This is a genomic window from Blastococcus sp. SYSU D00669, assembly GCF_054050715.1.
Map to the genome: position 1 here is coordinate 1 of NZ_JBJGZV010000002.1, position 112,994 is coordinate 112,994.

Annotated in this window: 109 protein-coding genes, 2 tRNA genes and 3 pseudogenes (1 of these 114 running past the window's edge); 37 read left to right on the plus strand and 77 right to left on the minus strand. The window is 72.6% G+C overall.

The genetic code is table 11. The features are described 5' to 3' along the window. Window positions 1-119: 119 nt before the first annotated feature. From ACI8AF_RS02280 to ACI8AF_RS02310, 7 genes are all read right to left on the minus strand, one after another. Window positions 120-1,238, minus strand: a complete 1,119-nt coding sequence (locus ACI8AF_RS02280; protein ID WP_456538039.1) for a mandelate racemase/muconate lactonizing enzyme family protein — start codon at window positions 1,236-1,238, stop codon at window positions 120-122. Between the two features lie 53 nt (window positions 1,239-1,291). Then, a complete protein-coding gene (locus ACI8AF_RS02285) occupies window positions 1,292-2,143 on the minus strand; it encodes an ABC transporter ATP-binding protein (RefSeq protein WP_456538040.1) in 852 nt (283 codons plus the stop codon). Then, complete coding sequence (locus ACI8AF_RS02290) at window positions 2,140-3,093, minus strand: ABC transporter ATP-binding protein (protein ID WP_456538041.1); 954 nt, start codon at window positions 3,091-3,093, stop codon at window positions 2,140-2,142. The genes ACI8AF_RS02285 and ACI8AF_RS02290 overlap by 4 nt, the downstream gene beginning before the upstream one ends. Window positions 3,094-3,095: 2 nt before the next feature. Continuing rightward, the gene (locus ACI8AF_RS02295; RefSeq protein WP_456538042.1) at window positions 3,096-3,989 is read right to left on the minus strand and encodes an ABC transporter permease; all 894 of its coding nucleotides are present in this window, start codon (window positions 3,987-3,989) and stop codon (window positions 3,096-3,098) included. Continuing rightward, window positions 3,986-4,996, minus strand: coding sequence for an ABC transporter permease (locus ACI8AF_RS02300; protein WP_456538043.1), 1,011 nt, complete (start codon window positions 4,994-4,996; stop codon window positions 3,986-3,988). The genes ACI8AF_RS02295 and ACI8AF_RS02300 overlap by 4 nt, the downstream gene beginning before the upstream one ends. Window positions 4,997-5,070: 74 nt before the next feature. Continuing rightward, entirely contained in the window at window positions 5,071-6,507 is a 1,437-nt protein-coding gene (locus tag ACI8AF_RS02305; protein WP_456538044.1) for an ABC transporter substrate-binding protein, read from the minus strand. Between the two features lie 355 nt (window positions 6,508-6,862). Next, complete coding sequence (locus tag ACI8AF_RS02310) at window positions 6,863-7,498, minus strand: TetR/AcrR family transcriptional regulator (RefSeq protein ID WP_456538045.1); 636 nt, start codon at window positions 7,496-7,498, stop codon at window positions 6,863-6,865. 213 nt (window positions 7,499-7,711) lie between these two features. Here ACI8AF_RS02310 and ACI8AF_RS02315 point away from each other — a divergent pair, with 213 nt between their 5' ends. Continuing rightward, window positions 7,712-8,488 (plus strand): SDR family NAD(P)-dependent oxidoreductase, encoded by a 777-nt coding sequence (locus ACI8AF_RS02315; protein ID WP_456538046.1) that lies wholly within the window; start codon window positions 7,712-7,714, stop codon window positions 8,486-8,488. Here the strand turns inward: ACI8AF_RS02315 and ACI8AF_RS02320 are convergent. The 3 genes from ACI8AF_RS02320 to ACI8AF_RS02330 are packed head-to-tail and all read right to left on the minus strand — an operon-like array spanning window position 8,434 to window position 11,289. Then, window positions 8,434-9,117, minus strand: a complete 684-nt coding sequence (locus ACI8AF_RS02320; RefSeq protein ID WP_456538047.1) for a TetR/AcrR family transcriptional regulator — start codon at window positions 9,115-9,117, stop codon at window positions 8,434-8,436. The two genes, ACI8AF_RS02315 and ACI8AF_RS02320, sit on opposite strands and share 55 nt — an antisense overlap. 45 nt (window positions 9,118-9,162) lie before the next feature. Beyond that, window positions 9,163-10,053 carry a ketopantoate reductase family protein gene (locus ACI8AF_RS02325; RefSeq protein ID WP_456538048.1) on the minus strand — a complete coding sequence of 297 codons (891 nt, stop codon included), beginning with the start codon at window positions 10,051-10,053 and terminating at the stop codon, window positions 9,163-9,165. A 6-nt stretch (window positions 10,054-10,059) separates the two neighbouring features. Continuing rightward, on the minus strand, window positions 10,060-11,289 hold the full coding sequence (locus ACI8AF_RS02330; RefSeq protein WP_456538049.1) for an enolase C-terminal domain-like protein: 1,230 nt from the start codon (window positions 11,287-11,289) through the stop codon (window positions 10,060-10,062). Window positions 11,290-11,313: 24 nt separating this feature from the next. Between ACI8AF_RS02330 and ACI8AF_RS02335 the strand changes: the two genes are divergently transcribed. The 3 genes from ACI8AF_RS02335 to ACI8AF_RS02345 all read left to right on the plus strand — a co-directional run bounded on the left by ACI8AF_RS02335 (window position 11,314) and on the right by ACI8AF_RS02345 (window position 13,761). Continuing rightward, window positions 11,314-12,336, plus strand: a complete 1,023-nt coding sequence (locus tag ACI8AF_RS02335) for an enoyl-CoA hydratase-related protein (RefSeq protein WP_456538050.1) — start codon at window positions 11,314-11,316, stop codon at window positions 12,334-12,336. A gap of 317 nt (window positions 12,337-12,653) precedes the next feature. Then, entirely contained in the window at window positions 12,654-13,193 is a 540-nt protein-coding gene (locus tag ACI8AF_RS02340; protein WP_456538051.1) for a RidA family protein, read from the plus strand. 373 nt (window positions 13,194-13,566) lie between these two features. After that, window positions 13,567-13,761, plus strand: coding sequence for a hypothetical protein (locus ACI8AF_RS02345; protein WP_456538052.1), 195 nt, complete (start codon window positions 13,567-13,569; stop codon window positions 13,759-13,761). A 179-nt stretch (window positions 13,762-13,940) separates the two neighbouring features. On the opposite strand, the gene ACI8AF_RS02350 is transcribed toward ACI8AF_RS02345, so the two are convergent. From ACI8AF_RS02350 to ACI8AF_RS02380, 7 genes are all read right to left on the minus strand, one after another. Continuing rightward, entirely contained in the window at window positions 13,941-14,690 is a 750-nt protein-coding gene (locus ACI8AF_RS02350) for an enoyl-CoA hydratase-related protein (RefSeq protein WP_456538053.1), read from the minus strand. A 331-nt stretch (window positions 14,691-15,021) separates the two neighbouring features. Further along, window positions 15,022-15,678 carry a TetR/AcrR family transcriptional regulator gene (locus tag ACI8AF_RS02355; RefSeq protein ID WP_456538054.1) on the minus strand — a complete coding sequence of 219 codons (657 nt, stop codon included), beginning with the start codon at window positions 15,676-15,678 and terminating at the stop codon, window positions 15,022-15,024. Next, window positions 15,675-16,592 carry an FAS1-like dehydratase domain-containing protein gene (locus tag ACI8AF_RS02360; RefSeq protein ID WP_456538055.1) on the minus strand — a complete coding sequence of 306 codons (918 nt, stop codon included), beginning with the start codon at window positions 16,590-16,592 and terminating at the stop codon, window positions 15,675-15,677. Before ACI8AF_RS02360 ends, ACI8AF_RS02355 begins: the two co-directional genes overlap by 4 nt. Further along, window positions 16,585-17,718, minus strand: coding sequence for a CaiB/BaiF CoA transferase family protein (locus ACI8AF_RS02365; RefSeq protein ID WP_456538056.1), 1,134 nt, complete (start codon window positions 17,716-17,718; stop codon window positions 16,585-16,587). The genes ACI8AF_RS02360 and ACI8AF_RS02365 overlap by 8 nt, the downstream gene beginning before the upstream one ends. Continuing rightward, the gene (locus ACI8AF_RS02370; protein WP_456538057.1) at window positions 17,715-18,812 is read right to left on the minus strand and encodes a hypothetical protein; all 1,098 of its coding nucleotides are present in this window, start codon (window positions 18,810-18,812) and stop codon (window positions 17,715-17,717) included. The genes ACI8AF_RS02365 and ACI8AF_RS02370 overlap by 4 nt, the downstream gene beginning before the upstream one ends. Window positions 18,813-18,836: 24 nt before the next feature. Further along, complete coding sequence (locus ACI8AF_RS02375) at window positions 18,837-19,253, minus strand: hypothetical protein (protein ID WP_456538058.1); 417 nt, start codon at window positions 19,251-19,253, stop codon at window positions 18,837-18,839. Next, window positions 19,250-20,245 carry a phosphotransferase family protein gene (locus ACI8AF_RS02380; protein ID WP_456538059.1) on the minus strand — a complete coding sequence of 332 codons (996 nt, stop codon included), beginning with the start codon at window positions 20,243-20,245 and terminating at the stop codon, window positions 19,250-19,252. Before ACI8AF_RS02380 ends, ACI8AF_RS02375 begins: the two co-directional genes overlap by 4 nt. A gap of 201 nt (window positions 20,246-20,446) precedes the next feature. On the opposite strand from ACI8AF_RS02380, the gene ACI8AF_RS02385 reads away from it, so the two are divergent. Together ACI8AF_RS02385 and ACI8AF_RS02390 are read left to right on the plus strand one after the other, a co-directional pair. Beyond that, window positions 20,447-21,061, plus strand: coding sequence for a hypothetical protein (locus ACI8AF_RS02385; RefSeq protein WP_456538060.1), 615 nt, complete (start codon window positions 20,447-20,449; stop codon window positions 21,059-21,061). 1,044 nt (window positions 21,062-22,105) lie between these two features. Then, entirely contained in the window at window positions 22,106-22,894 is a 789-nt protein-coding gene (locus ACI8AF_RS02390) for an IclR family transcriptional regulator (RefSeq protein ID WP_456538061.1), read from the plus strand. Window positions 22,895-22,947: 53 nt separating this feature from the next. On the opposite strand, the gene ACI8AF_RS02395 is transcribed toward ACI8AF_RS02390, so the two are convergent. Both ACI8AF_RS02395 and ACI8AF_RS02400 read right to left on the minus strand, forming a co-directional pair. Beyond that, a complete protein-coding gene (locus ACI8AF_RS02395; RefSeq protein ID WP_456538062.1) occupies window positions 22,948-24,090 on the minus strand; it encodes an acyl-CoA dehydrogenase family protein in 1,143 nt (380 codons plus the stop codon). Between the two features lie 61 nt (window positions 24,091-24,151). Continuing rightward, window positions 24,152-25,111 carry an HpcH/HpaI aldolase/citrate lyase family protein gene (locus ACI8AF_RS02400; RefSeq protein WP_456538063.1) on the minus strand — a complete coding sequence of 320 codons (960 nt, stop codon included), beginning with the start codon at window positions 25,109-25,111 and terminating at the stop codon, window positions 24,152-24,154. A gap of 272 nt (window positions 25,112-25,383) precedes the next feature. Between ACI8AF_RS02400 and ACI8AF_RS02405 the strand changes: the two genes are divergently transcribed. The 3 genes from ACI8AF_RS02405 to ACI8AF_RS02415 all read left to right on the plus strand — a co-directional run bounded on the left by ACI8AF_RS02405 (window position 25,384) and on the right by ACI8AF_RS02415 (window position 27,650). Further along, the gene (locus tag ACI8AF_RS02405) at window positions 25,384-26,592 is read left to right on the plus strand and encodes a CaiB/BaiF CoA transferase family protein (RefSeq protein ID WP_456538064.1); all 1,209 of its coding nucleotides are present in this window, start codon (window positions 25,384-25,386) and stop codon (window positions 26,590-26,592) included. Between the two features lie 285 nt (window positions 26,593-26,877). Beyond that, window positions 26,878-27,402 carry an alcohol dehydrogenase catalytic domain-containing protein gene (locus ACI8AF_RS02410; RefSeq protein ID WP_456538248.1) on the plus strand — a complete coding sequence of 175 codons (525 nt, stop codon included), beginning with the start codon at window positions 26,878-26,880 and terminating at the stop codon, window positions 27,400-27,402. 41 nt (window positions 27,403-27,443) lie between these two features. Next, complete coding sequence (locus ACI8AF_RS02415) at window positions 27,444-27,650, plus strand: hypothetical protein (RefSeq protein ID WP_456538065.1); 207 nt, start codon at window positions 27,444-27,446, stop codon at window positions 27,648-27,650. A 185-nt stretch (window positions 27,651-27,835) separates the two neighbouring features. Here ACI8AF_RS02415 and ACI8AF_RS02420 read toward each other — a convergent pair whose 3' ends face one another. Next, entirely contained in the window at window positions 27,836-29,749 is a 1,914-nt protein-coding gene (locus ACI8AF_RS02420; RefSeq protein WP_456538066.1) for a flavin-containing monooxygenase, read from the minus strand. A 454-nt stretch (window positions 29,750-30,203) separates the two neighbouring features. On the opposite strand from ACI8AF_RS02420, the gene ACI8AF_RS02425 reads away from it, so the two are divergent. Continuing rightward, on the plus strand, window positions 30,204-32,006 hold the full coding sequence (locus ACI8AF_RS02425; protein WP_456538067.1) for an acyl-CoA dehydrogenase: 1,803 nt from the start codon (window positions 30,204-30,206) through the stop codon (window positions 32,004-32,006). Between the two features lie 208 nt (window positions 32,007-32,214). Here the strand turns inward: ACI8AF_RS02425 and ACI8AF_RS02430 are convergent, their stop codons facing one another. The 11 genes and pseudogenes from ACI8AF_RS02430 to ACI8AF_RS02480 form a co-directional block, all read right to left on the minus strand. Further along, complete coding sequence (locus ACI8AF_RS02430) at window positions 32,215-33,357, minus strand: thiolase family protein (RefSeq protein WP_456538068.1); 1,143 nt, start codon at window positions 33,355-33,357, stop codon at window positions 32,215-32,217. Window positions 33,358-33,529: 172 nt separating this feature from the next. Beyond that, window positions 33,530-35,098 carry a class I adenylate-forming enzyme family protein gene (locus tag ACI8AF_RS02435; RefSeq protein ID WP_456538069.1) on the minus strand — a complete coding sequence of 523 codons (1,569 nt, stop codon included), beginning with the start codon at window positions 35,096-35,098 and terminating at the stop codon, window positions 33,530-33,532. Window positions 35,099-35,135: 37 nt separating this feature from the next. Then, window positions 35,136-35,480, minus strand: coding sequence for a response regulator (locus tag ACI8AF_RS02440; protein ID WP_456538070.1), 345 nt, complete (start codon window positions 35,478-35,480; stop codon window positions 35,136-35,138). Between the two features lie 156 nt (window positions 35,481-35,636). Further along, window positions 35,637-36,302, minus strand: a complete 666-nt coding sequence (locus ACI8AF_RS02445; protein ID WP_456538071.1) for a response regulator — start codon at window positions 36,300-36,302, stop codon at window positions 35,637-35,639. Continuing rightward, a complete protein-coding gene (locus ACI8AF_RS02450) occupies window positions 36,299-37,543 on the minus strand; it encodes a GAF domain-containing protein (protein ID WP_456538072.1) in 1,245 nt (414 codons plus the stop codon). Before ACI8AF_RS02450 ends, ACI8AF_RS02445 begins: the two co-directional genes overlap by 4 nt. 55 nt (window positions 37,544-37,598) lie before the next feature. Then, window positions 37,599-38,255 (minus strand): TetR/AcrR family transcriptional regulator, encoded by a 657-nt coding sequence (locus ACI8AF_RS02455; RefSeq protein ID WP_456538073.1) that lies wholly within the window; start codon window positions 38,253-38,255, stop codon window positions 37,599-37,601. A gap of 38 nt (window positions 38,256-38,293) precedes the next feature. Beyond that, window positions 38,294-39,175 carry an alpha/beta hydrolase gene (locus ACI8AF_RS02460; protein WP_456538074.1) on the minus strand — a complete coding sequence of 294 codons (882 nt, stop codon included), beginning with the start codon at window positions 39,173-39,175 and terminating at the stop codon, window positions 38,294-38,296. 68 nt (window positions 39,176-39,243) lie between these two features. Next, window positions 39,244-40,170, minus strand: coding sequence for an HpcH/HpaI aldolase/citrate lyase family protein (locus ACI8AF_RS02465; RefSeq protein WP_456538075.1), 927 nt, complete (start codon window positions 40,168-40,170; stop codon window positions 39,244-39,246). Between the two features lie 31 nt (window positions 40,171-40,201). Next, a pseudogene (locus ACI8AF_RS02470) lies at window positions 40,202-41,301 on the minus strand (MaoC family dehydratase). After that, complete coding sequence (locus ACI8AF_RS02475; RefSeq protein ID WP_456538076.1) at window positions 41,294-42,637, minus strand: MFS transporter; 1,344 nt, start codon at window positions 42,635-42,637, stop codon at window positions 41,294-41,296. The pseudogene ACI8AF_RS02470 and the gene ACI8AF_RS02475 overlap by 8 nt, the downstream one beginning before the upstream one ends. Before the next feature lie 184 nt (window positions 42,638-42,821). Then, entirely contained in the window at window positions 42,822-43,436 is a 615-nt protein-coding gene (locus ACI8AF_RS02480) for a hypothetical protein (protein ID WP_456538077.1), read from the minus strand. Window positions 43,437-43,879: 443 nt separating this feature from the next. Here ACI8AF_RS02480 and ACI8AF_RS02485 point away from each other — a divergent pair. The 10 genes and pseudogenes from ACI8AF_RS02485 to ACI8AF_RS02530 all read left to right on the plus strand — a co-directional run. Continuing rightward, window positions 43,880-44,002 (plus strand): annotated as a pseudogene (locus tag ACI8AF_RS02485) (helix-turn-helix domain-containing protein); the annotation flags it as partial. Between the two features lie 109 nt (window positions 44,003-44,111). Continuing rightward, window positions 44,112-44,900: a LysR family substrate-binding domain-containing protein gene (locus ACI8AF_RS02490; protein WP_456538078.1), complete on the plus strand. Its 789-nt coding sequence runs from the start codon at window positions 44,112-44,114 to the stop codon at window positions 44,898-44,900. A 280-nt stretch (window positions 44,901-45,180) separates the two neighbouring features. Then, complete coding sequence (locus ACI8AF_RS02495; protein WP_456538079.1) at window positions 45,181-46,800, plus strand: GMC family oxidoreductase; 1,620 nt, start codon at window positions 45,181-45,183, stop codon at window positions 46,798-46,800. Between the two features lie 47 nt (window positions 46,801-46,847). Further along, a complete protein-coding gene (locus ACI8AF_RS02500; protein ID WP_456538080.1) occupies window positions 46,848-48,146 on the plus strand; it encodes a cytochrome P450 in 1,299 nt (432 codons plus the stop codon). A 10-nt stretch (window positions 48,147-48,156) separates the two neighbouring features. Next, complete coding sequence (locus ACI8AF_RS02505; RefSeq protein ID WP_456538081.1) at window positions 48,157-49,395, plus strand: NAD(P)/FAD-dependent oxidoreductase; 1,239 nt, start codon at window positions 48,157-48,159, stop codon at window positions 49,393-49,395. Window positions 49,396-49,424: 29 nt separating this feature from the next. Further along, complete coding sequence (locus ACI8AF_RS02510) at window positions 49,425-49,745, plus strand: 2Fe-2S iron-sulfur cluster-binding protein (RefSeq protein ID WP_456538082.1); 321 nt, start codon at window positions 49,425-49,427, stop codon at window positions 49,743-49,745. A 26-nt stretch (window positions 49,746-49,771) separates the two neighbouring features. Further along, the gene (locus ACI8AF_RS02515) at window positions 49,772-51,211 is read left to right on the plus strand and encodes an aldehyde dehydrogenase (protein ID WP_456538083.1); all 1,440 of its coding nucleotides are present in this window, start codon (window positions 49,772-49,774) and stop codon (window positions 51,209-51,211) included. Window positions 51,212-51,406: 195 nt separating this feature from the next. After that, window positions 51,407-52,147, plus strand: a complete 741-nt coding sequence (locus ACI8AF_RS02520; RefSeq protein WP_456538084.1) for an SDR family oxidoreductase — start codon at window positions 51,407-51,409, stop codon at window positions 52,145-52,147. Window positions 52,148-52,223: 76 nt separating this feature from the next. Then, window positions 52,224-52,679, plus strand: coding sequence for a MaoC family dehydratase (locus tag ACI8AF_RS02525; protein WP_456538085.1), 456 nt, complete (start codon window positions 52,224-52,226; stop codon window positions 52,677-52,679). A gap of 134 nt (window positions 52,680-52,813) precedes the next feature. Further along, entirely contained in the window at window positions 52,814-53,590 is a 777-nt protein-coding gene (locus ACI8AF_RS02530; protein WP_456538086.1) for an alpha/beta fold hydrolase, read from the plus strand. 69 nt (window positions 53,591-53,659) lie between these two features. On the opposite strand, the pseudogene ACI8AF_RS02535 reads toward ACI8AF_RS02530, so the two are convergent. Continuing rightward, a pseudogene (locus ACI8AF_RS02535) lies at window positions 53,660-53,959 on the minus strand (SRPBCC family protein); the annotation flags it as partial. Window positions 53,960-54,273: 314 nt separating this feature from the next. Between ACI8AF_RS02535 and ACI8AF_RS02540 the strand changes: the two are divergent. Together ACI8AF_RS02540 and ACI8AF_RS02545 are read left to right on the plus strand one after the other, a co-directional pair. After that, window positions 54,274-54,657 (plus strand): PIN domain-containing protein, encoded by a 384-nt coding sequence (locus ACI8AF_RS02540; protein ID WP_456538087.1) that lies wholly within the window; start codon window positions 54,274-54,276, stop codon window positions 54,655-54,657. Window positions 54,658-54,911: 254 nt separating this feature from the next. After that, complete coding sequence (locus ACI8AF_RS02545) at window positions 54,912-56,033, plus strand: site-specific integrase (RefSeq protein WP_456538088.1); 1,122 nt, start codon at window positions 54,912-54,914, stop codon at window positions 56,031-56,033. Window positions 56,034-56,140: 107 nt separating this feature from the next. Here ACI8AF_RS02545 and ACI8AF_RS02550 read toward each other — a convergent pair. Continuing rightward, window positions 56,141-56,213, minus strand: a tRNA-Asn gene (locus tag ACI8AF_RS02550). Between the two features lie 136 nt (window positions 56,214-56,349). On the opposite strand from ACI8AF_RS02550, the gene ACI8AF_RS02555 reads away from it, so the two are divergent. Beyond that, window positions 56,350-56,559 (plus strand): hypothetical protein, encoded by a 210-nt coding sequence (locus tag ACI8AF_RS02555; RefSeq protein ID WP_456538089.1) that lies wholly within the window; start codon window positions 56,350-56,352, stop codon window positions 56,557-56,559. Here the strand turns inward: ACI8AF_RS02555 and ACI8AF_RS02560 are convergent. The 10 genes from ACI8AF_RS02560 to dusB all read right to left on the minus strand — a co-directional run bounded on the left by ACI8AF_RS02560 (window position 56,525) and on the right by dusB (window position 66,797). Beyond that, window positions 56,525-56,782 (minus strand): hypothetical protein, encoded by a 258-nt coding sequence (locus tag ACI8AF_RS02560; RefSeq protein ID WP_456538090.1) that lies wholly within the window; start codon window positions 56,780-56,782, stop codon window positions 56,525-56,527. The two genes, ACI8AF_RS02555 and ACI8AF_RS02560, sit on opposite strands and share 35 nt — an antisense overlap. A 2-nt stretch (window positions 56,783-56,784) precedes the next feature. Next, window positions 56,785-57,363 carry a hypothetical protein gene (locus tag ACI8AF_RS02565; protein WP_456538091.1) on the minus strand — a complete coding sequence of 193 codons (579 nt, stop codon included), beginning with the start codon at window positions 57,361-57,363 and terminating at the stop codon, window positions 56,785-56,787. Continuing rightward, entirely contained in the window at window positions 57,360-60,194 is a 2,835-nt protein-coding gene (gene dnaG / locus ACI8AF_RS02570) for a DNA primase (RefSeq protein ID WP_456538092.1), read from the minus strand. The genes ACI8AF_RS02565 and dnaG overlap by 4 nt, the downstream gene beginning before the upstream one ends. Then, window positions 60,194-60,592, minus strand: coding sequence for a hypothetical protein (locus tag ACI8AF_RS02575; RefSeq protein WP_456538093.1), 399 nt, complete (start codon window positions 60,590-60,592; stop codon window positions 60,194-60,196). The genes dnaG and ACI8AF_RS02575 overlap by 1 nt, the downstream gene beginning before the upstream one ends. A 74-nt stretch (window positions 60,593-60,666) precedes the next feature. Continuing rightward, on the minus strand, window positions 60,667-61,182 hold the full coding sequence (locus ACI8AF_RS02580) for a hypothetical protein (protein ID WP_456538094.1): 516 nt from the start codon (window positions 61,180-61,182) through the stop codon (window positions 60,667-60,669). Then, on the minus strand, window positions 61,179-61,808 hold the full coding sequence (locus tag ACI8AF_RS02585) for a YdcF family protein (protein ID WP_456538095.1): 630 nt from the start codon (window positions 61,806-61,808) through the stop codon (window positions 61,179-61,181). Before ACI8AF_RS02585 ends, ACI8AF_RS02580 begins: the two co-directional genes overlap by 4 nt. A gap of 58 nt (window positions 61,809-61,866) precedes the next feature. Then, window positions 61,867-64,557, minus strand: a complete 2,691-nt coding sequence (gene ppdK / locus ACI8AF_RS02590) for a pyruvate, phosphate dikinase (RefSeq protein ID WP_456538096.1) — start codon at window positions 64,555-64,557, stop codon at window positions 61,867-61,869. 197 nt (window positions 64,558-64,754) lie between these two features. Then, window positions 64,755-65,084, minus strand: a complete 330-nt coding sequence (locus tag ACI8AF_RS02595; RefSeq protein ID WP_456538097.1) for a hypothetical protein — start codon at window positions 65,082-65,084, stop codon at window positions 64,755-64,757. Between the two features lie 118 nt (window positions 65,085-65,202). Further along, a complete protein-coding gene (locus ACI8AF_RS02600; RefSeq protein WP_456538098.1) occupies window positions 65,203-65,652 on the minus strand; it encodes a hypothetical protein in 450 nt (149 codons plus the stop codon). Further along, window positions 65,649-66,797, minus strand: a complete 1,149-nt coding sequence (gene dusB, locus ACI8AF_RS02605) for a tRNA dihydrouridine synthase DusB (protein ID WP_456538099.1) — start codon at window positions 66,795-66,797, stop codon at window positions 65,649-65,651. Before dusB ends, ACI8AF_RS02600 begins: the two co-directional genes overlap by 4 nt. A 96-nt stretch (window positions 66,798-66,893) precedes the next feature. Between dusB and ACI8AF_RS02610 the strand changes: the two genes are divergently transcribed. Next, the gene (locus ACI8AF_RS02610) at window positions 66,894-67,256 is read left to right on the plus strand and encodes a hypothetical protein (RefSeq protein ID WP_456538100.1); all 363 of its coding nucleotides are present in this window, start codon (window positions 66,894-66,896) and stop codon (window positions 67,254-67,256) included. On the opposite strand, the gene ACI8AF_RS02615 is transcribed toward ACI8AF_RS02610, so the two are convergent. The 6 genes from ACI8AF_RS02615 to ACI8AF_RS02640 form a co-directional block, all read right to left on the minus strand. Beyond that, a complete protein-coding gene (locus ACI8AF_RS02615; RefSeq protein WP_456538101.1) occupies window positions 67,223-68,959 on the minus strand; it encodes an ABC transporter ATP-binding protein in 1,737 nt (578 codons plus the stop codon). The two genes, ACI8AF_RS02610 and ACI8AF_RS02615, sit on opposite strands and share 34 nt — an antisense overlap. Next, entirely contained in the window at window positions 68,956-70,626 is a 1,671-nt protein-coding gene (locus ACI8AF_RS02620) for an ABC transporter transmembrane domain-containing protein (RefSeq protein ID WP_456538102.1), read from the minus strand. Before ACI8AF_RS02620 ends, ACI8AF_RS02615 begins: the two co-directional genes overlap by 4 nt. Window positions 70,627-70,683: 57 nt before the next feature. Further along, window positions 70,684-72,099 carry a glycine--tRNA ligase gene (locus ACI8AF_RS02625; protein WP_456538103.1) on the minus strand — a complete coding sequence of 472 codons (1,416 nt, stop codon included), beginning with the start codon at window positions 72,097-72,099 and terminating at the stop codon, window positions 70,684-70,686. A gap of 72 nt (window positions 72,100-72,171) precedes the next feature. Continuing rightward, complete coding sequence (locus ACI8AF_RS02630) at window positions 72,172-72,447, minus strand: hypothetical protein (RefSeq protein WP_456538104.1); 276 nt, start codon at window positions 72,445-72,447, stop codon at window positions 72,172-72,174. A gap of 10 nt (window positions 72,448-72,457) precedes the next feature. Further along, window positions 72,458-72,736, minus strand: a complete 279-nt coding sequence (locus ACI8AF_RS02635; protein WP_456538105.1) for an antibiotic biosynthesis monooxygenase family protein — start codon at window positions 72,734-72,736, stop codon at window positions 72,458-72,460. A 73-nt stretch (window positions 72,737-72,809) separates the two neighbouring features. Then, on the minus strand, window positions 72,810-73,634 hold the full coding sequence (locus tag ACI8AF_RS02640) for a hypothetical protein (protein WP_456538106.1): 825 nt from the start codon (window positions 73,632-73,634) through the stop codon (window positions 72,810-72,812). 293 nt (window positions 73,635-73,927) lie between these two features. Here ACI8AF_RS02640 and ACI8AF_RS02645 point away from each other — a divergent pair, with 293 nt between their 5' ends. Then, complete coding sequence (locus ACI8AF_RS02645; RefSeq protein WP_456538107.1) at window positions 73,928-75,811, plus strand: protein kinase domain-containing protein; 1,884 nt, start codon at window positions 73,928-73,930, stop codon at window positions 75,809-75,811. 55 nt (window positions 75,812-75,866) lie between these two features. Here ACI8AF_RS02645 and ACI8AF_RS02650 read toward each other — a convergent pair whose 3' ends face one another. Then, entirely contained in the window at window positions 75,867-76,706 is an 840-nt protein-coding gene (locus ACI8AF_RS02650; protein ID WP_456538108.1) for a serine/threonine-protein kinase, read from the minus strand. Window positions 76,707-76,988: 282 nt separating this feature from the next. On the opposite strand from ACI8AF_RS02650, the gene ACI8AF_RS02655 reads away from it, so the two are divergent. Further along, window positions 76,989-79,082: a cation:proton antiporter gene (locus ACI8AF_RS02655; protein ID WP_456538109.1), complete on the plus strand. Its 2,094-nt coding sequence runs from the start codon at window positions 76,989-76,991 to the stop codon at window positions 79,080-79,082. Window positions 79,083-79,442: 360 nt separating this feature from the next. Here ACI8AF_RS02655 and ACI8AF_RS02660 read toward each other — a convergent pair whose 3' ends face one another. From ACI8AF_RS02660 to ACI8AF_RS02670, 3 genes are read right to left on the minus strand one after another with little or no spacing between them, the layout of a single operon-like run. After that, window positions 79,443-81,002 (minus strand): FHA domain-containing protein, encoded by a 1,560-nt coding sequence (locus tag ACI8AF_RS02660; protein ID WP_456538110.1) that lies wholly within the window; start codon window positions 81,000-81,002, stop codon window positions 79,443-79,445. Next, a complete protein-coding gene (locus ACI8AF_RS02665; protein WP_456538111.1) occupies window positions 81,002-81,442 on the minus strand; it encodes a hypothetical protein in 441 nt (146 codons plus the stop codon). The genes ACI8AF_RS02660 and ACI8AF_RS02665 overlap by 1 nt, the downstream gene beginning before the upstream one ends. 43 nt (window positions 81,443-81,485) lie before the next feature. Beyond that, a complete protein-coding gene (locus tag ACI8AF_RS02670; protein WP_456538112.1) occupies window positions 81,486-83,039 on the minus strand; it encodes a hypothetical protein in 1,554 nt (517 codons plus the stop codon). 265 nt (window positions 83,040-83,304) lie between these two features. On the opposite strand from ACI8AF_RS02670, the gene ACI8AF_RS02675 reads away from it, so the two are divergent. Continuing rightward, window positions 83,305-84,981, plus strand: a complete 1,677-nt coding sequence (locus tag ACI8AF_RS02675) for a protein kinase domain-containing protein (protein ID WP_456538113.1) — start codon at window positions 83,305-83,307, stop codon at window positions 84,979-84,981. A 76-nt stretch (window positions 84,982-85,057) separates the two neighbouring features. On the opposite strand, the gene ACI8AF_RS02680 is transcribed toward ACI8AF_RS02675, so the two are convergent. The 3 genes from ACI8AF_RS02680 to era are packed head-to-tail and all read right to left on the minus strand — an operon-like array spanning window position 85,058 to window position 87,479. Continuing rightward, complete coding sequence (locus ACI8AF_RS02680) at window positions 85,058-85,813, minus strand: isoprenyl transferase (protein ID WP_456538114.1); 756 nt, start codon at window positions 85,811-85,813, stop codon at window positions 85,058-85,060. After that, window positions 85,813-86,559 carry a DNA repair protein RecO gene (gene recO, locus ACI8AF_RS02685; protein WP_456538115.1) on the minus strand — a complete coding sequence of 249 codons (747 nt, stop codon included), beginning with the start codon at window positions 86,557-86,559 and terminating at the stop codon, window positions 85,813-85,815. Before recO ends, ACI8AF_RS02680 begins: the two co-directional genes overlap by 1 nt. Continuing rightward, the gene (gene era, locus ACI8AF_RS02690) at window positions 86,559-87,479 is read right to left on the minus strand and encodes a GTPase Era (protein ID WP_456538116.1); all 921 of its coding nucleotides are present in this window, start codon (window positions 87,477-87,479) and stop codon (window positions 86,559-86,561) included. Before era ends, recO begins: the two co-directional genes overlap by 1 nt. A gap of 98 nt (window positions 87,480-87,577) precedes the next feature. On the opposite strand from era, the gene ACI8AF_RS02695 reads away from it, so the two are divergent. The 3 genes from ACI8AF_RS02695 to ACI8AF_RS02705 are packed head-to-tail and all read left to right on the plus strand — an operon-like array spanning window position 87,578 to window position 88,992. Continuing rightward, window positions 87,578-88,171, plus strand: coding sequence for a hypothetical protein (locus ACI8AF_RS02695; RefSeq protein ID WP_456538117.1), 594 nt, complete (start codon window positions 87,578-87,580; stop codon window positions 88,169-88,171). Window positions 88,172-88,189: 18 nt separating this feature from the next. Continuing rightward, window positions 88,190-88,591, plus strand: a complete 402-nt coding sequence (locus ACI8AF_RS02700) for a DUF6176 family protein (RefSeq protein ID WP_456538118.1) — start codon at window positions 88,190-88,192, stop codon at window positions 88,589-88,591. Next, entirely contained in the window at window positions 88,588-88,992 is a 405-nt protein-coding gene (locus ACI8AF_RS02705) for a DUF1801 domain-containing protein (protein WP_456538119.1), read from the plus strand. The genes ACI8AF_RS02700 and ACI8AF_RS02705 overlap by 4 nt, the downstream gene beginning before the upstream one ends. Here ACI8AF_RS02705 and ACI8AF_RS02710 read toward each other — a convergent pair. The 5 genes from ACI8AF_RS02710 to ACI8AF_RS02730 form a co-directional block, all read right to left on the minus strand. Further along, window positions 88,989-89,315, minus strand: coding sequence for a cytidine deaminase (locus ACI8AF_RS02710; RefSeq protein WP_456538120.1), 327 nt, complete (start codon window positions 89,313-89,315; stop codon window positions 88,989-88,991). The two genes, ACI8AF_RS02705 and ACI8AF_RS02710, sit on opposite strands and share 4 nt — an antisense overlap. Before the next feature lie 20 nt (window positions 89,316-89,335). Next, window positions 89,336-90,667, minus strand: coding sequence for a hemolysin family protein (locus ACI8AF_RS02715; protein WP_456538121.1), 1,332 nt, complete (start codon window positions 90,665-90,667; stop codon window positions 89,336-89,338). Continuing rightward, window positions 90,664-91,167: an rRNA maturation RNase YbeY gene (gene ybeY, locus ACI8AF_RS02720; protein ID WP_456538122.1), complete on the minus strand. Its 504-nt coding sequence runs from the start codon at window positions 91,165-91,167 to the stop codon at window positions 90,664-90,666. The genes ACI8AF_RS02715 and ybeY overlap by 4 nt, the downstream gene beginning before the upstream one ends. Before the next feature lie 5 nt (window positions 91,168-91,172). Next, window positions 91,173-92,306 carry a PhoH family protein gene (locus tag ACI8AF_RS02725; RefSeq protein WP_456538123.1) on the minus strand — a complete coding sequence of 378 codons (1,134 nt, stop codon included), beginning with the start codon at window positions 92,304-92,306 and terminating at the stop codon, window positions 91,173-91,175. Window positions 92,307-92,416: 110 nt separating this feature from the next. Continuing rightward, window positions 92,417-93,229 carry an enoyl-CoA hydratase/isomerase family protein gene (locus tag ACI8AF_RS02730; RefSeq protein ID WP_456538124.1) on the minus strand — a complete coding sequence of 271 codons (813 nt, stop codon included), beginning with the start codon at window positions 93,227-93,229 and terminating at the stop codon, window positions 92,417-92,419. Between the two features lie 69 nt (window positions 93,230-93,298). Here ACI8AF_RS02730 and ACI8AF_RS02735 point away from each other — a divergent pair, with 69 nt between their 5' ends. Continuing rightward, window positions 93,299-94,147 carry an alpha/beta fold hydrolase gene (locus ACI8AF_RS02735; protein ID WP_456538125.1) on the plus strand — a complete coding sequence of 283 codons (849 nt, stop codon included), beginning with the start codon at window positions 93,299-93,301 and terminating at the stop codon, window positions 94,145-94,147. Here ACI8AF_RS02735 and ACI8AF_RS02740 read toward each other — a convergent pair whose 3' ends face one another. The 4 genes from ACI8AF_RS02740 to hrcA all read right to left on the minus strand — a co-directional run bounded on the left by ACI8AF_RS02740 (window position 94,148) and on the right by hrcA (window position 97,517). Beyond that, window positions 94,148-94,507, minus strand: a complete 360-nt coding sequence (locus ACI8AF_RS02740) for a histidine triad nucleotide-binding protein (protein ID WP_456538126.1) — start codon at window positions 94,505-94,507, stop codon at window positions 94,148-94,150. It lies immediately after the preceding gene. An 80-nt stretch (window positions 94,508-94,587) separates the two neighbouring features. Beyond that, window positions 94,588-95,346 carry a 16S rRNA (uracil(1498)-N(3))-methyltransferase gene (locus tag ACI8AF_RS02745; protein ID WP_456538127.1) on the minus strand — a complete coding sequence of 253 codons (759 nt, stop codon included), beginning with the start codon at window positions 95,344-95,346 and terminating at the stop codon, window positions 94,588-94,590. Then, complete coding sequence (dnaJ, locus tag ACI8AF_RS02750) at window positions 95,343-96,485, minus strand: molecular chaperone DnaJ (RefSeq protein WP_456538128.1); 1,143 nt, start codon at window positions 96,483-96,485, stop codon at window positions 95,343-95,345. The genes ACI8AF_RS02745 and dnaJ overlap by 4 nt, the downstream gene beginning before the upstream one ends. 9 nt (window positions 96,486-96,494) lie before the next feature. Beyond that, complete coding sequence (gene hrcA / locus ACI8AF_RS02755) at window positions 96,495-97,517, minus strand: heat-inducible transcriptional repressor HrcA (RefSeq protein ID WP_456538129.1); 1,023 nt, start codon at window positions 97,515-97,517, stop codon at window positions 96,495-96,497. Between hrcA and ACI8AF_RS02760 the strand changes: the two genes are divergently transcribed. Continuing rightward, complete coding sequence (locus tag ACI8AF_RS02760) at window positions 97,477-98,118, plus strand: type II toxin-antitoxin system VapB family antitoxin (protein ID WP_456538130.1); 642 nt, start codon at window positions 97,477-97,479, stop codon at window positions 98,116-98,118. The genes hrcA and ACI8AF_RS02760 overlap by 41 nt on opposite strands. Here ACI8AF_RS02760 and ACI8AF_RS02765 read toward each other — a convergent pair. The 7 genes from ACI8AF_RS02765 to hemW all read right to left on the minus strand — a co-directional run bounded on the left by ACI8AF_RS02765 (window position 98,115) and on the right by hemW (window position 105,367). Next, on the minus strand, window positions 98,115-98,720 hold the full coding sequence (locus ACI8AF_RS02765; RefSeq protein ID WP_456538131.1) for a response regulator transcription factor: 606 nt from the start codon (window positions 98,718-98,720) through the stop codon (window positions 98,115-98,117). The genes ACI8AF_RS02760 and ACI8AF_RS02765 overlap by 4 nt on opposite strands. Further along, the gene (locus ACI8AF_RS02770; RefSeq protein ID WP_456538132.1) at window positions 98,717-99,826 is read right to left on the minus strand and encodes a sensor histidine kinase; all 1,110 of its coding nucleotides are present in this window, start codon (window positions 99,824-99,826) and stop codon (window positions 98,717-98,719) included. The genes ACI8AF_RS02765 and ACI8AF_RS02770 overlap by 4 nt, the downstream gene beginning before the upstream one ends. 20 nt (window positions 99,827-99,846) lie before the next feature. Next, window positions 99,847-100,593 (minus strand): ABC transporter permease, encoded by a 747-nt coding sequence (locus ACI8AF_RS02775; RefSeq protein ID WP_456538133.1) that lies wholly within the window; start codon window positions 100,591-100,593, stop codon window positions 99,847-99,849. Then, window positions 100,590-101,474, minus strand: a complete 885-nt coding sequence (locus ACI8AF_RS02780; protein WP_456538134.1) for an ABC transporter ATP-binding protein — start codon at window positions 101,472-101,474, stop codon at window positions 100,590-100,592. The genes ACI8AF_RS02775 and ACI8AF_RS02780 overlap by 4 nt, the downstream gene beginning before the upstream one ends. 70 nt (window positions 101,475-101,544) lie before the next feature. After that, window positions 101,545-102,414, minus strand: coding sequence for an oxygenase MpaB family protein (locus ACI8AF_RS02785; RefSeq protein ID WP_456538135.1), 870 nt, complete (start codon window positions 102,412-102,414; stop codon window positions 101,545-101,547). A gap of 14 nt (window positions 102,415-102,428) precedes the next feature. Continuing rightward, window positions 102,429-104,150 (minus strand): SulP family inorganic anion transporter, encoded by a 1,722-nt coding sequence (locus tag ACI8AF_RS02790; RefSeq protein WP_456538136.1) that lies wholly within the window; start codon window positions 104,148-104,150, stop codon window positions 102,429-102,431. A 29-nt stretch (window positions 104,151-104,179) separates the two neighbouring features. After that, entirely contained in the window at window positions 104,180-105,367 is a 1,188-nt protein-coding gene (hemW, locus tag ACI8AF_RS02795; protein WP_456538137.1) for a radical SAM family heme chaperone HemW, read from the minus strand. A gap of 50 nt (window positions 105,368-105,417) precedes the next feature. Between hemW and ACI8AF_RS02800 the strand changes: the two genes are divergently transcribed. Both ACI8AF_RS02800 and ACI8AF_RS02805 read left to right on the plus strand, forming a co-directional pair. Further along, a complete protein-coding gene (locus tag ACI8AF_RS02800; protein WP_456538138.1) occupies window positions 105,418-106,185 on the plus strand; it encodes an enoyl-CoA hydratase-related protein in 768 nt (255 codons plus the stop codon). 51 nt (window positions 106,186-106,236) lie between these two features. After that, window positions 106,237-106,389: a hypothetical protein gene (locus tag ACI8AF_RS02805; protein WP_456538139.1), complete on the plus strand. Its 153-nt coding sequence runs from the start codon at window positions 106,237-106,239 to the stop codon at window positions 106,387-106,389. 6 nt (window positions 106,390-106,395) lie between these two features. Here the strand turns inward: ACI8AF_RS02805 and selB are convergent, their stop codons facing one another. The 3 genes from selB to ACI8AF_RS02820 all read right to left on the minus strand — a co-directional run bounded on the left by selB (window position 106,396) and on the right by ACI8AF_RS02820 (window position 109,574). After that, window positions 106,396-108,141: a selenocysteine-specific translation elongation factor gene (selB, locus tag ACI8AF_RS02810; RefSeq protein WP_456538140.1), complete on the minus strand. Its 1,746-nt coding sequence runs from the start codon at window positions 108,139-108,141 to the stop codon at window positions 106,396-106,398. Next, the gene (gene selA / locus ACI8AF_RS02815; RefSeq protein ID WP_456538141.1) at window positions 108,132-109,451 is read right to left on the minus strand and encodes an L-seryl-tRNA(Sec) selenium transferase; all 1,320 of its coding nucleotides are present in this window, start codon (window positions 109,449-109,451) and stop codon (window positions 108,132-108,134) included. The genes selB and selA overlap by 10 nt, the downstream gene beginning before the upstream one ends. Before the next feature lie 27 nt (window positions 109,452-109,478). Then, window positions 109,479-109,574, minus strand: a tRNA-OTHER gene (locus tag ACI8AF_RS02820). 53 nt (window positions 109,575-109,627) lie between these two features. On the opposite strand from ACI8AF_RS02820, the gene ACI8AF_RS02825 reads away from it, so the two are divergent. The 3 genes from ACI8AF_RS02825 to ACI8AF_RS02835 all read left to right on the plus strand — a co-directional run bounded on the left by ACI8AF_RS02825 (window position 109,628) and on the right by ACI8AF_RS02835 (window position 112,429). Further along, window positions 109,628-110,224, plus strand: a complete 597-nt coding sequence (locus ACI8AF_RS02825) for a helix-turn-helix transcriptional regulator (protein ID WP_456538142.1) — start codon at window positions 109,628-109,630, stop codon at window positions 110,222-110,224. A 222-nt stretch (window positions 110,225-110,446) separates the two neighbouring features. Beyond that, complete coding sequence (gene selD / locus ACI8AF_RS02830; protein WP_456538143.1) at window positions 110,447-111,454, plus strand: selenide, water dikinase SelD; 1,008 nt, start codon at window positions 110,447-110,449, stop codon at window positions 111,452-111,454. A gap of 9 nt (window positions 111,455-111,463) precedes the next feature. Continuing rightward, on the plus strand, window positions 111,464-112,429 hold the full coding sequence (locus tag ACI8AF_RS02835) for a zinc-binding dehydrogenase (protein ID WP_456538144.1): 966 nt from the start codon (window positions 111,464-111,466) through the stop codon (window positions 112,427-112,429). A 12-nt stretch (window positions 112,430-112,441) separates the two neighbouring features. Here the strand turns inward: ACI8AF_RS02835 and ACI8AF_RS02840 are convergent, their stop codons facing one another. Both ACI8AF_RS02840 and ACI8AF_RS02845 read right to left on the minus strand, forming a co-directional pair. After that, window positions 112,442-112,750 (minus strand): hypothetical protein, encoded by a 309-nt coding sequence (locus ACI8AF_RS02840; protein ID WP_456538145.1) that lies wholly within the window; start codon window positions 112,748-112,750, stop codon window positions 112,442-112,444. A gap of 74 nt (window positions 112,751-112,824) precedes the next feature. Continuing rightward, on the minus strand, window positions 112,825-112,994 hold the end of the coding sequence (locus ACI8AF_RS02845) for an FAD-binding oxidoreductase (RefSeq protein WP_456538146.1). The gene runs 1,234 nt beyond the window's last position; only the last 170 of its 1,404 coding nucleotides appear in the window; the start codon falls outside the window, past its right edge; the stop codon is at window positions 112,825-112,827.

Below are 112,994 nucleotides of genomic sequence, written 5' to 3' on the forward strand. Positions count from 1 at the left end.
GAGGGCGCCGTGGGGGGCGTGGGGCGCGGCGGCGGCGCGCGCGCCCCCCCCCCGCGCCCCCCCCCCCCCCCCCCCCCCCCCCCCCCCCGGGCCCCCTGACGGGTGCGGGGGCCTGCCGGTCAGTGACCGGACATGGCCGTTCCCGAGCCGACGGTGAGCTCCCGGACGGTCAGCCGGTCGATCTCGTCCTCGTCGATCTCGTAGCCGAGGCCGGGCAGGGTCGGCGCCGGCACGTTGCCGTTCTTGTCGACGCGCAGGCCGTTCTTCATGCCGGCGTCCAGGATTCCGGTGGGGACGGGCAGCTCGACGAGGTCGCAGTTGTGGATCGCGAGCATGACGTGGAAGTGCGCGGCCTGGACCAGCGTCGTCCCGTAGCTGTGCGGCTCGTACTTGACGCCGAACGCCTCGCACAGGGCCGCGGACTTGCGCATGGCGGTGATGCCGCCGATCCAGTCGCCGACCGAGCGGACCGAGTCGACGGCGTGGCCGACGAGGTACTGGGGGTAGTGCAGCAGTCCGCCGGAGACGCTCTCGACGGCGGTGATCGGGATGTCGAAGCTGCGGGTGAGGTCGGTCAGCCCCTGGATGTCGGTGTCGGGGATGGGGGCCTCGTACCAGTAGAAGTTGAGCTCCTCGAGCACGCGCCCGACCTTGAACGCGCCGATGCGGTCGTAGGCGTTGACCGGGTCGAGCATCAGGTCCATGGTGTCGCCGACGGCCTCGCGGACGGCGCGGCACAGCTCGATGTCCTTGTCCGGCACACCGAACGGGTGCAGCTTGTAGGCGTTGAAGCCCTCGTCCCGGCACTGCAGCGCCAGGTCGATGTACTCCTGGATCGTCGGGTAGTAGACGGTGCTCGCGTAGGCGCGCAGCTCGTGGCGGGCGGCGCCGAGCAGCTTGTAGACCGGTGTCTCGTGGTGCTTGCCGAGCAGGTCCCACAGGGCGATGTCGACGGCCGAGGCAACGGGGTTCGGGGCCGTCAGCCGGTCGGTCAGCTCGTAGGAGATGGCCTCGACGTCGTGGACGTCCCGGCCGACGAGGGTGTCGCGGAGGCGCGGGAGCCAGTCCTCGGTCGCCCCCGGCCCGCACAGCCACGTGATGCAGTGGCCCTCGTGGCCGTCCTCGCCGGTGATCCGGAACAGGATCATCCCCACCTTGCTGGGCCGCCACGCCTCGGTGTACTTGAAGTCCTGCTCGGTGGGCTGAAGCTGCGTGGCCGTGATCCCGGTGATCTTCATGTGCTGTCCTTTCCTGTTCCTGCTCGTGGACCGAACGGAGACACGGGCCCGAGTCAGGCTCGTGCGACGGTGGGCGGGGCCGGGGCCTCCGCGTGCTGCGCCGGTGGCGGCGCGGACAGCTCCTGGACGTCGAGGGAGGCGAGTTCGGAAGCCGCGATGAGGTTGCGTGTGTACTCGTGCTGAGGATGGGAGAGGACCTCGGCGACCGGGCCCTCCTCGACGATGCGGCCCTTGAGGAGCACCGCGACCCGGTGGCAGAGGTGGCGCACCATGTGCATGTCGTGGGCGACGAAGAGGTAGCTCACCCCGAACTGCGCCTGCAGGTCGAGCAGCAGGTTGGCGATCTGCGCGCTCACCGAGACGTCGAGGGCCGACATCGGCTCGTCCAGGACGATGACGTCGGGGTTCTCGGCCAGGGCGCGCGCGATGGCCACGCGCTGCCGCTGCCCCCCGGAGAGCTGGTGCGGGAACCGGTCGGCGAACTCGGCCGGCAGCGACACGATCTCCAGCAGCTCCGCCGCCCGTGCCCGCCGCTGCGCGCGCGAGGCGTTGCCGGCGATGGCGCGGCGCTCGGTGATGATGTCCCACAGGCGCCGCCGCGGGTTCAGCGAGCTGTACGGGTTCTGGAAGACCGCCGAGACCGCGTTGTAGTAGTCACGCCGGTCGTCCGCGGTGAACTGCGCCCGGTCCTTGCCGTGGAAGAAGACCGAGCCGGACGTGGGCGTCTCGATCCCGAGCAGCAGCCGGGTGAGGGTGGTCTTGCCGCTCCCGGACTCCCCCACCAGCCCGAGCATCTCGCCCGGTACCACGCCGAGATCGACGCCGGCGAGCGCGTGCACCGCCTCGTGCCGCCGGGGGTGGTAGGTCTTGACGACCCCGCGTGCCTCGAGGACGTAGTCGGTCATGCCTGCACCGGGTTCCAGCAGGCGTAGGACACGCCGTCGGCGCGCGTCGTCGTCGCCGGCATCTCCTTGGCGCAGACCTCGGTCGCGTTGGGGCACCGGGCGGCGAACGGGCAGCCCTCCGGCATGGCGAACAGCGACGGCGGACTGCCGGGGATGGCCCTCAACTTCGTGCGCGGCGGCACGTTGAGCGAGCTCGCGTCGAGCAGCGCCCGCGTGTACGGGTGCGAGGGACGCTCGGCCACCGTCGCCAGCGGACCGCGCTCGGTCACCACGCCGCCGTACATGACGGCGACCTGCTGGCAGACCAGCCGGGCGACGCGGATGTCGTGCGTGATGAAGAGCGTGGTGAGCTCGTGCTCGCGGCGCAGCCGGTCCAGCAGCCGGAGGATCCCGATCTGCGTCGTGACGTCCAGGGCCGTGGTCGGCTCGTCGGCGATGAGCAGCTTCGGGTCCTTCGCCAGGGCGATGGCGATCGCGACGCGCTGGCGCATGCCGCCGCTGAACTGGTGGGGGTACTCGCGCAACCGGTCCCGGGCGTTGGCGATGCCCAGCGAGTCGAGCAGGCGCACGATCATCTCGTCGCGCTCGTGCCGCGGCACGTGCGGCATCGCCTCGGCGATCTGCGAGCGGACCGTGTACAGGGGGTCCAGCGCCGTGGTCGGGTCCTGCGGGACGAAGCCGATCTCGGTGCGCAGGATGTCACGGACCTCCGCCTTGGAGGCCGCGGTGACGTCCCGGCCGTTGACCAGGATTTGTCCGTCCACGATGTCACCGATCGGCGGCCTGATCAGCCGCATGACGCTCATGGCGACGGTGCTCTTCCCGGAGCCGGATTCGCCGACGAGTGCCGTGGCCGATCCCCGCTCCAGCTGGAGGCTCACCCCCCGGGCCGCCGCGGCGACCTGCCCTCCCTGGAAGTACTGGGTGGTCAGGTTTCGGATGTCGAGCATGGTCATCGCCTCGTTGCCGGGTCGAGGGCCTGGCGGAGCCAGTCGCCGAGGAGGTTCGCGGCAAGCACCGTCACGCTGAGGGCGATGCCGGGGAGGACGGGGAGCCACCACGCGGTGGCGAGGAACGTCCGGCCGTCGGCCAGCATGTTCCCCCAGGAAGCGGCCGGCGGCGGAACGCCGATGCCGAGGAAGCTCAGCGACCCCTCCGCGATGATCGCGAGCCCGACCTGCAGCGTGGCCAGCACCAGGAGCGTCGGGATCACGTTGGGCACGACGTGCCGGGTAATGACCCAGAAACGGTTCCCGCCCATGACGCCGGACATCGTCACGAAGTGCTGCGTCTTGGTCTGGATGACCTCGCTGCGCAGCACGCGGGCGTACTGCGGCCAGGTGGCGAGGACCAGCACCAGCACCACGACGACCAGGCTCTTGCCGTACACGGCCACGATGACGATGGCGAGGAGGACCACGGGGAAGGCCATCGACGCGTCCGCCACGCGGGTCAGCCCGGTGTCCAGCCGCCCACCGATGAAGCCGGCGAGCAGGGCGATCAGCAGGCCGAGTGCCCCCGCGATGAGCACGGCGCCGGCCGCGACCAGGAAGGACACCTGCGCACCTGCCAGCAGCCGGCTGAGGATGTCGCGGCCGAGCTGGTCGGTGCCCAGCAGGTGGTCGGCGGTGCCCCCGGCGAACACCGGTGGGCGCAGTGCCACGCTGAGGTCGTTCTGCTCGGGGTCGTAGGGGGCGAGCACGCCGCCCAACGCGCCGCAGAGGGCGAACGCGGCCATGACCGCGCCCGAGAAGATCGGCCAGCGGGTCCGACGCCGCCGCCGGAAGCGGCCCATCAGCTTGCTTCGAGAAGTGTCCCGTTCGAGCACCGCCAGCTCCGTGCTCATGCCTGCTCACCCGCCTTTCCCGAGGTGACGAGGGGAGCGGCCTCGCCGGCGTCGGCCGGCGACGACGGCGCCCCGGAGCCCCTCCGCCGTCCGCCGCTGTGCCGCACGCGGGCGTCCAGCCAGCCGTAGGAGAGGTCGACCAGGAAGAGCAGGGCGACGAACACGAAGGTGTTCACGATGACGATGCCCTGGATGAGGGCGTAGTCCTTGGCGGCGATGCCCTGGATGGCCAGCTGACCGACGCCCGGCCAGGCGAAGAGGTTCTCGATCACGATCGTGCCGGAGAACATCGCGCCGAGCTGGATCCCGGCCAGCGTCACGACCGGCAGCGACGCGCTCCGCAGGACGTGTGTCAGGAGGTTGCCGCTGCCGACCCCCTTCGACCGTTGGAAGGTCGTCTGGTCGCGGCCCACCACCTCCAGCACCGAAGACCGTGTGAGCCGGGCGATCGAGGCGAGGGGGAAGGCGGCGAGGGCGCACGCGGGAAGGATCAGGCTGGTGAAGCCCTCGGATCCGAAGGCGGGCAACCAGCCCAGGGTGACCGAGAACAGCAGCACCAGCAGCATGCCCAGCCAGAAGGAGGGGACCGACTGGCCCAGCACCGCGAGGACCCGGATGCTGCGGTCGTAGCCGGTCCCCGCGCGGACGCCGGCCAGGGCGCCGAGGGCGACGCCGGCCAGCACGGCGATCACGAAGGCGGTCAGTGCCAGCCGCGCGGTGTTGTACATGGCGGGCAGCACCAGATCCAGAACCGGCTGGCGGTAGCTCGTCGAGGTGCCGAGGTCGCCGGTGAGGAGGCCGCCCAGGTACTGCAGGTACTGGATGAGCACAGGCTCGTCGAGCCCCAGTTGCACACGGACCTGCTCGATCTGCTCGGGCGTGGCATCCGCGGGAGCCAGGAGCGCTGCCGCGTCGCCGCCCAGTCGCGCGAGGAAGAAGACGATGGTCACGACGACCCACATCGCCACGAGGGCCTGGAGGAGTCGACTGACGAGGAATCTCGACACGGTGTCACCGGGTCCTGGTCAGGGAGTCCGGTGTGGTGTCCGGCCGCAGCGGCCGGGCACCACACCGGATTCCGTCAGTTGGCGCGCAGGTAGTAGAAGGGCCCGGCGTACGGGTTCCCCTCCATCAACTCGTAGGTGGCGACCTTGGGCCCGACGCCGTACACCGCATCCAGGGCCACCACGGGCAGGCCGTAGAGCGTCTCGTGCAGGTACCGGCTGATGTCCCCGGCGATCTCGGCCTGGGCGTCGCGGTCGACCGTGGCACTCAGCTCGGCGAACATCGCGTCCAGCTCGGCGTCGCCCTGGACGGTGCTGTACCCGCCGGTGGACGAGTAGAAGATCGAGAGCTTCTCCGGGTCGGAGATCAGCAGGCCCGGCGTACCGAGGACGACCGCACCGGACAGCTGGTGCTTGACCACCTGGTCGAGGTACGTGGCCGGGTCCAGCACGTCGAGGGTGACGTCGACCCCGATGTCCCGCCAGTAGCCGGCGACCGCTTCGGCGAAGCGGACGACATCCGCGATCGCCGTCGTGGCGTTGTACAAGTGCATGGTGAACGCCAGGTCGGACACGCCCGCCTCGGCCAGCAGCTGCTGTGCTTGCTCCGGGTCGTACGGGTGGGCCTCGAGGCTCTCGTCGTGCCCCAGTGTCACCGGCAGCGTCGCGTTGGTGGGCACGGTCCCGAATCCGCGGTAGAGCGAGTTCGCGATGCTCTCCCGGTCGATGGCCAGCATCAGCGCCCGCCGCACATCCGGGTTCTTGAGCGGGGAGTCCGCCGGCAACCAGTTGTCGACGAAGAAGACGTTCGCCACGCTCGCCTGCTCCGAGGAGACCAGGGAGATGCCCGGAGCGTTGCGGAGCTGGTCGGCGCTGTTGGGCGTCAGACCCTGCGCAACGTCGATCTGCCCGGTCTGCAGGCCGGCCACGCGGCTGCTCTCGTCCGGCATGATCCGCAGCACCAGGGTCTCGAAGTTCGCGATCCGGTCCTCGTCCCAGAAGTCGTCGAACCGGGTCAGGGTCATGGACTCGTTGAAGACGGCGGACTCGAACTTCCACGGGCCCGCGGCGATCGGGGCCTCCCGGAAGGCCTCCTCCCCCACCTCGTTGTAGTAGTCGGTGGCCACCGGTGCGGGGGTGTCGAACAGCAGGTTGGCGTAGGGAACGGTGGTCGTGATCCGGATGGTCAGGTCGTCCACCACCTCGACCGAGGCGATCTTCCTGGTGTAGGCCGCGTAGGACGTGAAGTCGGGACCCTTGACCCGGTTGATCGAGGTCTCCACGTCTCGTGCCGTGAATTCGGAGCCGTCGTGCATCGTGACGCCCTCGCGCAGGGAGATCGTCCACGTGAGGTCGTCGTCGCTGATGGTCCATTCCGTGGCGAGCGCCGGCACCTGCGTCAGGTCGTTCTCCTGACGGATCAGCGGCTCACCGACGGACCACTTGATCGGGTAGGTGTTGCCGCCCTCGTTGGCCAGGACGGGGTCGCGGTACTGCTGCTGCAGGGTGGCCACGCCGACGGTCAGCGTCTGGTTCTCCGCGACTTCCGGGGCCTCCCCCTCAACGGCGTTGCTCTCCTCGGCTGCGGGTGACTGCCCCGAGCAGGCGGACGCGAAGCTGACCGCCAGGGCAGCCAGGACGGCTGTCAGCGAGCGGGCAGCACGAGGGTGCAAACCGGAGCGGCGGCTTCGTCGCCGATCACTGCTGCGGTTCGACATTCCTGTCTCCTGTCTGAACGGGATCGCGCCCGCTGACGACTCGTCTGTCGGGCCGGATGTTGACGCGGCTATCAATGTGATGGCGCCCACGTTCGCGTGTCAAGAGCCGCGAGCGAGTCCGTCCGGATATCTCGGGCCGGCGGACCTCTCACTACGAGTTCCCGACGGCCTCGACCCACACGTCCACGAGTGCGTGCACCGCCTCGTCGGGATCGAACGGCATGCGGCGCAGGATCCAGAAGAAGCAGAAGCGCTCGTGCTGGAGCGTGAGGAGGGCGGCGCGGTGCCAGGCACTGCGCTCGGTGTTGATGTGCTCCTCGCGCACCAGCGGTGCGACCAGCGCGGCCACCTCGGACACGCGTTCCAGGTACGCCTCGGACATCTCGTCCTCGAGCGTGATCGCCTCGTGGATGGCGGTCAGACGGGCGCGATTACCCTCGTACCAGGCGAATGTCCGCCTGAGCCAGGCCTCCAGCGCCGCTGCGTCGCGCACCTCCGTTCGAGCCAGGTCGCGGTACAGCGCGACGAGGGGGCGACGAGTGACCTCCCACATCCCATCGGCCAGTTCGAGCTTCCCCGCGAAGTGCGCGTAGAAGGTCGCCCGGCTCGTGCCGGCCCGCCGCGCGATGTCCTCGACGGTGCACTGGGCATAGCCCTTGTCCGCGAACTCCTCGAACGCCGCGTCCACCAGCCGTTGCCGCGTGAGCGCCTTGTACTCGTCGCGCACCGTGAGGCGTGGCCGCCGCGCAGGTCGGCGTGCCACGGAGGGATCTGGTTGTTCGCTCACGCCACGCTCTTTCCGCTCCGAACCGGACATAACGTCGTCGACTTGACAGTGCGCCACGTCACAGACAGCATGTCAGCTCACCAACGCCCTGTCGACCAAGACGTCACTTTTGTCCTGATCCACCTGGGCGAGCCCACCGGCCGCGCTCGAACGAGCCGGCCCGGGGGTCAGGTGGGCAACCCCGCCCTCATCGGTCAACCGAGGTGACAGCCCGTGGACCTGGACCTCGCCGGTCGCGCTTTCCTGGTCACCGGCGGCTCGAGCGGCCTCGGTCGCGCCCTGGCGGACCGTCTTCTCCGCGAGGGGGCACGCGTCGCCGTCCTGGGGCGTGACGCGGACCGGCTGGAGTCGGCGCGCCAGGCCTTGTCCGGTGAGGGACGGTCGCTGCTGGCGATCCGCGGGGACGTCACGTCAGCGGCGGACTGCGCGCGGGCGGTGGAGGCGACTACCGCCCATTTCGGGGGTCTCGACGGCCTGGTGAACAACGCGGGTCATCGAACGGGCGGCCGGCTGATCGACCTGCCCGACGAGGCCTGGCAGGCGGACTTCGAGCTGAAGCTCCTCGCCGGCGTGCGGCTCAGCCGCATGGCGATGCCCGCGCTCATCGCCAGCCGCGGCGCGATCCTCAACGTGCTGAGCGTCTTCGGCCGGTTTCAGCGGGCCGGCGGGCTTCCCAGCTCAGCACTGCGAGCGGCCGGGATGGCCGTGACCAAGACCCTCGCGGCCGAGCACGCCGCCGAGGGCGTCCGCGTCAACGCCGCGCTCATCGGCGTGATGCACAGCGGGCAGTGGGACGCGGCCGCGGCGGCGTCCGGGGTCTCGCCGGCGGAACTGGTGCACGGGCTGGCCCGCTCGCTCGACGTGCCGCTCGGCCGAGCCGGCCGCGCCGAGGAGTTCGCCGACGTGGCCGCCTTCCTGCTGTCCCCGCGCGCCTCCTACGTCACGGGGGCTTCCCTCAACGTGGACGGCGGCCTGTCCCCGGTCAGCTGATGGCGCGGCGTCAGCGCTCTCTCCCAGATGGAGGTCAACGCGTCGACGAGGCGCTCCTCCTCGAACTCCTTGCCGAGGGAGAACCAGAGGTAGCAGGTGTGCTCGATCATCGCTCCGAGCAGTTCGGCCGTGTACTCCTCGTCGAGGTCGGCATCAGCCAGGCCCTGGGCCTTCATGCGGGCGATCCCGCGACGGGTGCGCTGGACGAAGCTGTTGCGCACGTCGAGGCGGAGCTCCCGCATCTCCGGGGAGAACGTGCCCACCTGCTCGATGAGCCCGATGATGGTCGCGTGCGGGCGGTACGCCCTGATGAAGCGGCGCATCGACCCGCGGACGCGGTCGTGGAAGTCGCCGGACGGGATCGAGATCGCCATCGAGGCCAGCATGGCGTCGATGGCATCGTGGGAGACCGCCTCGAAGACGGCCTCCTTCGTGTCGAAGTAGGTGTAGAAGGTGCCGTGCGACACCCGCGCTTCCTTGACGATGTCGCTCACTCGGGTCTCGATGAACCCTCGCTCCTCGAACACGCGGCGCGCGGCCTCGAGCAACTCCCGCTTGCGCAGCGCCCCGCGGACCGACGCCGGGCCGTTGTCACGTCGGACCTGCTGCGCCTCAGTGGGCCCCGGCATGCGTTCCTCCATTCCCGTCGCCCAGCAGGGCCGCCCGGCCGTCTGTCAGCGCCCCTCACCGAGGGACGCCAGTAGGAGCGTTGCCATCTGAGAATAGGGCGTTTCGATCCCGCGTCGTTCGCCGCCTCGGACGACTGCCCCGCTGATGGCGTCGTGTTCCAGCGGCCGCCCGGCGCGCCGGTCCTGCCACATCGACGAGCGCACAGTTGTCGGGAAGCCGGCGAAAACGTCGAGCATTCCTTCCACGAGGTCGGGCTCCAGCGTCGCTCCCTCGCATCGCGCGACCGCTGCGCACTCTTCCACGAGGCGCGTCGCCAGCGCGCGGAGCTCAGGTCGTCGACCGATCTCCCGCACCGGGAGGTCGGTGATCGTCGACAGCGAGTTGCCCACCAGGTTCCAGGCGAGCTTCGTCCACAGAGCCGTCGGGAAGTCCTCGACGACGTCCACCGCCAGGCTGCTGCGAGCGGCCATCGCGGCGAAGGCGGCGCCCAAGGGCCCGGAGGGGACCCGGGTGGTGCCCGCGAGTGTCTGGACGATCTCGCCGGGCCCCGGCCGCTCGGCACCGTAGGTCACGATGACCGGTAGCAGCAGGTCGAGCGGGGCGTAGGGCGCCACCCGCTCGACCTGCTCCACACCGTTCTGCGCGATGGCGATGCGCGCGCCCTCGCAGGCCGGCGCACCCAGCCACGGCGCGATCCCGGCGACGTCGTAGGCCTTCGTCGCGACGACGACCCAGTCCACCGGACCCAAGCTCTCGGCCGACGTGACGACGTCCACGGGTGGCAACGTCAGGGACCCGTGGGCGGTGAAGCTCAGGGCGGGGGTCGGCCGCCGCACCGCGATCGAGACGCTCAGTTCCGGGTCGTCCGCCAGCCTGGCCGCCAGCAAGCCACCGATGCCGCCGGCGCCCAGGACCAGAACGCGTTGGCCGGTCACATCGACTCAGCCGTAGGACGCGATCGTGTGGTTGTCCACGACGTCCCAATCCACGTCATAGCCGAGCCCGGGCTTCGTCGGAGCGAGCGCGTGCCCGTCCTCACTGATCTCGACGGTGTCGCGCATGCCGAAGTCCAGCGGCCCCCGCGGGTACGGGAGTTCGAAGAACTCGCAGTTCCGGACCGACAGGATGTAGTGCAGGTGGGCGGCCTGGACGAGCGTGGAACCGTACGAGTGCGGCTCCATCCGCCGGTTGTGCAGCTCGGCGAGGGCGCCGATCTTGCGGAGGCCGGTGATGCCGCCGGCGATGTCCCCGACCGTGCGCAGCCCGTCAGCTGCACCGATCGAGAGGTAGTGCGCGTACGGCCACGGACCCCTGGCCGTCGACTCGCCCATGAAGACGGGCACGTCCAGCACCTGGCACAGCTGTACGAAGCCGGCGAGGTCGTCGTCGCGCATCGGGTCCTCGTACCAGTGGAACCCGAGCTTCTCGATCTCCCGGCCGACCCGCACGGCGTCCTGCCAGTCATAGGCACTCGTCGCGTCGAGCATGAGCGTGAAGCTGTCCCCCACCGCTGCCCGGGTGGCGCGGCATGCCTCGATGTCCTTGTCCGGGGTGGCTGCCGCATGCAGCTTCACCCCGTGCAGCCCCGCGGCCTGGCACTTCAGCGCGATCTCCGCGTAGTCCTGCGCCTCCTTCTGGGTCTCCGTCGTGACGTACACCGGAATCTGCTCGCGCTGAGCCCCCAGCAGCTTGTAGACGGGCAGCCCGGCCGCCTTGCCGGCGATGTCCCACAACGCGATGTCGATGTTGCTCGCGGCCTTCGGGGAAATCATGTAGCGCGCGAAGGCCATCAGCTCGTGCCAGATCCGTTCCCGGTGGTGCACGTCGGCGCCGACGAGCATAGGACGGAAGAAGTGATCAGCCGTCTCGCCGATCTCCCGCGGTGCGCCCGGAAGCCACGAGGTCGAGACCCCGGTGATGCCCTCGTCGGTCTCCACCTCGAAGACCGTCATGGTCAACTGCACCGGAGGGATGTCCTCTCGCCACTGGAAGATGAACTCCGGTGGCTCGACCACGCGGACACGCAGGTTCTTGATCCTCATGAGGTCTCCTCGAGTGAGCAGCGCTGCCGGGAGCAGGCGCCGGAAGCCGTGACGAGCGGGGTGACCCCCGTCACGAATGGAAGGCAACAGGACTTTGACAAACGTGTCAAGATCCGGTCTGCTGGGCACGCAATCGAGCCTCCGGGAGGCGCCATGGCCGAGGAGAGAGTTCGTCGTCGCAGTGTCCCTGCGACGCATGCGCCCCAGGGCGGGACGCGCGGGCAGGAACGCGGCTCCGGGGACCCGCCGAGCGCCGACCACGTGTCCTATGCGGTCGACGGATCCATCGCGGTGATCACGCTCGACCGGCCCCACGTCCTCAACGCCTTCACCGACCGGATGGAGGCGGAGTTGATCGAGTGCTTCGACCGGTCCGACGCCGACGACGATGTGCGGGTCGTCGTCCTGACCGGCGCCGGACGCAGCTTCTGCGCCGGCATGGAGCTGACCCCGTCGGACACGAGCGCGTCACCGTTCGCGGCGTGGCGGACCAGCGAGGACGCTCCCGCCGAAACCCAGTTCTCGGTTCCCGGAGAGGACCTACCGATGCGGCGGGACGGGGGCGGCCGCGTCGTGTTGAGGATCTTCAACTCGGCCAAGCCGGTCATCGCGGCCATCAACGGACACGCCGTGGGCGTGGGCATCACGATGACGCTGCCATGCGACCTGCGAGTCCTGGCCGACGACGCCAAGGTGGCGTTCCCCTTCACCCGCCGGGGTTTCGTCCCCGAGTCCTGCTCGTCCTGGTTCCTGCCCCGGGTGGTCCCGGTGCAGCGGGCGATGGAGTGGATGCTGACGGGACGCACGATCGGCGCCCAGGAGGCCCTCGATGCCGGGCTCGTGCTCAGCCTGCACCCGCCGGACGAGGTGCTCGACGCAGCCATGGCCATCGCCCGGGACATCGCGATCAACGCCTCGCCCGTTTCCGCTTCTCTCGCACGGCAGTTGCTGTGGCGGATGCTGGCCGTCGACCACCCGATGACCGCGCACCAGCTGGAGACGCACGCTCTCAACCTCCGCGGGGTCAGCGCGGACGCCGCGGAAGGCGTCGAGGCGTTCCTGCAGAAGCGCCCGCCCCGGTTCGGAGATCCGGTCTCGGCCGCACCCGACATCTTCGCCGCCCTGCCGAACCCGGCGTACGCGCCACCGGACGAATCGGCGACGGAGGAAAGATGAGCAGCAGCTGTCATTATCCCGGACCGCGGAGCGCCGTCACGCTTCCGCACACGTGCCGATCTCCCGGTCGCTGTCTCGACCGGGCGCCGAGCCGGTCCGGCGACTGGCGAGGCCCGGTCCGGCCATGAGACGGCTCCCCCGGAGCGACCTCATGCCGCCTCCCGCGGCGCGTACTGCCACATGACGACGGGCCGAGACGTCGCCTATCTGTCCGGCACCGTCGTCCCCGTCACCCGACCCGGCACCGCAGCAGCGGTGGAAGTCGGCATGACGCGGCTGGCGCGCTCGCGGCCGGCGAAGGCCTCATGTTGGCCTCCGTGCGGATCTTCGTGTCGACGCCACCGGGAACGTGCATCGATCGCCGCGACCTGGAGGTCGATCCCGGGCCGCTCGTCGCCGCCACGGTCGTGGCCGGCGACCTGGGCGCGTCCGCCGTCGAGATCAACGCCGAAGGACGGAGGGATGTCGTGCCACTCGATTCCTGGGGCACGGTTCCAGGCCTGCCCATCTCGCTGGGAGTACGGGCCGGTGAAGTGGTCTACCTGTCGGGTCAACTGGGTATACCTCCGGGCACCGATCAGATCGTCGACGGCGGTGCCGGAGAACAGACAATCCAGATCTTCCGAAACCTGGAAGCCGTGCTGGCCGAACGGCACCTCGGTCTCGCCGACGTCGCGAAGACCACGGTGTACCTGACGGACATGGCCGACTTCCCCGCGGTGAATGCGGTGTACGAGTCGATCTTCGGCGACGCTCCGCCGGCCCGCACGACCGTGGGTGTGCACGCACTGGCATGGGGTGCCGCAGTGGAGATCGAGGCCGTAGCTCTGGCCAGCGGCAAGGACGTGGTGAGCTAGGTGACCGGTCCACGTCCGCCTGCACTGGCCGTGCGCGACGGCGAGTTCCCCGTCACGCAGGAATGGGCATATCTCAACGCAGCCTCGTACGGCCCGCTGCCTCGGCGCACCGTCGAGGCCCTCACCCGTCGCATGTCGTGCGAGATGCTCGGCGATCTCGTCCAGGAGTGGTTCGTCGGCGTCGACCGCCTGCGCGGCACGGCCGCACGGCTGCTGGCCTGCGACGCCCGGGATGTGGCCTTCCTCAAGAGCACGACGGAAGGCTTGTACCTCGCCTCGTTGGGCCTGGATTGGCGTCCCGGCGACCAGGTGGTGACCTACGAACTGGAATTCCCCAGCGGGATCTCCCTAGCTCACGCTCCGGGACACGGGTGTGGAGGTCGCCTTCGTCCCGGACCGGGGTCGGCACGGGTTCACCGCCGACGACATCATCCAGGCGATGACGCCGCGGACCCGCGTGGTCGAGTTGAGTCTGGTGAACTTCACCAACGGCTACAACGCTCCGCTGGAGGAGGTCGGCCGGACCTGCGCCGAGCGCGGCGTGCTGCTTGCAGGCGGACCTCAATGAGCACAAGATCGCCTGCGCCGTACGAGAGGGTGGGCTGCGCATCTCGCCGCACGTGTACAACACCGCGGACGACATCGACCGACTTCTGGAACGGTTGGCGACGCGGTGACCAGATCAGTTCAGGAAAGGGACAGCCCTCACCTGCCCGCCTGTGGAGGAGTTGACCTCTTCCTTCGGCCCTAGCAGCCGCTCCAGTTCGGACGACGCTTCTCCGCGAACGCACGAAGCCCCTCACGGAAGTCGGCGGTATCACGCACCGCCCGCGCGGCCCGCTCGGTGGCCGCCCAGCCACGGTCGTCATCCTCGGCCACCTGCTCGTCGAGGGCGGCGAGAGTGGCGCGGACCGCGCCGGGAGCATTGGCGCAGATCTGATCGGCGAGGCCGACAGCAGCCGCGAGCACCTGACCGTCGTCGACCAACACGTTCACGAACCCGAGTCTCTCGGCCCGCTCGGCCGTGAGTCGCTCGCCGGTGAGCAGGAGTTCGCGCACCACGTTGAGCGGCAGCGCACGCTGCGCGCGGAACAGCGCACCCGAGGTGGCGGTCACCCCGCGCGCCACTTCGGGCAGTCCGAACGCGGCGCTCCTGCCCGCGACCACGAGATCGCACGCGAGCGCGATCTCCATGCCGCCCCCCAGGGCAAGGCCCTCCACGGCCGCGATCAGCGGCGTCGTCCGCGAACGGCGAACTACGCCATACGGGCCGCCGCGCGGCGTCGGGGCTCCGGCGCCGGCCAACAGGTCAGTTCCCGCCGAGAAGACCCCGTCATCACCGGTGAGAACCCCCGCCCACAGCTGATCATCGTCCTCGAGCAGGTCCAGAGCGGTGCTCAGGCCCGCCGTCATCGCCGCATCCACAGCATTGCGTTTGTCCGCACGCCGCATCCGGATGACCAGCACACGCCCTCTGCGTTCGATCTCCACCCGCACGCAGGCCAACGTATCGGTCCATGGCGTCGCTGGGCCGACTCCTGCGCAGAGTGCCGGCCAGTCCGTTAGGGCAGCCCCTAGCTGATGGTCAACGTGGTGGTCACAGACCGCTGCAGGCTCCCGGGTTCGCACACTGCCAGGGCGGCTTGACGGGGTTCGGAGACGTTCACCGCTGTGCGTCTCTGCAGGTCGGTTGCATATGGCGACTTCGGCGAACCCTTCCGAACTGCGCTGAACGCCGCCCTTTGGCCACCACCGTCGCACCGCGATCGATTCGATCCAAGCAGCCGGATCCAGCGCGCCGCTGCCGGCGACCACGGAGCCGTGGTAATCACATTCGGTCGCTCACGCTTTCCCGATCGAGGACCAGGCGTAGCGCGAAGTTCACGTAGCGGTCGGCGATCTGTTCCGGCGTCGCGGCGCCCTCGATGCGGAACCAGTCGGCCACCCCGTTGCACAGAGAGAGCACGGCTCTGGTGGTCTCGTAGGGATCTCCGGGACCGAAGTCGCCGAGTGTCTGTGCTGCGATCACTTCAGTGAGGACGCGCCGTTGAAAGCGATCACGCAGTTCCACGTGCTTGAGCCGGTGCGTGTCGTCCAGGGAGTCGATCTCTCGAACCAGATGAGCGAATTTCTGCATGTAGGTCAGGTGCAGGACCATGCATCGGACCAGTGCCGCGAAGCGGGTGCGGGGGTTCGACCCGGCCGCTGCGAGCGCCGCCTCGGAACGACGGGTGAGCTCCTGGTTCGAGAGTGTGAGCAGCTCGGTGAGGATGTCCTGCTTGTTCGCGAAGTTGTAGTACAGCCCCGGCACGGTCATGCCGGCCTCGGCGGCGATCGCGCGGACGCTGGTTCCGTGATAGCCGAGACGCACGAAGAGGTCCAGCGCAGCACTCAGCAAGGGGTGCAGCTGCAGCGGCGGATTCTCGTAGCGCTGCCAGTCGGCTGGGTCGATTTCGGAAGAGGTCGCCGGGTGCTGCTTGGTCATGTCTCCGATCGATTCCCCGGATGTACTGGTCGTGGCGCCACCACGGCCGTGCAGTGCAGCCCGCGCGCATGCGCCGCTTGAACCCGTACGGACCCGGGAACGATAGCGCCCGGGTGCGGCTCGCCAGAGAAGGTCATTACGTCGCCGGGGAACGATGGTGCCGCGAGACGCAGCTCGAGGTGGCGTGGATCCTCGATCCCCCACCGCCGGTGCCCGTAGGCGCAGGCCAGCCCGGCTGTGGTCATGATGCTCACGATGATGTCGCCAAGCCCCTGCTCCCGTGCGACGTCGTGGTCATGGTGCACGGGCTCATGGTCGTTCGAGGCTAGGGATCCCGCGATGATCAGAGTTCGAGTTGCATTCACGAACTCGGCCTCGTCGAGTACATCGACCGCTCGCGCGGGTCCAGCTGGGGGCCGCGTGGCGTTCGGTCGGTAGTAGAAGGTGCGGGCCCGGACCGATCCGATCTCCTGCCCGTCCTGGTTGACCAGGCGGAACGCAATGGTCACGAACTGTCCGTCCCCCAAGCTGGTCGACTTGGGCTCGCTCACGTGGTCGACCCAACAGCTCTCGGTGACCAGGTCGCCGACGCGCAGGTCGGCGTACTGGTTCAACTCGTAGTTGGTCGCCACAACGCTGTTGAGGGCCTGCTCGCGCGCCAACTGGCGTACGCGCGCGTGCACGGTGGGCTGCCGACGCCTGCCCTCCACGGTCCTCGGCGCCGCCCAGGTCTGAAGCATCGACATCGGCGCGGTCTGGAGCGCGCTCCGCTCGGGCAGGTAGAGCGGGTTCTCCTCGCCGATCGCGGCGCACCAGGTCGTGATCGCGTGGGCCGAGACGGGGAACTCCGCCGTCCGGAGGGAGGGATCCTCGGCAGTGGCCACCGCGGTCGCCAGCTCGGTGAACTCAGTCATTGGAACCGCCCTCCCACCGTGTTTCGTGTATCGATCCGGCAGATGCTCCCGGTCGCGGCGCGGGCAGGCCGAACATCCTGACGGGGGTTGCCGCGCCCTTGACCTCATCAGAGTTGACCAGGATGCCCGTCTCCGCGGTCAGCGGACTGGCCACGACCCCAGCGTGGTCTTGGACAGGGGCGGCAAGGATCCCTCGCGCGGTCAGCTCGGTCAGCCAGTCGGTGGCCGAGCGGGTCCCGAAGACCTTGGCGAGGATGGGGTAGAGCTCGGCACGGTTGCGGGCACGCGCCAGCCCGGTGGCGAACCGGGCGTCCTCGCCGAGCTCGACGAGTCCGAGGCACTCCAGCAGCCCTTTCCAGTGGTGGGGCATGTAGGCGGAGATGACGATGTCGGAGTCGGCGCAGGAGAACAGGTCCGCGGGGGCGGAGAGTGGGGCGGTGTTGCCAGTCCGCTCGCCCTGGACGCCGCTATGCAGGAACTCAGCCAGCGGGCCGGTCTGGAGGTGCACCGCCGCGTCGTAGAGGCTGAGCTCGACTTGCTCGCCCACTTGCGTACGCTCCCTCCGCAGCAGGGCTGCCAGGATGCCGTGGGTCAGGGCGTGCGCAGCGGCCGCGTCGACGACGGTGAACCCGACCTTTAGCGGGTGACCGCCCGCCTCGCCGGTGGTCGACATCAGGCCGCTCTCGGCCTGGACCAGGATGTCGACGCCGCCGCGGTTCTGGCCCAGCGGCCCGCGACCGAAGCCGGTCACAGACGCATAGACCAGCCGAGGATTGATGGCGCGCAGATTGTCGTAGCCGAGTCCCAGGCGGTCCATCACGCCGGGACGCGATGAGGTGAGGACGACGTCAGCTTCCCGGCACAGCCGGAGCACCCCTGCCTTGTCATGCTCATCGCGCAGGTCCGCGGTGACCAGGGACTTATTCCGGTTGTACGCCGCGAAGACCGGCGAGGGGTCGATGTCGAGGACCGTGGGGGACCGCAGCTGGCGCGCACCGTCGCCCGCGGGCGGCTCAACCTTGATCACCGTGGCGCCGTAGTCGGCCAGGAGCAGGCCGGCGCCGGGGCCGGCGACCATCTGAGCGAGCTCGACGACCTTGATGCCTTCCAGGGGCGGCGTAGTCACAGCCCGTACCTCGGCAGGTGCCCGCTCAAAATCAGGGTCATGCTCCCCGTGCCGGAGGTCTCGCCCTCGGCGGTGGCGAGAATGAGGGAGACGGGCTGAATCCGGTGCCAGTGCTGGTCGCTGGAGCCGTCGGGATAGACGATCGTGGCGGGATCGCTGACGTCCCACTCGTCGTACTCCACGACGTCGTCCCCGCGCCACACGCCGAGGCCGCGGCGGTCTTCATACCCCCCGGAGTAGCCCAGGCCCTGCATCGCGACGGCGGCTCCCAAGGGAGTGCACACCCACGTAAGCTGCTCGCCCGTGGCTGTGGCTGCCCGGAAGGTGGCCTTGGCGAAGCGGCGGGTTCCTGGGTGCAGCTCCACCCCCATACCCGCGCCCTCGATGTCGGCGGTGGGGCCGGTGGGCAGGGCCCGTAGGTCGCCGGAGAGGTAGCCATCGTCGCTGGCCCGGCCGCTGAACAGCAGGTGTCCGGCCCGATGGTCGGTGGAGTAGAAGAGGAACGCCATCGCGAACCCGTCCTCCTCGAGGGTGCGTCGTGGGCCGGTGACCGGTTCCTTGACGCCGATGCGGGGACGTACTCCCCAGGAGTGGTCACGGCAGGTCCACCAGTCCTCGACGGGTACGTCGTCCTGGCCGATCCGCAGCTGTCCCTGGGCACGCCCCACCTGGTCGAAGCGCTGGTAGTTCTCCTTCACCCGACTGCCGTCGCGTTCGAAATGGGGCCTTTCCAGGGTGGGTGGGGCGATGCCCGTCCAGGTCAGATCGGCGGACAACCTGCCTTCAGGGTCATCGGCCCGCAGACGCAGCTGCTGGAGCGGCTCGATGACCTCCACCGAGATCGGGCCGCACGTGCTCTCGAAGTCCGTCCCCAGCGAGGTGGAGGCACGCAGGTTGTACTGCGTTCCGTCGCGTACGACGACCACGCCCGCGTCGAGCGCGTTCATGTTGCGGTAGGCGCCCATCGTGACCTGGATGCTGGTCCGACCGTCAGGGGCCACCGCGTTGAACCAGTAGCGGTCGAAGAACCGGGGGTCAGAGGTGCCCACGTAGGCGAACGGCTCCGACGTCTGGTGCCACAGGGTGTCGTCCATGCGGGTCAACATGCTCATGGTCATCTACTTCTTCGGATCGTTGCCGGTGTTCAGGGTCGGCACGTAGCGCAACGGATACCGGCGAGCACGCCTGTCGAGATGTTCCAGGAGCTCGAGGTCCGGCTGGCCCGACCCGGCCGCGACGAGGGTCTCGAGCCGCTGGCGCAGCTTCTCGTTGAGCTGATCATGGGCCTCGACGTCAAGGGGATCCACGGGGGTGCCGGGTATGGCCACATCGCGCTCCTGCAGCAGCCGGATCATCTCGGCGTTGTCCCAGGCCAGGAACGGGAGGATGCGCGACCACGCCTCAGCGACGAGCTCGAGGCCGGCTATCGCGGACTCCGTCGCGCGGCGTGATGCGTGGTCGGCCACCTGGGGCAGCGTCACCTCGCGCAGCGTCTCGACCGTCCGGGTCAGCTGGTCGGTGATGCTCGGCCTCACGATGCCTCCCGGATCATCGCGAACATCGCTCGGTAGAGCCACGTGGGTGCCTGGTGCAGGTGAGGAAGGCCACCAGTCAGGTAACCGTGGACGCCGGCGTGGACGATCACGGCCAACTTGAAGCAGGAGAAGACATTCCACCAGCGCAGCTCGTCGGGGTCGACCAGGATGCCGGTCTCACGCTCGAAGGCTGCGATGATCTGCGGCACCTCCCAATGCCCCTCGATCTGGTGCTCACGGCGTCGGACCGGGTTGGTCACCCAACCCAGATCCTCCAATGGGGATCCCACGTGCGCCGTCTCCCAGTCCAACAGCGCGGTGACCCGGTGGTCGTGAATCAGGACGTTGCCCGGCTTGAAGTCGCCATGGACCAACACTCGTCGTGGCGTGTCTGGTGCCCGGTCCAGCAACCACGTGCGGACCAGCGCGAGCTCAGGGCTGGCTTCCAGGCGCACCGACTCGTGCCGCTGGGTCCAGTCCTCGACAGCGAGATGAGCCGCATCGGTTCCCGGGTCCTTGAGTGCGCCGGCTGATACGAGGACTTCGGTGTCGGTGCTCACCAGTGCGGCGAGCAGCGACATCAGTCGCTTGGCGAGGCCCACCCTGGCCTCGAGGGAATCACCGCCGGACAGAATGAAGGGGTCGCAGGTGCCCTCCAGGTACCCGGTGATCAAACCCGGGGCGCCCAGGACCGATCCGTCGCCGTCCAGCCAGTACGGCCGAGCTGCCGGGACCGAGGTGTCGGCCAGCACGGAGAGCAGGGCGAACTCCGCGGCCAGGTCGCTCTCAAGGAGCCCCGAGTCGGGAAGCAGTTGAAGGACGAGCTCGAGGTCGGTCGGGTCCCCGGCTACCTGCAGGCGCATACGCCACGTACCTCGCGACAGGCCACCCGAGAGCTGCCGCAGCTCCCGCACCACCGGCGAACTGCCCGGCACCCGCTGTTCGACCAGGTGCTGGATGCGTGGGATCAGGGCGTCACGTCCCAAGGTCATCTCACCACCTCCGAGGTTTCCTGATCGCTCAAGTCCCAGGGCAACCGTAGGCTGAGCCGGCGTGAGGACGCAACGTCCGACATGCGGATTTGAGGCGCCAACGAAGCGAGGGGTTGACTTGATTGATCGCTCAATGCCAGCCTGTGCCTCCGGTCACACAGAGGCCCCTCGGACAACTGCGCATGAGAGAGATGAGGACGGATGACCAGCTCCTACGTGGACAAGTTCCGTGACTGCCTGCAGGCCATCGCCGACATGGCGGACGCGCAGGAGGACCCGCGACGCAAGGCGATCGCGAACAACTTCCTTCGGCATGCGTGCCTGGAGTTCTCCGGACAGACCGACCTGGTGCTGAACCCGACCATGACGGTGGACGACCCGACCTATCACGTGAAGTGGGGGCCGTCGCTCAGCACGTACAAGGGCATGGGCGACGTGCGGGGCTACTACGACGCCGCGATGAACGTGCTCTCCACCTTCCAGGACCACACCTGCTGGGTGAACGACTGGGGCATCGCGTCGTACTCGACCTTCGTTCGCTTCACCACCGGGGAGGTGCTCACCAGCGAGGGCATGACCGTGGACAAGCCGGACGACACTGAATACGCCCAACTGTGGCCGATGGCCATGTTCTGGCCCTACAACGAGAACGGCAAGCTCCTGGGCGAGGACGTCTACATGCTGGCCGACCCCGAGCACCGTGAGATCGCTCCGGGCGAGAAGTTGACCCAGGCGGAGATCGACGAAGTCTGCAACGAACTCCTGCGCCCCCTTACTGAGTCGCAGATCCCCGCCTTCCAGGGCGTCCGCCAATAGGCAGTGGACGTCGTTCGGCGTGGTTGAGCGATGAGGGCAGGCACGAGGGCCACGCTCGCGAAGGTGCTAACGCACCGTTACCCGTGGGCGCCTCGCGCCTGCCGTCCCATCGTGCATCCTTGACCCGCTGCGCGAGCAGTTTCTGAGCCTGCAGCCAGTGCGGCGGTGGAGCTGAGGGGACTCGAACCCCTGACCCGACACTGCCAGGGCGGCTGATGGGGGTTTGTGGGGGTGCGCCGGAGGGCGTTTGTGCACGTCAGGCGACTGTGCGGTCGTAGATGAACCCGCTCGAACGACGCGGAACGCCTCACTGTGGCCACCAGCGTGGCACCAGGGGGCGGCCGCCTGATCGGCACAAACCAGAACGTGCAGCAGCCACATCAGCCGGTCATGATCGGCCCAGGCCGTCCTCCCTCCGGAGCCCGGCCTGAGCCGTGCCTGATGCACGTGGGGAGCGCGACAGTGCCAGCTTCGAGATCGACGGCGACCAGTCCGTCCCGTTCGGCCGTGGCGATCATCCGCAGCGTGAAGCGGTGCTGCCGAAGGACGTGGACCGTCGTTATGGAATGACCGCGCAGCCACTCCAGCAGTTCATGCTGTGCCCGTGGCCGCGCCCGCGACATGGGCCGGCGCCCCGAAGCCGACGTCGCCGGTCGGCCAGACCGGTCGACGACGCAGTACCCGTGGTGCCGGCACGGGACCACCTCGCCCTGCGCGGGCACGAAGCCGCGGGCCTCATAGCTGAGCACCGTTCCACAACGCAGGGTCGCGGTGTACATGTCACCGGCCCCAGACCAGGCGCAGCACGGGGGCGCTGGCGCCGACTCCGAGTGGCCTTGTCGAGTCCGGCGCAGCAGCGACCAACGGGAACAGGGCGCGGATGCCGACTCCTTGGTGGGGCGACCCATACACAGGTTCCTGAGGCACGTGATCCGGCCATGGGATCATGGCGGCGTGTCCGGAAGCTCCGTCCGGTGACCGCAGCCTCGGGGGGAACGGGCTAGGGGCCCAACCGCCGGCAACTGCGCGAAGAGGCAGGCGAGCGTGACCGATGCGGACGACCAGCCGGGCCTTCACGGGTCTCAGCTCCTGGTCCGTGGGTTGCGCGTGCTCGAGGCGGTCGCCACCCACGGGGGCCCCATCGGAGTCGCAGAGCTCGCCCGCATGCTCGGGCTGCCCAAGTCGACGGTGCAGCGGATCCTCCGCACGCTCCACGAACTTGGCTGGGTCGAGCCTAGTTCGGACCCGGTGACGCGATGGCGGCTCGGCGATCGACTGCTCGCCATCAGCCGGACGCTGCCGCGCAAGCGCGACATCCGTCAGGCCGCGCTGCCGCACATGCCGGAGCTGAGCAGGCAGACCCAGGAGACCGTCCATCTGTCGGTTCCCGATCTGAGGATCCTGGGCACCGTGCTGATCGAACGGGTCGACTCGCCTCTTCCCCTGAGGACGTTCAACGCGATCGGCACGTCCGCTCCCCTGCATGCGAACGCCTCCGGGCTCGCGGTCCTGGCCGCCCTGCCGGATGAGGAGGTCGAGCGGCTGCTGGGTGCCGATCTGGAGAAAGTCACCCCGAACACCATGGTCGACCGGCAGGCGCTGCGAGAAAGGATCGCCCGGATCCGCGAGGAGGGCCATGCCGTGACCACCGCGGAGTGGCGCGAAGGGATCTGCGGCATCGGGGCGGCGGTCGTCGTCGACCTCGGCCATCCCGTGGCGGGCATCGCGATCTCGATGCCGCAGACCCGGTTCTCCCCTGACCGGGTGGGCGAGTGGGGACGCTGGGTGCGGGAGGCGGCCGATCTCACCGTGCGCGACTTCGACGCTGCCTGAGCCGAGCGGGGCCCGAGGGCCGGCCGCACGCCATTCCGCCATCGTCGCGTTGTTCAATCTGCGAGTTGGTGGCGAGCGATGAGGACCCGCTGGATCTCCGACGTCCCTTCGAAGATCTGAGTAAGCCGCGCATCCCGCCAGTAGCGCTCGACCGGGTAATCCGTCGTGTACCCGTTGCCGCCATGGATCTGTATCGCGTCACTGGCCACACGTTCGGCCATCTCGCTAGCGAAGAGCTTGGCCATCGAGCACTGGGCGTTGCTCGGGTGACCGGCGTCCAGCTTCCGCGCCGCCTCGTAGTACAGCGCCCGGGCCGCGGCGACCTGAGTCGCCATGTCGGCGAGCTTGAACTTGATGCCCTGGAAGCCGGCGATGGGCTGACCGAACTGCCGTCGCTGCTTGGCGTACGCGGTGGCGTCCTCCAAGGCGCCCTGCGCGAGGCCGACGGCGCGCGCAGCAGTGTGCAGGCGTCCCCAGTTGATGAGCTTCGCGAACTCGCTGAAGCCCCGACCGCTCTCGCCCTGCTCGGAGACCAGCTGGTGGGTGCCCGGGACTCGCAGGTCACGTATCTCCAGGTTCCACGACGTGATGCCGTGGTAGCCGATCTTCGAGATGGGCGTTCCGGTGACGCCCTCCGGGAAGGTGCCCCGCGGCTTCTCGACCAGGAAGGTGTCCAGCCCTCCGCGCCGGTCGGGACCGGTTCGCGCGAGCACCATGATGGCGTCGCCGGCCAGCGCCCACCCGCACCACCGCTTCGTGCCGTTGAGGACCCACTCGTCACCCTGGCGCTTCGCGGTGCACTCGACCGCGGCGAGGTCGGAGCCGGCCTGCGGCTCGCTGAACGCACCGGCGGTGATGAAGTCGCCGCGGGCCTGCCGGCGCAGCAGCTCGGATCGCAACGCCGGATCGGGGACGCGGGTGCCGGTGCCATTGGCGCGGGCGATGACGCTGGCGACGCTCATCCAGGCACGGGCCAGCTCCTCGGTCACCAGGCAGTACTCGAAGGAGCCCAGGCCCAGGCCGCCGTGCTCGGGATCGATCATGAGGCCGAAGTAGCCCTGCTCGGCCATTCTCTTCAGCAGTGAGTCCGGGATGTCGGCGCGCTGGGGATCCAGCTCGTTGGCCACCGGCAGCACCTCTTCGTGGGCGAACCGGCGCGCCCGGGCCTGCAGCGACTCCTGCACCGGGGTGAGCATCGTTCCTCCGTCGTGGACCGTCCCGCGCCGGGTGACGTCGCGGTGCCGGTCCTTGATTCGGTCAGCCGACGTGGACGGCGGGGTCGAACCGCGTGGTGCGCGCCAGGCCGGCGCGCCGTCCCTTCTCCGCAGTCACCGTGGCCATCTTGCGCGACGCCTCGTCGATCATCTCGTCGCCGAGCATCGCGGCACCCAATGAACCGCTCGCCCGGGAGGTGAACCAGCCGTACGCCTCGAGGATCAGTTCGGCCTTGTCGTAGGCCGCCTGTGTCGGAGAGAAGATCTCGTTGCCGGCCTGGATCTGCCCGGGGTGCAGGACCCACTTACCGTCGTAGCCGTAGGCTGCCACCCGCTCGGCCGAGGCACGGAAGCCGTCGAGGTCCTTGATCAGCGCATAGGGCCCGTCGATGGCCTGAAGACCGTGCTTGCGGGCGGCCAAGGCGATCAGCATGAACACGGTGTCCAGCGGGTCGAATTCGTTCCGCCCCGGTACGCCGATCGTCAGGGCGGGCATCTGCATGGCGGCCATGAAGTCGCCCGGGCCGAAAATCAGCGTCTCCGTGCGGGCACTGGCCGAGGCGATGGCGTCGAGCTCGCTCATCCCGGCGGGCCCCTCGATCTGCACCTCTATCCCGATGCCACCGACCGGCAACCCCTCGGCCGTCTCGATCTGGGTCAGCAACGTGTCCAGCCAGTGGATGTGGGCGACGCGCTCGACCTTCGGCAGCATGATGCAGTCGAGGTGCCCTCCGGCGCCCCGCACGACGTCGAGCACGTCCTCGTGGGCCCATCGAGTGCCGGCGTCGTTGACGCGTACGACCCGCACGCGCTCCCCCCAGCCACCCTCGCGGAGCGCGCGCACGACGTTGACCCGGGCGCCGGCCTTCGCTGACGGGGCCACGGAGTCCTCCAGGTCGAGGAACACGTGATCGCTGTCGAGCGACCTGGCCTTTTGCAGCATCTTCTCACTGCTGCCGGGGACGGCCAGGCACGTCCTCCGGGACCGGTATGGCCGGGTCATGGGCACCTCTCGTTACTGCGTCCTGAAGAGCTGGCGGTTGAGCAGCTGTCCGCGTGTGGTGGCGCATGGACGGCCCGGCGCTGCCGGGGCAGATGGTCCGCATCGCCGTCACCAGGCGTTTCGCAGGACGATACGTCGTGCCGGGGCGCGGAACACGAGACGATCGTCGCGTTGACGGTGGATGACAAGGGCCCCCATGGTTCCTGCATGCAGCACGATGTTTCGGTGAGCGGCCCGACTGAACCTGCGAGGCGCCGCCGTCACGAGCCGTCGTGGACGCCGCGGAGCGCAGCGTGACCGGCCCTCTGGCAGGCGTGCGGGTCATCGACCTCACCGCCGCGCTCGCCGGCCCCTTCTGCAGCATGCTCCTCAGCGACATGGGGGCCGAGGTCATCAAGGTGGAGCCGCCGCGCGGAGACGTGACCCGGCACGTGGGTCCGTACCCGGCCGACGCGCCCGACGGCCTCGGCGGCTACTTCCAGAGCATCAACCGCGGCAAGCACAGCGTGGTCATCGACCTCAAGACCGACGCCGGACGGGCGGAGTTTTACGACCTGGTGGCGACAGCCGACCTGCTGCTGGAGAACTTCGGTCCCGGCGTCGTCGACCGACTGGGCATCGGCTACGAGCGGGTGCACGAGGTCAACCCGCGCCTGGTCTACGGGTCGCTGACCGGCTTCGGGTCCCAGTGGTCCGGTGAGAGCCCGTACATCGACTGGCCGGCGATGGACGTGACCGTCCAGGCCATGGCCGGCGCGCTGAGCATCACCGGCACCGAGGACGGCATGCCGGTGAAGATCGGGCCGGGCATCGGCGACATCTTTCCCGGCACGCTGCTCGCAGTCGGCGTCCTGGGGGCCCTCCGCCACGCCGATCGCACCGGCGAGGGCCAGCAGGTGGACATCGCCATGTACGACTCGATCCTCGCCCTGTGCGAGCGCATCGTCTACCAGCACTCCTTCACCGGCGAAGTGCCCCGTCCCATCGGGAACACCCACCCGATCCTCACGCCCTTCGACGTGCTTCCCGTCAAGGACGGGTTCATCGCCATCGCGGCGACCACCCAGCCGCGGTGGGCCCGGCTGTGCGAAATCATGGGTCGACCGGAACTCATCACCGACTCGCGATTCGCCGACGAAAAGGCACGCGCCGCCCATCGGCAGACGATCCGCCAGATCCTCGAGCAGTGGACGGTCGAGCTGACCCGGCAGGAACTGTCCGAACTGCTCGGCGGCAAGGTGCCGTTCGGTCCGCTCAACACCGTGGCCGACATATTCGCGGACAGGCACGCCTGGATCCGGGAAATGCTCGTCGAGGTGGAGAGCCCGGGATCGGAGAAGTCGGCCGTCATCGCCGGCGCTCCCATCAAATTCAGTGTCACGAAGCCGCCACCGCTGCGTCGCGCCCCGTTCCTGGACGAGGACGGCGAGCGGTTGCGCGTCGAGCTCGCCGCCGGCCGGCGCCCGGCATCCGCGGACTGACCGCCCGACGTCCTCGAGCGCAGACCTTCGTCTCTCGACGGCGGTCCTGAGGCGGGGGTTTCCCTACGACGGGCGGTCCTGGTGCGCGCAAGCGCGGGAGAAGGGCCAGACGCCTCCCACGGGTGCCCCGGCAGCAGGAGCGCTCGGGTACCGACGAGAGGACGCACCATGCCGACCATGCCCGCGGTCCGCCTCTACACGGGGGAAGGACGACTCGCCCTCGAGGAGGTCCCCATCCCGGACCCCGGCCCCACCGAGGTCCGCGTCGCGGTGTCCTGAGCCGGCATCTGCCTCACCGACGTGCATTTCATCCGCGGGGAACCGGCCGCCGGGATGCCCGAGGTCGTGACCCTCGGCCACGAGGTCTCCGGAACCGTGGAGGCGGTCGGCAGCGCCGTCGACGGCATCGCCGAGGGGACGCCGGTGGTGATCAATCCGGTGGCGCACATGGGAAACGCGACGCGGGTCGTGGGCGTGCATCACGACGGCGGGTGGGCGCCGTTCGCCGTCGTCCCCGCGAGCGCCGTCGTCCCCGTGTCCCCGGCTCTGCCCCCGGAGATCGCGGCGATCATCCCCGACGCAGTGTCGACTCCGTGGGCCGCCTTGTCCTCGACCGGCGCCGTCCGGGCGGCCGAGACCGTGGCGATCTGGGGCGTCGGCGGCCTCGGCTACCACGCCGTGAAGCTGGCCCGGATTCTCGGGGCCGTTCCGGTCGTCGTGGTCGACCCGCTGCCGGCAGCTCGCGAGCGTGCCTTGGCCGGCGGCGCCGACGCGGCCTTCTCCCCCGAGAGCACGGCCGGCTCGTCCTGACCGGGATACCCGACGAACCGTTCCACCTCGTCAGCACGCCGGTGCTGATCCGCAGGTCCAAGCAGGTGCTCGGGCACTACGGATCCGAGCGCCGGCACATCGAGGAGGCCGCCCGCCTGGTCACCCTCGGCCGGCTGCAGCTGCCGGACTCCGTCAGTGCGGAGTTCCCGCTGGATCGCTACGCCGAGGCGCTGGACGTCCTCACGTCCAAGCGCGGCAACCGGATCCGCGTCGTCCTGCAGCCGTGAGACCGACCGACCACGGCCCGATCACGTCTGGACGCTGACGCCCCCGCGACACCCCGGGGCCGACTGGAACCACCGGGCGGCGTGCGGACCGTGAACGCCGACACAGCGGGCCGGTTGCAACCGGCCCGCTGGGTGGTCAGCCCTGCATCGCGTCAGGGACAGGGGTTGCATCCCCACGTCCGTGGTCAGATGTCGCCGCCCACAAACACCCCGGAGAGCGCGTGGGTCTCCTCCGGGTGACGCCGGTCGCCAGGTGCCTCTCGCTCGGTCGCGTGTCCCAGGACGAAGCCGTCGAGGGAGCGAGCAGCCCGGAGCCCCCTCAGCAGCTCGTAGTAGGCAAGCGCCCCGTCGCCGTACCGTCCGCCCGAGAACAGGTCCTCGAGCTTGGAGGCCTTGCCCTCGCCGTTGTAGTACCCCGGCGTGCACTGCGCATAGAACTCGAAGTTCGCCAGGTTCTTCGGGTGGGTCCTGATGAGCTCGACGTAGGCGTCGATGTCCGCCGAGTTCGGCTCGATCGTCACCGCGCCACGGTTCCGCATCTCGGACAGGACGAACGCGAGGTGCTTTGCCTGCTCGTCGAGGAGGTGGACGGCGTTCACCGCCACCGCGGTCTGGATGTTGCCCCCGACGAAGAAGAGGTTGGGGAAGCCGTCGGTACTCAGGCCGTGGAGCGTGCGCACACCCGCGCCCCAGTGCTCCGACAGCGGGCCCTCCCGGCCGGTGATCTCGAAGCCCGTCAGGTGGGTGTAGCTGATACCGGCCTCGAACCCGGTGGCGAAGATGAGGCAGTCGACCTCGTACTCGGTGCCCGCGATCACGACACCCGTCTCGGTGAATCGCTCGACACCCTGTCCCTTGGTGTCCACGAGCGTGACGTTGGGGCGGTTGAACGCTGCGAGGTAGTCGTCGTGGAAGCCGGGCCGCTTGCACCACCAGCGGTACCAGGGCTTCAGCGCCTCCGCGGTGGCCGGGTCGTCGACCTCCTCGTCGATCCGGGCCCGCAGCCGGTTCATGACCTTGTAGTCGTTGATCTCGGTGAGGTAGGCCAGTTCCTCCGTCGTCGGCGTCCGGCCCAGCCGCTGCGCGACCTGCTCCGGCGTCTCGGGAGCAAGCGCGGCGAAGATCTCGGTCCACCCGTCGGCGACGTAGTCGACGTCCCGCCTTTCCCCGTGCACCTGTGCCTGGAAGTTGTCGCGGCGCTCCTGCTGCCAGCCGGGTCGGGACATGTCGACCCAGTCCGGCCCCGTCTGGCACTGGGCTCGCACGCCCACCGTCGACGGCGTCCGCTGGAAGACCAGCAGCTCCTTGGCGTACTTGGCCACCTCCGGGACCACCTGCAGAGCGGTGGCGCCTGTGCCGATGATGCCGATCCGCTTGTCGGCGAGCTTCGTCATGCCGCCGGACGAGTCGCCACCGGTGTAGTCGTAGTCCCACCGGCTCGAGTGGAAGGTGTGGCCCTGGTAGAGGTCGATGCCGGGGATGCTGGGCAACTTCGGCAGGCTCTGCCGGCCGCAGGCGGGCACGAAGAAGTCGGCGGTCATGGAGTCGCCGTGATCGGTCGTGATCAGCCAGCGCGCCTCGTCCTCGAGCCAGACCGCGTTGGTGATCGACGTCTGGAAGCACGCCTTCTCGTACAGGTCATAGGCCTTGCCGATCCGCTGGCTGTGCTCGAGCATCTCGCCCGCATACGAGTACCGGTGCTTCGGCGCGTACTGCAGCTCCTCCAGGAGCGGCAGGTAGATGTGCGCCTCGATGTCGCACATGGCGCCCGGGTAGCGGTTCCAGTACCAGGTCCCGCCGAAGTCCGACCCCACCTCGATGATCCGGATGTCGGTGAAGCCGGCCTCGCGCAGCCGGGCCCCGACGAGCAGCCCGCCGAAGCCTCCGCCGGCGACGATCACGTTGGTGTGATCGGTGATCGGATCCCGCACGAGCTTCGTGGCCCACGGGTCCGCGCCGAAGTGGGCGAACCGGCCGGAGGTGCCGACGTACTGCCCCTTGCCCTCCGGGCGGATCCGCCGGTCCCGCTCCTGGGTGTACTTGTCCTTCAGGACCACGGGATCGAAATCCAGCGGACCGACGAGCGCGTCACTCGACATCTGTTTCTCACCTTTCCGGTGAGCCCGGACCCGCCCGGTTCCCGCTCGCGGAGCGGGAATCGGACGGCGTGGCTCTGGCAGCGGCTTCGTCTGGTCGGTCGACCGATGCGCCACGGCCCCCGGTCGCGGCGGTCGTCTGCGGCCGCCACTCCTCCGTGACCTGGATCTCATCGGCGTCCTCAGTGAAGCCGCCGGACACCGCCGCGCTGAGCGACGACAGTCGCGACCAGCCGAGACATGTGTCGTGCTCGGCCGCGGTCGACCCCGCGTGCCGCTCCGCCCGCGACGGATGTCGCGGCCCTCCGCGACCGCCGTCGCTCGGCGGAGGACCGGACGCGGAATTGACTGCGCGAGAGAGGCGACCGCGACCGGCATCGACGGCCCGCTCGCAGGTCACGGTCCCGCGATCCACCACGGGACCCGCCAATTACCGCATCGACGAGCAGGAGCCGCCATGACCAGCCCTTCGACGGACCTGTTGCTCTCCCGTCGCGACCTCGACTTCCAGCTCTACGACTGGCTCGACGCCGAGTCACTCACCGGCCGGGAGCGGTTCGCCGAGCACAACCGGGAGACCTTCGACGCCGTCCTCGACCTGTGCGCCGAGATCGCCAACGAGCGGTTCGCCCCGCACAACAAGCTCAACGACGTCCGGGAACCGCAGTTCGTCGACGGCCGGGTGCAGTTGAACCCCGAGATCAAGACGGCCCTCGACACCGCCGCCGAGGCCGGCCTGATCGGCAGCGGGATGGACGCCGAGGTGGGCGGGCTGCAGCTGCCCCACCTGGTGCAGACCGCCTGCTTCTCCTTGTTCCAGGCCGCGAACATCGGCACCTGGGGGTACGCCTTCCTCACGGTCGCGAACGCGAACCTGCTGCTCGCACACGCCTCTCCGGAGCAGATCGCCACCTACGTGCCGCCGATGCTGGAGGGGCGCTTCCACGGCACCATGTGCCTGTCCGAGCCGCAGGCCGGCTCGTCGCTGGCCGACATCACCACCCGCGCGGAGCCGCAGCCGGACGGCACCTACCGCCTGTTCGGCAACAAGATGTGGATCTCCGGCGGGGACCACGAGCTCGGCGAGAACATCGTCCACCTCGTCCTCGCGAAGATCCCGGGCGCCCCCGCCGGCGTGAAGGGCATCTCGCTGTTCATCGTGCCCAAGTTCCTCGTAGAGCCCGGCGGCTGCCTCGGCGAGCGCAACGACGTCGCGCTCGCCGGGCTCAACCACAAGATGGGCTTCCGGGGGACGACGAACGCCCTGCTGAACTTCGGCGAGGGCGCGCACATCCCGGGGGGTCGGGCCGGCGCCGTCGGGTACCTCGTCGGAGAGCCCCACCGGGGCCTCGCCTACATGTTCCACATGATGAACGAGGCGCGCGTCGGCGTCGGCGCCGGCGCCACCGCACTCGGTTACACCGGCTACCTGAAGGCCCTCGACTACGCGCGCACCCGCACCCAGGGCCGGCCGGTCGGCGCCAAGGACCCGGCGACGCCGCAGGTTCCCCTCATCGAGCACGCGGACGTCCGCCGGATGCTGCTCGCCCAGAAGTCCTACGTCGAGGGCGCGCTCGGCCTGATCCTGTACTGCGGCCGGCTGCTCGACGAGCAGCGGACGGCGACCAGCACCGAGGAGCGGCACCGCACCACCGCGCTGCTGGAGATCCTCACGCCGATCGCCAAGAGCTGGCCGTCGCAGTGGTGCCTGCACGCCAACGACCTCGCCATCCAAGTGCACGGCGGCTACGGCTACACCCGCGAGTACGACGTCGAGCAGCACTACCGCGACAACCGGCTCAATCCCATCCACGAGGGCACCCACGGCATCCAGGGCCTGGACCTGCTCGGCCGCAAGGTGGTCCAGGACGGCGGCGTCGCACTGGCCGAGCTGGAGCGGACCATCCGGGCCGCGATCGCCCGGGCCACCGGCGGGGCCGCCGAGCTGGCCGCCGAGCTGGACAAGGCGCTCACCCGGCTCGTCGACGTCACTCGCGCCATCCACGCCGCCGACACCGACCCCGCCACCCGGCTGGCCAACGCCACTGTGTACCTGGAGGCCGCCGGGCACATCGTCATCGCCTGGATCTGGCTGGAGCAGTTCCTCGCCACGGGCGACGGCGACGACGACTTCCGCCGCGGCAAGCGGCAGACCGCCCGCTACTTCTTCCGCTACGAGCTGCCCCGCACCGGCCCGCAGCTCGACCTGCTCGAGCGGCTCGACCGCACCACCGTCGACACCGACCCCGCCTGGTTCTGACACCCGCGGGACCGTCTCTGCGACGGGCGCGCCCCCGCAGTCGCCGGCAGCCGCCGTCACACCGGTGCCCGTGACGGCGGCTGCCTGCGCGCCGCTCCGGCGGGTGGTCTGGGCCGGTGGGCCACCGCGTGGGCCGGGCCCGGCACATCAGAACGGTCACCGGCCCGGTGCCTGGGGACGGGCACCGGGCCGGGAGACGGTCGGAGCGTCAGAGGAGTTCGAGGATGGTGGCGTTCGCCTGCCCCCCGCCCTCGCACATGGTCTGCAGGCCGTAGCGGATGCCGTTGTCGCGCATGTGGTGCACCAGGGTGGTCATGATCCGCGCGCCGGAGCCGCCCAGCGGGTGCCCCAGGGCGATCGCGCCCCCGTTGGGGTTGAGCGCCTTGGGGTCGGCGCCCAGATCGGCCAGCCAGGCCAGCGGCACCGGCGCGAAGGCCTCGTTGCACTCGAAGACGCCGATCTCGTCGATCGTGAGGCCGGACCTCTGCAGCGCCTTGTGCGTCGCGGGGATCGGGGCGGTGAGCATGATCCCCGGATCCGCGCCGGCCAGCACGGCGGTGTGCACGCGGGCGATCGGGTTCAGGCCCAGCTCGCGGGCCTTCTCCGACGTGGTCATCAGCAGCGCGGCCGAGCCGTCGGAGATCTGCGAGGAGTTGCCGGCGGTGATGACGCCCCCCTCCTTGAACGCCGTCTTCAGTGCGCCGAGCTTCTCGACCGTCGACTCGCGGATGCCTTCGTCCTGGGTGACCACGGTGCCGTCGCGCAGGGGCACCGGGGCGATCTGGGCGTCGAAGCGCCCCTCGTCCCGTGCGGCGGCGGCCTTCTCGTGCGAGGCGACGGAGAACTCGTCGGCCATGGCGCGCGTGATCCCCCAGCGCTCGGCGATCATCTCGGCGCCGATGCCCTGGTTGGGCACCGCACCGTCGTAGCGGCTCAGGTACGTCTCAGGGAAGGGATGACCGTCCGGGGACGCCGAGCCCATCGGCACCCGGCTCATGGATTCCACGCCACCGGCCACGACGACGTCGTACTGCCCGGCGATCAGGCCGGCCGCGGCGAAGTGGACCGCCTGCTGGGAGGAGCCGCACTGGCGGTCGACGGTCACGCCGGTCACCGACTCCGGCCAACCCGCGGTCAACGCCGCGGTGCGCGCGATGTCGAAGGTCTGCTCCCTCACCTGGGTCACGCATCCCCAGACGACGTCGTCGACCAGGCCGGGCTCCACCCCCGCCCTCGTCACCAGATTCCGCAGCACATGGGCCGACAGCTCAGCCGGGTGCACTCCGGAGAGGGCGCCGTTGCGGCGACCGACCGGTGTCCGGACCGCCTCGACGATCACTGCGTCTCTCATGTCCACATCCATCCCTTCGGGTCGCCGGGCGGCGACCGATCGTGTGCCAGGTGGTGTCGCCCCCGGCACCGGATCACCGCCCGTCGCGGGGGCGGGTGCGGACGTCCGGGAGCCAGGTGCCATGCCGGCCTCCACCGCGGCTGCTCCGCGGGGTGGGCGCCGCTGTGACCGATCAGCGCGTCAGGCGTTCCTCGACGAGGAGCCGCTTGAGGATCTTGCCGTTGTCGTTGCGGGGTAGGTCGGGCGCGATGTCGATCCGCTTCGGCGTCTTCACCCCGCCGAGCAGCGGACGCAGCGCGCGACGCAGGTGCTCCGGATCAAGTCGAGCCCCCGCCGCCGGGACGACCACGGCGGTGACCGACTCCCCCCACCGCTCGTCGGGCAACCCGAAGACGGCGCACTCGCGCACGCCTGGCTGGGAGGCGATCACGTTCTCGACCTCTGCCGGGTACACGTTGAACCCGCCGGTGATGATGAGGTCGGTCTCCCGTCCGACCAGGGTGAGGAAGCCGTCCTCGTCCAGGAAGCCGATGTCGCCGGTGCTGCGGTGGTCGCCTTCGGTGCGCGCGGCCGTCGCCTGCGGGTCGCGGTAGTAGCCGCTCATGGTGAAGTCGCCACGGACGAGAACGCGCCCCGGCTGCCCGACCGGCACCGGACGCCCCTCGTCGTCGACGATCCGCACCTCGCTGACCTCGGTGGCCCGGCCGACGCTGCGCAACCGCGACTCGGGTGCGGGGCGCCCGTCGACGACGTGGTCCTCCGGGCGCAGGCGGGTGATGAACATCGGCGCCTCGGTCTGGCCGTAGCCGCCCTCGAGCACCGGGCCGAAGACCTCGATCGCCTGGCGGATCCGGCCGACCGCCGCCGGGGCGCCGCCGTAGACCAGCGCTCGCAGCGAGGACGTGTCGTACCGGCCGCGCTCCGCGGCGTCGGTGAGCCGGTACAACATCGTCGGAGTGAGGGTCAACGTCGTCACGCGGTACCGCTCGATCGCCCCCAGCACCGCCGACTCCTCGAACGCCGGCAGCACCAGCACCGTGCCGCCACTGGCCAGCACCGAGAGGGCGACCCGACCGCCGACGTGGGTCAGGGGCGCCGCCGCCAGGTAGACGTCGTCCGGTCGAGCCAGGACGCGGGCGTAGGCGTCGACGACGGCAGTGAGCCGGTCATGCGTGAACGCCACCCCCTTGGGCCGTCCCGTCGTTCCTCCGGTCGGGAAGATCGCGGCCAGGTCCCGCTCGTCCGCGGGCACCGGGGTGGTCCGTGCCGGCAACGGCGGACTGGCAGCGGGCCGCCGGGCGAGGAGGTGGTCCACCGGGAGAACTCCACGCACCGACGGCACCCCGCTCGACACCGCGTCGGCGACGGTGGTCAGATCGGGATGGGCGATCAGCGCATCGCAGCCCAGGTGGTCGAGCAGGGCCGTGATGGTCGACGCCGAGTCCCGCGAGTTGACCGGGAGCCAGGCCGCGCCGATCGACATCAACGCGAGCGTGGCGACGACGACGCGGTGGTCGTTCGGGCTGAGCACCGCGACCTTGTCGTGCGGGCCGATACCGGCCCGGTCGAGGTGCTCAGCGGCCGTGTCGACGCGGTGCCACAACTCGGCGTAGGTCAAGGACCCGCTGTCCCACCGCAGGGCGGGCGCGTCGGGCCGGGTGCGCGCGACGACGCCGACCCGGGCGGCGACACCGCCGGGCGTAGCCGGCGCCGATGGCCGGTCGTCGGTGACGATCTGCACTGCGGTCGCTCCTCCCGCTGTGGCGGTCATGGGTGGGTCAGGTCCCCGGCGGGCAGTGGCGACGCAGGGCGTCGAGCAGCTGCTCGGGAGTGCAGTCCTTGGCGAAGAACTCCACGGCTCCGGCCGCCAGCACCGGTGGCCGCAACCCCTGCTGGGTGGACAGCGCCACGACGGGGATCCCCCGGCCGTGCCGGAGCTCTCGTACCAGTCCGCACCCCGCGCCGAAGGTCGGCAGCAGCGGTTCCACCAGCGCGAGCGCCGGCCGACCGGAGGTAGCTGCGGCCAGCGCCTCGTGGACGCCGGTCGCCTCTGCGGTGACGGCGAGCCCGATGGTGGCCGCCAGCCGGCCCACCGCCGCGCGCACCCGCCGGTCCGGATCCACGACCAGGAGGCCCGCACCGGCACTCTCGCCCACCCGCTTCACGAACCGCCCCCTGCCGTACCCGTGCCGTGGGGCCAGTCAAGCCGCGGGGGAACGGACGGAGGAGCGACGGTCGACGCGATCGCCCGCGACATGCGTCGCGGGCCCGCGGGTCGGTCAGTTGAGCGTGACCAAGCCGTTCCGGACGGCCCACAGCGCGGCCTGGACGCGGGAGACCAGGCCCAGCTTCATGATCACGTGGCTGACGTGCGTCCGGGCCGTGCGCTCGCTGATCACCAGGGCGTCGGCGATCTCCTGGTTCGACTTGCCCTGGGCGACGAGGACGAGGACCTCGCGCTCCCGCTCCGTCAGCTCCTCCGCCGGGTAGCGAGTGGTCATCGAGCGGGCGAGCGCGCGTGCCACCGCCGCGTCGAGGTGCACCTCGTCACGGGCGGCGGCCCGGATGGCCGCGGCGATCTCGTCGGAGTCGGCGTCCTTGAGGACGTATCCGGAGGCACCCGCGTCGAGCGCCGCGTGCACGCGCTCGACATCGCTGAAGCTGGTGAGCGCGACGACCCGGACGCCCGGGTGGGCGGCGCGGATCGCGGCGATGGCCTCGACGCCGGCCATGCGGGGCATCATCAAATCCATCAGGACGACCGCGGGCATGCCCCCGTGCGCCTTCCGGTGCGCCAGCTCGGCGAGTGCTGCCGCACCGTCGCCGGCCTCACCGACGACGGTGATGCCCGGGACCGCGGCGAGGAACATGCGCAGCCCCTTGCGGACCACCTCGTGGTCGTCCACTACGAGCACCGCGATCTCGTCGGCCGGCATCCCGCTCATCCCGTCGTCCCCGCCACCGGGGCGAGGGCACCGGGCACCACGACCCGCACCATCGTGCCGATCCCTCCGGGACCGGCACCGACGGTGAGGGTCCCGCCGTGGCGCCGGGCGCGGTCCTGCATGGTGGTCATCCCGAAGTGCATGGCGCCCCCGCCGGTGTGCCCCAACCCCACGCCGTCGTCGATGACCTCGACGACCAGGGTGCCCTGCTCGGTGCCGCGACGCAGCTCGATGCGCACGTGGCGGGCCCTCGCGTGCTTCACCACGTTGTTGAGCGCCTCTTGCACGAGACGGAACAGGTCCTCCTCCAGGTTCTGCTCAAGCAGCGGGTCCTCGTCGCACACCACCTCCGCGCTCAGCCCCGCTGCTCCGGCCACGGCCGCCGCGTGCCGCCGCAGGCCCTGGGCCAGCCCCTGCTCGTGCAGTTCCGCCGGCCGACGGTGCTGGATCAAGGCGCGCATCTCCGTCAAGGCTGACTGGGCGAGTTCCCGCAACTCGGCGAGCTCGGTGATCAGCCCGCGCTCCGCGCGCTCGCGGGCGGTCAGCTCGATGCTGCGGGCCTGCAGCGTCAGGGAGAACAGGGCCTGGGTGACCGAGTCGTGCATGTCCCTGGCCAGCCGCTGCCTTTCCTCCTCCGCGGCGCGCAGTTGCAGCTCCCGGTACATACGGGCGTTGTCGACGGCGATCGCCGCGTGGTCGGCCATCGCGGCGAGGAAGCCGACCTCGGCGTCGTCGGGGACGTGGCCGACACGGTGGAAGCCGTTGAGCGCACCGATCGCGCGACCGCGCACGATCATCGGCAGTGCCACGAACGCGTCCCAGGGGGCGTCGCGGAGCAGGTCGTACGCCGGCGCCCACCGGGGGTCGCCCAGCACTCGGTCACGGGTGCCGCGCGCGACGATCGGACGGCGGGTCCGGACCGCCTCGGTGGTCACCATGTAGGCCCCGTTGCGGCGGGCCGCCTCGAGGCGCTCGACGTAGTCCGGCGGTAGACCGGACCGCCCGGCGTAGCGGAACTCGCCGGCGCCCTCGTCGGTGAGCACGACGGCGCAGGTGCACATACCCGTGGCGGCGCGCACCTCGTCGGCCAGGCGGTCGAGCACCGTTTCCAGCGTCGGTTCCCGCGCGATGACGGCCGCGGTGTGCGCGAAGGCGGCGAGCTGGCGCTCACGCCGGACGGGGGCGTCGGCGGCGTCGTCGACCGGCGGCCCGTCGCGGTGCGGCGGAGGCGAGGAGGTCATCCGGCTCTCCCGGTCGTGGGGCCGGTGCGGCACGGCCCGATGCGGGCCGGCTGCGTCAGGTCGGGGCGAGACACGCGGCGACCTGGGCGCTGAGCGCGTCGAGCTCGGCGAGGATGTCGAACTCCTCGGGATCGAGCATCCAGAAGTAGGCAATCCCCCGCATCGCAGACGTCACGAGGTTGGCGACGGCGTGCGGATCCGCCCCGGCACGAACGGTGCCGTCGGCGATGCCGTCCGCCACGAACCGCGCCAGCCGGCCGCGAAAGTCCCGGTTGAGCCCCCGCAGGTGTAGGTGTAGCTCCGAAGTCGGTTTGATCCCCTCGAACATGAGGGCGTAGAAGGCCCGCAGCTCCGTCGGCGAGCGCTCGGCCTCCTGCCGGATGACGGTCACGACGTGCGTGAGTGCGGGCAGGCCGGACCGGTGGCCGACCGTCTCGGCCAGCCGGTCCGGACCGAAGCGCTCCGTCATCCGCTCCACGAGGGCGCTCAGCAGGTTGGCCTTGCTGCCGAACTTCCGGGTGACCAGGCCGTGGCTGTACCCGGCGCGCCGACCGATGTCGGCCAGCGTGGTCCGCTCGAAGCCGCGCTCGCTGATCAGTGCCGCGGATGCCTCGAGCAGGCGACGGGTGGACAGGTCCGAGCGCTGCTTCTGGCGTCCACCGGGCCTGGCTCCGTTCGACCCAGCCGCCGGGACCGGCTCGGGAAGCGCCATCAGCACCTCACAGCCTCAAGCGGTTGATGGCTCACAACCTACCCGATGGGGACCGGTCGGTCGGCCGTTCGCCGGCGCACGTGGTCGGCGACGGCGGCCAGGGCCAGTTGGGCTTCGGGCACCCGGGAAGCGAAGAAGGGCAGGATGTGGATCATGTCCGGCCACACGTCGAGATCCACGGACGTCCCCGCGTCCCGGGCCCGCCGCGCCAGGCGCAGCGAGTCGTCCAGGAGCACCTCGGCGGTCCCCACCAGGACGTGCACGGGCGGCAGCCCGGACAGATCGGCGTAGACCGGTGAGGCCAGCGGGTGCAGCGGGTTGCCGTCGGGTCCGAGGTAGCGCTCGGCGTAGGCGTGGCTGCCGGCTGGCGTCACGATGGGATCGAGGTCGGCGTTGCGCGCGACCGAGGCGCCGGTGTGTGCCAGGTCGGCCAGCGGGGAAATGAGGACCAGGCCACCCGGCAGCGGGCGCCCGGCGTCCCGCGCGGCGACGGCGGTGGCCATCGCCAGCCCGCCGCCGGCGGAGTCACCGGCGAGAACGATGCGCGCCGGGTCGACCCGCGCGCACAGCCAGTCATAGGCCGCGAGGGCATCGTCGACGGCCGCCGGGAACCGGTGCTCAGGGGCGAGGCGGTAGTCGATGGTGAGGACGGGGACGTCCGCGGCCACGGCCAGGCGCGCCGACAGGTCCCGGTATGCCGCGATGGAACCGATGGTGTAGCCACCGCCGTGCAGGTACAGCACCGCGGCGGATACCGGGGCGGACGTCGGGTGGGCCCACTCGGCCGGCACCCCACCCGCGTCCACCGGCTCGCGCTCCACCGGCGGCGGATCGGCGAACCCGGCGGCGAAGCGCTCGAACCCGGCCCGCAGCTCGGCCACCGGGGTGGTGTCGGCGTTGAACGGTCTCGACCGGAGCATGGCCACGAGCTCCTCGAACTCCGGGCTGTGCCGCCCCGAAGAGTCTCCCGTCCGACCGGCGTGAGCAGTCATCGCGCGTCATCCCCCGAAACGAGGGCGGCCCGTTCCAGGACCACCTCGAAGATCCGGGCTGTCGCGGCGTCGACCATCGTTCCGTCGACGGCGATGGCCCCCTCCCCCTGCGCCTCGGCGGCCCGCATCCCCACGACCACGCGGCGGGCGTGCTCGACCTCCTCCGGCGTGGGGGCGAAGACGGCGTTTGCGACGCCGACCTGGTTGGGGTGGATCGCCCACTTCCCCACCGCACCCAGCTCCGCGGCCCACCGGGCCTGCTCCTCGTAGGCGGTGGTGTCGCGGAACTCACCGAACGGACCGTCGATCGCGTCGAGCCCGTTGACGCGGGCGGCGACGATCATCCGGGTCCGGGCCGAGTGCCAGATGTCGCCCGGATAGTTCGCGCTCGTGCCGATGTGCGCGCCACGCATGCCGTGGCTGGCCGCCAGGTCTCCCACGCCGAGGATGAGGGCCTCGATGCGCGAGCAGCACGCGGCGATCTCGTCCACCCGGGCGAGCGCCTCGACCTCCTCGATGAGCAGCTCCAGCCCGATCCGCCCGACCGGCAGGCCGGCCCTGGTCTCCAGCTGGGTGAGCAGGGTATCGACGAACCAGACGTCCCGAGGTGCCTTGATCTTCGGGATGATGAGGACGTCGAGCACCTCACCCGCGCCCGTCACGACATCGACGATGTCGTCGAAGCACCACTGGGTGTGCACGCCGTTGACCCGGACGGCGCGCGTCTTGCGGCCCCAGTCGAGACCCAGCAAGGCCTTCACCGCGCCCCGACGGGCGAGGTCCTTGGCGTTCGGGGCGACGGCGTCCTCGAGGTCGAGGAAGACCAGATCGGCGTCACTGGCCGCGGCCTTCGCCATCATTTTCTCGCTGGTCGCGGGGGTGGACAGTTCGGAGCGCCGGGCGCGCAGCGGGCGGCTGGTCATGGTGCGAGCCTCCTGGGGGAGTGGTGTCGGGTCATCGGGATCGCCAGTGGCTGCGCCGCTTGACGAGGACGGTGCGCTGGCACTCGAAGACGATCCGGTCGTCGCCGGTCGCCCCCCAGTGCTGGAAGCGCACCAGGCCGGCGTCGTCGCGGTCGGGGTCGGGCTCGACCGCGAGGACCTCGGTGTAGGCGTAGACGGTGTCGCCGTGGAAGACCGGGGCGCGGAAGCGCATCTGGTCGAGCCCGACCTCGGCAAGGGCGTTCTCGGCGGTGTCCTGGCTGGCCAGGCCGATGGTGAGCGAGCCGGTGATCATGCCGAACACCAGCCGCCGGTCGCCCCAGGGCGAGTCCTGCATGCGGTGCTCGTTCCAGTGCTCCTGGGCGCTGTTCATCACCAGCTTGGTCAGCAGCTGATTCTCGACCTCGTCGATGGTCGAGCCGCGCGCGGAGCGCCAGCGCATGCCGGGCCGGAAGTCCTCGAACCAGGTGCCGTCGCCGGTCCGCTGCGACAGCGGTCCGCGGTCGTCGGTGACGGCGGAGGCGGTCTGCGTGGTCATCGGGACTCCTTCTCGGCGAGCAGGTTGCTGCGCACGTACTCGCAAACGACGTCGCCTCGCTGGTTGCGTCCGGTAGTCCGCCACGTGACGACGCCGGTGCCCGGTCGGCTGCGGGACGGGCGGACGGCGAGCACCTCGGAGGTGGCGGTGATCGTGTCCCCCGGGTGCACCGGTGTCGGAAAGCGGCACCCGTCGATGCCGAGGAACGGGCCGCCGCTCTCGCTGAGGTCCTCGACCGACAGGCCGATGACGGTGCAGAGCACGAGCATCGGGTTGATCACGACGTCTGGGTGGCCGTGGGCCGTGGCGAACTGGGTGTCGAGCTGCATGGGGTTCCAGTGGCACAGCGCGGTGCTGAACAGGGCACTGTCCGCAGCACTCAGGGTGCGGCCCCAGTGGTGCTCGTACACCTCCCCGACCGAGAACTTCTCGAGGTAGGCCCCCCGCTCGCGCACCGGGAAGTCGGCCAGCACCGGGTCTGCCCGCTGGTCAGGAGGCTCCGTCGAGCTGGCCACGCCGTTGCCTCCCGAAGTCCCCTCCACGTTCACCGCGGTGGCGATCCCTGTCTCAGGCATTGGTCAGGTCCACCTGCTTCGTCTCACCGATCGCAGAGACGCACGCGGCGCTCACCAGGCAGGCGCCGGCGATAAGCACCGACACGGCGACGATTCCTGGCCCACCGGGGGTGACGAAGCTGGCCGCCAGCAGCGGGCCGATGCCCCCGCCCAGGACGGCGGCGAACTGGTAGGCCAGGGACACACCGGTGTACCGGGACCTGGTCGGGAACAGCTCGGACAGCAGGGCACCAACAGGGCCGATCGTCGCCGCGCGCAGGACCGGGAGGGCGATGACGAAGGCGAGCAAAACCATGCCGGCGGAACCGGACTCGATCATCGGGAACACCACGAAGGCGTGCACCGCGGTCAGGAGGCCCGCGGTGATGAGCACTGGCCGGCGTCCGATCCGGTCGGACAGCAGCGCGAACAGCGGAATGCTGAACAGCATGATCGCGGAGGCGATGATCAGCGCGGTGAGCAACACCTGGCGGTCCACCCCGTAGGTGGAGACGGCGTAGGAGATGAGGAAGGTGGTGATGATCGCCTGCGCCATGAATGGACCGGCGTCCACGCCGATGGCCAGGAGGACCCGACCGGGACGCTGACGCAGCAGCGCGAACAGCGGGGCCCGGGCCGGCCGGTGCTCATCGGCGGACTCGGCTGCCTGCTCGGCGACGAGCACCGGGCTCTCCTGCACCTTCAGCCGCATGTAGAGGCCGATCCCCAGGAGCACGACGGTCGACAGGAAGGGCAGCCGCCAACCCCAGGCCAGGAACTGCTCCTGGCTGAGCCCGTTGAGGCCCGCGAAGGCCGCGAACGACAGGAGCAGCCCCGCGGCCGATCCTGACTGCGTTGCGCTCCCGAGAAGGCCGCGGCTCTGGGGCTTGGCGTGCTCCACGGACATCAGGACGGCCCCGGCCCACTCGCCGCCGACGGCGATCCCCTGCACGAGCCGCAGGAGAATCAGCAGGATCGGGGCCAGCGCACCGATCTGCTGGTAGGTCGGCAGGACCCCGATCAGCGCGGTGGCGAGGCCCATGGTCGTCAGCGTCCAGATCAGCGTGGATTTGCGGCTGACCCGGTCCCCGAAGTGGCCGGCGACGAGCCCGCCGAGCGGTCGGGCGACGTACCCGACGGCCAGCGTGGCGAACGACGCGACCGTCCCGATGGCCGGCGACGCGGAACTGAAGAACAGCGGACCGAACACGAGGCTCGCCGCAGTGGCGTAGATCAGGAAGTCGTAGAACTCGACGGCGCTGCCCACGAAGCTCGAGATGTAGACCCGTCGCCGTTGCCGGCGGCGCTCAGCCGCCTCTTCGCGGGTCGTCCCGGTGGGGAGGTCTGCAAGGACCATGGCTGCCTCACTCGTTGTCGACATCGGGGTTGGAGTTCGGCCCGTGGGCCTCGCGGACCGGATGGAGGGGGTGTGTGACCCCGGTCATGCACTGGCCGCTGGAGGCAGCGTCGGACTCGGTAGGTAGTCGGTCAACAACTTCACAGCGAAGTCGAGACGGATGTCGCAGCCTCGGCCGCTCCGACTACGGCGAAGAGCTCCACCGCCGACGCGGCACCCGCTCTGCGCCGGCCGCACCAAGCGCGGGTGCGGCGAGGGAGGTGAACTTGCTGGTCAACGTGGGCCACACCTCCGTCGGATCCCGCATCCACCGCCTGCTCGTGGAGTCCGCCTCAGTCCGGAGTTCCCGCCCGTCCTCGAGGCGGACCCGCATCCGGGTGGCCGTGTTTGGCAGGGATGCGTCACAGCGGAGCCGCACGCGATCCGCCAGCGCCTTGAGCGCCGGCTCCCCCACGGCGTCGTCCCTGAGGCGGTCGACGGTCACGGCGCCCTCCGGCCACGCCAGCGCCGTCGTGAACGTCAGGCTGAACTTGCCCTCTAGGCCGGTGGCCGGCCGGGCGACGGCGCAGACCTGGAGGAGCACCGGCGGGAAGGTCAGCTCGACGTCACGGACGTCGGCTCCCCCGGCCTCCTTCCGCAGCCGCAGCGCGCACTCGATGGCGGCGTGCGTGCCGAAGCAGGATGGATAGAGCTTGGGCAGTTCGTCGCGCAGGTGCCACGGGCGGCCGAAGTCGGTCCGTGCGAGGTGCAGGTCGGCGTCGTCCGAGGTCGCGGCGACCAGTCCTTGACCGCCGAACACCGCATGGTTCGAAGACTCCGGCGACGGCCACGCCCAGGGTGTCGAGCACACACTGCTTGGCCAGGGTCACGACATCAGCCGGCAGATCGGCGAATCGCAGCGTCGACGCCTGCCGCGCGAGCTCGGCGGTCGCGCCCGCTCCAGTCTCCGCAACGCTCGGCTCGGGCTGTGAGGGGCCGGCCATGCGCCGCCGTCCTCGGGTACATCGGTTCGCTGTGCTCTGCCCACTCGCACCAGGCGACTCCGGCCCAGGCGGGAGCGACAGAGACGGGGGTCGTGGGCCTCCGCGACATCCGTCCGCGTCGCAGGACCGAGACAACCGTCTCGACCTGCTGCCGCCCTGTGGCGCGGCTCACGAGCGCCGGGATACAAGTGTGTGCCTCGCGTCCCTCGGCGCGCGGGTAGAGATGAGGGGTCGTCCGATGGACGTACGGCACCTGGAGATGTTCGTCGCCATCGCGGAGGAGGGCAGCATCCACGGCGGCGCGCGTCGACTGATGATCGCGCAGCCGGCGGTCTCCAAGGCACTCAAGAGCCTGGAGCGCCAGATCGGCACCCAGCTGGTCGTCCGCTCCCCCCCAGGGGATCGACCTCACGCCGGCCGGGACCGTTCTGCTCGGCGAGGCGCAGGACATCCTCAACCGCATCGGTCGCGCCGTCGGAGTCGTGCAGCGGGTGGGCTCCCGGGAACGCACGCTGAAGGTCGGGCTGGTGGCCGGCTCGATCGCCGCGGCGGACCTGACCGGAGACATCATCCGCGCCTTCAGGCAGCGGAATCCCGACGTTCGTGTATCCCTGCGGGAGCTCTCCTTCGCCGACCAGTTCCCGGCCGTGCTCGCGGGCGACGTCGACCTGGCACTGGTCCGCCCTCCCTGCGCCTACGACGAACTGACCCTCACGCCGCTCTTCGACGAGCCGCTCCTGCTCTGCGTCCGCGCCGACCACGAGTTCGCCTGCCTCGACGAGATCGACGTCGGCCTCGTGCTCGACGAGCCCCTCATCGACATGCCCAGCGCGCCCCGCGAGTGGACGGCGTTCTGGCATCTCGATGATCTCCGCAACGGACCGGCCCGCACCGCGGCGGAGTCGGTCGTCACCGTGTCGGAGCTGCTGCTGTCGGTCGCCTGCGGCTCGGTGGTCACAGCGTTGTGCCAGAGCGCGTGGCGGCTGTCGTTCCCGTCTGATCCGCTGCGCGCGGTGCCGCTGGTCGGAGCACCCCGCTCGCAAGTCGCCGTCGCCGCCCGCGTCGGGGACGCGCGCGAGGACGTCGTCGAGTTCACCCAGTGTGCCCGCCAGGTCGCCCGGGCCCTGATCAGCAAGGTGGCCGGCGCGGTGTACCTCGACGAGGGCGGGAACGTCCGCAACCAGGCGGCCCCGGGCATTCGCCCGCTCCTGCAGCTCGCCGGCGGCCCGCGCCGTGAATCGTCTCCCGCTGCCGCACCGCTCCGGCCCCGCCCCAGCTGAGCCGGCCTCGTCGGGTTTCCGCGACGGTTCACCGATTCCGCTTACGGCGGGCCGCGAGTTCAGCATCGGGGCACTTCGTCATGCCCAGATCGACCGGGGAGACCCCTTCGGCATCACGTGATGCCTCATTCGCGGCTACCGAGACCCAGGTCACTGTGACGACCCTTACACCCAGCTCGCACGACCCACCCGGCGACGCTCGGAGGGCTGGAAGCCCTCGGCGCCGACCGCGACCACCGCCGCGCAACCGAGCAACTGCGCGCCATCCCCCGGAGGCGTCATGCCCACCTGTGACTACATCGTCGTCGGCGCCGGCTCGGCCGGCTGCGTCCTGGCCGACCGGCTCAGCGCCGACGGGCACCGCGTGCTCGTGCTCGAGGCCGGGGGCTCCGACGACGACCTGCTCGTGAAGGTCCCCGCTCTGTTCTCGGGCATGTTCCAGGGGCCGAACGACTGGAACTACAACTCCGACTCCGAGCCCGGCCTGGCGGGCCGCCGGGTGTACCTGCCCCGCGGAAAGATGCTCGGCGGCTCGTCGTCCATGAACGCGATGATCTACATGCGCGGGACGCACGAGGACTTCGACGGCTGGGCCCGCGACCACGGCGCCACCGGGTGGTCCTACGACGAGGTCCTCCCCTACTTCACCCGCTCCGAGCACAACGCCGACATCCACGACGCCTACCACGGGCAGGACGGCCCGCTGCACGTGACGACTCAGCGGTGGCTCTCCCCGCACGCGGAATCCTTCATCGAGGCGGCGGCCGGCGCCGGCATCGAGCGCAATCCCGACTTCAACGGCGCCACGCAGGCCGGGACCGGGATGTTCCAGACCACCATCAAGGACGGGCGGCGCTGCTCGACGGCCGACGCATTCCTCCGCCCCGCGCTCGAGCGCACCAACCTGCAGCTGATCACCGGCGCCACCGTGCACCGCATCCTCCTCGAGGGCGGCCGGGCGGTCGGCGTGGAGTACGCGCACGACGGGGCGGTGCACACCGCCCGCGCCGAGCGCGAGGTCATCCTCAGCGCCGGCGCCTACAACTCCCCGCAGCTGCTCATGCTCTCCGGCATCGGGCCGGCCGATCACCTGCGCGAGATCGGCATCACCCCCGTCGTCGACTCCCCCCACGTCGGCCGGCACCTGCAGGACCACCCCCTCACGCTGCTGCACTGGGAGACCAGCCACCCGGTCACCCTCGCCGCCGCGGCCGACCCGGCGCACATGGAGCAGTGGATGGCCGACGGCACCGGCATGCTCAGCTCCAACGCCGCGGAGTCCGCCGTGCTCTGGCGGTCGGACCCGTCCCTGGCCTCCCCGGACTTCCAGATGGTCTTCGTGCCGGGCTACTTCTGGGAGCACGAGATGCGGCGTCCCGTCGGCGGCGGCATGACGATCGGGCTGTCCTACAACGGCCCGACTTCGCGCGGCTCGGTCCGCCTGCGCTCGGCCGACCCGACCGCGGCCCCGCGCATCGTCAGCAACCTGCTGTCCCAGCAGTCCGAGGTCGACGCCGTCCTGCGGGCCATCGACCTCGTCGAGCAGATCGCCGCCCAGCCGCCCCTGCGCCGAGTGCTCGGCGAGCGCGTCAACCCCGGCACGAGCGTCACCCGCCGCGACGAGCTGGCCGCGTGGGTCCGCGCCGAGACCCAGCACATGTACCACGCGGCGTGCACCACCCGCATCGGCTCGCCCGACGACGGCGTCGTTGACCCGCAGCTGCGGGTGCACGGAGTCGACGGCCTGCGCGTCATCGACGCCTCGGTGATGCCGCAAGTCACCTCCGGCAACACCAACGCCCCGACGATCATGATCGGCGAGCACGGTGCCGACCTGGTCCTGGGTCGCAAGGCCGCCCCGGTGACCGTCCCGCAGCCCGCTGTTGCCGTTCCCGCCTGAGCGGCGAGCGACTCCCTTTTCCCTCCGCACCGACAGGAGATCGACCCATGACCGCTCAGATCCTCAGCGACTTCCGGATCCCGGACGACATCGCCGCCGACGCGGTGCTGCCGCAGAGCTACGCCGACGAGGAGAACCGCACCTACCCCGCCTTCAAGTGGCTGCGGGAGAACAACCCGTTCGGGGTGGCGCACGTGGACGGCTTCGACCCGATCTGGCTGGCCACCAAGCACGCCGACATCGTCGAGATCGAGCGGAACCCGGCGGTGTTCACGAGCGGCCGGGGCGAACCGATGATCAACGACCGGGCCAGCCTGGGATTCCTCGAGCTGGTGCGGGGCGACGCCCGCACGATCGACACGCTCGCCTACATGGACGCTCCCGAGCACACGGCCATCAAGAACGTCACCAGCAACTGGTTCCTGCCGGCCAACGTGCGCAAGCGGGAGGACCTCATCCGCGAGCTGGCGCGCGAGGCCGTCGACCACCTGATGACCTTCGAGGGACGTCCGGTCGACATCGTCAAGGACTTCGCGCTGCACTACCCCCTGCGCGTGATCATGACGCTGTTCGGGGTGCCCCGCGAGGACGAGCCGCGGATGCTCAAGCTCACGCAGGAGTTCTTCGGTACCACCGACCCGGAGGAGCAGCGGGCCGAGGTGGCGCCGGAACCCGACGTCGCGGCCCGGATGTTCCGGGCGGCGATCGCGGACTTCTACGGCTACTTCAACCAGCTGTCGGCCGACCGGCGCGCAAACCCGACCGACGACCTCGCGTCGATCATCGCCAACGCCAAGATCGACGGCGAATACCTGCCCGAGAGCTTCGTCAACGGCTACTACATCGCCATCGCGACCGCCGGGCACGACACCACGGCCTCGACCATCTCGGGTGCCATCCAGGCCTTCGCACGGTTCCCCGACCAGCTGGACAAGGTCCGCGGGGACATGTCCCTGGTGCCGTCGCTGATCGACGAGGCTCTGCGCTGGGTGTCGCCAGTGAAGCACTTCCAGCGGATCGTCAGCCAGGACACGGAGTTCCGCGGCCGCCACCTCAAGGCCGGCGACAGCGTCATGCTGCTCTACCCCTCGGCCAACCGCGACGAGGACGTCTTCACCGACCCCGACGTCTTCGACGTCACTCGCCGGCCGAACAAGCACATCGCGTTCGGCTACGGGCCGCACATGTGCCTCGGCCAGCACGTGGCGAAGCTGGAGATGCGGATCCTTCTCGAGGAACTGCTGCCCAAGCTGCGCTCGGTCCGGCTGGCCGGGACGCCGAAGTACGTCGCGGCGAACTTCCTGTCCGGCCTGAAAACCCAGCCCATCACCTTCACGACCGTGTGAGGGCAGAGCCATGACCACCGGCCTCCAGCGGGTCGTGATCGTCGGTGCCGGCCACGCCGGCGCCGGTGCCGCAGCCCTTCTCAGGCAGCACGGCTTCACCGGGTCGATCACCCTGATCGGCGAGGAGTCGCAGGTCCCCTACCACCGGCCGCCGCTGTCCAAGGCGTACCTGACCGGCGCCCACGGAGAACCTGAGCTGTTGCGCCCCGCGCAGTTCTACGCCAACCAGGACGTGGAGCTGCTGCTCGGGCGGCGGGTCGCCGAGCTGGACCCGGCGGATCACCGGCTACGGCTGGGCGACGGGTCAGAGGTCAGATACGACGCGGCCGTGCTCGCCACCGGCGCGCGTCCCCGGCCCCTCGCCGTCCCCGGGGCCGACCGTCCCGGCGTCCACACGCTGCGGACCTACGAGGACGCCTGCGTGCTGCGCGGACGGTTAGGACCCGGCTCGCGACTGGTGATCATCGGTGGTGGTTACGTCGGGCTGGAGGTGGCCGCGGCGGCCCGGCGGCTCGGTGCGGAGGTCACCGTGCTCGAACGAGCCGACCGGGTCCTTGCCCGCGTGGCGGGGCCGGGACTGTCCGCATGGCTGACCGAGTACCACCGCTCGCGCGGCACGGTCATCGACACCGACGTCGAGGTCATCGGCTTCGCCGTCGACGGCGACGGTGCCGTCTCCGCGGTTGACCTCGCCGACGGTCGGCAGATCCCGTGCGACGTGGCCCTGGTCGGGGTGGGCGCCGTCCCGTGTGACGAGCTCGCGCGGACCGCCGGCCTCGTGTGCGGGAACGGCATCGTCGTCGACGACCGGGCCCGGACGTCGGCCGAGGGAGTGTGGGCCATCGGCGACGTCACCAGCCGCCCGGTGCACCACTACCCCGGCACCCACTGCCGCCTGGAGAGCATCCCCAGCGCCGGTGAGCAGGCCAAGCAGGCGGTGGCCGACATCCTCGGCCTGCCGGCACCGGTTCCCGAGGTGCCGTGGTTCTGGTCCGACCAGTTCGACCTGAAGCTGCAGATCGCGGGGCTGTTCGGCTCCGCCGAGGCCTCCGTCGTCCGCCGTCACCCCGACACCGACGGCTTCGCCACCTTCCACCTTGACGGCGACGGCCGCGTCCTCGCGGTCGAGGCGGTCAACGCCGGCGCGGAGTTCATGGCCGGCAAGAAGTGGATCGCCGGCCACGCCACCCCCGACGTCCACCGGCTCGCCGACCCGGCCGTCGCTCTGCGCGACCTCGTCCCCCGTTGACCACCTCCCGACTGCGTGAGGAGCTCCTCATGATCAAGATCACCTACATCGACGCCGACGGCGGCAAGCAAACCGTGGACGCCCAGCCCGGCGGCACGGTGATGGAGGCCGCACTGCTGAACAACGTGGCCGGCATCGTCGCCGAGTGCGGCGGTGGCTGCTCGTGCGCGACCTGCCACGTCTACGTGGAGGGCGACTGGCAGGACCGGCTCGGCGAGCCGGCTCCCGAGGAGCAGGACCTGCTCGAGTTCCTCGACGGCGCTCAGTGCAACTCGCGTCTCTCCTGCCAGCTCGAGCTGTGCCCGGACCTGGACGGCCTCGTCGTCCGCACACCCCCCACCCAGGGCTGAAGCCCTCCCATCCCGAGGAGACTGTCATGACGCAGAGCAACCACGAACGCCTCTACATCGGTGGGGAGTGGACCACGCCGGCCAGCGCCGAGCGCATCACCGTGGTCTCGCCCTCCACCGAAGAGACGATCGGTTCGGTGCCGGAGGCCGTCGAGGCCGACGTCGATCGGGCCGTGGCCGCCGCACGGGCCGCCTTCGACGACCCCGCAGGCTGGGCGAACTGGGAGCCGGCCCGCCGCGCCGAAGTGCTCGACCGCTTCGCAGCTGCCCTGGAGGCCCGCGGCCAGCAGACCGCCCATGCGGTGAGCAGCCAGAACGGCATGCCGTTGAGCACCTCGCTCGCCTTCGAGGCGGTGTTCCCGGCGCTGCTGTTGCGCTACTACGGCGGCCTGGTCCGTGACGGGCTCGAGGAGCGCCGCCCCGCCATGTTCGGAGGCACCACGCTCGTGCGCCGGGAGCCCGTCGGGGTGGTCGCCGCCATCGTGCCCTGGAACTTCCCCCAGGCCCTGGCGTTCACCAAGATCGCGCCCGCGCTGGCGGCGGGATGCACGGTGGTCCTCAAGCCGGCACCGGAGACGGTCCTGGACTCCTGGATCACAGCCGAGGCCGCGATCGAGGCCGGCCTGCCGGCCGGGGTGCTCAACATCGTCCCCGCCGGGCGGGAGGTCGGCGCCTACCTGGTCGCCCACCCCGGCGTCGACAAGGTCGGCTTCACCGGCTCGACGGCGGCCGGCCGGAGCATCGCCGAGACCTGCGGACGGCTGCTGCGTCCGGTGACGCTCGAGCTGGGCGGGAAGTCCGCGGCCATCGTGCTCGACGACGCCGATCTCGCCGGGCAGCTCGACGCCTTCTTCCCCGCGACCCTGCTCAACAACGGGCAGACCTGCTTCGTCGGCACCCGGGTGTTCGCGCCGCGGCACCGCTACCAGCAGATCGTCGACACCATCAGCGGGTTCGCCGGCTCGCTGACGGTCGGCGACGCGCTGGACACGGCGACGCAGATCGGGCCGATGGTGTCCGGCCGACAGCGCGACCGCGTCGAGTCCTACATCGCCAAGGGCCTCGCCGAGGGAGCCCGGCTCACCGCCGGAGGGGGCCGCCCCCAGGACCGCGGCTTCTTCGTGTCGCCCACGGTCTTCGCCGACGTGGACAACAACCACACCATCGCGCAGCAGGAGATCTTCGGCCCGGTGCTCTCGGTGATCCCCTACGACGACGAGGAGCAGGCCATCGCGATGGCCAACGACACCGACTACGGCCTCGGCGGGTCCGTGTGGAGTGCCGATCCGGAGCGTGCCACCGCCGTGGCCCGGCGGGTCCGGACTGGCAGCATCGGGATCAACTCCTACGTCAACGATCCGGCGTCGCCGTTCGGCGGCATCAAGGCCAGCGGCTGGGGACGCGAGCAAGGCCCCGAGGGTCTGACCAACTACCAGGTGCTGAAGTCGGTGTACGCCGCTCCGTGATCCGCCCTCGCCGGCGGGACCGAGCGCCGGGTCACCCCGGTGACGTCCCGCCGGCGCTGTGGGGCGCCCCACCCCCCAGCCGCGACATCCGTCCCTAGTGCACGTCCGCGCCCCTGCGCGACGGTCGGATCCCGCAAGCGAACCACCCGTCAACTCGCCGACGCGCCTGCGACGGCCTGGAAGGACATCAGGAGCATGCCTCTCACCTTCGACTTCTCGGGGCGCACCGTCCTGGTCACGGGTGCCGCCCAGGGCATCGGGCAGGAGATCGCCACCTTCTTCGCCGACGCGGGCGCCCGCATCGCGCCCCTGGATCTCGATCCCGACGCGTTGGCGAAGGCGTGGGGCGAGCGCAGCGACACGGTGGCTTCCCTGGCCGTCGACGTCGCCGACCGGGACGCGGTCGCCGCGGCCGTGGACGACGTGGCCGGCTGGGCCGGCGGCCTCGACGTCGTGGTCAACAACGCCGGCATCACCCGGGACGCCGTCGTCTGGCGACTCACCGCCCAGCAATGGCGGCAGGTGATCGACGTGCATCTCGGCGGCACGTTCAACACGACCAGCGCCGCCATCCCGCACATGCGGGCGCGTGGCTACGGCCGCATCGTCAATGTCACGTCCTACACCGGCATGCACGGCAACGTCGGGCAGGCCAACTACGCCGCGGCCAAGGCGGGGATCGTCGGCTTCACCAAGACGGTCGCCAAGGAGGTCGCGCGCTTCGGCATCACCTCGAACGCGATCTCTCCTAACGCGGCCACCGCCATGGTCGCCGAGGTCCCGGAGGACAAGCTCGCCGAGATCACAGCGGGCATTCCCATGGGCCGGTTCGCCGCGCCGGCGGAGATGGCACCGGCCGTCGCGTTTCTCGCCTCCGAGGAGGCGGGCTACATCACCGGGACCGTCCTGCCGGTCGACGGCGGCCTGTCGATGTGACCTCCCAGGACCGCCGCCCGATCCGCGCACCGGCTCGCCCCGCGGGCCATCCGACTTCCCCGATGGACGCGACCGCATGAGCACCCAAACGACACTTGCCGAGCTGCCCGCCTTGAAGGGCCACGAGCTCGGAACGAGCGACTGGTTCGACATAGGCCAGAACCGGGTGAACCTCTTCGCCGACGCGACCGACGACCACCAGTGGATCCACGTCGACATCGGACGCGCGGAGGCCGAGAGCCCGTTCGGAGGCCCGATCGCGCACGGCTACCTCACCCTCTCGCTGCTCACCCCCATGTGGTCCCAGGTGCTCACCGTCACCGACTCGACTATGGGCGTGAACTACGGCCTCAACAGGGTTCGGTTCCCCGCCCCAGTGCCGGTCGGGTCGAAGCTGCGGCTGACCGCCACCCTGGAAGAGGTCGAGGTGATCACCGGGGGCGTGCAGCTCACCGTCGCCGCGATCATCGAGCGCGAAGGCGGCCAGAAACCCGTGTGCATCGCGGAGCCGGTGTTCCGCTTCTACGGCTGACCCATGCCGCAGCCGTGCCCGGCGCTGATGCGCGGGGCATGCACCATGTCCGCCGGTCCCAGCCGGACCGTACGAACGAGCGCCGACCGGAACGGGGGGCCCACCGGGTGACGCGATCAGCCGAAGTCCGGCACGTGGACGTCGGCGACCTTCGGCTGCGCACGTCGATTCGTGGCCACGGCCGACCGCTGCTGTTCATCACCGGCCTCGGAGCCAGCCTCGACCTGAGCACCCCGTTCGAGCAGCAGCTCAGCGCGCGCGGCCTCCAGGTCATCAGCTTCGACGCCCCTGGCATCGGCGGCTCGACGCCCTATGCGTGGCCACGGCGTCTCCCCGGCCTGGCCCGCACCATCAGCGGCCTCCTTGACGAGCTGGGGCACGCGCAAATCGACGTCCTCGGCGTCTCGCTCGGGGGCGCCGTCGCCCAACAGCTCGCTCGCCAGTCGCCCGGCCGTGTGCGCAGTCTGGTGCTCGCCGCCACCACGCCGGGGCTCGGCGGCCTGCCCGGCGAGCCTCGGGCCGTGCTGCCCCTGACCACTCCGCGCAGATACCGGGACCCCGCCTACTACCACCGGATCGCCGGCCGGATCTATGGCGGACTCGCCCGGTCGGACTCGGGCGCCCTGTTCAACGCCATGCTGGGCCGAATCCACCCGCCGTCCATGAAGGGATACTTCGGTCAGCTGTATGCGATCAGCGGCTGGAGCAGCCTCCCGTGGTTGCACACCCTGCAGCACCGCACGCTCGTCCTCGCCGGGGACGACGATCCGCTCGTGCCCCTGCTCAACGGACGAATACTCGCCTGGCGAATCCCGAACGGGACACTCCACGTCGTGGAGGGTGGCGGACACCTCTTCATTCTCGAGCGCCCGGCCACCATCGCCCGCCTCGTCACCGACTTCCTCCAGTGACCGAGACGGACAGTGGTGACAGGACGACCGTTCCGCTGCCGAGTCATCCAACCTGCTCACCGCCAGCGTCACGCGCGTTCCGCCGTTACCGAGTTCCTCGAGCAGCTGCCGAGCGGTGGTGCGGACGCCGGGACCGGTGGCCACCCAGGTGAACGAGCGGCTCGGCTCGAGCTCGGTCACCACGTACTCGGTCGGGGGGATCCGGGGCTGTTCGACCCGGGCGTGGGACCCGACGGCGAGCGGCCCGTCGTCGAGGCGTCGCACCGAGGTCACCGTCGGGCCCCGCTCCGGCCACTGCTCGACCTTGCGCAGCACCTCCCAGACGCGCTCGACCGGTGCCTCGACGTCGATCCTGGTGAGCTGCCCCACCGGGCGATCTTGCGCCTCTCGCTACTGGAGACACAGCAAGATCAAGTGCAACACACCTCTTGCTCATGGGAGTCTGATGCCACCTGGGGAAAGACACGGTTCCGGCAGGTACGAGGAACTACTGTCTGCTCCATGAGCGAGACCGGCAGGGTCGAGGATCCCCTCGCGGGGTGGGATCCGAGGCGCCGTTCGGCGCTAGAGCGCCTGTGGCACCGGTTTCAAAAGGCGTCGGGCGGGGCGCGCCTGAGTGACCAGGTGGTCGCCGACCGACGAAGAGAGACAGCGGCGAGCGACGGCCAGGAGTCTGCCGGCCAGTGATCGTCCTCGACGCCTCCGCGCTGTTGGCATTGCTCAACCACGAGCCCGGCTGGGAGGTCGTGGCCCGCGTGGCCTCTGCTGAGGACATGACCATCAGCGCGGTCAACTACTCCGAGGTGCTGCAGAAGGCCGCCCGGATCGGTATCGCTTCGGAGGAGATCGACCAGGTCCTGGACGAACTGGCGATCACCGTCACGCCCTTCGGCCGCCTGGACGCCCGGCTCGCGGCGTCGTTCTACCGCCACCGGTCGGACCTGAGCCTGGCCGACCGGGTGTGCCTGGCTCTCGGACGCAGCCTGGACAGCGCGACGTACACCACCGACCGGCAGTGGCTGAACTGGGCCGATCACCTTGGTGTGCGGGTCGTCGCCATCCGCTGACGCTGGTCCCCGCTCGGCAATCAGGCCCGGGTGGAGTTCTCGTCCTCGCGAGGGCGCTCGATGCGCTTCTGGAGAAAGACTGGAGCCCTCGTCGGCAGCATCGGCGGCTGTCAAGCCCGGGTCCACAGGCCCGGGCCCGTCCACAGTCACTGGCCGGAGCGCTCGCCATGAATCCGGATGCCTCGCACGCTGACCGAGCCCGCTGCAGAAGGGCCGACAGCCGAGGAGACCCCATGGGCAGGCCGCCACTGGCCGTGGGGACCTTCGGGACGATTCGTTTCGAGCGGCTCGGCAGGAACCGCGTGCAAGCGTCGGCCAGCTTCCGCGATCCCGACGGTCGGCGCCGTCACGTCCTGCGCACCGGCCCGACTCGAGCACAGGCCGAGCGGCTGCTGCGTGAAGCTCTCCGTGACCGTGCCAACACCGCGGCCCCTCCCCTGCCGGCCGACAGCCGGCTCAGCGCCATGGCCGCCCAATGGCTGGCCGGCATCGACGCCAGCGACCTGGCGATCGGCACCAAGCGGCTGTACCGGTTCGCTGTCCAGTCCTACGTGCTGCCCGGCCTCGGCGAACTGCTCCTGCGCGAGCTCACCGTTACCACCGTCGACCGCCTGTTTACCGCCGTTGCCGCCCAGCACGGCCCGGCCGCGGCCAAGTCCACCCGCAGCGTGCTGTCCGGCATCCTCGGGCTCGCCGTCCGCCACGGGCTGCTCCCCACCAATCCGGTGCGCGACGCCCCGGCCCGTCGCACCGGCCGCAGCCAACGACGCCTCCGCGCGCTCAGCAGCGAGGACGTCGACCTCCTGCGCGCCCGACTGGCCGCCGATGCCGCGGCGGTCCGCCGGGACCTGCCCGATCTCGTCGACTTCCTCCTGGGCACGGGCCTGCGCATCGGCGAGGCCTGTGCGCTGCGCCCGGCCGACGTCGACCTCAACGCCGGCACGCTGAGCGTCACCGGCACCGTCATCCGGCAGCCCGGTCGCGGACTGCTCATCCAGGACGTGCCCAAGACCGGCGCCGGGCGACGCACCATCCCCCTGCCCGCACGCACCCTGGACCTGCTCCGCCGCCGCCTCGCCGACCTGCCCTCACAGGAGGGCGACCCTGTGCTCTTCCCCAGCCCGAACGGTCACCTGCGCGACCCCAGCAACACCAGCGGCGACCTCCGCCAAGCCCTGGACCGGGCCGGCCTGCCCTGGGTCACCTCGCACACCTTCCGCAAGACCGTGGCCACCCGGCTCGACGACGCCAGACTGTCCGCCCGCCAGATCGCCGACCACCTCGGCCACAGCCGGCCCAGCCTCACCCAGGACGTCTACCTCGCCCGTGGAACCGCCAGCCTGCGTACAGCGGCAGCCATCCGCCGGGTCCTGTAGCGAGCCGCCGACGACGTCAGACGACGCGAAAGTTGGGGGTAAACAGAAATAGCGCAATTAATGGTCCCCGGATCTCACGATCGACGAGGCACTGACCAGGAGCTTTGCTCCCCCGATTGGACTCGAACCAATAACCCTGCGATTAACAGTCGCATGCTCTGCCAATTGAGCTACGGGGGATCGGCGGGTGCTGCCCGCGCGACGGGTCGAGAGTACCTGACGTTCCCGGGCCGCCCGGGACCGGCTCGTGGAGCCGCGCGTCGGGTGTCCCACAGGTAGCGTGATCACGACGTTCCCAGCCCCCAGGAGGTCCCCCGTGGCGAAGTTGTCCTTCCTCGCCGGTTTCGGTGCCGGCTACGTGCTGGGCGCTCGCGCCGGCCGCGAGCGCTACGAGCAGATCCGCCGCGCCTGGGAGCACGCCAAGGACGACCCCAAGCTGCAGAGCGTGGCGGGCATGGCTCAGGCCCGCGCCGACGCCGTCGTCCAGGGGGTCAAGGCGAAGATGGGGAGCGACGCCCCGCAGTAGTCCGGGGCGGGTCGCCGGGCGCGGGTGCGGGGGCCTGGCGCTCGGCGTGCACCTGCACCTCGATCGACGTCCGGTGGGCCACCGGGTCCCAGATCTCCTCCAGCGGAGCGAGCACCGAGCCCGGGATGCCGCGCCGCCGCGCCCGCCGGCCCAGCAGCGCGAGGCCGACCGGGACGCCGACGAGCACGGTCGCGCCCCCGACACCCACCACGAGCTCGCCCACGCTCAGTCCGGCTGTTCGGCCGCGACGGCGTCGGCGAGCTTCTGCCGCGCCACCTCACGTGCGGCGGGGTCGTTGCGGTCGGCGTCGTCGTCGAACACGACCGTCCACTCCCGCGCGGCCTGACCGGGCAGCCGCCGGGCGACCAGGACCACCTCTCCCCCGCCGGGCAGCGGCGAGCGCCGGCTGGCGACGACGGTCTGGTCCACCCGCCGCCGGAGCACGGCCGGCAGGTCCCCGGCGTCGGCCAGCGCGTGCCGCTCGGCGGGCAGCCTCGCCTGCACGCCCGGCTCCACCTCGATCAGCGGCGTGACGACGAACGTGCCGCCGTCCCCCTGCTTCTTCCAGGTGGCCGTGCCGACCTCGTGCCACGGCAGCACACCGACCTCGCCGGCCTGCTCCAGCGGCAGGTCGGCCGGCACCCGGCGCAGCCCGCGCGAGGTCGCGGCCAGCCAGCCCTCCTCGCGGGCCAGCACGCCCCAGGCGAGCACCCGCTCGTCGGGGTCGGACGAGGCCTGGACGACGGCGCGCACCAGCTCCGGCGGCCGCGCGAACCGCCGCCGCAGCGTGTCCACCAGGCTCACGGCGTCAGCCCGCCCATCGCCCGCTCGCGCAGCGACCGCGCCTGCTGCTCCAGCGCCAGCAGCTTCATGAACGCCTTGTTGTAGGCGTCGGCCTCCTCGACCGGGTTCATCCGCTGCAGCCGGCCCTTGAGCGCGGCCACCTCGCGGACGGTCGCCATCTCCTGCAGCCGGGCCAGGATCGCGTTGACGTACACGGTGTCGGACTCCCCGCCGATCGACCGCAGCGGCTCGACGGCCAGCGCCGTCAGCTGCGCCCGCGCCGTCTCCCGGTCGCAGTAGCGGGCCACCTCGTCCAGCCACTCCGGCCCGGTCACCCGGGCCGCGGCCGCCCCCCCGGCGGCGGCGACCGCCGACGCGACGGCGGCGTAGTCGGGGTCGGTGTAGGACTCGGGCGGGATCGCGTCGAACGAGGGACCGGCGACCTCCGGCACCTGCAGCGCCGCCTTGACCGCCTCCCGCTCGACGCCGACGGCGATCTCGTCGGGGCCGCGCCGCGGCACCCGCCCCCGGCCGCGGCTCTGCGTCGGGACGTCTCCGCCGGTCACCCGGCGCACACGCTCCAGCACCTCCGCCTCGTCGGTGTTGCCGATCAGCCCGGCCAGCCGCCGCGCGTAGGCCGGGCGCAGCGCGTGGTCCTTGATCTGCGCGAGCAGCGGCGCGGTGCGCTCGAGCGCGGCGACCCGGCCCTCGACGGTGTCGAGGTCGTAGTCCTGCAACGTCGTCCGGAGCACGAACTCGATCAGCGGTGTGCGCCGCGCGACCAGGTCCCGGACGGCGGCGTCACCGTGCGCCTGCCGCAGCTCGCACGGGTCGCGGCCGTCGGGCTCGACGGCGACGAAGGTCTGCGCGACGAAGCGCTGGTCCTCCTTGAACGTCTTCATCGCCGCCGCCTGGCCGGCCGCGTCGCCGTCGAAGGTGTAGACGACCTCGCCGCGGAACTCGTCCTGGTCCATGAGCAGCCGGCGCAGGACGGCGATGTGCTCCGGCCCGAACGCGGTGCCGCAGGACGCCACGGCGGTGGTGACCCCGGCCAGGTGGCAGGCCATGACGTCGGTGTAGCCCTCGACGACGACCGCCTGGTGCCGGCGGGCGATGTCGCGCTTGGCCCGCTCGATGCCGTAGAGCACCGAGCTCTTCTTGTAGAGCGGTGTCTCGGGGGTGTTCAGGTACTTCGGGCCGGGGTCGTCGTCCATCAGCTTGCGGGCGCCGAAGCCGATGACGTCCCCGGTGATGTCGCGGATCGGCCAGATCAGGCGGCGGTGGAACCGGTCGATCAACGACCCGCGGCTCGATTCCTTGGCGAGGCCCGCGGTGACCAGCTCCTGCTGGCTGAAGCCCTTGCCGCGCAGGTGCCGGGTGAGCGCGTCCCAGCCGCCCGGCGCGAAGCCGCACCCGTAGTCGACGGCGACCTGCCGGTCGAAGCCGCGGTCGGCGAGGAACTGCCGCGCCGGCGCCGCCTCGGGCGTCCGCAGCTGCTCGGCGTAGAACTCCGCGGCCGCGGCGTTGGCGGCGACCAGCCGGGCCCGCTGCCCGGCCTGCGCCCGGTCGGGTGCACCCGTGGGCCGCCCGCCGTCGTCCTCGTAGTGCAGCTCGACGTTCGCCTTGCCGGCCAGGTGCTCGACCGCCTCGGAGAACGACAGGTGGTCGATCTTCTGGATGAAGGCGATCACGTCGCCGCCTTCCCCGCACCCGAAGCAGTTCCCGGTGAGGATGTCGTCCTCGAGGGTGAACGCATGGGTGCCTGGCACCTCTGCGCAGAAGACCTCTTCGACCCGGTCACTCCACTCGACGGAACGGACGACCCAACGCTTCCGCTCGTAGCTGTTCGGGTTGTTCCGGATCCGCTCGAAGTGGTGATCGAGCAGGAAGAACGAGTGCGGCAGTCCCTCGGTCATGAAGCGGACGTTGAAGACGTCGCTCGGCAGACCGTCGATGCTGATCCGTGTCTGCTTCGCGATGCCGTACGTGCCGACACCGATGCGGGTGCACAGCCGACGGACGTAGTCCACGTCCTCTTCACGAGCGGAGTCGAGGATGGCGTCGCCGTCCTCGGCCACGCAGCCATCGGCCGCGAAGTAGCCGGCCAGCCAGCCCAGCAGATAGGCAGGGTCCTCGTCCAGGGACGGCCGCTCGTCCTTGAAGTAGGCCGGCAGGCCGTAGTACTTGGTGACCCCCTCGCCTTCCCAGCTCCGGCACCCGTTGAAGTAGTGCGCGAGCTGGGCGTCCTTCGGCCCGAAGAGGTTGGCGATCGATCCCTGACCGCCGCGGGTGCCGTCGGCGTAGACGATCCCGCGGGCGACGCCGAACGGAGACGGCCGGAACTGCGGATGGAGGACGCGGCTCATGGGGAACGAGGACGACAGCCGGTCACCGGGTCGTAGATCCTTGGTGAGGATTTCTCGACGGTTCTCACGCAACGGCCCGGAGGGCACGAACCACCGGTGTTCGTCGGTCGCGTAGAGCTCCTTCGTCCGGCCGTTGCGTGACACCGTGAGCTTCATCAGCCGCTGGACGCCGTAAGACTTGAACGGCGCCTCGACCCAGCCCCCGTTGCCGTTGAGCACCCGGACCGTCTTGCCGGCCAGCTCCCGGATCGGAACGACGCCGTCCTCGGTCAGGACCCCCGTCTCCCCGGCGAGGCAGTGGTACAGCCCGCGTGCCGGCGTGACGTGGAAGGACGGCGACTTCTCGTCGTGGAACGGGCAGAGGCCCTTGAGGCTCCCGCCACCGGCGCGCTTGAGCTGCAGGTGCTCGCCGACCACCTCGTCGATCCGGCTGCGCTCGCGCACCAGCGCGATGTCGGCCGCCCGGATGCGTCCTCGACCCGCCATCACACGTCCCATCGGATGCAGACGTCCAACCAGAGCAGGAAGACGTGCTGGTGCAACGCTAGCCGGGGGTCGGCCGGCGAGGCGTAGCGGTTCCCCAGCACGCCCTCGCCGCGGACCTCCACCGCCACCTCACCGCTCGGCCAGTCGTAGTGGGCGGTGCGCGGGTCGACCCAGCGCCGGGTGAACGGCTGCCCGTCGACCACGATCTCCCAGGGCGAGCGGTGGGACGCGACCCGCGCCCAGCACCGCGGCTCGCCCGCCGGCTCGTCGACGAGGTGGCCGAGGAGCTGACCGCTCCGGTAGACGTAGGTCCACGCCTGCTCGCCGATGCGCACCGGAGCAGGCCGGCGCCGGCGCTGCTGGCCGATGGTCGCAACCACCGCCCCGTTGCACAGCACCGGAGTCACACCCTTGCCGACACCCGACGACCCCGCCTTCCCCATCTCCAGCAGCACGGGGGTCGGCCCGCCCGTCAGCTGCTGCCCCCGATCACGGCGGCGCCGGTGGCGGCGGTGACCGTCGCGGTGTTGCGGCGGTTGATCACCAGCTCGACCCACAGCAGGAAGACCTGCTGCTCCAGCGGCAGTTCGTCGGCGGTGAGCGTCGGCCGCGGCGACCAGCCGCCGGTCGGCCCGCTCTCGGCGACCTGCCGCCCGCCGGCGAGGTAGCGGTGGGTGCCCTTCCAGAACGAGACGACCTGCAGCTCCACCGGCGTCCCGGCCAGGTCGAGCCCCCAGGTGCCCTTCCACATCGAGGTCTGCCGGGCCGTGAGCAGCGCCGTCTCCTCAGGGTCGGTCGCGCGCCGGGCCGTCAGCGTCCCCTTGGCCTTGGCGTAGACCCACTCCGCCTCGCCGATGACCGCCGTGGCGGCCTCCCTCCAGTTCGCCGCGCGCAGGACCGCCACCACGGCGCCGTCGCGCAGCACGGGCAGCTCGCCCTTCACGGCGCCGGCCGTGCCCGCCCTGCCCAGTTCCAGCACCGCCGTCACCCGATCCCCGGCGCACCGGCGACGCTCTCGCCGGTCGCGCGGTAGAGCAGGTAGGCCGCCGTCTCGCGCAGGATGTAGCGGAACTGCGTGGCGCGGGTCTGCACCGCCGGGCCCTGGCGCGTGGGCGAGCTCTCCGCCTCCATGCCCGAGTCCTCGGCCATCCGCTCGGCGCGCAGCGCGTGCCACGGGTCGGTCACCAGCACCGCCGTCGTCCAGCCGCGCGCCTCGAACTCGGCCCCGACCGCCCGCATGCTCTCCAGCGTGTCGACGCCCTCCGGCACGGCGAGCAGCGCGTCGTCCGACACCCCGGCGTTGGCGAGGTAGGCCGCACCCGCCTCGGCCTCGGTGAACTGGTCGCCGGCGGCCTTGCCGCCCACCGTCACGACCACCGGGGCCACGCCCTGCTCGTAGAGCTTGAGCGCGTGCTCCAGCCGCGCCTCGAAGATGGACGACGGGACGCCGTTGTACTGCGCCGACCCCAGGACGACGATCGCGTCGCTCCCCGGCCGGGAGTCCTGCCGCGCCGTCCACCAGATGGCCAGCGCCGTGGACGCGACGAGCAGGAAGACGGCGAGCACGGCGGCCGCGACCACCCTGCTCACCCAGCTGCCCGGCCGCACCCCCACGCGTCATGGGTACCACGCGGGGCCGACCGGGTGAGGCCCCTGGGGACGGTGTGCCGCCTCAGCTGCCGACGTGCTCCGCGCCGAGCGCCGCGCGACCGGCCTCCAGCCGGGCCACCGGCACCCGGAACGGCGAGCAGGACACGTAGTCCAGGCCCACCTCGTGGAAGAAGTGCACCGACTCGGGATCGCCGCCGTGCTCGCCGCAGACGCCCAGCTTGAGGTCGGGCCGGCCCCGACGGCCGCGCTCGACGGCGAACTTGACCAGCCGGCCCACGCCGTCGCGGTCGAGCGACTCGAACGGCGAGATCCCGAAGATCCCCTTGTCGAGGTAGGCGTGGAAGAACGCCGCCTCGACGTCGTCGCGCGAGAAGCCCCACGTCATCTGGGTGAGGTCGTTGGTGCCGAAGGAGAAGAACTCGGCCGAGTGGGCGATCTCCTCGGCGGTGAGCGCCGCCCGGGGCACCTCGACCATCGTGCCGATCGGCACCTGCAGCTCCACCCCGTGCTCGGCGCAGATGTCGGCGATCACCTTCTCCGACTCCTCACGGATCGCCTCCAGCTCCTGCACCGCGCCCACCAGCGGGATCATCACCTCCGGCCGCGGGTCGCCGCCGGCCTTCTTCCGCTCGCACGCCGCCTCGACGATCGCGCGCACCTGCATCGCGAACAGCCCGGGTACGACCAGCCCCAGCCGCACGCCGCGCAGGCCGAGCATCGGGTTGGACTCGTGCAGCCGGCGGACGGCGGCCAGCAGCCGCAGCTGACCCTCGTCGGGCTGACCCTCGGCCTCGGCGACGGCGACCCGCACCGACAGCTCGGTGAGGTCGGGCAGGAACTCGTGCAGCGGCGGGTCGAGCAGCCGCACCGTCACCGGCAGCCCGTCCATCGCCTCGAAGATCTCGGTGAAGTCCTGCTTCTGCATGGGCTCGAGCGCGTCGAGCGCTGCCTGCCGCTCCTCGTCGCCCTCGGCGAGGATCAGCTTCTCCACCAGCTGCCGGCGGTCGCCGAGGAACATGTGCTCGGTCCGGCACAGGCCGATGCCCTGCGCGCCGAAGCGGCGCGCCCGCGCGGAGTCCTCGGGGGTGTCGGCGTTGGTCCGCACGCCGAGCGCCCGCCGGGAGTCGGCGTGCGTGAGGATCCGGTGCACCGCCTTGACCAGGTCGTCGGCGTCCGCGGCGTCGGGGTCCAGCTCGCCCTCGAAGTAGCGGACGACGGACGACGGCTCGACCGGCACCTCGCCCAGCCACACCCGGCCGGTGGAGCCGTCGATGGAGATGACGTCGCCCTCGTTCACCACCGTGCCGTCGGGCGCGGTGAACCTCCCCGCCTTGGTGTCGACCTGCAGCTCCTCCGCGCCGCAGACGCAGGTCTTGCCCATCCCCCGGGCGACCACGGCCGCGTGCGAGGTCTTGCCGCCGCGGCTGGTGAGCACACCCTGCGCGGCGATCATCCCGGAGAGGTCGTCGGGGTTGGTCTCCCGCCGGACCAGGACGACCTTCTCCCCCTTCTGCGCCTCCTCCACGGCCCGCTCCGAGGAGAACACCGCCTTGCCGACCGCGGCGCCGGGCGAGGCGTTCATGCCCTGGGTGAGCTGGCGGGCGTCCCCGCCGGAGACGAACCGCGGGAACATCAGCTGGGCGAGCTGGTCGCCGGTGACCCGCCGGACCGCCTCGTCCATGTCGATGAGGCCCTCGTCGACCAGCTGGGTGGCGATGCGGAAGGCCGCTGCCGCCGTGCGCTTGCCCACGCGGGTCTGCAGCATCCACAGCTTGTTGCGCTCGACGGTGAACTCGATGTCGCACAGATCGCGGTAGTGGCCCTCGAGCTGGGACATGATCGACATCAGCTCGTCGTAGGCGCCCCGGTCGATCTGCTCGAGCTCGGTGAGGGGCACGGTGTTGCGGATGCCGGCGACGACGTCCTCGCCCTGCGCGTTCTGCAGGTAGTCGCCGTAGACGCCCTGCTCACCGCTGCCCGGGTCGCGGGTGAACGCCACGCCGGTGCCCGAGTCCATGCCGAGGTTGCCGAAGACCATGGCGACGACGTTGACCGCGGTACCTGCGTCGCCGGGGATGCGCTCGCGGCGGCGGTAGAGGATCGCCCGCGGCGAGTTCCAGCTGTCGAAGACGGCGTTGATCGCCAGGTCCATCTGCTCGCGCGGGTCCTGCGGGAAGTCGCGCTCGGTGTGGTCGCGGACGATCACCTTGAACCGCTCGACGACGTCCTTGAGGTGCTCGGTGTCGAGGTCGAGGTCGAGCTCGGTGCCCTGCTCACGCTTGACCTCGTCGAGCGCGTCGTCGAACAGCTCGCCCTCGATGCCGAGCACGGTCTTGCCGAACATCTGGATCAGCCGGCGGTAGGAGTCCCACGCGAAGCGCTCGCTGCCCGACTGCGCGGCCAGACCCTGCACCGACTCGTCGTTGAGGCCGACGTTGAGGACGGTCTCCATCATCCCGGGCATGCTCGCCGCGGCCCCGGAGCGGACCGAGACCAGCAGCGGGTCCGCGGGGTCGCCGAGGGTCTTGCCCATGGCCTTCTCGAGCGCCGTCAGGTGCTCGGTGACCTGGTCGGCCAGCTCACCGGGCGGCGCACCGTGCTCCAGGTAGTGGCGGCAGGCGTCGGTGGTGATCGTGAAGCCGGGCGGGACGGGCAGTCCCAGGTTGGTCATCTCGGCGAGGTTCGCGCCCTTGCCGCCGAGCAGGTCCTTCTGGTCCTTGCTGCCTTCGCTGAAGTCGTAGACCCACTTCACGATGCCCACCTCCGCACCCGGTCAGCCGCCGCACACCCATCGTCGTGGAAAGGTGCGGCGACCGGCAGACGTCTTGGACGTCCTGTCGAGAATGTTGGTGAAGATCGTGGCGGACGACGCCGCCGAAGGCGAGCCCGGGAAGGGTGACACGGGTCACCCGGGCGCCGGGATGTCCCCGGCGCCCGGTCCCGCGGTGGTCAACCGACCAGGATGAACCCGAGGACGGCGAAGACGACGACCAGCAGGCAGACGATGATGCCGACGATGAGGCCGGTGCGGTTCTTCGGCGAGGGCGGCGGCGAGACGTAGCTCGGGAACCCCGTGGCGAACTGGGTCGGCTGCTGCTGCTGCGGCGTGGGGGCGAACTGCGGCTGCGGCGGGAGCTGGACCTGGCCGGGGAAGACGACCTGCGTCGGCGCAGCGGGCTGCGGTGCGGCCGGCGGCGCCGGAGCGTAAGCGGGCCCCTGCGCCGGTGCGTAAGCGGGGCCCTGAGGGCCGGCAACGGGCGGGTACGGCGGCTGCGACAACGGACTTCCTCTCGAGCGGGCCCGGCGGTCGGTCAGCCGGGCGGCGCCATGGTTGCAGGCTCGTCCGCTCATGAGAAGGCTTACGGCCCCGCCTCTCCGCGCTCCCGCGAACCGGAACTCAGCCGGACGACGACGTTCCGCAGACCTTCGCGCCGCCCTGGCTGACGACGGTCAGGAACGTGCTGGTCACCGCCCCGCCGTCGGTCCACTCGACCTCGACGCGCTGCGCCGAGCCCTCGCCGTCCTCGGCGCCGACGACCTCGCCGGTGCCGGGCACGAGGTACTCGTCGGCGAGCCGGTCGGGCCCCACGCGGGCCTGCTCGGACTCGCACAGCAGCTCGAACGCCGTCTCGGTGTCGCCCTGCTGCAGGGCGGCGACGAAGACGCCGGCCACCTCGCGCGCCTGCTCCCCGGCCGAGCCCCTGACCAGCGGCAGGGCCAGCGCGGCGGCGACCGCCGCCAGCACGGTGCCGCCGAGGACGACCACCAGCAGGCCGCGTCGGCTGCGGGCCGCCCCGGTGTGCAGCGGCTCGGGGCCCTCGTCGTACAGGTACGGGCCCTGGGTCACCCGCCGCTCACCTCCAGCTCGGCGCCGGCGGGCGGGCGCGGGTCGTCGCGGTCGGCCAGCCAGCCCTCCGGCAGCGCCACCGGGCGGGGCGGGCTGGTGCGCCCGCGCGGGGCGCCCAGCACCTCCAGGGGGTAGGGCTGCTCGGGGATGCGGTCGAGCAGGCCGGCCAGCTCGTCGAGGCTGCTGGCCATCGCCAGCCCGCGGCGGACGTCGGAGCCGACCGAGAAGCCCTTGAGGTACCAGGCGACGTGCTTGCGGAAGTCGGTGCAGCCGTGCCGCTCCCCCTGCTCCTCGCTCAGCAGCGTCGCGTGCCGGAGCATCACCGCGGCCACCTCGCGCAGGGTGGGCAGGGCCCGCTCCGGCGTCCCGGCGAAGGCGGCGGCGAGGTCGCCGAACAGCCAGGGCCGGCCCAGGCAGCCGCGGCCGATGACGACGCCGGCGCAGCCGGTCTCGGCGACCATGCGCAGCGCGTCGTCGGCCTCCCAGACGTCGCCGTTGCCGAGCACCGGGATGGCCACGTGCTCCACCAGGCGGGCGATGTGCGACCAGTCCGCCGTTCCGCTGTAGAGCTGGTCGGCGGTGCGGCCGTGCAGGGTGATCGCGGCGGCGCCGGCCTCCTCGGCGATCCGCCCGGCCTCCAGGTAGGTGTGGTGCTCGGCGTCGATGCCCACGCGGGTCTTGACGGTCACCGGCACGTCGCGGGCGGCGGCCACCGCGGCGCGCACGATGTTCTCGAAGAGCCGCCGGCGCCACGGCAGTGCCGAGCCGCCGCCCTTGCGGGTCACCTTGGGCACCGGGCAGCCGAAGTTGAGGTCGATGTGCGCCGGGCGGGTGCCGGCGACGTCCTCGTCGACGAGCATCTCGACCGCCCGGCCGACCGTCGCCGGGTCGACGCCGTAGAGCTGCACGGAGAAGGCGTCCTTCTCGTCGGGCGTGGCCCGGACCATCTGCAGCGTCTTCTCGTTGCGCTCGACCAGCGCCCGCGTGGTGATCATCTCGCAGACGTAGAGGCCGGCGCCGAACTCGCGGCACAGCGTCCGGAACGCCGGGTTCGTGATGCCGGCCATCGGCGCGAGGACGACGGCGGGGTCGACGGTGAGCGCGCCCAGCCGCAGCGGCGCGGTCGCCGTCAGCACGCTCGTCATGCGTCCCAGGGTAGGTTGACCCGCTCCGCCGCCCGTGGAGCCGGGTCACGGCGCGGCTCCGGGGGCGCCCACCCGGGTCGAGCCGGCCGTCGTCCCGTGACCGCCTCCCCGGCCGTCCCGCTCGCCGTCGCCGAACCCGCCCGCCGACTCGGCGTCGTCACCACGGCCGACCTGGCGGCCGAGGGCGTGAGCGAGGAGGAGGTGCGGGAGGAGAAGCGCACGGAGGACCAGCTGCGCTCGCTCGGCGTGCGGTTCGTGCGGGTCGCCGCCGACGACCTGGGCCCGGGTCGGGCACGGCTCGAGGACCTGGTGCGGCGGCAGCTGCGCGCCGGCGGGCCGCCGGTGCAGGAGTTCCGCGAGGTGCCCAGGAGCGAGGGGCGGTGGCGCGGCTCGACGGACGCCGGCGAGGGTTGGGCCGGTCGCCGTCAGCCGGCCCAGGCCGCCCAGAGCGCGGCGTAGCGGCCGCCGGCGGCGACCAGCTCGTCGTGGGTGCCGGCCTCGACCACCCGGCCGTCGTCCATGACCAGCACACGGTCGGCCGCCCGGGCCTGGGTGAGCCGGTGCGCCACGGTCAGCGCCGAGCGCCCGCGCACCGCGGCGGCCGCGGCCTGCTCCAGCTCCCGCGCGCCGGCCGACCCGGCCTCGGCGGTGGCCTCGTCGAGCACCACCACCGCGGGGTCGGCCAGCACCACCCGGGCCAGCGCCAGGTGCTGGGCCTGCGCCGGCGTCAGCGCCTCCCCGTGCTCGCCGACGACGGTGTCCAGCGCGTCGGGCAGCGCCTGCACCCACCGCAGCGCGCCGGTGGCGGCCAGGGCTGCGCACAGCTCGTCGTCGGTGGCCTCCGGGCGGGCCAGCGTGAGGTTGTCGCGCACGGTGCCGGCGAAGACGTGCACCTCCTGGGTGACGACGGCGATGCAGCGCCGCAACGGCTCGGGACCCAGCTCCCCCAGCGGCACGCCGCCGAACGTCACGGTGCCGGCGGTCGGCGCCAGCAGCCCCGCGGCCAGCCGGCCGAGCGTCGTCTTGCCCGCGCCGGTGGCCCCGACGACGGCCACCCGCTCCCCCGCCGCCAGCCGCAGCGTCACGTCCCGCACGACCGGCCGCCCCGGCACGTACGCGTAGGAGACCGCGGACAGCTCGAGGTCGCGACCGGCCGGCTCGGCACCGCCGGCCGCGGGGGGTTGCGGGAGCAGCGCCACCCCGGCGAGCCGGCTGAGCGACGCGCCGGCCGACTGCACCTCGTCGAGCACGAGCAGCAGCGCGCCCACCGGGTTGAACAGCCGGTGGAAGTACAGCGCGGCCGCGGTCACCGCCCCGACGGTCACCGCGTCGGCGCGCACCAGCAGGAACCCGGCCGTGAGGACGGCGGCGAGGCCGACGAACTCGGTGCGGTTGTTCCGGCCGAAGAACCGGGTGAGCAGCGTGAACACGTCGACCGACAGGGTCAGCGCCCCGTGGGAGGCCGCCTCGACCCGGGCCCGCTGGTCGGCCTCCAACCGCAGCGCCCGGAGCGTGCCCGCCCCCTGCAGCCCGGTGACCAGCGCCTGGGCGCGCTCCCCGTTGGCGGCGCGCTCCCGCTGGTACATCGGCCCCGAGCGGCCGAGGTACCAGCGGCTGGCGGCGGCGTACAGCGGCGCGACGACCAGCCCGGCCAGCCCGAGCCGCCAGTCCAGCGCGAACAGCCCGGCCGCGGTGAGGACGACGGCCAGCAGCGAGTCGACCAGCAGCGGGACGGCGTCGACGAGCGAGCGGGCCACCGCGCGGACGTCGTCGCCGACGCGGGAGAGGAGGTCCCCGGCGCCGCCCCGCTCGACCTCGCCGGCGTCGAGGTGCACCGCCCGGTCGAGCACCCGCTCCCGCAGGTCGGCCAGCACCGGCTCGCCGGTCCGTGCGAGGAGCGCGATCGAGGCGGCCGTGCACGCGCCACCGACGACGGCGGCCGCGGCGATCGCCAGCGCCGACGTGGTCACCGCGCCCGTGTCGCCGGCGGCGACCGCGTCGACGATCCGCCCGAGCATCCACGGCCCCACCAGGCCGGCCAGCCCCACCGCGGTGAAGGCGGCGATCGTGAGCACGAGGACCCCGCGCCGCCGGCGCGCCAGCGCCCAGGTCAGGCGGGCGGTCTCCCGGCGTCCGGCGACGGGCAGGAGCGGCCGGCTCACCGGGCCACCAGCGCGCGGTACGCCGGGTCGTGCAGCAGATCGGCGTGCCGGCCCTCCCGGACCTGCCCGCCGGCGACGAACAGCACGCGGCTCGCCTGCGCGAGGAGGGCCGGGCTGCCGGTGAGCAGCACCGTGGTGCACCGGGCGCCCGCGCCGTGCCGGACCGCGCGCAGGCCCTCGGCGATGCGCTGCTCGGTGACCGCGTCGACCGCGCTGGTCGGCTCGGCCATGACGAGCACCGGCGTCCCGGTGGCCAGCGCCCGCGCGAGCGCGATCCGCTGCCGCTGGCCGCCCGACCACGCGGCGCCGTCCACGGCGACCGGCTGCTCGAGCCCGGCGGGGTGCAGCGCGACGACGTCGGTGGCGGCCGAGTGGCCGAGCACCCGGGCCAGCTCGTCGTCGGCCAGCCGCGACCGGGGGTCGACGGCCGACCGCAGGGTGCCCTCGAACAGGTCGATCCGGGTGTCGGTGACCAGCAGCCGCTCGCGGGCGGCGGCGGTGCTCAGCTCGCCGAGCGGCACCCCGCCGAGGACGACGCCGCCGCCGTCCTCCCCCCCGAGCCGGGCGACCAGGTCGCGGGTCAGCGCCGGGTCGTCGACCACCACCGCGAGCAGCTCCCCCGGGCGCGCGGTCACGACCGAGCCGGCCAGCTCCAGCGCCAGCTCGGGCGGGTCGGCCGCGTCGGTGCGGGACCCGGCGGCCACCAGCGGCGGGCCGGCGAGGAAGGCGGCGATCCGGCCGGCCGAGGCCCGCGAGGTGGCCGCCTGGGCGCCGAGCTCGCCCAGCCACTGGATGGGCCCGGACAGGAAGGCGGCCAGCCCGACGATGGCGATGAGCTCGCCGGTGCCGATGTCGCCGGCCAGGGCCGCCCGGCCGGCGAGCAGCGCGACGGCGGCGAGCAGCAGCCCGCCGAGGGCCACCGACAGGCCCGACAGCGCGCCCACCGAGCGCGCCATCGCGATGCTCGCCGTCCGCGCCCGCCGGCTCTCGGTGCGGAACCGCGCCGCGGCGGCGTCCTCGGCGCCGATGCCCTTGAGCGGCCGCAGGCCGCGCACGAGGTCGGTGGCCACCCCGGTCGCGCGGGCCACCGCCGCCTGGTGCTCCCCGCTGCGCCTCTCGATCCGGGGCGCGAGCAGCAGCGTCGCCGCCACCACGGCCGGCACCCCGCCGAGCACGACCAGCCCGACGACGACGTCGGCCCGGACCAGGACGACGGCGCCGGTCACCAGCGAGACCAGGGAGGCGACGGTGAACGACACCTGGTGCAGCACGTTGCCGACCGACTCGGCGTCGGACGTGGCCAGCGACAGCGTCTCGCCGGGCAGCAGCTCGGTGCGCACGCCGCGGGGGTGCAGCACCCGGTCGGCGACCTCCATGCGGAGGTCGTGCATCTCCTCCTGCATCGCCCGCACGGTCGTCCGGGCGCCGAACCGGTAGGCGAGGCTGAGGACGACGAACAGCACGGCCAGCCCGCCGAGCCACCGCAGCAGCGCGCCGACGTCGGCGCCGGCCACCGCCCGGTCGACGACCACGCCGATGAACACCGGGACGAGCGCCTCGCACAGCTGCCAGAGGCTGAGCAGCAGCACCGACAGCGCCAGCCGCCCGCGGTGCCGGCGCAGGGCGCGCAGCAGCAGCCGCCCGCCCGTCGTCGGGGCCTCAGCCACGGGACGGACGGGCGGCGCGCACTGGGGAAGGCTAGCCTGCCCTTCCCCCGGCCCGGCTCAGCAGACGGGCAGGCGCTCCTTGAGGTAGCCCTCCACCCGGTCGAGGCCCACCCGCTCCTGCGTCATCGTGTCGCGCTCGCGCACGGTCACGGCGTCGTCCTCGAGGGTGTCGAAGTCGACGGTGAGGCAGTACGGCGTGCCGATCTCGTCCTGCCGGCGGTAGCGGCGGCCGATGGCGCCGGCGTCGTCGAAGTCGACGTTCCAGCTCTGCCGGAGCTTCGCGGCGAGGTCACGGGCCTTGGGCGAGAGGTCGGCGTTGCGCGACAGCGGCAGCACCGCGGCCTTGACCGGCGCCAGCCGCGGGTCCAGCCGCAGCACCGTGCGGGTGTCGACGCCGCCCTTGGTGTTGGGCGCCTCGTCCTCGGTGTAGGCCTCGATGAGGAACGCCATGAGCGAGCGGGTCAAGCCGGCCGCCGGCTCGATGACATAGGGCACCCAGCGGGTGCCGGTCGCCTGGTCGAAGTAGGAGAGGTCGACGCCGGAGTGCTCGGTGTGCGTCTTCAGGTCGAAGTCGGTGCGGTTGGCGATGCCCTCGAGCTCGCCCCACTCGGAGCCCTGGAAGCCGAAGCGGTACTCGATGTCGACGGTGCGGGTCGAGTAGTGCGACAGCTTCTCCTTCGGGTGCTCGTAGTGCCGCAGGTTGTCCGGGGAGATGCCCAGGTCGGTGTACCAGCGCGTGCGCTCGTCGATCCAGTACTGGTGCCACTCGGCGTCGGTGCCGGGCTCGACGAAGAACTCCATCTCCATCTGCTCGAACTCGCGGGTGCGGAAGATGAAGTTGCCCGGCGTGATCTCGTTGCGGAACGACTTGCCGATCTGGCCGATGCCGAACGGCGGCTTCTTGCGGGCGGCGCCGCTGACGTTGGCGAAGTTCACGAAGATGCCCTGCGCGGTCTCGGGCCGCAGGTAGTGCAGCCCGGACTCGTCCTCGACCGGGCCGAGGTAGGTCTTGAGCATCATGTTGAAGTCGCGCGGCTCGGTCCACGCGCCCTTGGTGCCGCAGTTCGGGCAGGTGATGTCGGCCAGGCCGTTCTCCGGCGCCCGGCCCTTGCGCGCCTCGTACTCCTCCTCGAGGTGGTCCGCCCGGAACCGCTTGTGGCAGTGCTGGCACTCGGTCAGCGGGTCGGTGAAGACGCCGACGTGGCCGGAGGCCACCCACACCTGGCGGGGCAGGATCACCGAGGAGTCCAGGCCGACGATGTCGTCCCGGCCCTGGACGACGGTCCGCCACCACTGCCGCTTGATGTTCTCCTTGAGCTCCACGCCCAGCGGCCCGTAGTCCCAGGCGGAGCGGGTGCCGCCGTAGATCTCACCGGACGGGAAGACGAACCCCCGGCGCTTGCAGAGGTTGACCACCTTGTCGAGGTGGGCGGGATCGTGCGTCTTGGACTTGGCGTTGGCAGGCGCTGCCACAGGGGCTCCATCCGGCTGGCGGTCGGCGGGGGTTGACCCGTCCACGGTAGTCGGCGGCCTGCGCCGCCCTCGTCAGCCCCAGAGGACGACGGCGAGCACGCCGATCGCGACCACCAGCAGCGCCAGCAGCGGGACGACGACCGCGGTCCGGCTGCGCCGGCGCGGGACGACCCGCGGCTGCAGCGGCTGCCACGGGCCGAAGCGGTCGGTCGGCTCGCGGGGTGGGGACGGCGGCAGCTGGTCGGTGGGCTGGTCGGCCGCGATCCCGCCGTCCGGCCGGCGCCGGCCGGGCACCGGCGGCAGGCGCATCGCCCGGGTCCGCTCGGCGTCCTCCGGTGGCTGGCTCATCGGCGCTCCCCTACTGGCTGTCGACGTAGACCCCGGGCTCGTCGAGGGCGTGTACCCATACCGGCGCCCCGGCGATCTTCACCTCCGCGGCCGACAGCGCACGCCGGTAGGAGCCGACGCCGTCCCAGCGGGTCAGCAGCGCCCACAGGCCGGCGTCCTCGGTCGAGCGGCCCACCTCGCCGCCGAGGAACCCGGGGCGGGCGCCGAGCGCGGCCAGCAGGCCGTCGAGGGCCGTGGCCAGCTCGCCGGCCCCGTCGTCGGGCACCCGCAGGCGCGTCACCGCGAACACCGGCACAGCTTGCTACACGGGACGGCCCCCGCACCTGGGCAGGTGCGGGGGCCGTTCGCGCGTGCGGGTGGGATCAGGCCCAGCCGACGACCGTCAGGTTCTGGTCGATGCCGACGAGCAGGTTGAAGGTGCTGCCGTCGTCGAGCTCCAGGGTGAAGGAGACGACGTCGAGGCCCTCGCTGGGCGCGTTCTCGACGCTGTCCAGCGTGCCGCCGGTGATGCCGGCGCCGCCGAGGGTGTCGTAGAACAGCGCGGCGAGGACCTGCTCCGGGGTCACCTGGTTCTCGGCGGCCAGCTGCTGGAACTGGCCCTGCAGCGTCGGGCTCAGCGTCGCGTAGGCGGTGGCGAAGTCACCGGTCGCCATGGAGTCCACGAACGTGAGCGCGGTGTCGGTGGAGCCGGGGAAGCCCTCCTCGCCGCCGGAGGTGGGCGTGTCGCTCATCCCACCGCCCGGGTTGGTGGGCGGCGGGGTCGAGGCGCCGCCGGGCAGCGACATGTCGCCCATGTCCATGCCCATGTCCGGCACCTCGCTGGTCGAGGTGCTGGTCGACGTGGAGGTCGAGGTGGAGCTGGAGCTGCTCGCGGTGTTGCCGCCCTCGTCGTCGTCCCCGCCGAGCAGGAAGAACAGCAGGACGCCGACGCCGGCGAGCACCACCACGACCGCGAGGATGATCCACGGCAGGGGGCTGCTCTTCTTCGGCGGCTGGCCGTACCCGCCGTAGCCACCGGGCCCGCCGGGCGGGAACCCGCCACCGGGAGGGCCGTACTGGCCGGGGCCGGGCTGACCGTACTGGCCGGGCTGGCCACCCGGCTGGCCGTAGGGGCCGGGCTGACCGGGCTGACCGTACGGGCCGGGCTGGCCGTACTGACCGCCGTAGGGACCTGGAGGCTGGCTCATCGTGCTTCTCTCGTTCGGGTACAGGTGGGCGGGAGGCGCCCGTAGCGGCGGCCAAGGTAGCGATGCACCGTGCCCGCGCCTACCGGTTCGCGCGCGGCATTCGTCACGGGTCCGTCACGAATCACCCCAGGTGCCCCCTTACGGTGGCCGTGACCCGCTAGGTGACCTGCGACGCGGCTCGCCCAGGACCGGAACGCTGGTCGCACGCCAGGTCCGTCCTTAGACTCCGCCGACGACCGCACCCGGGCGCCGGTACCGAGGAGCGCCGGGTCGCGGCTACGGAGGTTGTACGCGTGGAGTTCGAACAGTTCGGTGCCTACCGCATCGAGGCGTTGCTCGGCCGCGGTGGCATGGGAGAGGTCTACCGCGCCTTCGACACCGACCACGACCGGGTCGTGGCGCTCAAGGTCCTCTCCGAGACGCTCGCCGCCGACCAGGGGTACCGCGAGCGGTTCCGCCGCGAGGCGCACCTGGCCGCCCGGCTCAACGAGCCGCACATCGTGCCGATCCACCGCTACGGCGAGATCGACGGCCGGCTCTTCCTCGACATGCGGCTGGTGCCGGGGCGCGACGTCGCCGCGGTGCTCGCGCAGGAGGGGCCGATGAGCCCCGAGCGGGCCGTGTCGATCATCAGCCAGACGGCGCGGGCGCTGGACTCGGCGCACGCCGACGGCCTGGTGCACCGCGACGTGAAGCCGTCGAACGTGCTCATCACCGGCGAGGGGGACGACGAGTTCGTCTACCTGGTCGACTTCGGCATCGCCCGCTCGACCACCGACCAGGCCGGGCCGGCGCTCACCCAGACCGGCGCGGCGCTGGGCTCCTTCGACTACATGGCGCCCGAGCGGTTCCTGGAGAAGCCGGCCGACAAGCGGGTCGACGTCTACGCGCTGGCCTGCGTGCTCTTCGAGTGCCTGACCGGGCGACGGCCGTTCGTCGGTGACGGCCTGGCCACGCTGATGTACGCCCACCTCAACACCGACCCCCAGCCGCCGTCGGCGATCCGCCCGGACCTGCCCAAGGCGCTGGACGAGGTGATCCTCAAGGGCCTGGCCAAGGACCCCGACGAGCGCTACGCGACCGCCGGCGAGTTCGCCGCCGCCGCCCGCCGCGCGCTGACCGCCTCGGGTGTCGCGCCCAAGCCCGACGTGCCCGCGCCGGCGGCCCCGCCGACCTCGATCACCCCGATCCCCTACGTGCCGCCGCAGACCGTCGGGTTCTCCAACCCCGGACCGGCCGGCGCGTACACGCCGGCCGCGGGCACCGGTGCGCCGCCCACGGGCTACGGCCCGCCGTCCAACCCCGGCGCCCCCACCGGCTACGGCCCGCCGTCCAACCCTGGCGCCCCCACCGGCTACGGGCCGCCGTCCAACCCCGGCGCGCCCACCGGCGGCTTCGGTCCGCCGAGCAACCCCGGCCCGCCGACCGGCGGCTACGGGGTGGCCTCGGTGCCCGGCGGCTACGGACCCTCCTCGCAGCCCGGCCCGCCGTACGGCGCGACCGGCCAGGGCGGCGGGGGGAAGAAGAACACCCTGCTGCCGATCCTGCTCGGCGTCGGCGCGCTCGTCGTCGTCGGCGTGGTCGTGCTGGTCGTCGTCCTCAGCGGCGGCGACGGTGGTGGCGGCGGCGCCGGCCCGAGCACCTCCACGTCGACGAGCACCTCCACGTCGACCTCGTCGTCGACGACGACGTCGAGCACGACCCCGCCGCCGGACGCCCCCGAGGACGAGCTGCGGGCCAGCATCCCGCTGGGCTTCGACGCGGACTCCTGCCGCACCCAGGACCCGGCCGGGGACGGCGACATCGCCGCGCTCGACTGCGGCGCCACGATCTCCGACGACCCGGGCCCGACCGTCTCGCTGTTCTACCTGTACCCCGACGTCAGCACGCTCGACGGCGTGTTCCTCCGCGACGTGCAGGCGCAGAACCTCACCGAACTGGCCAGCGGCACCGACTGCCCGGACACCCAGGGCTACCGGTTCTGGACGGCGAACAGCCAGCGCGCCGGCCGGGTCGCCTGCTACATCGACCCCGACGACCAGACGGCGGTCATCGTCTGGACGCAGGAGGACGTCCGCGCCGAGGGCCTCATCGGCATCGTCGGCGGCGGGCAGGAGGGGCTCAACACCCTCTGGACCTGGTGGAACGACCCGCAGAACAGCGACTTCGTCGTCTGACCCGCGGCACGCAGAAGGCCCCGCTCCCGGTCCGGGAGCGGGGCCTTCTCGTCGTTCAGGCGTTCTGGAGCTGCGGCGCGGCGAGCGCCTCGAGCCGCTGGGCGACCTCCTCGGCGGTGGCCGGCCGCTGGCCGACCGGCGCCAGGCAGGCCTGCACCAGCGCGGCCTCGTCCTCGGTGAGGCCGGCGGCGATCGAGGGCTCGGCGCTCATCACCTTGCGGATGGCCAGCAGCGGCTCGCCGTCGGGCAGCTCGCCGTAGAGGCCGGTGCCGGTGAGCGCCCTGTGCAGGGTCGCCCCGAGGGCGAACACCTCCGTCGCCCGCGAGGGCCGGTCGCCGCGCAGCAGCGCCGGGTCCAGGTACTCGACGGACGCGGCGCTGGCCATGCCGGTCAGCGTGACGCCCGGGGTCAGGTAGCGGGCCAGGCCGAGGTCGGAGAGCTTCGCCCCGTTCTCGGTGAGCAGGATGTTCGCCGGCTTGAGGTCGCCGTGGGTGAGGCCGGCCTCGTGCAGCGCGTGCAGCGCGTGCGCGGCGTGCGCCACGGCGCGCAGCACCTCGCCGCGCGACAGCGGGCGCGCCGGGGCGGCCAGCGAGCCCAGCGGGAGGTACTCCATCGCGTACATGAAGCTGTCCTGCAGGACGGCGTCGTAGACCTTCACCAGGTAGGGCGAGGCGACCTGCGCGAAGGCGCGCAGCTCGCGGACGCCCCGCTCGTAGGCCTGCTCGCTGTGCTGGCCGGAGAAGACCTTGACCGCGACGAACTCGTCCGGAAGGCCCAGCCGGGCAGGCGGGCGGGCCAGGTAGAAGCGGCCGTGGTTGCCCTCACCGAGCACCCTGACCACCTGGTAGTCCGCGATGGTGGCGGGCGCGGATCCCACCAGGCCAGCGGCGTCCATGAATCTCCTCCAGTTGCCTGTACAACTCCCGGTCCCACCGGGACGCCGCGGGGGCGGCAGCGGGTCAGTCTGCCCGCGCCGGGGCGGCCGGGGAACCCCGTTGCGAGCGCCGGGCCGAACTCCCTCGGCACCGCGCGCCGAGACGCCCCACCGGGGCGCGGCCGCCGTTAGCATCCGCGCCCGAACCAGCGCCTGCTGCGGCGCTCCCCGGTCGACTTCCCGGCCACCCCGTCACCCCCGGGGCCTGGCAGCACAGGCCCGAACCTCCGAGCGGAGCTCCCCGTGGAAGCGCGTCCCGTCGCCGAGGTCATCGCCTACGTCTTCCTGGACCTGGCGGTGATCGTGGTGATCGCCCGAGTCTTCGGCCGGCTGGCCGTCAAGGTCGGCCAGCCGGCCGTCGTCGGCGAGATCGTCGCCGGCATCCTGCTGGGTCCCACCCTGCTGGGCGCACTGCCCGGTGACCTGGACAAGTTGTTCATCCCGGACGACATCCGGCCCTACCTCAACGTGCTGGCCCAGCTCGGCCTGGTGCTGTTCATGTTCCTGGTCGGTCTCGAGGTCGACCTGTCGTTCATCAAGGGCCGCGAGAAGATCGCCGTCTCGGTCTCGGTCGCCTCGATCGTGCTGCCGTTCTCCCTCGGTCTGCTGCTGGCCCTGTACCTGCACGAGCGGCACAACGTCGTCAACGGTGAAGAGGTGAGCTTCGCCGCCTTCGCGCTGTTCCTGGGCGTCGCCATGTCGATCACAGCGTTCCCGGTACTGGCGCGCATCCTCGCCGAACGCAACATGCACCGGATACCGGTCGGCGTGCTGTCCCTGGCCTGCGCCGCCGTCGACGACGCCCTCGCCTGGTCGCTGCTCGCCATCGTCGTCGCGATCGTGTCGGCGGCCTCGTTCACCGGTGTCCTGCAGATCCTGGGCTTCACGATCGTGTTCGCCATCGTGATGTTCTTCGTGATCAAGCCGCTGCTGGCGAAGCTGGTCGACCGCTACGAGCGGCACGGGAAGCTGACCCCCGAGATGCTCGCGGTGGTGCTCGTCGGCATCCTGCTCAGCTCGTTCGTGGCCGAGGAGATCGGCGTCCACTTCATCTTCGGCGCCTTCGTGTTCGGCGTGATCATGCCGCGCAAGGGTGCCGCCGCGCTCACCCACGACATCACCGACCGCCTCGAGCAGGTCAGCGTGCTCCTGCTGCTCCCGGTGTTCTTCGTGGTCACCGGGGCCAGCGTCGACGTCGGGGCCATCGACCTGGCCGGTCTCGGCGAGCTCGGCCTGATCCTCCTGGTGGCCATCTCCGGCAAGTTCATCGGCGCCTTCGCCGCCGCCCGCGCGCAGAAGGTGCCGCGCCGGCAGGCCACCGCGCTCGCCACCCTCATGAACACCCGTGGGCTCACCGAGCTGGTCATCCTCAACGTGGGCCTGATGCTCGGCGTCCTCGACGGCGAGATGTTCACGCTGATGGTGCTCATGGCGCTGATCACGACGGCGATGGCGGCCCCGCTGCTCAACGTCGTCTACCCCAAGCGGATCCTCGAGCGCGACATCGCCGCGGCCGAGCGGGAGGCGCTGGGGCTCACCGACGCCTACACCGTGCTGGTCGTCATCGACGACCCGAAGCACGACGAGGCGCTGGTGCACCTGGCGTGCGACCTCGTCGGCCGGGAGTCGCCGGCCCAGGTCGTGCTCGCCCGGGCACTGCTGCGGACGACGCCGAAGCCGGAGGTCTCCAGCGGCCTGTCCGCCGACCTGGCGATGATGGCGTCCGCCGGCCTCGAGCTGCGCGACCTCGCCCGGATCGTCGAGAGCCGCGGGCTCAAGGCGTCGGTGGCGTCGCGGTTCAGCGAGACGCCGTGGGCGGAGATCGCGGAGATCGCCACCAGCTCGAGCGCCGACGTCGTCCTGGTCCGCGAGGGCTGGGGCGCGACCGAGGAGACGGGGCGGGTGGCCCCCTGGCCGGCCTCCCTCACGACCAGCGTCGTGGTGGTCTCCGGCGAGCTCGGCGAGCCCGGGCTGGCGCCGCAGGGCCCGGTGGCCGTCGTCCAGGACGGCGACGCCAACGGCCGGGCCGCGCTGCGGCTGGCCGCGCAGGCCTCGCTCGGCCGGTCGGCGCCGCTGCAGCTGCGCGCCGGCGAGGGCTGGCGGGCGGAGCGGCGGGCGGCCAACGTCAGCGAGTCGCTGCGCCGGGCCGGGGTCGTGATCAGCGACGAGGAGCCCGCCCCGCTGCCGTCGCTGCTGGTCGCACCGGCGGGCGCGGCGCCCGAAGGCGCGGCGCACGACCTCACTCCCGTGCTCACCGTGCACGCGGGTGCGGCCGACAGCGACCGCGACCTGGACGAGACGCTGGCGGGGATCGCCGCCACCAGCGGTACCGCCTGAGCGCACCCACGCACGACGGACGGCCGGTCCGGGCACCCGCCCGGACCGGCCGTCCCGCGTTCCACGGCCGCCCGCGCCCGCCGGCGCTCGAGACGCATTCCGTGCACGGCGCACCGGCGTGTGCGCGCGTGTCCCGTGCTGGCTCGCCGTGATCATCGGCAGGTGGCTGACCCCGTCGGCGTGCCGTCCAGCCACCTGCCGATGATCCCGGGCCGGTCTGCCCGGGCGCGAGAAGGCATTCCGTGCACCAACTGCCATCTCGGCCGCGGACCGGCCGCCTCCAGGCCCCCCAACACGACGGCGCCCGCGCCCCCTCCACGGGAGCGCGGGCGCCGTCGTCGTGCGGACCCTGCGCAGGCGTCAGGTGGCGCCGTGCGGCGACTCGAAGGCGAACTGCCGGCTGCCCATGCGCACCGCCATGCCCGGCACCAGCCGCACCGGCTGGTTGGGCACGAGCGACGACCAGGCCGGCGCCCCGGGCGGGGCCACCAGCGTGCCGTTGGCCGAACCGATGTCGACCAGCGTCACGTCCCAGCCCTCGAGCCGGATCTCGGCGTGGTGCCGGCTGACGCCGCCGGTCTGGTCGACGACCAGCAGCGGGCGCAGCTGCCCGCCCTGCACGCGCTCGTCGGTCTCCGGCTCGCGGCCGAGCAGGTAGTCCATGTCGAGGTTCACGGTGGCGCCGTTGTCGAACACCAGCAGGCCCAGCGGCGGCCGGATGCCCTCGACGAAGACGCCGGTCTGCTGCGCCATGCGGATGCCGCACAGGTTGCAGAACAGCACCCGCGGGTCGTTGAGGTGTCCCCGCGAGCAGAGGAAGCCCTTGACCTTGGGGCGGGTGTCCTCCGGCTCCTGCTGCGCGAGCGCGGCCGGCGGCTGCTCGGAGTCGAGCACCGGCAGCGGCTCCCGCGGGACCTCCTCCTCCGGCGGGGCCAGCAGCGACGCCGACAGCGCCGGCGCCGGCAGCTCGACCGGCGGGGGCGCCGGGGGCGCCACCGGCTCGGGAGCCGGGGGCGGGGCGGCCGGGGCCGGTGCCGGTGCGGCGTGCACGTGCCCCGCGTGGTCGTGGTCGTGGTCGGCGTGGTCGTGCCCGGCGTGGGCGGCGTCCTCGACGTCGCGGCCGCTGGGGGCGGGCGGCGGCAGCGGCGGGGCCGGCGCGGCGGCCACCGGCGGCACCTTGGCCGCCGCCGGCACCGGAGCACCGGGCGGGGGCGGCAGCAGCGAGCCCGGCGAGGGCAGCCGCACCAGCGCCGTCGGCGACGGGGAGTCCGGCGCCGCGACCGGCGCGGGCGCCACCGCGGGTGACAGCACCGCCGCGGCCCCCGGCACGGCCCCGGCCTCGAGGTCGGCCAGCGGGTGCGGGGCCATGTCGACCGACGCGCCGGCCGACAGCCGCAGCGGGGCCGGCGGCCAGTCGACCAGCCGGTCGAGGAACCGGGTGCCGTCCTGCAGCCGTTCGCCGTCGGCCGGGGTCAGGCGCAGGCCGAGGTCGGGCACCTCGGCGACGCCCTCCCCCACCAGCGCCACGGCCAGCCCCTCCTCGGTCGCCGCGGCGAGCGCGAACGAGGGGAGCTCGGCCACGGTGGGCAGCCAGCGGCGCAGCTCGTCGTGCAGCCGGCGGCCCGGCGCGCGGCTGCCCGCGGCCGAGACCCGGCGGCACAGCGCGACGAGCTCGCCGACCTTGGTGTCGCCGACCGGCGCGGCGGCCGGGGGCTTCGCCGGCGCCGCGCCCCAGCCGCCCAGCTTGGGAGCCGACGGCGGCGGTGCCGGGGTGGCGTCCACCCCGACGACCAGCAGGATGCCGGGCATCCGGACGACGAGGTCGTCACCGGGGGCGATCGCCACCGCGACCTGGTCGAACGGCGGCACCGTGGTCGGCGCCGGGGACGAGGACGGCGCCAGGGCGCTGTCGGCGGACATCAGATGAGCCTCCCGCCGTTGATCCGCCAGTGGATGAAGGGCACCCGCATCGGGCCGTTGGCGACCAGCCAGACCACGAGCCACGTCGTCGCGAAGTCGATGACGAAGGCCGGGCCGGGCAGTTCGTTCGGCTCGATCCACCAGACCGCGCCACCCTTGAACAGGAACCACACCAGCAGTCCCTCGGGGATGGCGGTGAGCAGGCCGAACAGGGTGGGCCAGTCCTTCTCCCACCGGAACTGCTGGATGCCGTGGTAGATGAACTCCCACAGCACGCCGAGCACGGTGACCACGAGGAGCACCGAGAAGGTGACCTTGTAGGCCGTGCCCAGCGGGGCGTCGATGGGCAGGATGGGCGTGATGATCAGGGTCCACAGGGACCCGACCACAGCCAGCAGGAAGATCCGTGTCTGGATGCGGCCGTTCAGGGTGGGCAGCACGGTCGTCTCTCTCGGGGTCGAGGGTTGCGTGGAGGGCGGCGGGTCAGATCGGCTTGTTCCGGACCCACTTCCACCACTGGCTGGTCGAGCGACCGGGGCCCAGCTTTTTGGCGAAGCCCTGCTTGATCAGGTCGTCGGCGATCTCCTGGGCCGCGATCTGCAGGCCGAAGAAGGTGTCGACGCCGGGGAACGGACCGCCGAGCGTCGCGCTGCCGGAGGCGTACATCTTGCCGCCGTTCTGCGTGCCGGTGACCTCGAAGTTGCGCTGCACGTCGAGCCGGCCCACCGGGTTGCGGGTGGCGTTGGAGTGGTCCAGTAGGTCGGCCAGGACGCGGTGCTCGCGGATGTCGGCCTCGAGACCCGTGCAGTCGATGACGGCGTCGAACGTGCCGATCTGCGGGCCCTGGTCGCTGGACACCGCCACCTCGACCAGGTCGCCGACCGGCCGCATGTTGTCGATCTGGCCGATCATGACCCGGTACCAGCCCTCGCGCCGGCCGCGGGACAGCTGCTCCTGCCAGTCGCGGCGGACGGGCGTGTTGGTGCCGCCCATCTCCTTGTAGAGCTTGGCCCGCTCCTGGCCCTCGCTCTTGCGGACCTGCTGCTTGAGCTGCCCGCCCCACACCGACTTGGGGTAGTTGAAGCCCTGGTAGGCCCAGCCGTCGGCGCCCTTGCGGCGCTTGAAGATGCCGTTGCCGTGGGGCTTGTCGATGTACGTGCGGAACAGGTGCACGATCTGGGTCTGCAGGCCCAGCCGGTCGCGGTCGTCGATGATCCGCTGCAGCACGCGGGAGGCCACGATGCCGCCACCGCGGATCAGCAGCGTGCACGGCTTGAGCTTGAGCTTCTCGTAGATGTGCTCGTGCGGCTCGTAGGCGTTGACGACCTTCGAGTAGTCGTTGTGCTCCTTGCGGTAGTTCTGCAGGTCGTCGAGGAACTTCAGACCCGGGTAGCCGACGGCGACGTGCACCCACTGGCTGCGGTAGGCGATCCGCTTGGTGGGCGCCGCGCCCTCCGGCGGCGTGAGGATGGTGAAGTACCCGCCGCCGACCCGGCGCCGCACCATCCGGACCTGGCCGTGGACGACCATCTCCGGGTAGCGGATGCGGTACATCTCCTTCTCCATCGACTCGAACGCCGCGCCCGCCTTGGGCGTGTAGTAGTTCGCGAAGATGGGCTCGACGAGGACGTTCCAGAGCTGCTTGAGGTTGCCGTGGAGGCCCTCGCGCAGGGCGTAGCTCGGGAAGCCCCAGATGTTGTCGGGGGTGGAGGAGGAGTCCGAGCGCAGCCGCTCCTGCCGGGGGATCTGCGAGACCGTGGTCAGGTACTCGTAGCTCTCCCACGGGGTCTTGAGCGGGGTCAGCACGCGGATGGCGTTGGTCGGCACCCCGCAGATGCGCAGGTAGTCGACGGTCACGAAGGACCCGATGCCGCCACCGAAGGTGACGAACGGTACGTCGATGATCGGGATGCCCGCCTCGGCCAGCATCTGGTCTGTCCAGAAGTCGCTGGCGATCAGCTGGTCGTTCAGATCACCCGGCTGGGTGGGCGCGCCGGCACCCTGGGCGTGCTGCGGCGCGATCGTGCTCTCGCTCACGGTGGGGGTTCCGTCCTCTCACGGGGAGCCGCCACTCTCGGGCGCACGCGGTACCCGTGTCAACGGGTCCATGCGCGTCGGGAGCAGTCGATGCCGAATGGTGGTCGGGGCCCGCTCGAGGGATGTCCCGAGCGGCACCGGAAGGGTCGCGCGGACCACTTGGAAGCGGCTTGCGCCGACCTTGCGCGCGAGGCCGCGCGCACTGCGTCCGCGGCCCTCACCGGCCTAGACTTCGCCGTCGTCCGACCCGCCCGGAGGGCTGCTCGTGGAGTTCGAACGGTTCGGCCCGTACCGCCTCGAGGGGCTGATCGGGCGTGGTGGCATGGGCGAGGTCTACCGCGCCTACGACACCGAGCACGACCGGGTCGTCGCGCTCAAGGTGCTCGCCGAGCACCTGGCCACCGACCGCGACTACCGGGAACGGTTCCGCCGCGAGGCGCACGCCGCCGCGCGGCTGTCCGAGCCGCACGTGGTGCCCATCCACCGGTTCGGCGAGATCGACGGCCGGCTGTTCCTCGACATGCGGCTGGTGCAGGGCCGCGACCTCGCGGCGGCCATCGCCGCCGACGGGCCGCTCTCCCCGCGCCAGGCGGTGGCGGTGATCGGTCAGGTGGCGCACGCGCTGGACGCCGCCCACGGCGCCGGCCTGGTGCACCGTGACGTCAAGCCGTCCAACGTGCTGGTCTGCGCCACCGACGAGCAGGGCGAGGTGGACGACGCGTTCGTCTACCTCGTCGACTTCGGCATCGCCCGGTCGGTCATGGACAACGAGGGACCGTCGCTGACGCGCGTGGGCTCGGCCGTCGGCTCGTTCGACTACATGGCGCCCGAGCGGTTCCTCGAGCGGCCGCTGGACGCCCGCAGCGACGTCTACTCCCTGGCCTGCGTGCTGTTCGAGGCCCTCACCGGACGCCGCCCCTTCCCCGGCACCGACCTCGCGCCGCTGATGTGGGCGCACATCAACACCCCGCCGCCGAGCGTGTCCGCGGTGCGGCCGGAAGTGCCGGCGGCCCTGGACGAGGTTGTGCAGAAGGGCCTGGCCAAGGCGCCGGAGGACCGGTGGCCCTCCGCCGGGGCCCTGGCCACGGCGGCCCGGCGGGCCCTCGTGTCGGCCGGCGTCCGGCCCGCGGCCGACGCGCCGCCACCGGTCCGGGGCACCTCCCCCGGCGACCCCGTCGGTCCCCGGACGATCGGCATGACCGGCGCCACCGCCGTCCCGCCGGCGCCCGTCGGCACCGATCCGGGTGCCGCGCCGGCGTTCCCGACCGCCGCGCCCCAGCCCTTCGCGGCGACGCCGCCCCCGGGCGGCGCCGTGCCGCCGCCGCGTGCCGTGCCGGCGCCGGCGGCCGCACCCCGCCGGTCCCGCGTGCCGGCGGTGCTCCTCGGCCTCGCCGCGTTGCTGGCGGCCGCGCTGGTGCTCGTCGTCGTCCTCGTCGAGACCGGCGGGGCCGACGCGCTGCCCACCCCGCAGGACCCGCGGCCCGGGCCGCAGCACGACGAGCTGGTCGCCGTCGTCCCGGCCGGCGTCGACCGGGAGGCGTGCCGCCCGGCGCCGCCGGCCGACGACGGCGACGTCGCGGCGGTCGACTGCGGCCCGAGCAGCAGCCAGCCCGGGCCGCGGGCCACCCGGTTCTTCCTCTACCCCGACGAGGAGACCCTGGACGCCGCGTTCACCGCCGACGTCGAGCGCCTCGGGCTGGTGGAGTTCTCGGGCGGCACCAACTGCCCGGAGTCGCAGGGGTACGGCAACTGGACGGCGAACGACCAGGTCCGCGGCCGCATCGCCTGCTACGTCGACGAGCAGAACACCGCCACGCTGATCTGGACCGAGACCGAGTTCGGCACCCAGGCGATCGTGCGGATCCGCAACGGCGGCACCGCCGGGCTGGTCTCGCTGCTCGACTGGTGGAACAACCCCGACTACTCCGACTTCGGCGGCTAGGCCGTCCCGAGGGCGCGACTCCGCGCCCCGGTCCGCTCCTTGCTCGTTCCTCGCTGCGATGCCCCCGGGGCTGTCGTCACGCGCTCCCGAACCGGCGCTGCCGGGAGGCGTACTCCTCGCACGCCGCCCACAGGTGCCGGCGGTCGAAGTCCGGCCACAGGGTGTCGAGGAACACCAGCTCGGCGTAGGCGGACTGCCAGAGCAGGAAGTTGCTGGTGCGGTTCTCCCCCGAGCTGCGCACGAACAGGTCGACGTCGGGCATGTCCGGCTCGTCGAGGAACCGGGCGACGGTCCCCTCGTCGACCTTGTCGGGGTCGAGCCGGCCGGCCGCGACCTCGCGCGCGATCGCGGCGGCGGCGTCGGCGATCTCGGCCCGGCCGCCGTAGTTCACGCACATGGTCAGGGTCAGGACGTCGTTGTCGCGGGTGAGCTCCTCGGCGATCTCGAGCTCCTTGATGACGCTGCGCCACAGCCGCGGCCGGCGGCCGGCCCACCGCACCCGCACCCCCATGGCGTGCATCTCGTCACGCCTGCGGCGGATGACGTCGCGGTTGAACCCCATGAGGAACCGGACCTCGTCGGGGCTGCGCCGCCAGTTCTCGGTGGAGAAGGCGTAGGCCGACAGCGACTGGACGCCCAGCTCGATCGCGCCCTCGACGCAGTCGAACAGCGAGGACTCCCCCGCCTCGTGGCCCTTGGTGCGTGGCAGCCCGCGCTGCTCGGCCCAGCGGCCGTTGCCGTCCATGACGAGCGCGACGTGCCGCGGGACCTTGTCCCTGGGGATGTCCGGCGGCCGCGCGCCGGACGGGTGCGGGTTCGGTGGCTGCGGCATCAGCTGCGGTCCACCAGCGCCAGCGAGCGCAGACCCCGCTCCAGGTGCCACTGCAGCAGGGCGGCGACCAGGCCGCTGCCCTCCCGGCACTGCGGCGGCAGGCTGGCCTCGGCCCGGTCCCAGTCCCCGGACAGCAGCGCGTCGAGGTGGGCGATGGTGAGCGGGTTGGGCATGCCGGCGCCGGTCGGGCGGCACGGCGGGCAGACGGTGCCGCCGGCGGGCACGGAGAAGTGCCGGTGCGGGCCCTCCTCGCCGCAGCGGGCGCAGTCGCCCAACGCGGGCTCCCAGCCGGCGACCGACATGGCCCGCAGCAGGAAGGCGTCGAGGACGAGCGGGGCGGGGTGGGTCTGCTCGGCCAGCGTCCGCAGCGCGCCGATCACGAGCAGGAACAGCCGCAGCGACGGTTCCTTCTCCTCGGCGGTGAGCCGGTCGGCGGTCTCCAGGACGGCGGTGCCGGCGGTGTAGGCCGGGTAGTCGGTGACGATCGGCTCGCCGTAGGCGCGGATGGACTCCGCCTGGCTGACGATGTCGAGGCTGCGGCCGGTGTAGAGCTGCAGGTCGACGTGGCTGAACGGCTCCAGCCGGGCGCCGAACTTGCTCTTGGTGCGGCGCACGCCCTTGGCGACGGCGCGCACCTTGCCGTGCCGGCGGGTGAGCACGGTGACGATCCGGTCGGCCTCGCCCAGCTTCTGGGTGCGGAGGACGACGCCCTCGTCGCGGTACAGCGACTTCGGAGTGGTGCTCATCAGTAGCCGAGCCGGTTCAGCTTCTTGGGGTCGTCCTGCCATTCCCCCAGGACGGTCACGTGCAGGTCGAGGTGCACCCGGGAGCCGAGCAGCTGCTCCAGCCCCGCGCGGGCCTCGGTGCCGATCCGCTTGATCATCTCGCCGCCGCGGCCGAGCAGCATCGGCTTCTGGCTCGCCCGCTCGACGTGCAGCAGTGCGCGCACCTCGACCAGCTCGGCATCGCCCTTCTTGGGGTCGGGACGGCGGATCAGCTCCTCGACCGTGACCGCCAGGGAGTGCGGCACCTCCTCGTACACCTTCTCCAGCGCCGCCTCGCGGATCAGCTCGGCGATCTGCCGCTCGACGTCGTCGTCGGTCTGCTGCTCCTCCGGGTACATCGCCGGGCCCTCGGGCAGCAGCCCGACCAGGAGGTCCTCGAGCAGCTCGACCTGGTCGCCGGCCACCGCGCTCACCGGCACGACCTCGGCGGCCTCGACCAGCTGGCTGGCCGCGACCAGCTGCTCGGCGATCTGCTTCTTGCCCGCGGCGTCGGTCTTGGTGACCACGACGACGACCGGGGCCCTGAACTCGCGCAGCTGCCGGGCGATGAACCGGTCGCCCTGGCCGACGGGCTGGTCGGCGGGGATGCAGAAGACGATCACGTCGACGTCGGCGAGGGTGTCGCGGACGACGTCGTTGAGCCGGCGGCCCAGCAGGCTGCGCGGCTTGTGCAGGCCGGGCGTGTCGACCAGCACCAGCTGGCCCCCGGGCCGGGTCACCACGCCGCGGATGGCGTGGCGGGTGGTCTGCGGCCGGTTGCTGACGATGCCGACCTTGGTGCCGACCATCGCGTTGGTGAGCGTCGTCTTGCCCGCGTTGGGGCGGCCGACCAGGCAGGCGAAGCCGCTGCGGTACGGCCGCTCCCCCTGCTCCTCGGTCACGCCGTCCAGTCTCCCACCCCGCACCGACACCTCCGCTCGCGGCGCGGGGAGCGGCTCCGCTTTCGGCGCCGGGAGCGGAGGTTGGGAAGATCGTGCGCATGGCGGGACGGGCGCGACGCGGGAACGACGAGCCACCGGTCGTGCGGGCGGCCCGCGACCGCGAGCGGCACATCTCGCAGGTGACGGCGTTCGGGTTCTTCTCCCCCCGCCGGCCCCGGCGCTCGGTCACCGTGACCCCGGCGCCGCTGCGCTACTGGCAGTACGACCCGGTGCGCTGGCCGGTCGTCGCGCTGACCCTGGCAGCGGCCGCGGCGTGGCTGGCCTTCCTCGGCTGGCGGGACGGCGCCGATGCCGTCACCGGTGAGCTGCCCCTCGTCCTCGGCCTGGTCGTGCTGGTGGTCCTGTTCTCCACCGGCCGGCTCACCGTGAGCGACTTCGGCCTGTCCACCGACATCGCCGGCCTGCGGCAGCCGTCGTCGTTCGGCGTGGTCACCCGCGGCCTGGTGCAGGACGTCGTCCGCGGGGCGCCGCCGGCGGGGTGGCCGCGGGCGAAGCGGCGGGGCGGCTGGTGGCCGGGGCGGCAGCGGGTCGCCGTCCGCCACCTGGCCGCCGACGGCGAGACCGAACGCGCGCTCACCGTGTGGGTGCGCGATCCCGAGGCGTTCGCCGAGGCGCTCGACCACCCGCTCTGACCTGGCAGGGTGCGCGGCGTGACCGACTTCGCGATGCCGCCGTCCGTGCCCCCGGGGATGCGCCTCGAGCTGTCCCGCGCGCGCCTGCTGCCCGGCGCCCAGGAGGAGACCGAGCGGTGGATGGGCATGCTGCACGACCGCTACGAGGAGTGCCTGGACACCCTCGCCGGCGAGCGGATGGTGTTCGAGGCGACGTTCCGGCGCACCGATCCCGACGGCACCGAGTGGATCTACCACGTGCAGCTCTACGGCGAGGACGGCGGCGTGCTGGACCTCGCCAACCCCGTCGACGCCGAGCACCAGGCCTACGCGGTGCGGTGCAAGGAGAAGGGCTGGGAGGAGCTGCGGCCGGTGCTCATGCTCGCGCCGCGCCCGCTGCTGCCGGCGATGGAGAAGTGGGCGCGGGACGGCGAGCTGTGAGCGCCCTCGAGGAGTACCTGGCCGGCGTCGACGAGGCGGCGCACGGGACCGTCCGGGCGCTGGACGCCGTGATCCGCCGGGTCGAGCCGGACCTCGACGTCGCGGTGAAGTACCGCCTGCTCATGTACACGCTCGACGCGACGTGGCGGCAGTGGGTGGTCGCCGTCGGTGCCAGCACGAAGGGCGTCCAGCTGCGCTTCCTGTGGGGCGTGCTCATGGACGACCCGCGATCGGTCCTGCGCGCCGGCAGCTCGACCCTCATGACGTGGGACTTCGCCTTCGGCGCCGAGGTGGACGCCGACGCCGTCGCGGCGTACGTGCGGGAGGCGCTGGCCCGGCGCGAGACCTACCTGGCGGACGCGCAGCGGATCGCCGCCGAGGCCCGGGCCAGGAACGCCTAGACCTTGAGGGCGCCGTCAGGGCCGGCGAGGAGCACCGGGGCCGACGGCGTGAGGTCGTGGACGGCGGCCAGCCCCTCCTGCTCGACCGCGTCGGCCTCCGACACGACCGCCGCCGCCTCGAGCCCGGTCACGCCGCTGGAGACCGCGGCGGCGACGGCGGCCTGCAGCGCCGAGAGCTGCAGCGACGGCAGCGCGACGCTCGCCGCGAGGTAGGTGCGGCCGTCGGTGTCGCGCACCGCCGCGCCCTCGGCAGCGCCGGTGCGGCCGCGGGCCGAACGGGCGAGGGTGATCAGCTTGGCGTCCTCGGGGTCGAGATCGGGCACGGCCCCATTCCACACCAGCGTCAGCTCTCGACGGCGGCGGGCTCCTCGGCGCGGACGGGCTCGCCCTCCTCGCCGTCCTCCGGCTCGGGCACCCGGCAGACGAGGATCGTGTCGATGCGGTTGCGGCGGCCGCCGGTGCTCTCGGCGACCAGGCGCAGCCCGTCGACCTCCGCGGCCGACCCCTCGATGGGCACCCGGCCCAGCGCGCGGGCGAGCAGACCGCCCACGGTCTCGACGTCGTCGTCCTGGGGCAGCTCGACGTGGAAGAGCTCGGCGAGGTCCTCGACCGGGAGCCGGGCGGTGACCCGGGCGGAGCCGTCGGGCAGCTGCTCGACCGGTGGCCGCTGGAAGGCGTCGTGCTCGTCGGCGATCTCGCCGACGATCTCCTCGAGGATGTCCTCGATGGTGACCAGCCCGGCGAAGCCGCCGTACTCGTCGACCACGATCGCGATGTGGATGCGCTGGGCCTGCATGTCGCGCAGCAGCTCGTCGACCGGCTTGGACTCCGGCACGAACGTGGGCCGGCGCATGAGCTCCTCGACCTTGGGCCCGTTGCGGTCCGGCAGGTTCTGCGAGCGGCGGATGAGGTCCTTGAGGTAGACCACCCCGACGACGTCGTCGACGTTCTCGCCGATCACCGGGATGCGGCTGAACCCGCTGCGCATCATGAGCGCCATCGCCTGGCGGATCGTCTTGGTGCGCTCGATCCAGACCACCTCGGTGCGCGGCACCATGACCTCGCGGGCGATGGTGTCGCCCAGCTCGAACACCGAGTGGATCATGTTCCTCTCGCCGGACTCGACGACGCCGCGCTCCTCGGCCATGTCGACCAGCTCGCGCAGCTCGACCTCGGAGGAGAACGGGCCGTCGCGGAAGCCGCGGCCGGGGGTGATCGCGTTGCCGATGAGGATCAGCAGGCTGGCGATCGGGCCGAGCACCCGGCCGAGCAGCTTCACCAGGCCGGCGGTGCCGAGCGCCACGCCGTAGGCGTGCTGGCGGCCGAGGGTGCGCGGCCCGACGCCGACGAGCACGTAGCTGACCACGGTCATGACGCCGGCCGCGACCAGCACGGTCTGCCACGTGGCGGTGAGCAGCTCGGCGACGATCACCGTGACCAGGACGGCGGCGACCATCTCGCAGACGACCCGCAGCAGCAGGAGCAGCGAGACGTGGCGGGCCCGCTCGCCGAGGACCTCCTCGAGGGAGGCGGCGCGCTTGACCCCTTCGCGGCGCATCTCCTCGACGCGGGCCTTGGACACCCGCTGGAGGGCGGCGTCCATCGCGCCGAAGAGGCCGGCCAGCGGGACCAGGAGGACGGCGATCACCAGCAGGGTGATCGCACCCGCGGTCATCGGGGCCCCGTCTCCCGGTTCACGGCCTCACCGGTGACCGGCTCCCGCGGTGCGGAGCGCCAGCCGTCGATCAGCTTCTGCTGGAGGCCGAACATCTCCTTCTCCTCCTCGGGCTCCATGTGGTCGTAGCCGAGCAGGTGCAGCACGCCGTGGGTGGCCAGCAGCACCAGCTCGTCGTCCATGGAGTGGCCGGCCGCGCGGGCCTGCCGGACGGCGACGGAGGGGCACAGCACGATGTCGCCCAGCAGCGCCGGCCCGGGATCGGGGTCGTCGGGCCGGCCGGTGTCCAGCTCGTCCATGGGGAACGCGAGCACGTCGGTCGGGCCCTTCTCGCCCATCCACCGCTCGTGCAGCGTGCTCATGTAGTCGGCGTCGACGCACAGCACCGACAGCTCGGCCAGCGGGTTCACCTTCATCTCGCCGAGCACGAACCGGCAGACGCCCGCCAGCTCGGCCTCGTCGACGGCGATCTCGCTCTCGTTGGAGACCTCGACCGGCACGGCCCTCAGCTCCCCTGCCGGCGCGGGCGCGGGCCGCGCACCGGTGGCCCGGCCGCGGGTCGCGTCTGCTGGTTGGCGGCGTCCCAGCGCTCGTAGGCGTCGACGATGTCGCCGACCAGCCGGTGGCGGACGACGTCGGAGCTGGTCAGGTTCGCGAAGTGGACGTCGTCGATGCCGTCGAGGATCTCGCGGACGATCTTCAGGCCGCTCTGCGCGCCGCCGGGGAGGTCGACCTGCGTGATGTCGCCGGTGACCACGATCTTCGACCCGAATCCCAGACGCGTCAGAAACATCTTCATCTGCTCGGCCGTGGTGTTCTGGGCTTCGTCAAGAATGACGAATGCATCATTGAGCGTCCTACCCCGCATGTACGCTAATGGCGCTACCTCAATGGTCCCCGCTTGCATCAATCGCGGAATTGACTCGGGGTCGACCATGTCGTGCAGCGCGTCGTACAGCGGCCGCAGGTAGGGGTCGATCTTCTCGCTCAGCGTGCCGGGCAGGTAGCCGAGCCGCTCGCCGGCCTCGACCGCGGGCCGGGTCAGGATGATCCGGTTGACCTGCTTGGTCTGCAGCGCCTGCACGGCCTTGGCCATGGCCAGGTAGGTCTTGCCGGTACCGGCCGGGCCGATGCCGAACACGATGGTGTGTGCGTCGATCGCGTCGACGTAGCGCTTCTGGTTCAGCGTCTTGGGCCGGATCGTGCGGCCCCGGCGGCTGATGATGTCGAGGCTCAGGACGTCGGCCGGCCGCTCGGAGCCGCCGCTCCTGAGCATGCCGATGACCCGGCGCACCGAGTCGGGGCGCAGCTGCTGGCCGGTGCCGAGCAGCGCGATGAGCTCGTCGAAGACGCGGACGGCGAAGGCGTTGTCGGCGGGCTGCCCGGTCACGGCGATCTCGTTGCCGCGGACGTGGACGTCGGCGTCGACCTCGGCCTCGACCAGGCGGAGGAGCTCGTCGCCGGAGCCCAGCAGGGCGACCATGGAGACGGATTCGGGGACGGTGATGGTGGTCCGGACGGCGGCCGGCTGCGCGGGCGCAGGACCGGATGCGGCGTCGTCCGTGGCGGCTGCCTGCGCCGAGGCCTCACGCGACGTGGGGCCGTGCACGGCGGGCGTGCCAGAGGAGGTGTCGGGCAAGAACCCTCGACCCTGCCTTCCTGCAAGGGGTTGCGGACCCGGACGAGTCTACCCGCGCCGGCCGACGCGAACCGCTGGTCTACCCGTCCGGGGCACGCGATCCCGGCAGGTCAGCGCCCTGTGTAGGTGGCCTTGCCCGGTCCGTCGGCGAGGAAGGAGCGGACGGCGCCCTTGAGGTCCTCGGTGGCGAAGAGCGCACCCGACAGCGAGGGGGTCAGCTCGTCGGCGGCCCGGACGCCGTCGCGGACCGCGGCGTTGACCAGCCTCTTCGTCGCCGCGTGGGCCACGGTCGGGCCGGCGGCGACCCGGCGGGCGTAGTCGCGGGCCGCCTCGGCGAAGCCCTCGTCGGGCAGCACGCGGTTGACCACGTTCCAGTCGGCGAGCGTGGCCGCCGGGTACCACTCGCCGGTGAAGATGAGCTCCTTGGCCCGTGCCGGGCCGGCCCGCTCGGCCAGCCGCTGCGGGCCGCCCATCGACGGGGTGAGCCCGACGACGACCTCCACCAGCCCGAACTTCGCCTTCTCGGCGGCCAGGACGATGTCGCAGGCCAGGGACAGCTCGAAGGCGGCGGTCAGGGTGAGCCCGTGCGCCGCGAAGACGGTGGGCACCGGCAGGGCCTCGAGGGTGTGCGCCAGCCGCAGCAGCCGCACCCACAGCGCGGTCCCCCGCGCGACGCCGTTCGGCGACTGCGCGATCTCGTCGAAGTGGTGCACGTCGACGCCGCCGGAGACGACCTTGCCGCACGCCTCGAGCAGGACCGCCCGCGCCCGGTCGGGCCGGCCGGGGTCGGTCAGCTCGACCAGCTCGGCGACCGCCCGTTCGTAGCCGGCGAACACCGCCTCGTCGAAGAGGTTCAGCGGCGGGGAGTCCAGGACGACGACGGCGACGGCGCCGTCCCTCTCGATGCGCACCGGGTCGGTCATGGCCCGAGCCTGTCAGGGCCGCGCCGGAGGACGCACCCGGGGTGCGTTCGCGGCGCTAGCGTCCCGCGCGTGGCCGGCGTGTACCGCTCCGACGAGGGCCGCGAGCGGCTGCAGGCCTGGTGCGCCGACCGGCTCGCCGCCTGGCCCGTGCCGCACGGGCGGACGACGCTGGAGACCACCACGGGTGCCACCCACCTCCTGGTGACCGGCGAGGGGCCCCGGACGTTCGTCCTCCTGCCCGGGACCCACTTCAACGCCGCGACCAGCCTGCGCCTGGTCGCGGAACTGCGGGCGCACGGCCAGGTGGTCGTCCCGGACCTGCCCGGCCAGCCGGGGCTGAGCACGGCGGAACGGCCGGGGCCCGATCGGATGGCCGCGTACGGACGGTGGGTCGACCAGGTGGTCGCCCGGGTGCGGGAGGACGGCGCCGGCCAGCTCGTGCTGGTCGGGCACTCCCTGGGCGCCGCCGTCGCCCTGTGCGCGACGCCCGGCGCGGTCGACCGCCTCGTGCTGGTCGATCCCGCGGGCTTCGTGCCGGCCCGGGTGTCCCCGGTCGTGCTCGCCGTGACCCTGCGGTGGCTCGTCCGGCCCTCGCCGCGCAGCGCCGCAGCGCTCGCCGGCCGGATGTCCGGCCCCGGGCACGCGCCGAGGCCCGAGCTGGTCGAGTGGCTGGCCCTGGTCGCGCGGCACGTGCACGCCGCGGGGGCGCCGGGTCCCCTCCCGCGCGAGGTGACCGACCGGTGGCGTGGGGTGCCGCGGGTGGTCGTCGCCGGCGCCCACGACTGCTTCTTCCGCCCCGAGGCGCTGGCGGCGGTCGTCGCCGACCGCCTGGGCGACGACCTCGTCGTCCTCGACGACCTCGGGCACCTCGGCCCCGAGGAAGACCCCTACCGTCTGGCTGCGCTGGTCGCCGGGTGATCAGCCGGGCGGCCAGCCCAGCCCCCGGCCGCCCAGCACGTGCAGGTGCAGGTGGTCGACCGACTGGCCGGCCTGCGGGCCGGTGTTCGTGACCACGCGGTAGCCCGGCTCGACGCCGCCGTCGGCCACGAGCCCCTCCTGCTGCGCCACCGCGTGCGCGGCCCGCGCGACCTCGCCGAGGAGGTCCGCGTCGGCGGCGGCGAGGGCGCCCAGGTTGCGGTGGTGCTCCTTCGGGATCACCAGCACGTGGGTGGGGGCCTGCGGGTTGATGTCGCGGAAGGCCAGCACGCGGTCGGTCTCGTGGACGACGTCCGCGGGGATCTCCCCCGCGACCATGCGGCAGAACAGGCAGTCGCTCACGCCCGCGACCCTATAAGGACCCCTGTCCTCCCCACCCCTCGCAAGCCCGGGGCGGGCCCCTGGACAGGGGCCGTTCCGCGTCAGGCCCAGCGGACCTTGACGCTCAGCGCGGCGAGGGCGGCGGCGCCGGCGGTGGAGGTCCGCAGCACCTCCGGGCCCAACCGGACCGGCTCGGCGCCCGCGGCGCGGAAGGCGACGATCTCGCCGTCGGTCAGCCCGCCCTCGGGGCCCACCACGACGGCGATGGTCCCCTGCCGCGGCGCCGGCACCTCGGCCAGCGGACGGCGGGCCTGCTCGTGCAGCACCAGCGCCAGGTCGGCGTCGGCGAGCAGCCCGCAGACCTGCCGGGTGGTCATCGGCCCGGTCACCTCGGGGACCCGCGGCCGGCGTGACTGCTTCGTGGCCGCCCGCGCCGCGGCCCGCCACTTGGCCAGGCCCTTGTCGACGCGGTCCTCCCGCCAGCGGGTGACGCAGCGCGACGCCGTCCACGGCACGATCCGGTCGACGCCCAGCTCGGTGGCCAGGTCGACGGCGAGCGGGCCGCGGTCGCCCTTCGGCAGCGCCTGCACCAGCACCAGCTCCGGCTGCGGGGCCGGCACCTCGTGGCGGGCGCGCACCCGCACCCGCAGGCCCTCCGGCCCGGCGGCGACGACGTCGCCCTCGGCCACCAGCCCGCGGCCGTCGCCGACCCGGACCGTCTCCCCCGGCGCCAGGCGCAGCACGTCGACCGCGTGCCGGCCCTCCGCGCCCCCGACGAGCAGCTCCTCGGTGTCGGGCAGCTCGTCGAGCAGGAACAGCGGGGCGCCGTCGAGCTCGGGCGCGCCGGTGTCGGCCGTCATGCGTGCCCGTTCCACGCGTCGCGGACGCGGGAGAAGAAGCCCTGCTGGCTCTCGCGGGTGGAGCCGGCGGTGTCCTCGCCGCGCAGCGTGGCCAGCTCGCGCAGCAGCTTCTCCTGCTCGGCGTCGAGCTTGGTCGGCGTCTGCACCTCGACGTGCACCAGCAGGTTGCCCCGGCCGGTGGCCCGCAGCCGCGGGGCGCCCTGCGCGCGCAGCGTGAGCACGCTGCCGGACTGCGTGCCGGGCTTGATGTCGAGCTCGGTCTCGCCGTCGAGCGTGGTCAGGTTCAGCGTGGTGCCCAGCGCCGCCGAGGTCATGGGCAGGGTGACCCGGCAGTGCAGGTCCTCGCCGTCGCGGGTGAACACCGCGTGCGGCCGCTCGTGGATCTCCACGTACAGGTCGCCGGCCGGGCCGCCGCCGGGGCCGACCTCGCCGTGCCCGGTGAGCCGGATGCGCATGCCGTCCTCGACCCCCGCCGGCACCTTCACCGGGATGGTCCGGCGGGCGCGCACGCGGCCGTCGCCGGCGCACTGCGGGCACGGCTCCGGGATGACCTGCCCGGTGCCGGCGCAGGTCGGGCAGGTGCGGCTGGAGACGACCTGGCCGAGGAACGAGCGCTGCACGCTCTGCACCTCGCCGCGGCCGGAGCAGGTGGTGCAGGTGGTCGGGTGCGTGCCGGGCGCGGTGCCGGCGCCGCTGCAGGTGGTGCAGAGCACCGCCGTGTCGACGGTGAGCTCCTTGGTCGTGCCGAAGACGGTCTCGTCGAGGTCGAGCTCGACCCGGATGAGGGCGTCGCCGCCGGCGCGCACGCGGCTGCGCGGACCGCGCGTGGCGGCACCGCCGCCGAAGAAGGCGTCCATGATGTCGCCGAGGCCGCCGAAGCCGGCGCCGAACGGGTTGCCCCCGCCCGCACCCGCACCGGCGGTGTCGAACGGGTCGCCGCCGAGGTCGACGATGCGGCGCTTGTCCGGGTCGGTCAGCGCCTGGTAGGCGCGGTTGACCTCCTGGAAGCGCTCCTTGGCCGCGGGGTCGGGGTTGACGTCGGGGTGCAGGTCACGGGCCAGCCGCCGGTAGGCGCGCTTGATCTCGTTGTCCGTCGCGCCCCGGGCGAGCCCCAGAACGGCGTAGTAGTCGGTCGGCAAGTCTCTTCCTCAGCTCTCGGCCAGCAGCTGGCCGACGTAGCGGGCCACGGCGCGGACCGCGGCCATGTTGCCCGGGTAGTCCATGCGGGTGGGGCCGACGACGCCCAGCCCACCCAGTGCGCGGTCCCCGGAGCCGTACCCCACGGAGACGAACGACGCGCCGGCCAGGGCCTCGTGCGCGTTCTCCTCGCCGATCCGCACCAGCACGGTGCCCGGGTCCACCTCTCCCATCAACCGCAGGACCACGACCTGTTCTTCCAGCGCCTCCAGCAGCGGCCGGACGCTGTGCGGGAAGTCCAGGGCCCCGCTGCGGGCGAGGTTCGCCGTCCCGCCGATGACCAGGCGGTCCTCCCCCGGCTCGACCAGGGTCTCCATCAGCGTGGCGCTGACGGCGCCGACCAGCGCCCGCAGGTGCGGCGGGACGGTCTCCAGCAGGTCGGGCACCTTGGCCCCGGCGTCGGCGAGCTTCACCCCGACGAAGGCGGAGTTGAGCAGGGCCCGCAGCTCGGCGACCGCCTCGTGGTCGACCTCGACCGGCGTCTCGACGGTCCGCTGCTCCACCCGGCCGGTGTCGGTGATCAGGACGAGCAGCAGCCGGGTGGCGCCGACCGGCACCACCTCGAGGTGCCGCACCGAGCTGCGCGACAGGGTCGGGTACTGGACGACGGCGACCTGACGGGTCAGCTGCGCCAGCAGCCGCACCGTCCGGCCGAGGACGTCGTGCAGGTCGACGGCGCCGTCGAGGAAGCGCTCGATGGCGCGTCGCTCGGCGACCGACAGCGGCTTGATCGCCGAGAGCCGGTCGACGAAGAGCCGGTAGCCCTTGTCGGTGGGCACCCGCCCCGCGCTGGTGTGGGGCTGGGTGATGTAGCCCTGCTCCTCCAGCACCGCCATGTCGTTGCGGATGGTCGCCGGCGAGACCCCCAGGTCGTGCCGCTCGGCGAGGGCCTTGCTGCCCACCGGGTCGTTGGTCGAGACGAAGTCCTGGACGATGGCCCGGAGGACCTCCAGGCGCCGCTCCTCGTGCGCCACGCGTACACCTCCCCGTACCGGTCGACGCCGTGCCGGCGGTTGGCACTCGCAGGGATCGAGTGCCAGTTCAGCATACGACCGGAGGCTGCTCCCGTCGCGCGCCTCGCGGCGGGTCGGCGCCCCGGCGAGGGAGCGGCGCGGGCTCGACCCGCCCGTTAGGGTGGGTCCGGACGGTGGCCCGGGACGGGGCAGGACAGCGGAGGTCGTTCCCCTGATCTTCAAAGCGGTGCGCGAGGGCCGTCCCTACCCGGACCACGGGATGACCACCAAGGACTGGGCGCTGATCCCACCCCGGCAGGTCCGGCTGGACACGCTGGTGACGACGAAGCGGGAGCTGGCGCTCGACGCCCTCCTCGCCGACGACTCGACGTTCTACGGCGACCTCTTCCCGCACGCGGTGCTGTGGCACGGCGAGCTGTACCTGGAGGACGGCCTGCACCGGGCGCTGCGGGCGGCGCTGCAGCAGCGCAACGTGATCCACGTCCGCGTGCTCGACCTCGACGCGCTCATGCCGGTGTCGCAGGCGGCCAGCGGGCCGACCACCGAGACGCTGCCCGCCCAGCCGCCGGTGCCGGCCCCGCAGCAGCGCGAACGCCGCTAAAGCCAGCCCTTCTCCTCGGCCACCCGGGCGGCCTCGACACGGGTGCGGGCGCCGGTCTTGCCGATCGCCGAGGACAGGTAGTTGCGCACGGTCCCCTCCGACAGGAACAGCCGGCGGGCGATCTCGGCGACCGTGGCACCGTCGGCCGCCTCGCGCAGCACGTCGGCCTCGCGGGCCGACAGCGGGGTGGCGCCGATGGCCAGCGCCGCGGCGGCCAGCTCGCGGTCGATGACCCGCTCCCCCGCCACGACCGCACGGATCGCGCGGGCCAGCTCGGCGACGGGGGCGTCCTTGACCAGGAAGCCGGAGGCGCCGACCTCCATGGCCCGGCGCAGGAACCCGGGCCGGCCGAAGGTGGTGAGGACGACGGCCCGCACCTCCGGCAGCGCCGTGGCCAGCGCGCGGGCGGCCTCGAGGCCGTCCATGCCGGGCATCTCGATGTCGAGCAGTGCGACGTCGGGCCGGTGCTCGCGCGCGGCCTCGACCACGGCGTCGCCGCGGCCGACCTCGGCGACCACCTCCAGGTCGTCCTCCAGGTCGAGCAGCGCCCGCAGCGCCCCGCGGACCATCGACTGGTCCTCGGCGATGAGCACCCGGATCACGCCGCGCCCACCCGCGTCGGCGCCGGCGCGGTGACCGGGAGCCGGGCCTGCAACCGGAAGCCCCGACCGGGCGCCGGACCGCTCTGGAAGTGCCCGCCCAGCGCCTCGACCCGCTCGGCGAGGCCGGCCAGGCCGGCACCCCCCGTCGCCGTCCCCGAGGGCCCGTGGCCGTCGTCGGTGACGGTCAGGGTGGCGTCGGCGTCCGTGGTGGCGAGCTCGACGGTGACCGACCGGGCGCCGCTGTGCCGCAGCACGTTCGTCGCCGCCTCCCGCACCACCCAGCCGAGCGCGGCGTCGACCGCCGCGGGCAGCGGCGGCACCGCCGGCGCCTTGAGCCCGACGCCGGCGGCGGAGAGGGCCGAGCGGGCCTCGGCCAGCGCCTGGCCGAGGCTGACCTGCCGGTAGCCGCTGACGGCGTCGCGCACCTCGGCCAGCGCGCGGCGGGCGGCGGCCTCGACGTCGGCCATCTCCTCGCGGGCCCGTGCCGGGTCCCGCTCGGCCAGCCGCCCGGCGAGCTCGCTCTTGAGCGCGATGAGCGACAGGCTGTGGCCGAGCAGGTCGTGCAGGTCGCGGGCGAAGCGCAGGCGCTCCTCGGCGACGGCGTTGCGGGCCAGCTCCTCCCGGGCCTCCGTGAGCTCGGCGTTGATCGAGATCAGGTGCCGGGTGCCCTGCAGCGCGAAGGCGGTGAGCAGGCAGATGACCGGGAGGATGAACAGCTCGCCGAGCTGGCCGTGGGCCGCCAGCACGGCCGCGCACACGCCCGCGGCCCCGAGCACCGCCGGGGCGATCCAGCGCGTGGGCAGCGCGACCGAGACGGCGGCCGACACGTAGATCATCAGGCCGGCCCAGGGCGGCCCCTGCCAGGCGGCGAGCGCGACGCCCAGGGCGACCACGACCACCAGCCGCGCGCCGACGGGCCCGCAGGGGCTGAAGGCCCGCCGGAACACGTCGAGGTAGACGACGGTGAAGGCCAGCAGCGCGACCCCGGCCAGCACCGTCTCCCACACCGGCCGGGGCGTGGTGACCAGGTCGACGACCGGGAACGCCTGGAACAGCAGCCAGGGCAGGGCCCAGCCGATCTGCTGCCGACGTCCGCGTCCGTCCACGCCCCGGACGGTAGCCCGGCTCATCCCGAGACGGCGTGCAGCGGACGGTGGCGGCCCACCAGGGTGGCCAGGCCCGCGAACAGGACGCCGAAGCCGAGCACGGCGAGCACCGCGGACGGCGAGGGGGCCGACCCGGCGGCCACGTCGCGCCCGAGCTCGGCGTACCAGTACGACGGCATCGCGTGGGCGACCGCCCGCAGGGCCTCGGGGAACACCTGCACCGGCACCCACAGCCCGCCCAGGGTCGCCAGCACGACGCCGAGGATGCCGATGGCGCCGCCCGCGGCCTTCTCGTCCAGCGCCAGGCCGATGAGCAGTCCGAGGGCGACGAAGGCGAGCGAGCCCACCCACAGCACGGCGGCCAGCGCCACCCAGGTCGCGAGCGGCAGCTGCACGCCGTTGACGAAGCGGCCGACCAGCGCCACGACCACCAGGCTGGGCAGGGTGAGCAGGGCGCCGACGACGACCTCGACGGCGAGCACCGACCAGGTCGGCACCGGCATCACCCGCAGCTGGCGCAGCCAGCCGGAGGCCCGGTCGAAGGAGAGCCGGATGGTGGCGCCCAGGGCGGCGCCGAGCGCTCCGTACGCCATCATCGACACCAGGAAGTTCCCCGCGTAGTCCTGGTACTGCGCGGCCGAGGTCGCTTGGCCGCCGAAGACCTTCGTGAAGAAGACGGTGAACAGCGCCGGCAGCAGGACGGTGAAGAACAGGTACTGCTCGTTGCGGCCGACGCGGCGCAGCTGGAAGAGCAGCAGGGTCGTCATCGGGCAGCTCCCGTCAGGGTCAGGACGGCGTCCTCGAGGCTGGCGCCGCGGACCTCGAGGTCGGCCAGCGGGACGCCGTCGGTGAGCAGGGCACGCAGCGTGGCCTCCGGGTCGACCGTGGTCAGGGCGACGGTGTCGCCGCGGCGGTCGGCGGCGGTCACACCGGGGACGCCGTCGAACCGGCCGCCGGCGGCGGTGAAGGAGATGGTCCGCCCGGCGGCCCGCGCCTTGATCTGCGCGGCCGGCCCGTCGGCGACGACGCGGCCGCCGGAGACGACCACCACGCGGTCGGCGACGGCGTCGGCCTCGTCGAGGTGGTGGGTGGCGAAGACGACCGTGTGCCCGCGCCCGGCCAGCGCGCGCATCGTCGTCCAGAAGGCGCGGCGGCCCTCGACGTCCATGGCCGAGGTCGGCTCGTCGAGCAGCAGCAGCGGCGACTCGCCGGCCAGGGCGAGGGCCAGCAGCACCCGCTGGCGCTGGCCGCCGGAGAGCTGGTCGGTGCTGCGTCCGAGGAGGCCGTCGATGCCGGCCGTGACGACCAGGTCGTCCAGCGGCCAGGCGGTCGGGTAGCTGCGCCGGGCCAGGTCGAGCAGCTCGCCGACGCGCGCCTCGGTCGGCAGCCCGCCGTGCTGCAGCATCGCGCCGACGGCGCCGGAGCGGACCGCGGCGGCGGGCGACCGGCCGAGCACCCGGATGCTGCCGGCCGCGGGCCGGAGCAGGCCGAGGACGGCGTTGACGGTGGTGGACTTGCCGGCGCCGTTGGGGCCGAGCAGGGCGACGGTCCGGCCGCGCGGGATGGCGAGGTCGACGCCGTCGACGGCGACGGTGTCGCCGAAGCGGACGGTCAGCCCCGAGACGTCGAGGGCGAGCGAGTCTGGCACGCCGGCAAGCCTCGCGGCCGGCCCTGGTGCCGCGGCAGTGCGGGACGTCGTCGATCCCGCCTGACATCCGTCACGCGGGGGCGCCCTGCCGCTCGGGGAACGTGCCCAGCTCGGCGACGTCGTGCCCGTGCGGGTAGCTGCGGACCTGCGGCATGTCGCCGGCCCACCGCGGCGCGCGGCGCGCCGGCAGGAACCGCACCACCCGCCCGCGGGCCCGCACGCCGGCGCGGACCAGCGCCCGGAACGCCGGGTGCGGACGTGGGTAGCCGAGTGCGTCGAGCAGCGGCCCGTCCATGAGCGCGTAGGAGATCCGCCGGACCAGGGCCGGCGGCAGCCGGTCGTTGGGCGGGAAGGTGTTGAGCAGCTCGAGGGTGGTGTCGGCGACGCGGCGGCCGCCGGGGTCGAAGGCGAAGTGCGCCCGCTCGTAGGCGTCGAGGTGCCGGGCGAACGCCTGCCAGGTCTCCGGCACGTCGCGGATGCCCATGTGCCGGCCCAGCGCCCGGTAGTAGTTGGCACTCGCGATCCGCTCGACCTCGGTCATCGGGCGCCAGCCGAACGCGTCCAGCCAGCGGATCGGGGTGACGACGAAGGTGGCGAGCACGTAGCGCAGGTCGTCGTTCCCGATGCCGTGGAAGGCGTGCATGCGGTTCATCCGGCGCAGCGCCGTCCGCCCGTCGCCGTCGGTGAAGCCGTGCCGCAGGATCGCCTCGAGGATGAGGACGGTGTCGTCGTAGCGCTTCTGCACCCGGTCGACCAGCTCGCCGGTGCCGGCCAGCAGACCGCCGATGCCCGGCACCGCGTAGGTGCGGAACAGGGCGAAGCTCAGCGCCTGGTTCATGTCCCACGGGAACTCGTAGGTGCAGGTCAGCTGGTAGATCTCGCGGAAGTCGCGGCCGGGGTCGAGCGCCTCGATCCGCCGCAGCACGTCGTAGCGCCCCACCGCGCCCCCTCCGGTCACGCCTCCGGCGGCGGCGCCCCGTGCCGCGCCGTGTACCAGGCGACGTAAGCCTGGACCGCGGTCGGCAGGGTCGGGAAGAGCCGCTCCTCGCCGATCCGGTCGACCAGGCCCGCCGCCGCCAGGGGCACGCGCAGGTCCTCCTTGACCCGTGCCATCGCGAAGACGATGCCCCGCCTGTCCAGTTCGGCCCGCACCTCCTCCAGCGCGTCCAGCCCGGTGAGGTCGACCTCGACGTTGGACTCGGCGTTGAGCACGAACCACTCCGTCGGCGTCGGCACGCCGTCGACCGCGGCCAGCGCGCGGGTCCGGAAGTCCTCGGCGTTGGCGAAGAACAGCGGGGAGTCGTAGCGGTAGACGACCAGGCCCGGCACCAGCCGCGCCCCGGGGTGGTCGTCGATGTCGTGCATCCCGGCGATCCCCTCGGCGTAGCCCAGGATGCCGTCGTGCGGTCGGGCGACGCGGCGCAGCAGGTCGGCCACGGAGAGGCCGACGGCCACCAGCACGCCGGGCAGCACGCCGAGGACGACGACGCCGGCCGTGGTGGCGAGGGCGAGCAGCAACTCGCTGCGGCGGAACGCGGCGAACCGGCGGAACTCCCCCACGTCGACGAGCCGCAGCGCGGCGTAGACGACGATCGCGCCGAGCGCCGCGGTCGGGAACGCCGCGAGGACCGGCCCGGCGAGGAGCAGGGCCAGGACGACGGTGGCCAGCGCGACCAGCGAGTGCAGCTGGCTGCGGCTGCCCAGGGCGTCACCGATCACCGTGCGGCTGCCGCTGCTGCTCACCGGGAACCCCTGGGCGAACCCGACGCCGACGTTGGCGACCCCGAGGGCGAGCAGCTCCTGGTCGGCGTCGATCCGGTAGCCGCCCCGCTGGGCGAACGCCCGCGCGGTGAGCACGTTGTCGGTGAAGCCGACGATCGCCACCCCGACGGCGGCCGGGAGCAGCGCGGTGAGGTCGGCGAGGCCGACGGCGGGGATGCCCACGGCGGGCAGGTCGGCCGGGATCTCGCCGACCACGGTGATCCCCCGGTCGCCGAGGGAGAAGACGGCGACGGCGGCCGCCGCGGCGAGGATGCCGATCAGCGGTGCCGGCGCCCGCGGGAACCAGTGCTGCACGAGCAGGAGCAGGACGAGCACGCCGGTGGCGAGCAGGAGGGTGGGCGGCTGCACCTCCCCGAGCCCCCGGAGGAACGAGCCCAGCTCCGCCAGGACGCCGTCGCCGTCGACCGGGACGCCGGTGACGCGCTCGAGCTGGCTCACGACCATCAGCACGGCGACGCCGGCCAGGTAGCCCACCAGCACCGGCTTGGACAGCAGGTCGGCCACGAACCCGACCCGGGCCAGCCGCGCGAGGAGGCACAGGAAGCCGACGAGCACGGCGAGCGCGGCGGCCAGGGCCGCGTAGCGCACCGGGTCGCCGTCGGCCAGCGGAGCGACCGCCAGGGCGGTCATCAGGGCCGTGGTGGACTCCGGGCCCACCGAGAGCTGCCGCGACGAGCCGAGGGCGGCGTAGACGAGCAGTGCGACGCCGATCGCCCAGAGCCCGGTGACGGGGGGCAGACCGGCCACCGCCGCGTACGCCATGACCTGCGGCACGAGGTAGGCGGCGACCCCCACGCCGGCGAGGACGTCCGGGCGCAGCCAGGCCCGCTCGTAGCGGCGCAGCCGGTGCAGTCCCGGCGCGAGCCGCCAGGCACCCGTGGGCTCGCTGGTCACGGCGGGACATCCTGCCGCGCCCGGGGCCGTCAGTCGGTCAGGTCCCGGACGACGGCGTCGGCGAGCAGCCGTCCGCGGTCGGTGAGGACGGCGCGGCCGGCGGCGTGCGCCCCCGGCTCGAGCAGGCCCCGGTCGACCGCGGCCGCGGCGCGGGTCCGGCCGACGGCGGACAGCGCGGTGAGCGGCAGGCCGTCGCGCAGCCGCAGGCCGAGCATGATCGCCTCCAGCGCCCGGTCGGCGTCGTCGAGCAGTTCGCTGCCGGCCGCCGGGCTCTCGCCGCGGGCCAGCCGGTCGGCGTGGGCGGCGGGGTGCTTGACGTTCCACCAGCGCAGGCCGCCGACGTGGCTGTGCGCGCCGGGGCCGATGCCCCACCAGTTGGCGTTGGCCCAGTAGAGCTCGTTGTGCCGGCAGCGGGCGGCGTCCGACGTCGCCCAGTTGCTCACCTCGTACCACTCGAACCCGGCCTTGCGGAGGGTCGCGTCGGCCTGCTCGTAGCGGTCGGCGAGGACGTCGTCGTCGGGCATCGGCAGCTCGCCGCGGCGGATCCGCCGGGCCAGCCGGGTGCCCTCCTCGACGATCAGCGCGTAGGCGCTGACGTGGTCGACCGGGGCGGCGAGGACGGCGTCGAGGCTGGCCGCCCAGTCGGCCTCGGTCTCCCCCGGCGTGCCGTAGATGAGGTCGAGGTTGACGTGCTCGAAGCCGGCCGCGCGGGCCTCGCGGGCGGCCTCGACCGCCCGGCCCGGGGTGTGCCGCCGGTCGAGGACGGCGAGCACGTGCTCGGCGGCCGACTGCATGCCGAGGCTGACCCGGGTGTAGCCGGCCGCGCGCAGGGTCGCCAGCGACGCCGGGGTCACCGTCTCGGGGTTGGCCTCGGTGGTCACCTCGACGTCGTCGGCGACGGGGAACAGCCGCCGGATCTCGGCGAGGACGGCGGCCAGGTCGTCGGCCGGCAGGAGCGTCGGGGTGCCGCCGCCGACGAACACGGTGCGCACCGTCGGCAGGTCGGGCCCGAGGGCGGCCGCCGCGGCGCGCAGCTCGGCGATCGCCGTCCCGGCGTACTCCGACCGGCTGGCGCCGGGGCCGAGCTCCTCGGAGGTGTAGGTGTTGAAGTCGCAGTAGCCGCAGCGGGTGGCGCAGAACGGCACGTGCACGTACAGCCCGAAGGGCGTGGTGGCCAGGCCGTCGCGGGCGGTCTCCGGCAGCTCGAAGGTGTCCATCTGCTCCCAGTGTCCCCCGTCCGCGCCGCCGACCGGCAGGATCGGCGGGCGTGAGCGACGACGACGTCCTGAAGGTCACGGTCGAGCGCGGGGTGGCGACGCTGACCCTCGACTCCCCCGCCAACCGCAACGCGCTGTCCCGGGCGGTGCGCGCGCAGCTGCGCGCCGCGCTGACCGAGGCGCTCGCCGACGACGCGGTGCGGGTGGTCGTGCTCGACCACACCGGCCGGGTGTTCTGCTCGGGGATGGACCTGTCGGAGGCCGCGGGCGGCGGCGTGCAGGACCAGGGGGTCCGCGAGTTCCCCGAGATCCTGGCGGCGCTCTGGTCGTCGCCGAAGCCGGTGCTGGCCGCCGTCCGGGGTCCGGCGCGGGCCGGGGGGGTCGGGCTGCTGGCCGCGTGCGACGTCGTGGTCGCGGGGGCCGCGGCCACCTTCGCGTTCAGCGAGGTGCGGATCGGCGTCGTCCCGGCGGTGATCTCGGCGGTGGTGCTGCCGCGGATGCTGACCCACGTCGCGCACCGGCTGATGCTGACCGGCGAGGTCTTCGACGCCGCCACCGCCGCGGCCGGTGGGCTGGTCGACCTGGTCACGGCCGACGACGAGGTCTCCGAGGTGGTCGCACAGCAGGTCGCCGCGCTGGCGGCCGGCGCGCCCGCGGCGCTGGCCGAGACGAAGCGGCTGCTGCGGGCCGGCGCTCCTCCGCTGCGGTTCGACGACCTGCTGGAGCTCTCGGCCCGGTTCTTCGCCAGCGAGGAGGGCCAGGAGGGCATCGCGGCCTTCCGGGAGAAGCGCCCGGCCAGGTGGGTACCGGCGTCCTAGTGCTCTGCCCACCCTGGTGGGCAGAGCACCAGGACCTGCAGACTCCCTGCCATGACCGAGCGGCGCGACGACGAGCGCTTCCGGCACCTGCCCGAGCCGGTGCGCCCCGAGGACCTGGTCGAGACTACCGACGTCTCGGCGCACCCGGTCCGCGACGAGGAGACCGAGCAGCGGGAGTTCGTGCTGCGCAACGCGGCCGGCTGAGCCGGCTCAGCGCAGCCGGCGGGAGTTGTCGGGCAGCCGCTGGGTCACGCCCCGCGCGTCGAGCCACTCCATCAGCGGGACGGCGACCCGGCGGCTGGTCCCCCACGCCTGGCGGGCCCGGCTCACGGTGAACGGCGCGGGCAGCCCGGTCAGGCGGGCGCGCGCCTCCCCCTCCACGCCCGGGGCGAGGTAGACGCCGTCGGCGATCCGCACCAGCTGCCCGTCCCGCACGGCCGCCGCCAGCTCCCGCGGGCCGAGCCCGGCCGCGGCGAGGTCGCCCGCCTCGGGGGCGGCGAACGGGTCGGCGGCGAGCCGCACCCGCACCTCGTCCACGGCGCGCTGCACGGCCGCCGGCAGGCCCGCGGCCGCCTCGGCCACCCGCCCGTCGCGCAGCGCCAGCGGCGGCCGCACCAGGGCGCCGACCAGCTCGGCGCCGGGCAGCTCGAGGGCCCGGCGGACGACGTCGACCGGCGGGCCGGGCTCCAGCGGCCGCAGCCGGCGGTAGCGGGCGACGACGTCGGGCAGCCGGCCGGCCAGCTCGTCGAGAACGCCCGGGGCCACGAGCCACGGGCCGACCCGCGCCGCGCCGGGCGGCTCGGGCCAGCCCATCGCGGCGAAGTCGGCGGCCCGCACGAACCGCCGCCGGGCGAGGTCCACGCCCGCGCCCGCCGTACCGGGCAGCTGCGCGGCCAGCTCGGCCCCGCGCACGCGGGCCGCACCGCGGCGGCGCAGCTCCGGCGGGGCGACGTCGCGCACGTCGGCGCCGAGCACGCGCCGGGTGCCCGGGTCGCGGACCAGCAGGCGGTCGCCCACCCGCAGCGGCAGCGGCGCGGCCAGCCGCAGCCGCAGCGCGCTGCCCTCCAGCGGCCGCACCCGGGCGGCGACGGTGGCCGAACCGACGTGCACCACCGGCTCGGCGGGCAGCCGGTCCTCCGGCACCGCGTCGAGGGTGACGTCGACCAGGTCGGTGCGGCGGAACGCGCCCGGGGTCAGCAGCGCGTCGCCGCGGGAGAGCTCGTCGACCGCGATCCCGCGCAGGTTGAGCGCGACCCGCGCCGTGGCCGCCGCCCGCTCGACCGGCTCGCCGAGGGAGTGCACGCCCCGGACGACCACCTCGCGGTCGCCCAGCGCCAGCCGGTCGCCGGGCGCGACGGTGCCCGCGGCGAGGGTGCCCGTGACCACGGTGCCGGCGCCGCGGATGGTGAAGGCCCGGTCGACCCAGAGCCGCACGGGGGCGGCGCGGTCGGGTGCGGGCAGCGCGGCCAGCACCCGCTCGAGCCCCGCGGCCAGCTCGGGGACCCCGGCGCCGGAGACCGCGCTGACCGCCACCCCGGGGACGTCGCCCATGGCGGTCTTCGCGAGCCGCTCGCGCGCGTCGGCCAGCACGGGCGCGGGATCGGCCAGGTCGGCCTTGGTGACGGCGAGCAGCGCGTGCCGCACGCCCAGCGCGTCGAGGGCGGCGACGTGCTCGGCGGTCTGCGCCGACCAGCCGTCGTCGGCGGCCACCACGACCACCGCGGCGGGCACCGATCCCACGCCGGCCAGCATGTTGCCGACGAACCGCTCGTGCCCGGGCACGTCCACGACGGCCAGCCGCCGTCCCGACGGCAGCGTCGTCCACGCGAAGCCGAGGTCGATGGTGAGCCCGCGGCGGCGCTCCTCCTCCCACCGGTCGGGCTCCATACCGGTGAGCGCCCGCACCAGCGTGGACTTGCCGTGGTCGACGTGGCCCGCGGTGGCGATCACCTCCACCGGGCGGCCACCTCCAGCACGGCGGCGGCCAGCGCGTCGTCGTCCCCGGGCGGGAGGCTGCGCAGGTCGAGCAGCGTCCGGTCGTCGGCGACGTAGCCGACGACCGGCGGCTGCCCGAGCCGCAGCGGCTCGGCGAAGGACGGCGGCAGCGAGACCGCGGCGCTGGGCAGCGGGTGCTCCGGCGCCCCTCCCCCGCCGACCCGCGCCTCGGCGTCGACGGCCCGGGCGTCGACGCCGGCCGCGGCGAGCCGCTCGGCGAGCGCGCGGGCCCGTGCCCGCAGGCCGCCGACGTCGGCGGCGAGCATGGCGCGCACCGGCGGCGTCGGGCCGCGCAGCGTCGCCTCGAGCGCGGCCAGCGTCGTCTTGTCGACCCGCAGCGCCCGGTAGAGGGGGTGCCGGCGCAGCCGCTGCACGAGCTCGGCCCGGCCCAGCACCAGCCCGGCCTGCGGGCCGCCGAGCAGCTTGTCGCCGCTGGCCAGCACGAGGTCGGCGCCGTCGGCCAGGGTCGACTGCAGGTCGGGCTCGTCGGGCAGCACGGGATCGGGCGCGAGCAGGCCCGAGCCGACGTCGGCCACGAGCGGCACCCCGCTGCCGTGCAGCGCCTGCGCCAGCTCGTGCACCGGCACCGCGCGGGTGAAGCCGCGGACGACGAAGTTCGAGGGGTGCACCTTGAGCACCGCGCCGGTGCCGTCGTGCAGGGCGTCCCGGTAGTCGTCGAGGGTGACCCGGTTCGTCGTCCCGACCTCGCGCAGCCGGGCACCGGTGGCGGCGAGCAGCTCGGGGATGCGGAACCCGTCGCCGATCTCGACCAGCTCGCCGCGGGCGATCACGAGCTCGCGGCCCTGGCCGAGCGCGGTCGCCACCAGGGCGAGCGCGGCGGCGCAGTTGTTGACCACCATCGCCGCCCCGGCCGCGGGGACGGCGGCGAGCAGCGCCGCGAGCGCCGCCCCGCCGCGCGGGCCGCGGCGGCCGGTGGCCAGGTCGAGCTCGACGTCGGTGGTGCCGGCGGCGGCGGCGATCGCCTCGACGGCGGCGGCCGACAGCGGCGCCCGGCCGAGGTTGGTGTGCACGAGCACCCCGGTCGCGTTGAGCACGGGGCGCAAGCTGGCGGCGGTCGACGGCAGCGCGGCCAGGACGGCGTCGACGGCGCCGCCCGGCGGCAGCTCGCCGTCCCGGACGCGCTGCTGGACCGCCTGGACGGCGCTCTTCACCAGGTCCCGCCCGAGCCGGTCCGCGGCGGCGGCCACGGCCGGCTCGGCCAGCAGCGCGTCGGTGCGCGGCACCTGCCGGCGCGGGTCCGTGATCACCACGTCCGAAGCGTAGGCGGGCGGGCGGAGTGGCGGAGGCGGACGGGAATCGAACCCGCCTGACCGAGCTGCTCGGTCACGTCGGCTTTAGAGGCCGCGGGGGTCACCAGACACCCTGACGCCTCCGCCGCGAACCCTACGTCGTCGAAACTGTCAGTGCCTCCCGCCACCCTCCCGGCATGGCCCGCACCGAGCACCGCCCCGCCGCGACGCTTCCCCCGGTGACCCTCACCCCCGAGGAGGCCGCGGCCGTCGCCGTCGCCCTCGCCGCCCAGCCCGACGGCGCCTACGCCGAGGCGGGCCGCGGCGCGCTGGAGAAGGTGCTCGACGTCCTCGAGCCCGACCCGCAGCGCCGGGCGCAGCTGCTGGCGACGAGCCTGTGGGTCAGCGCCGAGGCCAGCCGGTCGGCCGAGATCCGGTCGGTGGTGGAGCAGGCCGTGGCCCGCCACCGCGTCCTGGTCGTGCGCTACCGCGACGGCAAGGGGCAGGTCTCCCGGCGCGAGGTCGAGCCGCAGCTGCTGGCCCACGCCCACGACCACTGGTTCCTCGTCGGGTGGTGCCGCGAGCGGCAGGCGCCCCGCTGGTTCCGCGAGGACCGCATCGAGGCCGTCGAGCTGACCACCGAGACCGCGCCCCGCCGTGACCCCGCGCTGTTCGGCGCCCCCTCCGACACCCACCCGGCCGGGCGTGCGCTCGGCCGCGGGGCCAAGGCCCCGGCCGTGGCTCCCCCGCCGCAGCCGCCCCGCCTCACCGTGCTGCCTGGCGGGCGCGCCTGACCGGTCACCCCTCGCCGCAGACCCGCTCCATCTCGGCGACGGCGTCCTCGTCGGCGAGCGGGGTCGGGGTCGGCGCCGCCGGCGCAGCCGGACCGGGCGAGCGGGACGGCCAGGAGCATGGCGGTGCGCGTCCGGTGCACGCCTCACCTCCCCGGTCGGCGCCCGTGCTGGCGCCCGGGCCCCGCCGTGTCGACCGGGCCTGGTCCGGTTAGCGTCGGCGGCGTGACGACCGCCCCGCCGACCATCCGCCTCACCCGGTACGCGCACGGGGGTGGCTGCGCCTGCAAGATCCCGCCCGGCGAGCTGGAGGCGGTCGTCGCGGGCCTCACCGCCGGCGGGCCGGTGGACCCCGCCGCCGAGCTGGTCGTCGGGCTCGACGACGGCGACGACGCCGCGGTCGTGCGCATCGCCGGCGGCCACGGGCTGGTGCTCACCACCGACTTCTTCACCCCCGTCGTCGACGACGCGTACACCTTCGGCCGGATCGCCGCGGCCAACGCGCTGTCCGACGTCTACGCGATGGGCGGCACCCCGGTGCTGGCGGTCAACCTGCTCGGCTGGCCGCGTGACGTGCTGCCCGCCGAGCTCGCCGCCGAGGTGCTGCGCGGCGGCCTGGACGTCGCCCGGGAGGCCGGCTGCCACGTCGGCGGCGGGCACTCGATCGACGACCCCGAGCCGAAGTACGGGATGGCGGTGACCGGCCTGGTCGACGTCGAGCGGGTGATCCGCAACGACGCCGCGGTCGCCGGCACCCCGCTGTCGCTGACCAAGCCGCTGGGTGTGGGCGTGCTCAACAGCCGGCACAAGCAGACCGGCGAGGTCTCCGCGGAGGCGGTCGCGTCGATGACCGCGCTCAACCGCGAGGCCGGCCGGGCGGCGGTCGCGGCCGGCATCCGCGCCGGCACCGACGTCACCGGCTTCGGCCTGCTCGGCCACCTGTACAAGATGGCCCGGGCCAGCGGGGTGACCGCGGTGGTCGACGCCGCCGCCGTCCCCTACCTGACCGGGGCACGCGAGGCGCTCGCCGCCGGCTACGTCTCCGGCGGCACCCGCCGCAACCTCGACTGGGTGCGCCCGCACACCGACCTGTCGGCGGTCGACGAGGGCGAGGCGCTGCTGCTGGCCGACGCGCAGACCTCGGGCGGCCTGCTGCTCGGCGGTGAGGTCCCGGGCGCCCCGGTGATCGGCGAGTTCGTCCCCCGCGGGGAGCACGTCCTGGTCGTTCGTTAGCGTCCCCCCATGCTGGCTGCCTTCGTCTCCACGCCCGCCCCGAAGGACCCGCTCTCCGTGCTGGAGATCGGCGAGCGCCCGGAGCCGGAGACGCCCGACGGCTGGACGACGGTCCAGGTCGAGGCGGTGTCGCTCAACCACCACGACCTGTTCAGCCTGCGCGGCGTCGGCCTGCCGCAGGAGCGGATGCCGATGATCCTCGGCACCGACGCCGCCGGGCTCGACGAGGACGGCAACGAGGTCGTCGTCCACGGCGTCGTCGCCAGCCCCGGCTGGACCGGGGACGAGACGCTGGACCCCAAGCGCTCGCTGTTCAGCGAGCTGCACCAGGGCACCATGGCCGAGCGGGTCGCCGTCCCCCGCCGGAACCTGCTGCCCAAGCCGGCCGAGCTGTCCTTCGCCGAGGCGGCCTGCCTGCCCACCGCCTGGCTGACCGCCTACCGCATGCTCTTCGTGCGGTCCGGGCTGCGCCCCGGGCAGACGGTGCTGGTGCAGGGCGCCAGCGGCGGCGTCGCCACCGCGCTGATCGTGCTGGGCCGGGCCGCCGGCTACCGGATCTGGGTGACCGGCCGCAGCGAGGAGAAGCGGGCGGCGGCCCTCGCCCTCGGCGCCGACCAGGCGTTCGAGACCGGCGCCCGGCTGCCCGAGCGGGTGGACGGCGTCATGGAGACCGTCGGCGAGGCCACCTGGTCGCACAGCGTCAAGTCGCTCAAGCCCGGCGGGGTGCTGGTCACCTCGGGCGCCACCACCGGGTTCAACCCCGGCGCGGAGCTCAACCGGGTGTTCTTCACCCAGCTGTCGGTCATCGGCTCGACCATGGGCACCCGCGACGAGCTCGAGGACCTGGTCGAGCTCTGCCGGGTCACCGGCGTGCGGCCGCAGATCGACGTCGAGCTGCCGCTGACCGAGGCCCGGGAAGGCTTCGCGCGCATGCTCGAGGGGCGGACGAACGGGAAGATCGTCTTCACCCTCTGAGCGCGCGGGCCCTCAGACCCGTACCCCGGCGCCCTGGATGACCAGCCCGCGGACCTCGAACTCCTCCGGGGCGGGGCCCTCGGGCACCGGCGCGCCGCCGGAGAGCTCCGCCATCAGCGGGAAGACGACCTCGGCGTTGTAGCGGTCGAACACCTCCCGCGACTCCCAGACCTCCACGACCTGGAAACCGGCCGCGGTGGGCCGCGCGACGTGCAGCAGCAGCCCCTCGGCCGGTCCTGGGTACCGGCGGAGGAGCTCCGCGTGGAGCGCGTCGTACACCTCTATGGGCGCCGGTACGTCGGTGACGATCCCTACGGGCATGGCGGCCTCCGCTCGGGCTGCGGCCCGGTCCGGCGGTCCGCCGGACCGGGCCACACCGTAGTCCTGCACGCCGCTCAGAAGTCCCGGGTCCAGCGGCCGATGTGCAGGACGCCGTCCGGGTCGTAGGTGCGCGAGATCTCGGCCAGCCGCCGCAGGGTCGGCTCGTCGTAGGCGCGCCGGGCCGACCGCTCGTCGTGCACCGGGCCGAAGTTCGGCCACACGTGCCCGTTGTCCCAGGGGGCGA

Bases quoted from the DNA above. Each gene is read 5' to 3' on its own strand.
- ACI8AF_RS02280 (WP_456538039.1), bottom strand. From the start codon at position 1,238: ATGAAGATCACCGGGATCACGGCCACGCAGCTTCAGCCCACCGAGCAG.
- ACI8AF_RS02285 (WP_456538040.1), bottom strand. From the start codon at position 2,143: ATGACCGACTACGTCCTCGAGGCACGCGGGGTCGTCAAGACCTACCAC.
- ACI8AF_RS02290 (WP_456538041.1), bottom strand. From the start codon at position 3,093: ATGCTCGACATCCGAAACCTGACCACCCAGTACTTCCAGGGAGGGCAG.
- ACI8AF_RS02295 (WP_456538042.1), bottom strand. From the start codon at position 3,989: ATGAGCACGGAGCTGGCGGTGCTCGAACGGGACACTTCTCGAAGCAAG.
- ACI8AF_RS02320 (WP_456538047.1), bottom strand. From the start codon at position 9,117: ATGCCGGGGCCCACTGAGGCGCAGCAGGTCCGACGTGACAACGGCCCG.
- ACI8AF_RS02335 (WP_456538050.1), top strand. From the start codon at position 11,314: ATGGCCGAGGAGAGAGTTCGTCGTCGCAGTGTCCCTGCGACGCATGCG.
- ACI8AF_RS02355 (WP_456538054.1), bottom strand. From the start codon at position 15,678: ATGACCAAGCAGCACCCGGCGACCTCTTCCGAAATCGACCCAGCCGAC.
- ACI8AF_RS02360 (WP_456538055.1), bottom strand. From the start codon at position 16,592: ATGACTGAGTTCACCGAGCTGGCGACCGCGGTGGCCACTGCCGAGGAT.
- ACI8AF_RS02370 (WP_456538057.1), bottom strand. From the start codon at position 18,812: ATGGACGACACCCTGTGGCACCAGACGTCGGAGCCGTTCGCCTACGTG.
- ACI8AF_RS02380 (WP_456538059.1), bottom strand. From the start codon at position 20,245: ATGACCTTGGGACGTGACGCCCTGATCCCACGCATCCAGCACCTGGTC.
- ACI8AF_RS02385 (WP_456538060.1), top strand. From the start codon at position 20,447: ATGACCAGCTCCTACGTGGACAAGTTCCGTGACTGCCTGCAGGCCATC.
- ACI8AF_RS02395 (WP_456538062.1), bottom strand. From the start codon at position 24,090: ATGCTCACCCCGGTGCAGGAGTCGCTGCAGGCCCGGGCGCGCCGGTTC.
- ACI8AF_RS02400 (WP_456538063.1), bottom strand. From the start codon at position 25,111: ATGACCCGGCCATACCGGTCCCGGAGGACGTGCCTGGCCGTCCCCGGC.
- ACI8AF_RS02420 (WP_456538066.1), bottom strand. From the start codon at position 29,749: ATGTCGAGTGACGCGCTCGTCGGTCCGCTGGATTTCGATCCCGTGGTC.
- ACI8AF_RS02425 (WP_456538067.1), top strand. From the start codon at position 30,204: ATGACCAGCCCTTCGACGGACCTGTTGCTCTCCCGTCGCGACCTCGAC.
- ACI8AF_RS02430 (WP_456538068.1), bottom strand. From the start codon at position 33,357: ATGAGAGACGCAGTGATCGTCGAGGCGGTCCGGACACCGGTCGGTCGC.
- ACI8AF_RS02445 (WP_456538071.1), bottom strand. From the start codon at position 36,302: ATGAGCGGGATGCCGGCCGACGAGATCGCGGTGCTCGTAGTGGACGAC.
- ACI8AF_RS02450 (WP_456538072.1), bottom strand. From the start codon at position 37,543: ATGACCTCCTCGCCTCCGCCGCACCGCGACGGGCCGCCGGTCGACGAC.
- ACI8AF_RS02455 (WP_456538073.1), bottom strand. From the start codon at position 38,255: ATGGCGCTTCCCGAGCCGGTCCCGGCGGCTGGGTCGAACGGAGCCAGG.
- ACI8AF_RS02460 (WP_456538074.1), bottom strand. From the start codon at position 39,175: ATGCTCCGGTCGAGACCGTTCAACGCCGACACCACCCCGGTGGCCGAG.
- ACI8AF_RS02465 (WP_456538075.1), bottom strand. From the start codon at position 40,170: ATGACCAGCCGCCCGCTGCGCGCCCGGCGCTCCGAACTGTCCACCCCC.
- ACI8AF_RS02475 (WP_456538076.1), bottom strand. From the start codon at position 42,637: ATGGTCCTTGCAGACCTCCCCACCGGGACGACCCGCGAAGAGGCGGCT.
- ACI8AF_RS02495 (WP_456538079.1), top strand. From the start codon at position 45,181: ATGCCCACCTGTGACTACATCGTCGTCGGCGCCGGCTCGGCCGGCTGC.
- ACI8AF_RS02500 (WP_456538080.1), top strand. From the start codon at position 46,848: ATGACCGCTCAGATCCTCAGCGACTTCCGGATCCCGGACGACATCGCC.
- ACI8AF_RS02505 (WP_456538081.1), top strand. From the start codon at position 48,157: ATGACCACCGGCCTCCAGCGGGTCGTGATCGTCGGTGCCGGCCACGCC.
- ACI8AF_RS02510 (WP_456538082.1), top strand. From the start codon at position 49,425: ATGATCAAGATCACCTACATCGACGCCGACGGCGGCAAGCAAACCGTG.
- ACI8AF_RS02515 (WP_456538083.1), top strand. From the start codon at position 49,772: ATGACGCAGAGCAACCACGAACGCCTCTACATCGGTGGGGAGTGGACC.
- ACI8AF_RS02520 (WP_456538084.1), top strand. From the start codon at position 51,407: ATGCCTCTCACCTTCGACTTCTCGGGGCGCACCGTCCTGGTCACGGGT.
- ACI8AF_RS02525 (WP_456538085.1), top strand. From the start codon at position 52,224: ATGAGCACCCAAACGACACTTGCCGAGCTGCCCGCCTTGAAGGGCCAC.
- dnaG (WP_456538092.1), bottom strand. From the start codon at position 60,194: ATGGCGGGTCGAGGACGCATCCGGGCGGCCGACATCGCGCTGGTGCGC.
- dusB (WP_456538099.1), bottom strand. From the start codon at position 66,797: ATGACGAGCGTGCTGACGGCGACCGCGCCGCTGCGGCTGGGCGCGCTC.
- ACI8AF_RS02630 (WP_456538104.1), bottom strand. From the start codon at position 72,447: ATGAGCCAGCCACCGGAGGACGCCGAGCGGACCCGGGCGATGCGCCTG.
- ACI8AF_RS02640 (WP_456538106.1), bottom strand. From the start codon at position 73,634: ATGAGCCAGCCTCCAGGTCCCTACGGCGGTCAGTACGGCCAGCCCGGC.
- ACI8AF_RS02650 (WP_456538108.1), bottom strand. From the start codon at position 76,706: ATGGACGCCGCTGGCCTGGTGGGATCCGCGCCCGCCACCATCGCGGAC.
- ACI8AF_RS02660 (WP_456538110.1), bottom strand. From the start codon at position 81,002: ATGTCCGCCGACAGCGCCCTGGCGCCGTCCTCGTCCCCGGCGCCGACC.
- ACI8AF_RS02680 (WP_456538114.1), bottom strand. From the start codon at position 85,813: ATGCCGCAGCCACCGAACCCGCACCCGTCCGGCGCGCGGCCGCCGGAC.
- recO (WP_456538115.1), bottom strand. From the start codon at position 86,559: ATGAGCACCACTCCGAAGTCGCTGTACCGCGACGAGGGCGTCGTCCTC.
- ACI8AF_RS02695 (WP_456538117.1), top strand. From the start codon at position 87,578: ATGGCGGGACGGGCGCGACGCGGGAACGACGAGCCACCGGTCGTGCGG.
- ACI8AF_RS02715 (WP_456538121.1), bottom strand. From the start codon at position 90,667: ATGACCGCGGGTGCGATCACCCTGCTGGTGATCGCCGTCCTCCTGGTC.
- ACI8AF_RS02730 (WP_456538124.1), bottom strand. From the start codon at position 93,229: ATGACCGACCCGGTGCGCATCGAGAGGGACGGCGCCGTCGCCGTCGTC.
- ACI8AF_RS02745 (WP_456538127.1), bottom strand. From the start codon at position 95,346: ATGACGGCCGACACCGGCGCGCCCGAGCTCGACGGCGCCCCGCTGTTC.
- ACI8AF_RS02760 (WP_456538130.1), top strand. From the start codon at position 97,477: ATGGCCCGGAGGACCTCCAGGCGCCGCTCCTCGTGCGCCACGCGTACA.
- ACI8AF_RS02775 (WP_456538133.1), bottom strand. From the start codon at position 100,593: ATGACGACCCTGCTGCTCTTCCAGCTGCGCCGCGTCGGCCGCAACGAG.
- hemW (WP_456538137.1), bottom strand. From the start codon at position 105,367: ATGGACACCTTCGAGCTGCCGGAGACCGCCCGCGACGGCCTGGCCACC.
- ACI8AF_RS02805 (WP_456538139.1), top strand. From the start codon at position 106,237: ATGACCGAGCGGCGCGACGACGAGCGCTTCCGGCACCTGCCCGAGCCG.
- ACI8AF_RS02825 (WP_456538142.1), top strand. From the start codon at position 109,628: ATGGCCCGCACCGAGCACCGCCCCGCCGCGACGCTTCCCCCGGTGACC.
- ACI8AF_RS02835 (WP_456538144.1), top strand. From the start codon at position 111,464: ATGCTGGCTGCCTTCGTCTCCACGCCCGCCCCGAAGGACCCGCTCTCC.
- ACI8AF_RS02840 (WP_456538145.1), bottom strand. From the start codon at position 112,750: ATGCCCGTAGGGATCGTCACCGACGTACCGGCGCCCATAGAGGTGTAC.